Annotated in this window: 107 protein-coding genes and 1 tRNA gene (2 of these 108 cut by a window edge); 78 read left to right on the forward strand and 30 right to left on the reverse strand. The window is 64.7% G+C overall.

Features of this window, described 5'->3' with window-relative positions; all coding sequences use genetic code 11:
• Both QMK31_RS14265 and lysA (QMK31_RS14270) read right to left on the reverse strand, forming a co-directional pair.
• On the reverse strand, window positions 1–75 hold the start of the coding sequence (locus tag QMK31_RS14265) for an ABC transporter substrate-binding protein (RefSeq protein WP_283501617.1). It extends 858 nt beyond the left edge of the window; the window shows 75 of its 933 coding nt (coding positions 1–75); its start codon is at window positions 73–75; the stop codon falls past the left edge of the window.
• Between the two features lie 18 nt (window positions 76–93).
• On the reverse strand, window positions 94–1,404 hold the full coding sequence (gene lysA, locus QMK31_RS14270; RefSeq protein WP_283501618.1) for a diaminopimelate decarboxylase: 1,311 nt from the start codon (window positions 1,402–1,404) through the stop codon (window positions 94–96).
• A gap of 94 nt (window positions 1,405–1,498) precedes the next feature.
• Here lysA (QMK31_RS14270) and QMK31_RS14275 point away from each other — a divergent pair, with 94 nt between their 5' ends.
• On the forward strand, window positions 1,499–3,139 hold the full coding sequence (locus tag QMK31_RS14275; RefSeq protein WP_283501619.1) for a PucR family transcriptional regulator: 1,641 nt from the start codon (window positions 1,499–1,501) through the stop codon (window positions 3,137–3,139).
• A 384-nt stretch (window positions 3,140–3,523) separates the two neighbouring features.
• Here QMK31_RS14275 and QMK31_RS14280 read toward each other — a convergent pair.
• Together QMK31_RS14280 and QMK31_RS14285 are read right to left on the reverse strand one after the other, a co-directional pair.
• A tRNA-Arg gene (locus QMK31_RS14280) sits at window positions 3,524–3,595 on the reverse strand.
• Window positions 3,596–3,653: 58 nt separating this feature from the next.
• Entirely contained in the window at window positions 3,654–4,331 is a 678-nt protein-coding gene (locus QMK31_RS14285) for an iron ABC transporter ATP-binding protein (protein WP_283501620.1), read from the reverse strand.
• Window positions 4,332–4,373: 42 nt separating this feature from the next.
• Between QMK31_RS14285 and argS the strand changes: the two genes are divergently transcribed.
• The 8 genes from argS (at window position 4,374) to prfA (ending at window position 15,652) form a co-directional block, all read left to right on the forward strand.
• Window positions 4,374–6,050, forward strand: a complete 1,677-nt coding sequence (argS, locus tag QMK31_RS14290; protein ID WP_283501621.1) for an arginine--tRNA ligase — start codon at window positions 4,374–4,376, stop codon at window positions 6,048–6,050.
• Between the two features lie 5 nt (window positions 6,051–6,055).
• The gene (locus tag QMK31_RS14295) at window positions 6,056–6,829 is read left to right on the forward strand and encodes an LmeA family phospholipid-binding protein (RefSeq protein ID WP_283501622.1); all 774 of its coding nucleotides are present in this window, start codon (window positions 6,056–6,058) and stop codon (window positions 6,827–6,829) included.
• A 133-nt stretch (window positions 6,830–6,962) separates the two neighbouring features.
• Window positions 6,963–8,372, forward strand: coding sequence for a diaminopimelate decarboxylase (gene lysA / locus QMK31_RS14300; protein WP_283501623.1), 1,410 nt, complete (start codon window positions 6,963–6,965; stop codon window positions 8,370–8,372).
• On the forward strand, window positions 8,369–9,706 hold the full coding sequence (locus tag QMK31_RS14305; protein WP_283501624.1) for a homoserine dehydrogenase: 1,338 nt from the start codon (window positions 8,369–8,371) through the stop codon (window positions 9,704–9,706). Before lysA (QMK31_RS14300) ends, QMK31_RS14305 begins: the two co-directional genes overlap by 4 nt.
• Window positions 9,706–10,833, forward strand: coding sequence for a threonine synthase (thrC, locus tag QMK31_RS14310; RefSeq protein ID WP_283501625.1), 1,128 nt, complete (start codon window positions 9,706–9,708; stop codon window positions 10,831–10,833). Before QMK31_RS14305 ends, thrC begins: the two co-directional genes overlap by 1 nt.
• On the forward strand, window positions 10,830–11,813 hold the full coding sequence (thrB, locus tag QMK31_RS14315; RefSeq protein WP_283501626.1) for a homoserine kinase: 984 nt from the start codon (window positions 10,830–10,832) through the stop codon (window positions 11,811–11,813). Before thrC ends, thrB begins: the two co-directional genes overlap by 4 nt.
• 285 nt (window positions 11,814–12,098) lie before the next feature.
• Complete coding sequence (gene rho, locus QMK31_RS14320; protein WP_283501627.1) at window positions 12,099–14,573, forward strand: transcription termination factor Rho; 2,475 nt, start codon at window positions 12,099–12,101, stop codon at window positions 14,571–14,573.
• Complete coding sequence (gene prfA, locus QMK31_RS14325) at window positions 14,573–15,652, forward strand: peptide chain release factor 1 (RefSeq protein WP_283501628.1); 1,080 nt, start codon at window positions 14,573–14,575, stop codon at window positions 15,650–15,652. Before rho ends, prfA begins: the two co-directional genes overlap by 1 nt.
• A 112-nt stretch (window positions 15,653–15,764) precedes the next feature.
• On the opposite strand, the gene epsC is transcribed toward prfA, so the two are convergent.
• Window positions 15,765–16,352, reverse strand: coding sequence for a serine O-acetyltransferase EpsC (gene epsC / locus QMK31_RS14330; RefSeq protein ID WP_283501629.1), 588 nt, complete (start codon window positions 16,350–16,352; stop codon window positions 15,765–15,767).
• An 18-nt stretch (window positions 16,353–16,370) separates the two neighbouring features.
• The gene (gene cysK / locus QMK31_RS14335) at window positions 16,371–17,306 is read right to left on the reverse strand and encodes a cysteine synthase A (protein WP_283501630.1); all 936 of its coding nucleotides are present in this window, start codon (window positions 17,304–17,306) and stop codon (window positions 16,371–16,373) included.
• A gap of 114 nt (window positions 17,307–17,420) precedes the next feature.
• Here cysK and prmC point away from each other — a divergent pair, with 114 nt between their 5' ends.
• From prmC to QMK31_RS14405, 14 genes are all read left to right on the forward strand, one after another.
• Window positions 17,421–18,305 (forward strand): peptide chain release factor N(5)-glutamine methyltransferase, encoded by an 885-nt coding sequence (prmC, locus tag QMK31_RS14340; RefSeq protein WP_502853261.1) that lies wholly within the window; start codon window positions 17,421–17,423, stop codon window positions 18,303–18,305.
• A gap of 68 nt (window positions 18,306–18,373) precedes the next feature.
• Entirely contained in the window at window positions 18,374–19,213 is an 840-nt protein-coding gene (locus QMK31_RS14345; protein WP_283501631.1) for an L-threonylcarbamoyladenylate synthase, read from the forward strand.
• A gap of 3 nt (window positions 19,214–19,216) precedes the next feature.
• Window positions 19,217–20,485 (forward strand): MraY family glycosyltransferase, encoded by a 1,269-nt coding sequence (locus tag QMK31_RS14350; protein WP_283501632.1) that lies wholly within the window; start codon window positions 19,217–19,219, stop codon window positions 20,483–20,485.
• Window positions 20,482–20,964 carry a Cg1360 family ATP-synthase-associated protein gene (locus QMK31_RS14355; protein WP_283501633.1) on the forward strand — a complete coding sequence of 161 codons (483 nt, stop codon included), beginning with the start codon at window positions 20,482–20,484 and terminating at the stop codon, window positions 20,962–20,964. Before QMK31_RS14350 ends, QMK31_RS14355 begins: the two co-directional genes overlap by 4 nt.
• A 195-nt stretch (window positions 20,965–21,159) precedes the next feature.
• Window positions 21,160–21,948, forward strand: coding sequence for a F0F1 ATP synthase subunit A (atpB, locus tag QMK31_RS14360; protein ID WP_283501810.1), 789 nt, complete (start codon window positions 21,160–21,162; stop codon window positions 21,946–21,948).
• Between the two features lie 53 nt (window positions 21,949–22,001).
• Window positions 22,002–22,241, forward strand: a complete 240-nt coding sequence (gene atpE / locus QMK31_RS14365; RefSeq protein WP_134345972.1) for an ATP synthase F0 subunit C — start codon at window positions 22,002–22,004, stop codon at window positions 22,239–22,241.
• A gap of 29 nt (window positions 22,242–22,270) precedes the next feature.
• Window positions 22,271–22,831 carry a F0F1 ATP synthase subunit B gene (locus tag QMK31_RS14370; protein WP_283501634.1) on the forward strand — a complete coding sequence of 187 codons (561 nt, stop codon included), beginning with the start codon at window positions 22,271–22,273 and terminating at the stop codon, window positions 22,829–22,831.
• Window positions 22,832–22,834: 3 nt separating this feature from the next.
• Window positions 22,835–23,650 (forward strand): F0F1 ATP synthase subunit delta, encoded by an 816-nt coding sequence (locus QMK31_RS14375; protein WP_283501635.1) that lies wholly within the window; start codon window positions 22,835–22,837, stop codon window positions 23,648–23,650.
• A gap of 117 nt (window positions 23,651–23,767) precedes the next feature.
• Entirely contained in the window at window positions 23,768–25,405 is a 1,638-nt protein-coding gene (gene atpA, locus QMK31_RS14380) for a F0F1 ATP synthase subunit alpha (RefSeq protein WP_283501811.1), read from the forward strand.
• 66 nt (window positions 25,406–25,471) lie between these two features.
• A complete protein-coding gene (locus QMK31_RS14385; RefSeq protein WP_092109399.1) occupies window positions 25,472–26,374 on the forward strand; it encodes a F0F1 ATP synthase subunit gamma in 903 nt (300 codons plus the stop codon).
• A gap of 19 nt (window positions 26,375–26,393) precedes the next feature.
• A complete protein-coding gene (gene atpD / locus QMK31_RS14390) occupies window positions 26,394–27,857 on the forward strand; it encodes a F0F1 ATP synthase subunit beta (RefSeq protein WP_283501636.1) in 1,464 nt (487 codons plus the stop codon).
• A gap of 2 nt (window positions 27,858–27,859) precedes the next feature.
• Window positions 27,860–28,129: a F0F1 ATP synthase subunit epsilon gene (locus QMK31_RS14395; RefSeq protein ID WP_134503284.1), complete on the forward strand. Its 270-nt coding sequence runs from the start codon at window positions 27,860–27,862 to the stop codon at window positions 28,127–28,129.
• Between the two features lie 20 nt (window positions 28,130–28,149).
• On the forward strand, window positions 28,150–28,995 hold the full coding sequence (locus QMK31_RS14400) for a YaaA family protein (protein WP_283501637.1): 846 nt from the start codon (window positions 28,150–28,152) through the stop codon (window positions 28,993–28,995).
• Window positions 28,996–29,077: 82 nt separating this feature from the next.
• Window positions 29,078–30,076, forward strand: coding sequence for a malate dehydrogenase (locus tag QMK31_RS14405; protein ID WP_283501812.1), 999 nt, complete (start codon window positions 29,078–29,080; stop codon window positions 30,074–30,076).
• Between the two features lie 37 nt (window positions 30,077–30,113).
• Here the strand turns inward: QMK31_RS14405 and QMK31_RS14410 are convergent, their stop codons facing one another.
• Complete coding sequence (locus QMK31_RS14410) at window positions 30,114–30,638, reverse strand: methylated-DNA--[protein]-cysteine S-methyltransferase (RefSeq protein WP_283501638.1); 525 nt, start codon at window positions 30,636–30,638, stop codon at window positions 30,114–30,116.
• A 113-nt stretch (window positions 30,639–30,751) separates the two neighbouring features.
• Between QMK31_RS14410 and QMK31_RS14415 the strand changes: the two genes are divergently transcribed.
• The 4 genes from QMK31_RS14415 (at window position 30,752) to QMK31_RS14430 (ending at window position 36,931) form a co-directional block, all read left to right on the forward strand.
• On the forward strand, window positions 30,752–31,714 hold the full coding sequence (locus QMK31_RS14415; protein ID WP_283501639.1) for an aldo/keto reductase: 963 nt from the start codon (window positions 30,752–30,754) through the stop codon (window positions 31,712–31,714).
• A gap of 155 nt (window positions 31,715–31,869) precedes the next feature.
• Window positions 31,870–33,603, forward strand: coding sequence for an ABC transporter ATP-binding protein (locus QMK31_RS14420; RefSeq protein WP_283501640.1), 1,734 nt, complete (start codon window positions 31,870–31,872; stop codon window positions 33,601–33,603).
• Entirely contained in the window at window positions 33,600–35,564 is a 1,965-nt protein-coding gene (locus tag QMK31_RS14425) for an ABC transporter ATP-binding protein (RefSeq protein WP_283501641.1), read from the forward strand. Before QMK31_RS14420 ends, QMK31_RS14425 begins: the two co-directional genes overlap by 4 nt.
• Window positions 35,565–35,662: 98 nt before the next feature.
• Entirely contained in the window at window positions 35,663–36,931 is a 1,269-nt protein-coding gene (locus QMK31_RS14430) for a DUF4192 domain-containing protein (protein WP_283501642.1), read from the forward strand.
• Between the two features lie 4 nt (window positions 36,932–36,935).
• Here the strand turns inward: QMK31_RS14430 and QMK31_RS14435 are convergent, their stop codons facing one another.
• Together QMK31_RS14435 and QMK31_RS14440 are read right to left on the reverse strand one after the other, a co-directional pair.
• Window positions 36,936–38,366 (reverse strand): aspartate aminotransferase family protein, encoded by a 1,431-nt coding sequence (locus QMK31_RS14435; RefSeq protein WP_283501643.1) that lies wholly within the window; start codon window positions 38,364–38,366, stop codon window positions 36,936–36,938.
• A gap of 3 nt (window positions 38,367–38,369) precedes the next feature.
• Window positions 38,370–38,852, reverse strand: coding sequence for an Lrp/AsnC family transcriptional regulator (locus QMK31_RS14440; protein WP_283501644.1), 483 nt, complete (start codon window positions 38,850–38,852; stop codon window positions 38,370–38,372).
• 123 nt (window positions 38,853–38,975) lie between these two features.
• Between QMK31_RS14440 and QMK31_RS14445 the strand changes: the two genes are divergently transcribed.
• The 5 genes from QMK31_RS14445 to QMK31_RS14465 all read left to right on the forward strand — a co-directional run bounded on the left by QMK31_RS14445 (window position 38,976) and on the right by QMK31_RS14465 (window position 45,383).
• A complete protein-coding gene (locus tag QMK31_RS14445) occupies window positions 38,976–40,412 on the forward strand; it encodes a gamma-aminobutyraldehyde dehydrogenase (protein WP_283501645.1) in 1,437 nt (478 codons plus the stop codon).
• Window positions 40,413–40,517: 105 nt separating this feature from the next.
• On the forward strand, window positions 40,518–41,321 hold the full coding sequence (locus tag QMK31_RS14450; protein WP_502853269.1) for a PP2C family protein-serine/threonine phosphatase: 804 nt from the start codon (window positions 40,518–40,520) through the stop codon (window positions 41,319–41,321).
• Between the two features lie 34 nt (window positions 41,322–41,355).
• Complete coding sequence (locus tag QMK31_RS14455) at window positions 41,356–41,700, forward strand: zinc ribbon domain-containing protein YjdM (RefSeq protein WP_283501646.1); 345 nt, start codon at window positions 41,356–41,358, stop codon at window positions 41,698–41,700.
• Window positions 41,701–41,712: 12 nt separating this feature from the next.
• The gene (locus QMK31_RS14460; protein WP_283501647.1) at window positions 41,713–42,309 is read left to right on the forward strand and encodes an FHA domain-containing protein; all 597 of its coding nucleotides are present in this window, start codon (window positions 41,713–41,715) and stop codon (window positions 42,307–42,309) included.
• Window positions 42,310–42,410: 101 nt separating this feature from the next.
• Complete coding sequence (locus QMK31_RS14465) at window positions 42,411–45,383, forward strand: FtsK/SpoIIIE domain-containing protein (RefSeq protein WP_283501648.1); 2,973 nt, start codon at window positions 42,411–42,413, stop codon at window positions 45,381–45,383.
• A gap of 16 nt (window positions 45,384–45,399) precedes the next feature.
• Here the strand turns inward: QMK31_RS14465 and ald are convergent, their stop codons facing one another.
• Entirely contained in the window at window positions 45,400–46,515 is a 1,116-nt protein-coding gene (gene ald / locus QMK31_RS14470; RefSeq protein ID WP_283501649.1) for an alanine dehydrogenase, read from the reverse strand.
• Window positions 46,516–46,765: 250 nt separating this feature from the next.
• On the opposite strand from ald, the gene QMK31_RS14475 reads away from it, so the two are divergent.
• Genes QMK31_RS14475 through QMK31_RS14490 form a run of 4 tightly spaced genes read left to right on the forward strand, consistent with a single transcriptional unit; the run spans window position 46,766 to window position 50,902 of the window.
• A complete protein-coding gene (locus QMK31_RS14475) occupies window positions 46,766–47,980 on the forward strand; it encodes an ABC transporter substrate-binding protein (RefSeq protein ID WP_283501650.1) in 1,215 nt (404 codons plus the stop codon).
• Entirely contained in the window at window positions 47,980–49,179 is a 1,200-nt protein-coding gene (locus tag QMK31_RS14480) for an ABC transporter ATP-binding protein (protein WP_283501651.1), read from the forward strand. Before QMK31_RS14475 ends, QMK31_RS14480 begins: the two co-directional genes overlap by 1 nt.
• A 2-nt stretch (window positions 49,180–49,181) precedes the next feature.
• A complete protein-coding gene (locus QMK31_RS14485) occupies window positions 49,182–50,099 on the forward strand; it encodes an ABC transporter permease (protein WP_283501652.1) in 918 nt (305 codons plus the stop codon).
• Entirely contained in the window at window positions 50,096–50,902 is an 807-nt protein-coding gene (locus QMK31_RS14490) for an ABC transporter permease (protein WP_283501653.1), read from the forward strand. Before QMK31_RS14485 ends, QMK31_RS14490 begins: the two co-directional genes overlap by 4 nt.
• A gap of 24 nt (window positions 50,903–50,926) precedes the next feature.
• On the opposite strand, the gene QMK31_RS14495 is transcribed toward QMK31_RS14490, so the two are convergent.
• On the reverse strand, window positions 50,927–51,919 hold the full coding sequence (locus QMK31_RS14495; RefSeq protein WP_283501654.1) for an asparaginase: 993 nt from the start codon (window positions 51,917–51,919) through the stop codon (window positions 50,927–50,929).
• Between the two features lie 5 nt (window positions 51,920–51,924).
• The gene (gene gabT, locus QMK31_RS14500) at window positions 51,925–53,328 is read right to left on the reverse strand and encodes a 4-aminobutyrate--2-oxoglutarate transaminase (protein ID WP_283501655.1); all 1,404 of its coding nucleotides are present in this window, start codon (window positions 53,326–53,328) and stop codon (window positions 51,925–51,927) included.
• 103 nt (window positions 53,329–53,431) lie between these two features.
• On the opposite strand from gabT, the gene QMK31_RS14505 reads away from it, so the two are divergent.
• The 3 genes from QMK31_RS14505 (at window position 53,432) to QMK31_RS14515 (ending at window position 55,537) form a co-directional block, all read left to right on the forward strand.
• Entirely contained in the window at window positions 53,432–53,917 is a 486-nt protein-coding gene (locus tag QMK31_RS14505) for an OsmC family protein (RefSeq protein ID WP_502853337.1), read from the forward strand.
• A 148-nt stretch (window positions 53,918–54,065) separates the two neighbouring features.
• Window positions 54,066–54,425 carry a PadR family transcriptional regulator gene (locus tag QMK31_RS14510; RefSeq protein ID WP_283501657.1) on the forward strand — a complete coding sequence of 120 codons (360 nt, stop codon included), beginning with the start codon at window positions 54,066–54,068 and terminating at the stop codon, window positions 54,423–54,425.
• Window positions 54,422–55,537, forward strand: a complete 1,116-nt coding sequence (locus QMK31_RS14515) for a hypothetical protein (protein ID WP_283501658.1) — start codon at window positions 54,422–54,424, stop codon at window positions 55,535–55,537. The genes QMK31_RS14510 and QMK31_RS14515 overlap by 4 nt, the downstream gene beginning before the upstream one ends.
• 123 nt (window positions 55,538–55,660) lie before the next feature.
• On the opposite strand, the gene QMK31_RS14520 is transcribed toward QMK31_RS14515, so the two are convergent.
• The gene (locus QMK31_RS14520; RefSeq protein WP_283501659.1) at window positions 55,661–57,007 is read right to left on the reverse strand and encodes an aminotransferase class III-fold pyridoxal phosphate-dependent enzyme; all 1,347 of its coding nucleotides are present in this window, start codon (window positions 57,005–57,007) and stop codon (window positions 55,661–55,663) included.
• Between the two features lie 53 nt (window positions 57,008–57,060).
• Window positions 57,061–57,900 carry a lysophospholipid acyltransferase family protein gene (locus QMK31_RS14525; protein ID WP_502853278.1) on the reverse strand — a complete coding sequence of 280 codons (840 nt, stop codon included), beginning with the start codon at window positions 57,898–57,900 and terminating at the stop codon, window positions 57,061–57,063.
• Between the two features lie 67 nt (window positions 57,901–57,967).
• Here QMK31_RS14525 and dxr point away from each other — a divergent pair, with 67 nt between their 5' ends.
• Window positions 57,968–59,050: a 1-deoxy-D-xylulose-5-phosphate reductoisomerase gene (dxr, locus tag QMK31_RS14530; protein WP_283501660.1), complete on the forward strand. Its 1,083-nt coding sequence runs from the start codon at window positions 57,968–57,970 to the stop codon at window positions 59,048–59,050.
• 34 nt (window positions 59,051–59,084) lie between these two features.
• Here the strand turns inward: dxr and QMK31_RS14535 are convergent, their stop codons facing one another.
• Together QMK31_RS14535 and QMK31_RS14540 are read right to left on the reverse strand one after the other, a co-directional pair.
• On the reverse strand, window positions 59,085–59,606 hold the full coding sequence (locus QMK31_RS14535; protein ID WP_283501661.1) for a mucin-associated surface protein: 522 nt from the start codon (window positions 59,604–59,606) through the stop codon (window positions 59,085–59,087).
• A complete protein-coding gene (locus tag QMK31_RS14540) occupies window positions 59,603–60,820 on the reverse strand; it encodes a serine/threonine-protein kinase (protein ID WP_283501662.1) in 1,218 nt (405 codons plus the stop codon). Before QMK31_RS14540 ends, QMK31_RS14535 begins: the two co-directional genes overlap by 4 nt.
• Before the next feature lie 146 nt (window positions 60,821–60,966).
• Here QMK31_RS14540 and QMK31_RS14545 point away from each other — a divergent pair, with 146 nt between their 5' ends.
• The gene (locus QMK31_RS14545) at window positions 60,967–62,346 is read left to right on the forward strand and encodes a M50 family metallopeptidase (RefSeq protein ID WP_283501663.1); all 1,380 of its coding nucleotides are present in this window, start codon (window positions 60,967–60,969) and stop codon (window positions 62,344–62,346) included.
• 226 nt (window positions 62,347–62,572) lie between these two features.
• On the opposite strand, the gene QMK31_RS14550 is transcribed toward QMK31_RS14545, so the two are convergent.
• Window positions 62,573–63,751: an acetyl-CoA C-acetyltransferase gene (locus QMK31_RS14550; protein ID WP_283501664.1), complete on the reverse strand. Its 1,179-nt coding sequence runs from the start codon at window positions 63,749–63,751 to the stop codon at window positions 62,573–62,575.
• 220 nt (window positions 63,752–63,971) lie between these two features.
• Between QMK31_RS14550 and QMK31_RS14555 the strand changes: the two genes are divergently transcribed.
• The 15 genes from QMK31_RS14555 (at window position 63,972) to rbfA (ending at window position 81,172) form a co-directional block, all read left to right on the forward strand.
• Entirely contained in the window at window positions 63,972–65,186 is a 1,215-nt protein-coding gene (locus QMK31_RS14555) for a substrate-binding domain-containing protein (RefSeq protein ID WP_283501665.1), read from the forward strand.
• A gap of 4 nt (window positions 65,187–65,190) precedes the next feature.
• Window positions 65,191–65,961: an ABC transporter ATP-binding protein gene (locus tag QMK31_RS14560; protein ID WP_283501666.1), complete on the forward strand. Its 771-nt coding sequence runs from the start codon at window positions 65,191–65,193 to the stop codon at window positions 65,959–65,961.
• Complete coding sequence (locus QMK31_RS14565; protein WP_283501667.1) at window positions 65,958–66,686, forward strand: ABC transporter ATP-binding protein; 729 nt, start codon at window positions 65,958–65,960, stop codon at window positions 66,684–66,686. Before QMK31_RS14560 ends, QMK31_RS14565 begins: the two co-directional genes overlap by 4 nt.
• Window positions 66,683–67,558, forward strand: coding sequence for a branched-chain amino acid ABC transporter permease (locus tag QMK31_RS14570; RefSeq protein ID WP_283501668.1), 876 nt, complete (start codon window positions 66,683–66,685; stop codon window positions 67,556–67,558). The genes QMK31_RS14565 and QMK31_RS14570 overlap by 4 nt, the downstream gene beginning before the upstream one ends.
• Window positions 67,555–68,679, forward strand: coding sequence for a branched-chain amino acid ABC transporter permease (locus QMK31_RS14575; protein WP_502853282.1), 1,125 nt, complete (start codon window positions 67,555–67,557; stop codon window positions 68,677–68,679). The genes QMK31_RS14570 and QMK31_RS14575 overlap by 4 nt, the downstream gene beginning before the upstream one ends.
• Complete coding sequence (locus QMK31_RS14580) at window positions 68,676–70,235, forward strand: class I adenylate-forming enzyme family protein (protein WP_283501669.1); 1,560 nt, start codon at window positions 68,676–68,678, stop codon at window positions 70,233–70,235. The genes QMK31_RS14575 and QMK31_RS14580 overlap by 4 nt, the downstream gene beginning before the upstream one ends.
• Complete coding sequence (locus QMK31_RS14585; protein ID WP_283501670.1) at window positions 70,232–70,894, forward strand: TetR/AcrR family transcriptional regulator; 663 nt, start codon at window positions 70,232–70,234, stop codon at window positions 70,892–70,894. The genes QMK31_RS14580 and QMK31_RS14585 overlap by 4 nt, the downstream gene beginning before the upstream one ends.
• Entirely contained in the window at window positions 70,891–71,778 is an 888-nt protein-coding gene (locus QMK31_RS14590) for an alpha/beta fold hydrolase (protein WP_283501671.1), read from the forward strand. The genes QMK31_RS14585 and QMK31_RS14590 overlap by 4 nt, the downstream gene beginning before the upstream one ends.
• Before the next feature lie 35 nt (window positions 71,779–71,813).
• Window positions 71,814–72,887: an alpha/beta fold hydrolase gene (locus QMK31_RS14595; RefSeq protein WP_283501672.1), complete on the forward strand. Its 1,074-nt coding sequence runs from the start codon at window positions 71,814–71,816 to the stop codon at window positions 72,885–72,887.
• Between the two features lie 50 nt (window positions 72,888–72,937).
• Window positions 72,938–74,092, forward strand: a complete 1,155-nt coding sequence (gene ispG / locus QMK31_RS14600) for a flavodoxin-dependent (E)-4-hydroxy-3-methylbut-2-enyl-diphosphate synthase (protein ID WP_283501673.1) — start codon at window positions 72,938–72,940, stop codon at window positions 74,090–74,092.
• 215 nt (window positions 74,093–74,307) lie between these two features.
• Window positions 74,308–76,071 carry a proline--tRNA ligase gene (locus QMK31_RS14605; protein WP_283501674.1) on the forward strand — a complete coding sequence of 588 codons (1,764 nt, stop codon included), beginning with the start codon at window positions 74,308–74,310 and terminating at the stop codon, window positions 76,069–76,071.
• A gap of 194 nt (window positions 76,072–76,265) precedes the next feature.
• A complete protein-coding gene (nusA, locus tag QMK31_RS14610; protein WP_283501675.1) occupies window positions 76,266–77,303 on the forward strand; it encodes a transcription termination factor NusA in 1,038 nt (345 codons plus the stop codon).
• Between the two features lie 8 nt (window positions 77,304–77,311).
• Window positions 77,312–77,569 (forward strand): YlxR family protein, encoded by a 258-nt coding sequence (locus QMK31_RS14615; protein WP_283501676.1) that lies wholly within the window; start codon window positions 77,312–77,314, stop codon window positions 77,567–77,569.
• Between the two features lie 76 nt (window positions 77,570–77,645).
• Complete coding sequence (gene infB, locus QMK31_RS14620) at window positions 77,646–80,510, forward strand: translation initiation factor IF-2 (RefSeq protein ID WP_283501677.1); 2,865 nt, start codon at window positions 77,646–77,648, stop codon at window positions 80,508–80,510.
• 191 nt (window positions 80,511–80,701) lie between these two features.
• Window positions 80,702–81,172, forward strand: a complete 471-nt coding sequence (gene rbfA, locus QMK31_RS14625; RefSeq protein WP_283501678.1) for a 30S ribosome-binding factor RbfA — start codon at window positions 80,702–80,704, stop codon at window positions 81,170–81,172.
• A gap of 103 nt (window positions 81,173–81,275) precedes the next feature.
• Here the strand turns inward: rbfA and QMK31_RS14630 are convergent, their stop codons facing one another.
• The 3 genes from QMK31_RS14630 to QMK31_RS14640 all read right to left on the reverse strand — a co-directional run bounded on the left by QMK31_RS14630 (window position 81,276) and on the right by QMK31_RS14640 (window position 83,602).
• Window positions 81,276–81,821, reverse strand: coding sequence for a dihydrofolate reductase (locus QMK31_RS14630; RefSeq protein ID WP_283501679.1), 546 nt, complete (start codon window positions 81,819–81,821; stop codon window positions 81,276–81,278).
• Window positions 81,818–82,648, reverse strand: a complete 831-nt coding sequence (locus QMK31_RS14635) for a thymidylate synthase (protein WP_283501816.1) — start codon at window positions 82,646–82,648, stop codon at window positions 81,818–81,820. Before QMK31_RS14635 ends, QMK31_RS14630 begins: the two co-directional genes overlap by 4 nt.
• A 66-nt stretch (window positions 82,649–82,714) precedes the next feature.
• Window positions 82,715–83,602, reverse strand: coding sequence for an iron-sulfur binding domain-containing protein (locus QMK31_RS14640; RefSeq protein ID WP_283501680.1), 888 nt, complete (start codon window positions 83,600–83,602; stop codon window positions 82,715–82,717).
• A gap of 23 nt (window positions 83,603–83,625) precedes the next feature.
• Here QMK31_RS14640 and QMK31_RS14645 point away from each other — a divergent pair, with 23 nt between their 5' ends.
• Window positions 83,626–84,228 carry a nucleoside/nucleotide kinase family protein gene (locus tag QMK31_RS14645; RefSeq protein ID WP_283501681.1) on the forward strand — a complete coding sequence of 201 codons (603 nt, stop codon included), beginning with the start codon at window positions 83,626–83,628 and terminating at the stop codon, window positions 84,226–84,228.
• A 10-nt stretch (window positions 84,229–84,238) separates the two neighbouring features.
• Here the strand turns inward: QMK31_RS14645 and QMK31_RS14650 are convergent, their stop codons facing one another.
• On the reverse strand, window positions 84,239–85,249 hold the full coding sequence (locus QMK31_RS14650) for a ketopantoate reductase family protein (RefSeq protein WP_283501682.1): 1,011 nt from the start codon (window positions 85,247–85,249) through the stop codon (window positions 84,239–84,241).
• Window positions 85,250–85,300: 51 nt separating this feature from the next.
• Here QMK31_RS14650 and truB point away from each other — a divergent pair, with 51 nt between their 5' ends.
• The 4 genes from truB (at window position 85,301) to QMK31_RS14670 (ending at window position 88,038) form a co-directional block, all read left to right on the forward strand.
• Window positions 85,301–86,230: a tRNA pseudouridine(55) synthase TruB gene (gene truB, locus QMK31_RS14655; RefSeq protein ID WP_283501683.1), complete on the forward strand. Its 930-nt coding sequence runs from the start codon at window positions 85,301–85,303 to the stop codon at window positions 86,228–86,230.
• The gene (locus QMK31_RS14660) at window positions 86,227–86,595 is read left to right on the forward strand and encodes a hypothetical protein (RefSeq protein WP_283501684.1); all 369 of its coding nucleotides are present in this window, start codon (window positions 86,227–86,229) and stop codon (window positions 86,593–86,595) included. The genes truB and QMK31_RS14660 overlap by 4 nt, the downstream gene beginning before the upstream one ends.
• A 61-nt stretch (window positions 86,596–86,656) precedes the next feature.
• Window positions 86,657–87,094: a hypothetical protein gene (locus QMK31_RS14665; protein WP_283501685.1), complete on the forward strand. Its 438-nt coding sequence runs from the start codon at window positions 86,657–86,659 to the stop codon at window positions 87,092–87,094.
• Window positions 87,091–88,038, forward strand: coding sequence for a bifunctional riboflavin kinase/FAD synthetase (locus QMK31_RS14670; RefSeq protein WP_283501686.1), 948 nt, complete (start codon window positions 87,091–87,093; stop codon window positions 88,036–88,038). Before QMK31_RS14665 ends, QMK31_RS14670 begins: the two co-directional genes overlap by 4 nt.
• On the opposite strand, the gene QMK31_RS14675 is transcribed toward QMK31_RS14670, so the two are convergent.
• Window positions 88,035–88,253 carry a PLDc N-terminal domain-containing protein gene (locus QMK31_RS14675; protein WP_283501687.1) on the reverse strand — a complete coding sequence of 73 codons (219 nt, stop codon included), beginning with the start codon at window positions 88,251–88,253 and terminating at the stop codon, window positions 88,035–88,037. The genes QMK31_RS14670 and QMK31_RS14675 overlap by 4 nt on opposite strands.
• A gap of 127 nt (window positions 88,254–88,380) precedes the next feature.
• Between QMK31_RS14675 and QMK31_RS14680 the strand changes: the two genes are divergently transcribed.
• Window positions 88,381–89,040, forward strand: coding sequence for a ScbR family autoregulator-binding transcription factor (locus QMK31_RS14680; protein ID WP_283501688.1), 660 nt, complete (start codon window positions 88,381–88,383; stop codon window positions 89,038–89,040).
• Window positions 89,041–89,044: 4 nt separating this feature from the next.
• Window positions 89,045–90,268 carry an MFS transporter gene (locus QMK31_RS14685; RefSeq protein ID WP_283501689.1) on the forward strand — a complete coding sequence of 408 codons (1,224 nt, stop codon included), beginning with the start codon at window positions 89,045–89,047 and terminating at the stop codon, window positions 90,266–90,268.
• A gap of 32 nt (window positions 90,269–90,300) precedes the next feature.
• Here the strand turns inward: QMK31_RS14685 and QMK31_RS14690 are convergent, their stop codons facing one another.
• A complete protein-coding gene (locus tag QMK31_RS14690) occupies window positions 90,301–91,245 on the reverse strand; it encodes an ROK family protein (protein ID WP_283501690.1) in 945 nt (314 codons plus the stop codon).
• Between the two features lie 137 nt (window positions 91,246–91,382).
• Here QMK31_RS14690 and QMK31_RS14695 point away from each other — a divergent pair, with 137 nt between their 5' ends.
• From QMK31_RS14695 to QMK31_RS14740, 10 genes are all read left to right on the forward strand, one after another.
• Window positions 91,383–92,339, forward strand: a complete 957-nt coding sequence (locus QMK31_RS14695) for a sugar-binding transcriptional regulator (RefSeq protein ID WP_283501691.1) — start codon at window positions 91,383–91,385, stop codon at window positions 92,337–92,339.
• Window positions 92,336–93,349 (forward strand): deoxyribose-phosphate aldolase, encoded by a 1,014-nt coding sequence (gene deoC, locus QMK31_RS14700; RefSeq protein ID WP_283501692.1) that lies wholly within the window; start codon window positions 92,336–92,338, stop codon window positions 93,347–93,349. The genes QMK31_RS14695 and deoC overlap by 4 nt, the downstream gene beginning before the upstream one ends.
• Window positions 93,350–93,358: 9 nt before the next feature.
• Complete coding sequence (locus tag QMK31_RS14705; protein ID WP_283501693.1) at window positions 93,359–94,900, forward strand: aldehyde dehydrogenase family protein; 1,542 nt, start codon at window positions 93,359–93,361, stop codon at window positions 94,898–94,900.
• Entirely contained in the window at window positions 94,897–95,760 is an 864-nt protein-coding gene (locus tag QMK31_RS14710; protein ID WP_283501694.1) for an aldehyde dehydrogenase family protein, read from the forward strand. Before QMK31_RS14705 ends, QMK31_RS14710 begins: the two co-directional genes overlap by 4 nt.
• Window positions 95,761–95,818: 58 nt before the next feature.
• Entirely contained in the window at window positions 95,819–97,339 is a 1,521-nt protein-coding gene (locus QMK31_RS14715; protein WP_283501695.1) for an SDR family oxidoreductase, read from the forward strand.
• A gap of 86 nt (window positions 97,340–97,425) precedes the next feature.
• On the forward strand, window positions 97,426–97,986 hold the full coding sequence (locus QMK31_RS14720) for a GDSL-type esterase/lipase family protein (protein WP_283501696.1): 561 nt from the start codon (window positions 97,426–97,428) through the stop codon (window positions 97,984–97,986).
• Window positions 97,987–98,065: 79 nt separating this feature from the next.
• Entirely contained in the window at window positions 98,066–99,973 is a 1,908-nt protein-coding gene (locus QMK31_RS14725) for a DUF2207 domain-containing protein (protein ID WP_283501697.1), read from the forward strand.
• Window positions 99,974–99,984: 11 nt separating this feature from the next.
• Window positions 99,985–100,320 (forward strand): DUF6804 family protein, encoded by a 336-nt coding sequence (locus tag QMK31_RS14730; RefSeq protein ID WP_283501698.1) that lies wholly within the window; start codon window positions 99,985–99,987, stop codon window positions 100,318–100,320.
• A 300-nt stretch (window positions 100,321–100,620) separates the two neighbouring features.
• Entirely contained in the window at window positions 100,621–102,807 is a 2,187-nt protein-coding gene (locus QMK31_RS14735; RefSeq protein ID WP_283501699.1) for a DEAD/DEAH box helicase, read from the forward strand.
• A gap of 160 nt (window positions 102,808–102,967) precedes the next feature.
• On the forward strand, window positions 102,968–103,996 hold the full coding sequence (locus QMK31_RS14740; protein WP_283501700.1) for a 6-phosphofructokinase: 1,029 nt from the start codon (window positions 102,968–102,970) through the stop codon (window positions 103,994–103,996).
• Window positions 103,997–104,039: 43 nt separating this feature from the next.
• Here QMK31_RS14740 and QMK31_RS14745 read toward each other — a convergent pair whose 3' ends face one another.
• Window positions 104,040–104,294, reverse strand: a complete 255-nt coding sequence (locus QMK31_RS14745; RefSeq protein ID WP_283501701.1) for a mycoredoxin — start codon at window positions 104,292–104,294, stop codon at window positions 104,040–104,042.
• Between the two features lie 121 nt (window positions 104,295–104,415).
• On the opposite strand from QMK31_RS14745, the gene QMK31_RS14750 reads away from it, so the two are divergent.
• The 3 genes from QMK31_RS14750 to QMK31_RS14760 are packed head-to-tail and all read left to right on the forward strand — an operon-like array spanning window position 104,416 to window position 106,407.
• Window positions 104,416–104,889 (forward strand): 8-oxo-dGTP diphosphatase, encoded by a 474-nt coding sequence (locus QMK31_RS14750; RefSeq protein WP_283501702.1) that lies wholly within the window; start codon window positions 104,416–104,418, stop codon window positions 104,887–104,889.
• Window positions 104,882–106,078, forward strand: a complete 1,197-nt coding sequence (locus QMK31_RS14755; RefSeq protein WP_283501703.1) for an inorganic phosphate transporter — start codon at window positions 104,882–104,884, stop codon at window positions 106,076–106,078. The genes QMK31_RS14750 and QMK31_RS14755 overlap by 8 nt, the downstream gene beginning before the upstream one ends.
• On the forward strand, window positions 106,075–106,407 hold the full coding sequence (locus QMK31_RS14760) for a peptidase (RefSeq protein ID WP_283501704.1): 333 nt from the start codon (window positions 106,075–106,077) through the stop codon (window positions 106,405–106,407). Before QMK31_RS14755 ends, QMK31_RS14760 begins: the two co-directional genes overlap by 4 nt.
• 38 nt (window positions 106,408–106,445) lie before the next feature.
• Here QMK31_RS14760 and QMK31_RS14765 read toward each other — a convergent pair whose 3' ends face one another.
• The 3 genes from QMK31_RS14765 to QMK31_RS14775 form a co-directional block, all read right to left on the reverse strand.
• Window positions 106,446–107,285 carry a PKD domain-containing protein gene (locus QMK31_RS14765; protein ID WP_283501705.1) on the reverse strand — a complete coding sequence of 280 codons (840 nt, stop codon included), beginning with the start codon at window positions 107,283–107,285 and terminating at the stop codon, window positions 106,446–106,448.
• Between the two features lie 8 nt (window positions 107,286–107,293).
• A complete protein-coding gene (locus tag QMK31_RS14770) occupies window positions 107,294–107,956 on the reverse strand; it encodes a hypothetical protein (protein ID WP_283501706.1) in 663 nt (220 codons plus the stop codon).
• 176 nt (window positions 107,957–108,132) lie between these two features.
• On the reverse strand, window positions 108,133–109,410 hold the full coding sequence (locus tag QMK31_RS14775; protein WP_283501707.1) for a uracil-xanthine permease family protein: 1,278 nt from the start codon (window positions 109,408–109,410) through the stop codon (window positions 108,133–108,135).
• Between the two features lie 119 nt (window positions 109,411–109,529).
• Between QMK31_RS14775 and QMK31_RS14780 the strand changes: the two genes are divergently transcribed.
• Window positions 109,530–111,095 (forward strand): carboxylesterase/lipase family protein, encoded by a 1,566-nt coding sequence (locus tag QMK31_RS14780; RefSeq protein ID WP_283501708.1) that lies wholly within the window; start codon window positions 109,530–109,532, stop codon window positions 111,093–111,095.
• 28 nt (window positions 111,096–111,123) lie between these two features.
• On the forward strand, window positions 111,124–112,641 hold the full coding sequence (locus tag QMK31_RS14785) for an NCS2 family permease (RefSeq protein WP_502853296.1): 1,518 nt from the start codon (window positions 111,124–111,126) through the stop codon (window positions 112,639–112,641).
• 53 nt (window positions 112,642–112,694) lie between these two features.
• On the opposite strand, the gene QMK31_RS14790 is transcribed toward QMK31_RS14785, so the two are convergent.
• The 3 genes in view from QMK31_RS14790 to QMK31_RS14800 are tightly spaced (at most 21 nt apart) and all read right to left on the reverse strand, a layout consistent with a single transcriptional unit that may run on beyond the window.
• The gene (locus QMK31_RS14790) at window positions 112,695–113,456 is read right to left on the reverse strand and encodes a FadR/GntR family transcriptional regulator (protein WP_283501709.1); all 762 of its coding nucleotides are present in this window, start codon (window positions 113,454–113,456) and stop codon (window positions 112,695–112,697) included.
• Window positions 113,440–114,228: a 3-oxoacyl-ACP reductase gene (locus QMK31_RS14795; RefSeq protein WP_283501710.1), complete on the reverse strand. Its 789-nt coding sequence runs from the start codon at window positions 114,226–114,228 to the stop codon at window positions 113,440–113,442. Before QMK31_RS14795 ends, QMK31_RS14790 begins: the two co-directional genes overlap by 17 nt.
• Window positions 114,229–114,249: 21 nt before the next feature.
• Window positions 114,250–115,343 carry the 3' portion of an aldehyde dehydrogenase family protein gene (locus tag QMK31_RS14800; protein WP_283501711.1) on the reverse strand. The gene runs 268 nt beyond the window's last position, so only the last 1,094 of its 1,362 coding nucleotides appear in the window; the start codon falls outside the window, past its right edge; the stop codon is at window positions 114,250–114,252.

Raw genomic sequence — 115,343 nt, forward strand, 5'->3', positions numbered from 1 at the left:
CGAGCATCCGGAGAGTAAGAGCGCCGCAAGTACGGTGCCGGAACCGAGCAGGGTGAGCTTGCGTGAAAACGTCATCGTCTTCCTGACTTTCTTTTAGAGTTTCGCCGCCGCGATCGCGGGGGCGTGAGTGGCGAGTAGGTCGTCGTAGGTTTCGCGGCGCGCGGCAAGGCGAGCTTCACCGTCCCGCACGAACACGATGGCGGGTTTCAGTGCGCCGTTGTAGTTGTTGGACATCGTGTAGGCATAGGCACCGGTTGCCGACATGACGACAAGATCCCCGACGCTAACTGGCGGCACCTGGGCACCATCTACGAGCAGGTCACCCGACTCACACTGTCTTCCCACGAGCTGAACGTTCTCGCTCCAGGGTTCATGCAGTCGGTCAGCGATGATGGCCTCATAGCGCTGCTGCGTGAGGGCGATATCCAACTGGTCGGCCATGCCACCGTCAACCGCCACAAAGGTGTGGCCGGTGCGTTTCACCGAGACCACCCGGTAGAGAGTGACTCCCGACCGGGCCACGATTGAGCGGCCAGGTTCAATCATGATTCTGGCGTCTGGCGGCAGGTGTGATTTTGCGGCAGCGACAATCCGATCGAGGTACTCCTCAACGGACGGTGCCTCCTCTTCATAGGTGTAATTGATGCCGAGGCCGCCGCCCACGTCGTAGGTATCAAAGGTGCCAACGGACGATATCTTCTCAACCGCCTCGGCGAATTGGTCTGTATCGAGGATCTGGGAGCCGATGTGCAGGTGCACTCCGAAAAACTCCATCAGGGGGTGTGCATTCATCCTCTCTATTGCGTGAGCAGCCTGATCCATGGGGAGGCCGAACTTCGACTCGAGCCCGCCGGTTGCCTGTGAGGCATGGGTCTTGGCTTCAACGCCTGGAATGACGCGCAACAGCAATCGCTGCGATCGGGTGAGCAGTCTCTCAAGCCGGTCGAGTTCGTCCTCGTTGTCAACGATGATCGTTCCCACGCGCGCGTCGAGGGCCATCGTGAGCTCGGCATCGGTCTTTGCGTTGCCGTGGAAGTAGAGCCGCTCAGGATCCACCCCTCCAGCCAGGGCAAGCTGCAGTTCGCCACCTCCAGCGATGTCGACCGAAAGGCCCTCCGCTTGCGCAATGCGGTACATACCGACGGCCGGCAGAGACTTCGAGGCGTAGAGCACCTCGGAGTTCGGCCAGCGGGAGCTCAGCCCATCAATGAATCGACGGATCTGACGGCGTAGTCCCGTCTCGTCGTAGATGTGCAGCGGAGTACCAAAGCGTTCGGCGAGCTCGGTTACCGTGACGCCGCCTATCTCCAGCACGCCATCGGCGGTCGTGCCGCTCTCCTCGGGCAGGATTCGCCACAGCTCGCCGAGCCGGGAGCCGGGAGGGGCAGGTTGGTGGACGGTCATGGAATTTCCTCTTTCAGGCGACTTCGGTGTCGCTCGGCCAAGAATACTTTTCAAATTCCATGGAAACATTGTTGATTTCGCATATATTTACCGTATGACTTCAGGTATTCCGACAACGCCGCTGCGGTCGTTTCAGCCCCGGCGAATGCCCGCGTCACCGGTTGCGCGCGTCGAACTCGATGCCTTACTGGCCCTACTCGGCCCGCGTACTGCGCAGTCCGTAGGCGGAGCAACGGGTGCTGCGGCCGTCACCGGCACTGAGTTTCTAGACGTATCCGATGAATTACTCGACGCCGGTGGCATGCTCTTTCTGCTCCCCTCAGCGTCTTCGCTGAGTTCCGCCCGGCTCGGTGCGCTTGCCGCAGCCGCGGCCGCGGCTGGGGCTGCGGGAATCGCCCTTAAGAGCAGCCCTGAACGGATTCCGGCGCTCGCCGCCGTTTCAGAGACGAGTGGTCTGCCGATCATTCGTGTCGCAGATCGGATCAGCTGGCGGTTGCTCGACGGCCAACTCACTCGCTACCTCGGTGAAGCCGCGCATAAGGAGTCTGCGCCGGAGGGGCGGGGTCAGGGGGAACCCTTGTTCGCTATCGCGAACGAGCTTGCCGAGGTGTTCGGCGGATCCGTCGCGATCGAAGATTTGGATCGTCGTATTCTCGCCTATTCATCGGTGCCGGGGCAGGTCATTGACACGCTGCGCACCCACGGAATTCTCTCTCGGCAGGTACCAGAGTCCCTTTTCAACGATGACCAATACCGCACGGTTCTGCGAACCGAAGGCCCCGTCGTGTACCCACGCCTTGATGAGGAGGAGCCACGGGTCGCCATCGCAATTCGAGCCGGAAATGTGCCGCTCGGCAGCGTGTGGGCGATCGATGCCCATCCGAGTCCAAAGCTCAGTCCTGAACGCGAGAGCGCGATCCGACGAGCGGCCACGCTCGCTAGTGCCCTCTTGCTCGACGATCTCAGGCTGCGCGAAGCGAATCAACGCCCCCGAGAGGACCGACTACGCTCTCTCCTCACCGGCATCGATACCACAGGCAGCGAGTTCGCTGAGCTGGGGATCCCGGAGGAGTCGGGCGCCACGCTGCTCGTCTTTGCGCTGCCAAGCGAAGATCCGGTAGCGCTTTCCCAACTGCGTACTGCCGCGCTGCGCTATCTTTGGCTGGATCGGCCCGACGCCGTCGCCGTCGCCCATCGAGGCCGGGTTTACGCGCTTCTGCCCGCTACCGCCATTGCTACGGTGCATCAGGCCGCTACCGCTCTACTTCCGCTCCTGGACCGTCTCGTACTTCCGGGTACGCGCGTCGCACTTGCAGGGCCAGCCCTTCGTTCCGGGGAGGTTGCGTCTACCCGGGCGCTCGCGGATCGACTAATTGATTCAGCGACGAAATCGAACGACCCGGGGATTGCGCGCATTCTCACAGTCGAGGCGTTGCGGCCATTGCTAGTGATCGAAGGCTGCGCCGAGTTGTTTGGCTCCTCATCTGAGCTGCGTGACCCGGCAATTTCGGCTCTATGGGATTCTGCTTCAACCCGACCGATCGCCGAGACGATATTGGTCTGGCTGCAGTGTTTTGGTAATGTGGCGCTCGCCGCCACCGAGCTTGGCGTGCACGAGAACACAGTACGGCACCGTTTGCGGCGAGCTACGCAGGCGCACGGCATCAAGCTCGAGCGCGCCGACGATCGACTCGCCGCGTGGTTGCAACTCCGAGCGGGGGCCATGCGCTTGTGAGGCGGTCATTCTCCTGCCACCTTTTATGACATCACGCGAGAGCTGTGCTGCTTGCGGACTCATTCCAAGCCGTTGTCCGATACGCTCCCAACTCAGCCCCGTCAGGCGAGCGGATGCGACGGCAGACTGCAGCAATTGCCCGGCCTGTTCCGCGCTTTGTTGCGTCAGACCGATTAAATCGAGGTCGGTCTCTAGCCGCCCAGCGAGGGTCGGAGCGACGAGGCCCGGTCATATCTGAGAGGGCGACGCGCAGGCGGCCGTCGGGGCCGTCGTTCAACGATGAAAACGATTGTGAGCAAACTGTGGGCAAACCACGATTTGCCGACATCAGGGGAAGCGGCGGAAGATGCTTAGTTCCGCGTAATTACGCGAAACTTAAGTGTGTGCCCCCAGGCAGATTCGAACTGCCGCCCCTGCCTCCGGAGGGCAGTGCTCTATCCCCTGAGCTATGGGGGCCAGGGTGGTTCAAGGTTAGCATCATGACCCGGCCGCCAAGACCCACCGCGAGAACGTGCTACCCGAGGTGGCCGAGTACAGCCGACATGAGGCCTTCGGCCGCGCCGGGCTCGTTGTAGAACGCGGGCGAGCTCATGGTCACCCAATACGTTCCGGTGAAGACTTGGGCCTGGCCACTGCCGCCGGCGTAGGTAAAGAATCCGTCGACGGCCGGTGGGGTGCCGTAGGTCGGCACGGCCTGGCTGTCGGCATCCGCTTTCTGCTTAAGTGTGGTCATCAACACGGCGTTGGGGGCCACGACCGATACCTCGATCAGTTCGCCGCTGGACTGGTTTGACCAGCCGCAGGTCAGTCCGTTGTAGGTCGCGGCGGTCTCGACCAGGCTGTCAGTACTGGGCGAATAGTCGGGCGCGGTGCCGTAATTCGGGTTGAAATCGTAGACATTCTGCAGGGTGAGCAGGTCGCCGCAGGTTTGCGCGATCGGAGAGCCGGTCGCCTCCGGAGTCGGAGTCGGAGACGACGAGGGCGCTGCGCTCTCAGACGGGTCAGCGGATGCCCCGCTCGTCGCGGTCGCGGAACCTGAAGCAGTCGGCTCATCGGCGCCACTGCACCCGGTCAGAACGAGGGCGAACAGGGCCCCGCCCGCGAGCACCAAGCCAGTTCGTCGGCGCGCAGGGTGAGCGGCAGAACGTGCAGCGGTACGAGCAGAATGGGGGTAGACGCGTGTATCAGTCACGCGTTGACCTTACCAACAGGAGGGGGCCGGTACGATTGAGCAGTGACTCCTGCCGAACTCTCCCAGTCCCTTTTCGACCTCATTCAGGACGTCAGCGAACGCCGACGTGAGGCTGACACCGTTGGAGTAGACCTCGCACTCACCCTCGCCGACGTCGCCGTCGAACGCCCGCGCAACCGCGACCACGGCGACTGGGCTTCGAGCATCGCGCTGAAGATCGCCAAACCACTCGGCGCCAACCCGCGTGAAATCGCGGCAGAACTGGCCGCCGGTCTCGAACAGTTGGCGGATGTCGCCTCCGTTGAAATCGCCGGCCCCGGCTTCATCAATATTCGCCTCGAAGCGGCAGCGGCCGGCGCCCTCGCCAAAACCATCGTCGACCAGGGCAGTGTCTACGGCACCGGCCACCTGTATGACGGCCTCAAGATCAACCTCGAATTCGTCTCGGCCAACCCCACCGGCCCGATCCACATGGGCGGCGTGCGCTGGGCCGCCGTCGGTGACAGCCTGGCCCGCGTGCTGCAGGCCGAGGGCGCCGACGTGACCCGCGAGTACTACTTCAACGACCACGGGTCGCAGATTGACCGCTTCGCCCGCAGCGTGCTCGCGAGCTACCTCGGCGAGCCCACCCCCGAAGACGGCTACGGCGGAGCGTACATCGGCGACATCGCCGCCAACGTGCTCGCGAAGTATGACGGTGACGTCGCAGCCCTGCCCCGCGACGAGCAGCAAGAGGTGTTCCGCTCCATCGGCGTCGATCTCATGTTCACCGAGATCAAAGAGAAGCTGCACGGTTTCGGCGTGGACTTCGACGTCTACTTCCATGAAGATTCGCTGCACGAATCCGGCGCCGTTGACCGTGCCATCGAGCGCCTGCGTGACCAGGGCCACATCTTCGAAGCCGATGGCGCCATCTGGCTGCGCACCACCACCTTCGGCGACGATCGCGACCGGGTGATCATCCGCTCCAATGGCGAACCCGCCTACATCTCGGGTGACCTCGGCTACTACCTCGACAAGCGCGAGCGCGGATTCGACCAGTGCCTGATCATGCTCGGTGCCGACCACCACGGTTATGTCGGCCGCATGATGGCGATGGTCTCGGCCTTCGGTGATGAGCCCGGAGTGAACCTGCAGATTCTGATCGGCCAGATGGTCAACCTGCTCAAGGACGGCGAACCGGTGCGCATGAGCAAGCGGGCCGGAACCATCGTCACCCTTGACGACCTGGTCGACGCGGTCGGTGTCGACGCCGGTCGTTACGCCCTGGTGCGCTCGAACAGCGACTCGCAGCTCGACATTGACCTCGACCTGCTCGGCAAACGCACCAACGACAATCCCGTCTTCTACGTGCAATACGCCCACGCCCGCACCTGCTCGGTAGCCCGCAACGCCGCCGCCAGCGGCGTCGAACGCACCGTATTCGCACCGGAGCTACTCGTGCACGACAGCGAGTCCGCGCTGCTCGGCGTGCTGCAGGAATTCCCCCGCGTCGTCGCCCAGGCCGCCGAACTGCGCGAGCCCCACCGCGTGGCCCGCTACATCGAAGAGGTCGCCGGCTATTACCACCGCTGGTACGACAACTGCCGGGTCATTCCGCTCGGCGAAGAACCGGTCACCGACCTGCACCGCACCCGCCTGTGGCTCAACGACGCCACCGGCCAGGTGATTCGCAACGGCCTCGGCCTGCTCGGCGTCACCGCCCCGGAGCGGATGTAGCCGCCATGAGTGAATCAGTGGCCAGAACCAAACGGCGCGGCCTTGTTCCGCTCATCATCGTGGGCGTGCTCGCCCTTCTGCTTGTCGTCGCTTATTTTCTCGTCGACAGCGGGCTGCGCGCGTTCGCCCAGGATCGGGCCGAATCCGAAATCAGCAACCGCATGCCCGCTTCCGTGACCGGCGACATAGACGTCACGATCGGCGGCACGTCCGTCATTGCGCAGTTCATCGCCGGAAGTTTCGACCAGATTGAGCTGACCGCGCCGAAGCTGACGGTCGACGGTGTGCCGGCATCCGTTCACGTCATTGCCCGTGATGTGTCGACCAACACCGCCAAGGCCATCGGCTCGCTCACCGCCACCCTCGACCTCGACCAGGCCGCGCTGAACCAGCTCGTGCTGGCTTCCGGCACCGCGCCCGCCGACGCCGTGATGGCCCTCGGCGACGGCGTCGTCAGCTATGCCGGCACGGTGAAACTGTTTGAGTTCAACGTCGGCTACAGCGCGACGGCCACCGCCAGCGCCGCCGGGGACACGCTGAACTTCGCCCCCACCGAAGCCACCGTAACGAGCGGCGTCGGCGACATCGACGCCACACCCCTGGTCAACCTCATCTTGCAACAGGCGCCGATCGGGGTCTGCGTCGCCGGCTACCTGCCAGAGGGCGTCGAACTGAGCGGCGTCGACATTTCGCCAGAGCGGGCACGCGTTACGCTGGAGTCGAGCAGTCTTCGGCTCACCGCGCAGTCACTGACCACCCTCGGCAGCTGCACCAACTGATTCGAACCTCGCCACCCGCGACGATAGAATACGGTTAGGCATGCCCACCACTCGGGCTGGCCCATTTTCCGGCTTCAGGGACCAATCCGGGTTCGCTCGCTGAGATTCCCCTTCGACTCTCGTGAGGTACTCCGTGGCAACGAAACCCAATCCGCTCGCGCCCGACTGGCTGCGCGTACCCGCCGACGCCAATGCACTCGCGCCCGGTCTCTGGCCCACCTCGGCCGCCCGTGGCAGCAACGGCGAACTCGTAATCGGCGGCGTCACCGCTGACGACCTTGCCGCCGAATTCGGCACGCCCCTCTACGTCATCGACGAAGCGGATGCCCGCACCAGCGCCGCCGAGCTGCTCGCCGTGTTCCAGGCCGAGTTTGCCCGCATCGGCACGAGCGCCAAGGTTTACTACGCCGGCAAAGCCTTTCTCTCTACCGAGATCGTGCGCTGGATGATCGCCGCCGGCCTCAACATCGACGTGTGCAGCGGCGGCGAACTGGCCGTCGCTCTGGCCGGCGGCGCCGACCCGGCCCGGTTGGGCTTTCACGGAAACAACAAATCCCTGGCCGAAATCGACGAGGCCACCCGGGTCGGTGTCGGCACGATCGTGATCGACAGCGAGGTCGAGATCGGGCGCGTCGCCGAAGCCGCCGCCCGCCATAATCGGGTGCAGAATGTGCGTCTGCGCGTCAACAGCGGCGTACACGCCCACACCCACGATTTTCTGGCCACCTCGCACGAGGACCAGAAATTTGGCATCGTTCTCACCGATGCGCCAAGGCTGGTCGGGCTCATTCGCGCTGAAGCGGCGCTCAATTTCGTCGGCCTGCACTGCCACATCGGTTCGCAGATCTTCGGCGCCGACGGATTTGCTGAGTCGGCCGCCCGGCTGCTCGACCTGCACGCCACCCTGCTGGCCGACGGAGAGGTACCCGAACTCAACCTCGGCGGCGGCTTCGGCATCGCCTACACGAGCGCCGACAAACCCACCCCGATTCGGGACCTCGCCGTGGCCCTGGCCGACATCGTCGCCACCGAGTGCGCGCGACTTAACATTGCGCTGCCGGTCGTCGCGTTTGAACCCGGTCGCGTCATCATCGGTCGCGCCGGAGTGAGCCTGTATCGTGTCGGCACGACCAAGGCGGTCGACGTCTCCGGCACCCCGCGACTGTACGTCAGCGTCGATGGCGGAATGAGCGACAACGTGCGCCCGGCTCTCTACGGCGCCGACTATGCCGTGCGTCTCGCTGATCGCGTGTCGACGGCAGCGCCGGTGCTCGTGCGCATCGCCGGCAAACACTGCGAAAGCGGCGACATCGTTGTGGACTCCGACTACCTGCCCGGCGACGTGATACCGGGCGACCTGCTCGCCGTGCCCGCTACCGGCGCCTACTGCTGGGCGCTCTCCAACAACTACAACTACCAGGGCCGCGCCCCCGTGGTGGCCGTCTTGAACGGCAGGGCACGCCCGCTCGTGCGCGGCGAAACGATTGCCGACCTGCTCGCGCGGGACACCGGGGCGTTTTCGCCCACTGAAGGAGAATCTTGAAGCTCGAATACCGCAACCTGCGCGTCGCCCTCCTCGGCGGTGGATCCGTCGGTGCCCAGGTGGCCCGGCTCTTACTCGAACAGGGTCCGGAGCTCGCCAACCGGGTCGGGGCCACCCTCGAACTCGTCGGCATCGCGGTGCGCGATGTTGACGCCGAGCGCACCGTCGATCTGCCTCGTGAACTGTTCACAACCAACGCCGAGGAACTTATTCTCGGCGCCGACATTGTCATCGAACTGATGGGCGGCATCGAGCCGGCTCGTAGCCACATTCTGCTGGCCATCAGCAGTGGAGCGGATGTCGTCACCGCCAACAAGGCGCTCCTCGCCCAAGCCGGACCAGAGTTGTTCGCGGCGGCCAACCAGGTCGGCGCCCAGATTAACTATGAGGCCGCGGTCGCCGGGGCCATTCCCATCGTGCGGCCGCTCCGGGAAAGCCTCGCCGGCGACCAGATCAAGCGCATCCTCGGCATCGTCAACGGCACCACGAACTTCATCCTCGACCGGATGGATACCGAAGGGTCCGGTCTCGAAGACGCACTGGCCGAGGCGACCGCGCTCGGCTACGCCGAGGCCGATCCGACCGCAGACATCGGCGGCTTCGACGCCGCGCAGAAGGCGGCCATTCTGGCGAGTCTGGCGTTTCACACGACGGTGCCGCTGGCATCCGTTTATCGCGAGGGCATCGAGTCGGTCACACCGGCGCAGATCGAATCGGCCCGCAAGGCCGGCTATGTCGTGAAGCTGCTGGCCATTTGTGAACGCGTCACCGACGAGAACGGCGTCGACGGGGTGTCGGCGCGGGTCTACCCGGCCATGGTGCCGCGCAGCCACCCGCTGGCCGCGGTGCACGGCGCCAACAACGCCGTGTTCGTCGAGGCAGAATCTGCCGGCAGCCTCATGTTCTACGGCGCCGGAGCCGGGGGAGTGGAGACAGCATCCGCCGTGCTCGGCGACGTGGTCTCCATCGCGAGGCGTCACGTAGCCGGCGGGCCGGGAGTAGCCGCATCAACGTACGCCGAGCTGCCCGTCTTCGACATCGGCCGGGTCACCACCCGCTACGCGGTGACCCTCCAGGTCACCGACGAGCCCGGCGTGCTCGCGACCATCGCGAGCGTCTTCGGCCAGCGCAAGGTGTCCTTGGCGCTCGTGGAACAGTCCATGACTCCGGCCGTGATGGCCACGAAGAGTCGTGCTGCCCGCTCGGCCACGGCTACCCTAGTGATCGGGACCCATGACGCAACGGAGGCCGCACTCGCCGCCACCGTGCATGACCTGGCCACCAACAGTGTCGTCAGAGAAGTCGCATCCGTTTTGAGAGTTGAAGGAGTCTGATGTTTAGCCCAAGCGAGACCGGTACCAACCTGACCACACCCGGCGCAATTGTCAGTCGCCAGTGGCGCGGGGTGCTGAACGAATACTCCGACCGCCTGAACATCTCGGCCGCGACCCCGATCATCACCCTCGGTGAGGGTGGAACACCGCTGATTCCGGCCGCCGCGCTTTCCGCGCGCACCGGCGCGAAGGTCTGGATCAAGTTCGAGGGCATGAACCCGACCGGCTCGTTCAAGGACCGCGGCATGACAATGGCCATCTCCAAGGCAATGGAAGACGGCGCGAAAGCCGTCATCTGCGCCTCGACCGGCAACACGAGTGCGTCAGCTGCCGCCTACGCCACCCACGCCGGCATCACCGCCGCCGTGCTGGTCCCCGAGGGTAAGATCGCCATGGGCAAGCTGAGCCAGGCCGTCGCGCACAACGCGCAGCTACTGCAGGTGCAGGGCAACTTCGATGACTGTCTCGACATTGCTCGTGACCTCGCCGCCAACTACCCGGTGCACCTGGTCAACTCGGTCAACCCCGACCGCATCGAGGGTCAAAAGACCGCCGCGTTCGAGGTTGTCGAGGTGCTCGGCGACGCCCCCGACTTTCAGTTCGTTCCGGTCGGCAACGCGGGCAACTACACCGCGTACTTTCGCGGCTACAGCGAAGAGGTCGCCCGCGGCGCGACGACCAAGCTGCCGCGCATGTTCGGGTTTCAGGCCTCCGGCAGTGCCCCGATCGTTCTCGGCCACCGCGTCGACCACCCCGACACCATCGCGAGCGCCATCCGCATCGGTAACCCGGCCTCGTGGGACTTCGCACTGACCGCCCGTGAGGAGAGCGACGGCTACTTCGGCGCCATCACCGATGCGAAGATTCTCGAAGCCCACCGCATCCTCTCGGCCGAGGTCGGAATTTTCGTGGAACCGGCATCCGCTATCGGTGTCGCCGGCCTGCTCGAGCGTGCCGAAGCTGGGTTCATCCCGAAGGGCTCGACCGTGGTCATCACGGTCACCGGGCACGGTCTGAAGGACCCCCAGTGGGCGTTGCGCACCGCTGATGGCTCCGATGTTAAGCCCACCATCGTTCCGATCGACACCGCCGAAATCGCGAGCGTGCTCGGCCTGGCCAAGGCATGATCAGTTCCGTATCTCTAATTGGCCGCGCTGTCTCGGTGCAGGTGCCGGCCACGACGGCCAACCTGGGTCCCGGCTTTGACACCCTCGGATTGGCGCTGGCCAAATATGACCAGCTCGAGGTGACCGTGCGGAGCGCTCCCGGCGTGTTCGTCGAGGTGCACGGCGTCGGTGCCGGTCTGGTGCCCACCGACGAGAACAACCTCGTCGTGCGTGCCATCATCCACACCTTCGAGGCCGTCGGCCTGCCTATGCCCGGGCTCGACATCATCGCGCACAACGTCATTCCGCACGGGCGCGGCCTCGGCTCCTCCGGTGCCGCAATCGTGTCGGGCATTATGGCGGCGAAGGGCCTGCTCGAGGGCGTCGTAGATATCGACGCGGAGATGCTGCTCGTGCTCGCGACCGAGATGGAAGGCCACCCCGACAACGTGGCCCCGGCGCTGTTCGGCGGCCTGACCATCGCTTGGACCACACCTGAAGGTCCGCGTCACAAGAAGCTCATGGTGCACCGCGGCGTCAAGCCGCTGGTCTTCGTGCCCGAGCAGGAGATGTCCACGGCGCTCGCGCGCAGCCTGCAGCCGACCTCGGTGCCGCACGAAGACGCCGTCTTCAACGTGTCGCGGTCTGCGCTGCTGATCGCTGCGCTCATCCAGAGTCCGGAGTTGCTGCTCGCCGCGACCGAAGACAAGCTGCACCAGAGCTACCGCGCCGCGGCCATGCCGGAGACGAACAAGCTCATCACCCTGCTGCGCGCCGCCGGCTTCGCCGCCGTCGTGTCCGGTGCTGGACCATCCATTCTGGTGCTGGCGAGCGACCCTGGCCAACGCCTGGTCGCTGCCGAACTCGTTGCGAGCCAGTCCGACACCCCGTGGCGTGCCCTTATGCTCGCCGTTGACGTGCAGGGTGCCACCGTGCATCCGCTCACTGCGCACAGCGCGGCGCCCAGCCCGGCGCCCAGCACTTCGGAGACCGCCGCGTAACCAGCGTGCTGATCGGGCCGACCTGCCGCGTGCGCGTCGGCCCGGCTGGCGGTCCGACTGTTTGCGGGGTGCTATGGTTGATGTGCACCCGATAGAGACCGCCCACGGCGACATCTTCTCCGGCGCATTCCCTGTACCTCACTGCTATTGCGAATTCGTGCGTGGCTGTGTGTGTTTACACCAATCCCCTCCATTTGTCGGATTGGATCACCCGCAGCGCATTCGTCGCTGCATACATCTCTCCTGGCCTGAATTTTTGTTCGGCAGGGGAAAGGAACCCCCTTCGTGACTGATGTCAACCTCCGCGCCGCTGGCTCGGAACTTCCCCGCCTGAGTACCCTTCGCGTGTCCGAGCTTCAGGCTCTGGCCCTCGAACTGAAAATCCCCGGCGCTTCCAAACTTCGAAAAGGAGAACTCGTGGACGCAATTACCACGGCTCAGGCCGACACCAGCGTCGCTGCTCCCGTCGTCGCTGCTCCCGTCGAGGCCGCTCCGGTCGAGGCCGCTCCGGCAGCTGAAGCGGCGCCCGTTGCTGAGACCGCACCGATAGAGACCCTCGCCGAGGCAATCGAAACGGCCCCCCGTAAGCGGGCACCGCGTCGTGCCAGCACGAGCACCGCAGCGCCCGCCAAGTCCCACGTCAATGCCGACGCCAGCACCGGATTCGGAATCATCCTGCCTGACGCCCCGGCTGCCGGATCCCGCATTGCACGCAACGCTCGCGGCGCGACATCCGTGGTGGAGAGCAGCGCACCAAGCACCGCACCCGGCGCTGCAACGACGGATGCTGACAAGCCGGTTCGCCAGGCACGCAAGCGCGTGCAGGTCGCACCGGTGCAGCTCGAGGACGCGGCCGCCGTGGTCGCCGAGACCGCTGACGCGGCCGCTGTCGATGCGGCCGCTGCGCTGTCCATCGAGCCGACGGTCGAAGCCGCACCGGCCACCCGACGGCCGTCCCGCCGTGCTTCGTCGCAGCGCGCTGCTGTCGTGCCCGCCGAATCCGCTGCGTCTGACGATGTGGCCGTCGAGGTCGAGGTCGCCCTTGCCGATTCTACCGAGCCATCGGTCGCCGCGACCGACGCCGCAACCGACGCCGCAACCGACGCCGCAACCGACTCCGGTGCACCCCGTCAGGGCCGTAGCCGTAGCCGTAGCCGTGGTGGTGACCGTGCGCAGGGCGCCGACCGCAACCAAGGCGAGACCGCTCCAGCCGCTGATCGTCAGAACGAGCGGGGCCAGAACGAGCGCGGCCAGAACGAGCGGGGCCAGAATGGCACCAACGATGAGGGTATGACGCGGGCGCAGAGCCAGCGTCAGGCGCGAAACGAACGTAACCAGGAACGCAACCAGGAGCGTGCCCAAGCGCAGGCCGACCGCAACCAGGGTCAGAACGATCGTGGCCAGGACCGCAGCCAGGGTCAGAACGATCGTGGCCAGGACCGCAGCCAGGGCCAGAACGACCGCAGCCAGACACAGGATCGCAATCAGGGTCCCGACCGGCTCGATGATGATCTGAACGGCCGCGGCAACCGCAACCGGTACCGTGACCGCAAGCGTCGCGGCCCGAACCAGGGCGATGACTTCGAACCCGAGGTGGGCGACGACGACGTTCTCATTCCCGTTGCCGGCATCCTCGACGTGCTCGACAACTACGCCTTCGTGCGCACCTCCGGCTATCTGCCGGGTGCCAGCGACGTCTACGTCTCGCTCGGTCAGGTCAAGAAGTACAACCTGCGCAAGGGTGACGCCGTCGTCGGCTCCATCCGCCAGCCGCACGAGGGCGACCAGTCCGGGCGTCAGAAGTACAACGCCATCGTCAAGGTCGACTCGATCAACGGCCAGACCGTCGAGGAGGCCGCCGCCCGAGTCGACTTTCACAAGCTGACCCCGCTGTACCCGACGGAACGCCTGCGCCTCGAAACCGAACCTGGCAAGCTCACGCAGCGCATCATCGACCTCGTCGCTCCGATCGGCAAGGGCCAGCGCGGCCTGATCGTGGCACCACCCAAGGCCGGCAAGACCATCGTTATGCAGCAGATCGCCAACGCCATCGCTACCAACAACCCCGAGGTCCACCTCATGGTCGTTCTGGTCGACGAGCGCCCCGAAGAGGTCACCGACATGCAGCGCACGGTGAAGGGTGAGGTCATCGCTTCCACCTTCGACCGGCCGGCCGAGGACCACACCACCGTCGCCGAGCTGGCCATCGAGCGCGCCAAGCGCCTGGTCGAACTGGGCCACGACGTCGTCGTACTGCTCGATTCGATCACCCGCCTCGGCCGGGCCTACAACCTGGTGGCCCCGGCCTCGGGTCGCATCCTGTCCGGCGGCGTCGACGCATCCGCTCTGTATCCGCCGAAGCGTTTCTTCGGTGCGGCGCGCAACATCGAGAATGGTGGCTCGCTCACCATTCTCGCCTCCGCGCTCGTGGAGACCGGTTCCAAAATGGACGAGGTCATCTTCGAAGAGTTCAAGGGCACCGGCAACATGGAACTGCGTCTGTCGCGCCAGCTGGCCGACAAGCGCATCTTCCCCGCCGTCGACGTGAACGCATCGGGCACGCGCCGCGAAGAAATGCTGATGAGCGCCGATGAAGTGAAGGTCACCTGGAAGCTGCGCCGCGCCCTCGCCGGGCTTGAGCAGCAGCAGGCCCTCGAACTCATCCTCGGCCGTCTCAAGGAGACGTCGTCGAACGTTGAATTCCTCATGCAGGTTCAGAAGTCGATGCCGACCCTGAACGGGTCAGACAAGGACAAGTAATGTTCGAATCCGTCCTCACGCTGCTGGCCGAGCACGACGACCTGCAGTCGCAGTTGGCGGATCCGGAGCTGCACGCGAATCCGGCCCGTTCGAAGAAGGTCAACCGGCGCTATGCCGAGTTGAGCCGCATCATCGCGGCGTACTACGAGTGGAAAGAGGTCGACGATAACCTCGAGGCTGCTCGTGAACTCGCCGACGAAGATGCTGCCTTCGCTGAGGAGATCCCGGATCTCGTGGAACAGCTTGATGTTACGGCCGAAAAGCTGCGACGCCTGCTGATCCCGCGCGACGAACTCGACGCCCGCGACGTGATCATGGAGATCAAAATGGGGGAGGGCGGTGCCGAGTCGGCGCTGTTCGCCGCCGATCTGCTGCGCATGTACCTGCACTATGCCGAGTCGAACCGCTGGAAGACCGAGATCATCGAGCAGACCTCGAGCGATCTCGGTGGAATCAAGGACATCCAGCTAGCGATCAAGGGCAACTCGAGCGACCCTGCCGAGGGCGTGTGGGCGCACCTGAAGTATGAGGGCGGCGTGCATCGCGTTCAACGAGTTCCGGCGACCGAGTCCCAGGGACGCATTCACACGTCGGCGGCGGGAGTGCTCGTCTTTCCGGAGGTCGACGAGCCCGAAGAGGTCGAGCTGCACCCGAACGACCTGAAGATCGACGTGTACCGGTCGAGTGGCCCCGGCGGCCAGTCGGTGAACACGACCGACTCTGCCGTGCGCATCACCCACCTTCCAACCGGAATCGTGGTAGCGATGCAGAATGAGAAATCACAGCTGCAAAACAAGGAAGCCGGAATGCGGGTGCTGCGTGCCCGGGTTCTGGCCCGCCAGCAGGAAGAGATCGACGCCGCGGCCTCGCTCGTGCGCAAGGGGCAGATTCGCACGATGGATCGCTCCGAGCGCATCCGCACGTACAACTTCCCGGAGAACCGCATCGCCGATCACCGCACCGGCTACAAGGCGTACAACCTGGACGCCGTCATGAACGGTGCCCTCGGCCCCGTCATCGATTCCTGCATCCACGCCGACGAGGAAACCCGGCTGGCCGAGCTCGGCGACCCGGAGTAGTCCCAACGCGAGGAGCCCCCAACCGGGACGGGGCCCAGGCCCCGTCCGGGGGCCCAGTCTATAAACTGGGCCCCCGGCTCGGGCATGGGCCCCGTCCGACGGTTTGGACAGATTAGAGGTAGTACTCGGGTTCCAGGGTGCCTCCGCGCGCGGACTCCACCGTCTCGGGAGATTGCGGGCGAATCGTGGCCGGCACCCCCACCAGCAGCGATCGCGCCGGGGCGTTCTTGGTCACGACGGCATTCGAACCGATCGTGCTCCAGGCCCCGATGGTGATCGGGCCGAGCACCTTGGCGCCGGCCCCGACCGTCACACCATCATCGAGAAACGGATGCCGCCGCACCCCCCGCGCGTGCCCGTGACGGCTCTTGCCGCCCAGCGTCACGGCGTGGTAGAGCATCACATCATCGCCGAGCACGGCCGTCTCACCGATCACCACGCCCATGCCGTGGTCGATGAACAGCCGGCGCCCGATGGTTGCGCCTGGGTGAATCTCGATTCCGGTCAGAAACCGGGTGACCTGGGACAAAAGACGGGCGGGCAGGCGCAGCCCGGCACGCCACAGACGGTTCGCGAGTCGGTACGACCAGACCGCGTGCAGGCCACTGTAGGCAAGAAAAACCTCCGCGTTACTGCGCGCGGCGGGATCGTGGGTGCGCGCTGTCGCGATGTCTTCGCGCAGGCGCAGAAAAAAAGTCATTGACAGCAGAAAGCGTTCTTAGTCGAGCAGGTCTTCGTAGAGAACCGTCGAAATGTAACGCTCACCGAAGCCGGGAACGATGACGACGATGGTCTTGCCGGCGTTCTCGGCAAGTTTTGCCTGCTCGAGTGCGGCCCAGACGGCGGCGCCTCCGGAGATGCCGCCGAGGATTCCCTCGTCGGTGCCGAGCGCGCGGGCCGTGGCGAGCGAGTCGGCCAGGGTCACGTCGGTGATGGAGTCGTAGACTTCGCGGTCGAGGGTTTCCGGCACGAAGTTCGCGCCAAGGCCCTGGATCTTGTGCGGGCCGGGCTTGCCGCCGGTGAGGATGGGGGAGTCGATCGGCTCGACGCCAACAACCTTGAGGCCCGGCTTCTGCTCCTTGAGGTATCCGCCGGTGCCGGAGATGGTGCCACCGGTGCCGATACCAGCGACGAGGATGTCAACGGCGCCGTCGGTGTCGTTCCAGATCTCCACGCCGGTCGTGGCGCGGTGGATGGCCGGGTTGGCCGGGTTGGTGAACTGGCTGGCCAGCACCGCTCCGGGCGTGTTCGCGACGATCTCGGCGGCCTTCTCAACGGCGCCGCGCATGCCATCGGCACCAGCGGTCAGCACGATTTCGGCACCGTAGGCGCGCATCATGACGCGACGTTCCTTGCTCATGGTCTCCGGCATGGCCAGAATGACCGTGTAACCGCGGGCGGCACCGACCATGGCGAGGGCGATGCCCGTGTTGCCGCTGGTGGCTTCGACGATGGTTCCGCCGGGCTTCAAGGAACCGTCCTTCTCGGCGGCATTGATGATCGCAACGCCGATGCGGTCCTTGACACTGCTGGACGGGTTGTAGAACTCGAGCTTCGCCAGCACGGTCGCGCCGAGGCCGGCGGTCAAACGGTTCAGTTTGACGAGGGGGGTCCCACCAACGGCTTCGGTGATGTCGGAATAGATCTTAGGCACGAGGGCAACTTTCATTCGGTGAAATTCGGCTGAATTCGACTAACTTGGGTGGGGCGGCCAGTTCCAGCCTAGGTCGCCCGGCCGAAAACGGGTTGGTGCGTTACATTTCACTACGTGCCTTCTTCAGATTCTGCCCTGCCCTCCACCGTGACTGCCCTGCGAAACCGAGCCATCAGCCTGCTCACCGCGGCCGGTGTGACCGACCCCGAGGTGGATTCCGACCTCTTGATCGGCCATGTGCTCGGCCAGAGCCGTGGCGAAGTGCAGGCCGGCAGCATCCTGAACCGACCGATCAGCGCAGCGGATGCCGCCACCATCGACACCCTGCTGGCCCGCCGCAGCAGACGCGAACCACTCCAGCACATCACCGGACATGCTCCATTCCGCTCCCTGTCCCTGAACGTGGGGCCCGGCGTCTTCGTGCCGCGGCCCGAAACTGAGCAGGTCGCGCAGTTCGCCATCGACGCGTTGCGGTCCATGCCCGATCCCGAACCGATCGGCGTCGACCTCGGCACCGGAAGCGGCGCAATCGCCTTAGCGCTGGCCACTGAGGTACCGCATGCGCGCATCTTCGCGATTGAAAATTCCCCCGACGCTTTTCCCTGGACGACCCGCAACTTCGAGGAGGTCGCTGCTGGCAACGCCATCCTCGCCTTCGGCGACCTCGCCGGCGCCTTCGCAGAACTCGACGGAACGGTCGCCGTCGTCATCTCAAACCCCCCGTATATTCCAGTGGATGCGATCCCGCGCGACCCAGAGGTGCGCCTGTTCGACCCTGCCCACGCACTCTTTGGAGGCCCGGACGGCCTCGACGTGGTGCGCAGCGTGTCGGCCACCGGCCTGCGCCTGCTGCGCCCCGGCGGTGTGCTCGTGATCGAACACGGCGAGCTGCAGGGCGCAGACATTCGCGCGCTGCTGACGACTGACGGCTGGCGCGCAGCGGCCACGCATCGCGATTACACCAGCCGAGATCGGGCCACCACAGCCCTGCATCCCTGACCTTTCGTTTGCGAGTGCGTGCGCGCACATCCGTTCTTCACAACCGCGCTGGGTTAGAATTACGGCAAATGACACGTATCTACGATTGCACGAGCGAGTCGGACACGAGCCACTCGGACACGAGCCACTCGAACTACCAAGCGCACATTTCCCTGGCGCGCATGGCTATCGGCCGCGGGGCGCTCGTTGTCATCCCCACCGACACGGTCTACGGTGTCGCGGCTGACGCCTTCAACGCCGAGGCGGTGCAGCTGCTCCTCGACGCAAAAGGCCGCAGCCGCCAGTCACCGCCGCCCGTTCTCATTCCCGGGATCCCCACCCTCGACGCCCTCGCGGTCGACGTCCCCCAGCCCGTGCGCGACCTCGTCGCGGCGTTCTGGCCGGGCGGACTGACGGTCATCGTCAATGCCCAGCCGTCACTGGTCTGGGATCTCGGTGAAACCCGCGGCACCGTGGCGCTGCGCATGCCGAGCAATCAGATCGCGCTCGATCTGCTTGCCGCAACCGGCCCCCTGGCCGTATCGAGCGCCAACCTCAGCGGGATGCCCGCCACCCGGGACGCCCAGGCTGCCGAAGCGGCGCTTGGCGAGAGTATCGAGGTCTACCTCGACGGTGGAACCGCCGGAAGCACCTATGAGAGTGTGTTCGGCGAGTCCGGAGAGGGCTCATCGACGATAGTCGATGCCACCGGCTTCGAAACCAACGGCGGTTTTCTGCACATCGTGCGCAGCGGCGTCATCTCCGAAGACGCGATCGCGGCGGTCGTCGGCGACGTTCTCGCGGCTGCACCGGCCAGCCCCGGAGTGCCCACAGAACCGAGCGAAGCGGATGCGACCCCCACCATCGCCGCCCCGTCCCAGGATGCCGCCGACGAAGACACTCGGAACGAAACGGATGCCGGTCGGTAGCCCATGACCCTTTTCTTCCTGCTCGCGCTCGTCTCGGCGATCGTCACGTTCGTGCTGTCGATCGTGGTCTATAAACTCAGCCACAAGTATCGCCTCTACCCGAAAATTCGCGAACGCGACGTGCACACCCGCCCGACCCCGCGCCTCGGTGGCATCGCCATGTTCCTCGGCATTCTGGTCGCCTTCGGCATCGCCTATCTCATCGCTGGGGCCTTCGCTCCCTTGCGGCTGGTATTCGCCGATCCGCAGCAGATTCTCGCGATTCTCGGCGCAGCCCTGCTCATCGTGCTCGTTGGTGTCGCCGACGACATCTGGGACCTCGACTGGATGACCAAGCTCGCCGGCCAGTTCATCGCCGCCGGGCTGGTCGCCTGGCAGGGCGTGCAGATCTATTCCCTGCCCATCGGCGGGCTCACGGTCGGCAGCGGCTGGATGTCGATCGTGTTCACGGTCGTCGCCATCGTGGTGGTCATGAACATGATCAACTTCATCGACGGTCTTGACGGTCTGGTCACCGGGGTGGCCCTCATCGCCAACGGTGTGTTCTTTCTCTACAGCTACTTACTCGTGCGGGACACCTCGCCGACCAACTACTTCAACCTTGCCTCGCTCATCGCCGCCATCCTCGTCGGCGCCTGTGTGGGGTTCCTGCCGTTGAACTGGCACCCGGCCAAGATGTTCATGGGCGATGCCGGTGCACTACTCGTCGGCCTGCTCATGGCAACGAGCGCGATCGCCATCACCGGCCAGATCGACCCAACCGCTATCAATCGTTCGCAGTTGTTCCCGGCGTTCATTCCCATTATGCTGCCGGTGGCGATCATGATCATTCCATTGCTCGACTTCGGGCTCGCCGTGTTCCGGCGGGTGCGGGCCGGCAAGTCGCCCTTCAGCGCCGACCGAAAACACCTGCACCACCGACTGCTCGATATGGGACACTCGCACCTGCATGCCGTACTGATTTTCTATGGGTGGACAGCCGCAGCATCCGTCGGGTGCCTGCTCTATTACATCCTGCCGGTCTACTTCGCCCTGCCAACGTGGTACGCCACCATTTTTCTGGTGACCTCGCTGCTGACCTGCACGTTCGTCACTCTCGCCCCGCTCGGCCGCCGTAAAACCGGCGAATGGGCCAGTCAGTCGGCACCGGCCCAGATCGCCGTCCTCGACCAGTTCGATCCGCTCGACGAAGCGGCCGCGCCAGCCCCACCCGCCCCAACACCGACACGAGCGACCGCCCACGCGGCGGCACCTGCCGAGGAGAACGTATGACCAGCGCCAGCCCACCAGCTTCAACACCTACCCAGGCAACGTCCATCCCGGTGCTGCGTCGCATCCTGATCTACGGGGGCTGGGTCGCACTCGGAATCGCCGTGATCGGTTGCGTCATCGGCTATTTCGTCGATGGTGGCAGCGGAGTGCTCAGCGCCCTGATCGGAACGATCATGTCGGTCGCTTTCATGGGCATCACGGCAGGCAGTATTCTTTTGGCCAATCGGGTTGCCGGCAACGAGTCGGCGATCGGTGGCTTCTTCGGCATCATCATGGGCGGCTGGTTGCTCAAGTTCGTCGTGTTTCTGGTACTACTCGTCGTGCTGCAGGACCGTGAGTGGATCCAACCGATGGTGCTGTTCTTCTGCATCATCGCCGGCGTCGTGGGGTCCCTCGTGGTCGATGCCGTCGTCGTGATGAAAAGCCGAATGCCCTACGTCAGCGACGTCACATTGCCCCCCGCTCCGGTCGACGACTAACCCTGCGACCCATCCACCCACGGATACCGCCCTCGATTCGGCTCAGCGCCTGATCTTTGCTAGAGTAAACACCGATCCAACCCCGGTTTGCACATGCTTTACAGCGTCGTGAACCTGCCCATATTCGTCGTTGCGCGAGCAGAGCTCACCGCCCCGAAACAGGAGAAAGCGCTGCTAGAAATCGCCGTAAACCTGATGGTCCCGTCTGCCACCGGCGACGGTGAATTTCACGGTCCCTCCATCAATGAGTTCTTCCCCGACGTAATCTTCTTCGCGGGTACCAACTTCGAAATCAACCGCATCATTCTTATCCGCTTCCTCGCGGTCGCGGTGCTGATGCTCGTCTTCTGGCTCGGCACTCGCCGCATGAAGATCATTCCGACCCGCGGTCAGAGCCTGGCCGAAATGGGACTCGACTTCGTTCGCGTCAATATCGCCGAAGACCTGCTCGGCAAGAAAGACGGTAAGCGGTTCCTGCCGCTTCTGACGACCATCTTCTTCATGGTCTTGTTCATGAACATCACGGGTATCATTCCGTTCCTCAACATCGCCGGCACCTCGGTGATCGGGGTTCCGCTGCTGCTCGGTGTCATCTCCTACGGAACGTTCATCTACGCCGGCGTCAAGAAGAGCCCGGCGAAATTCTTCCGCAACTCACTCTTTCCGCCCGGAGTCCCTCCGTTCCTGTACATCATCGTGACGCCGATCGAATTCATCTCGACGTTCCTGGTGCGGCCGGTCACTCTCACGCTCCGACTGATGATGAACATGATCGTCGGACACCTCCTGCTCGTGCTGTTCTTCAGCGCTACCCAGTTCTTCTTCTTCACTGCGGATGGCGGGTTCAAGCTCTTCGGCGCTGGCACCCTCGTCTTCGGCTTCGCCTTCACTCTCTTCGAAGTGCTGATCGCCGTCCTCCAGGCTTACATTTTTGCCCTACTCACCGCCGTCTACATCCAGCTCGCGCTGGCTGAGGAACACTAGACACTTTAGGAATCCGGCACTCGCCGAATTCACCATCACGGAAGGAAACATACGTGGACGCAACAACCGTTCTCGCGGAAATCAACGGAAACATCGCGACCGTCGGTTATGGCCTCGCAGCCATCGGCCCGGCAATCGGTGTAGGTATCGTCGTTGGCAAGACCATCGAAGGTGTCGCTCGCCAGCCTGAGCTGGCCGGTCGCCTGCAGGTGCTGATGTACATCGGTATCGCCTTCACCGAGGCGCTCGCCTTCATCGGCATCGCTACCTACTTCATTTTCACCGGCGTCTAAACCTCTTCACTACTTAATTAGGAGGCATGATGCTTCACGCAGTAATTGCAGCCGCGACGGAAGAAGCGGCGCGAAACCCGCTCATCCCCGAGATCTACGACATCATCTGGTCGGCGGTCTGCTTTGTCGTGATTTTGTTCTTCTTCTGGAAGCTCGTGCTCCCGAAGATGCAGAAGCTTCTTGACGACCGTGCAGAAGCCATTGAGGGCAACATCGCCAAGGCCGACGACGCCCAGCGCAAGGCCGAAGCTGCACTCGTGCAGTACACAGCCCAGCTCGCTGATGCTCGTGCCGAAGCCGGTGCCATTCGAGAACAGGCCCGCACCGATGGCCAGCGCATCGTCACTGAGCATAAGGAACAGGCTGCGGCCGAAGCCGGTCGCATCGCGGCTAGCGCCAAGACGCAGATCGAAGCCGAACGTCAGGCCGCCGTCGTATCGCTTCGCAGCGAGGTCGGCACCCTTGCCATTGACCTGGCCTCGGGTGTCATTGGTGAGAGCCTGTCCGACGACGCGAAGGCCAGCGCTATTGTCGATCGTTTCCTGGCCGAACTAGAAGCCAGCGAAGCACCAGCAGCAGGAAAGATCTAGCAAATGGGAAGCGCCACCAGAGAAGCACTCGCCACATCGAGGGCGGCACTGTCCGTCCCCGGCGGCACGACTGATCTGGCGACGGGCGAAAGCCTTTTCGGCGCCGGTCGAGTGATCGGGTCGTCGTCCCAGCTGTTGTCGGCACTCGGCGACGCGTCAGCGGATGCTGCGGCCAAGGTCACTCTCGTGCGTGCCGTTTTCGGCACCAACGTGACACCTCGGGCTCTTGACCTGCTCGCAGCCGCCGTGTCAGAACGCTGGTCCAGCCACGACGACCTGCTCGCCGGGATCGAAGAACTGGGCTTGCGGGCATCCGCTCTCTCTGTTTCGGCAGATTTGGCGGCGCCAGCCACGACGTCCATCGAGGGCGAGCTCTTCGCCTTCGGAAAGACGGTCTCGTCAGACGCTGAGCTGGAGCTGGCTCTGGCCAGCAAGCTTGGCAAGGTCGAGGCCAAAGTAGCACTCGTCGAGAAGCTTCTGGCCGGCAAGGTATCCGGACAGACGCTTGCTATTGTTCGGCACCTGGTGCAGCAGCCTCGCGGCCGCCGCATCGGCGAACTGCTGCGACACGCAGCAGCCGTCGTCGCTGACCAGTCCGGCACGTCGATCGCGACCATCACGTCGGCGAGCGTTCTCACGCCCGCCCAGCTCGACCGCTTGCAGAAGAATCTCCAGGAACGCCACGGACGGGCACTCACCATCAACCAGGTCGTTGACCCGGCTCTGGTCGGCGGAGTGCGCGTACAAATCGGCGACCTGGTCATCGACGGCAGCATCGCAACCCGCCTGGCTGATTTGAGACTCCAGCTCGCTCGCTGATTCTGGCGCAGTGCGACAGAAGAAGCAGCACCACAAACCCAGCAGTACCAGATGACTCAGGGCGGCAGCGTCCTCGAACAGACAGAACCTGTACAGCCGTACAGAAAAGGGAAGATGATGGCAGAACTAACGATCAGCCCCGATGAGATCCGTGGCGCTCTCCAGGACTTCGTGAAGTCCTATGAGCCGAACAAGACGTCAACGACCGAGGTTGGCTACGTCACCACAGCCGGCGACGGTATCGCCCACGTTGAGGGCCTGCCCGGCGTAATGGCCAACGAACTCATCAAGTTCGCCGACGGCACCCTCGGCCTGGCCCAGAACCTCGACGAGGACGAGATCGGTGTTGTCGTCCTCGGCGAGTTCGGCGGCATCGTTGAGGGCATGGAGGTGCACCGCACCGGCGAGGTTCTCTCCGTTCCCGTCGGCGACGGCTACCTCGGCCGTGTCGTCGACCCGCTCGGCGCCCCCATCGACGGACTCGGCGACATCGCCACCGAAGGCCGCCGTGCCCTCGAGTTGCAGGCCCCCGGCGTCATGAGCCGCAAGTCGGTTCACGAACCGATGCAGACCGGTATTAAAGCCATCGACGCCATGATCCCGATCGGCCGCGGCCAGCGCCAGCTGATCATCGGTGACCGCCAGACCGGCAAGACCGCGATCGCGATCGACACCATCATCAACCAGAAGGCCAACTGGGAGTCGGGCGACAGCACGAAGCAGGTTCGCTGCATCTACGTCGCTATCGGCCAGAAGGGCTCCACCATCGCTTCGGTGAAGGGTGCGCTCGAGGATGCCGGAGCGATGGAGTACACCACCATCGTCGCCGCTCCTGCCTCTGACCCGGCCGGCTTCAAATACCTGGCCCCATATACCGGTTCGGCCATCGGCCAGCACTGGATGTACGCCGGCAAGCACGTTCTCATCGTCTTCGATGATCTCTCCAAGCAGGCCGAGGCCTACCGCGCGGTGTCTCTGCTGCTGCGTCGCCCGCCGGGACGCGAAGCGTACCCGGGAGACGTGTTCTACCTGCACTCCCGTCTGCTGGAGCGTTGTGCCAAGCTCTCCGACGAGCTCGGCGCCGGATCAATGACCGGACTTCCGATCATCGAGACAAAAGCCAACGACGTTGCCGCATACATCCCGACCAACGTGATCTCCATCACCGACGGACAGATCTTTTTGCAGTCCGACCTGTTCAACGCCAACCAGCGCCCAGCGGTCGACGTCGGCATCTCGGTCTCCCGTGTTGGTGGCGACGCGCAGGTCAAGTCGATCAAAAAGGTCTCCGGCACGCTCAAGCTCGAGCTCGCCCAGTACCGTTCGCTCGAAGCCTTCGCCATGTTCGCTTCTGACCTTGACGCGGCCAGCCGTCGTCAGCTTGCCCGTGGCGCACGCTTGACCGAACTGCTGCGTCAGCCGCAGTACTCGCCGTACCCCGTTGAAGATCAGGTCGTCTCGATCTGGGCCGGCATCAACGGCAAGCTCGATGAGGTTCCGGTTCCCGACGTGCTGCGTTTCGAGCGCGAACTGCTCGACTTCCTCGGTCGCAACACCGAGATCTTGAAGACCCTGCGCGAGACCAACGTTCTCTCCGACGAGACCGTTTCCGCCCTCACCGCCGGCGTCGACAAGTTCAAGCTCGAATTCCAGACCGGTGAGGGCAAGCCGCTCGCCTCGGTCGGCAAGGAAAAGTTTGAGGCGATTGCCGTCGAAGACGTCAACCAGGAAAAGATCGTCAAGCACCGCCGCTAGTCCTCGCCGATTCGCGCGATGCAGAACCACTGACGAAACCACACTGAAAGACAAGGAAGCAGACACATGGGAGCGCAACTTCGGGTCTACCGGCAGAAGATTAAGTCTGCCCAGACGACCAAGAAGATCACTCGGGCCATGGAGCTGATCTCGGCCTCCCGCATCCAGAAAGCGCAGGCCCGAGTCGCTGCGTCAACCCCGTACTCGCGTGCGGTGACGCGCGCCGTTTCAGCGGTGGCCACGTACTCGAACGTCGAGCACGTGCTCACCACGGAGCCCGAAAAGATCGAGCGCGCAGCGGTCGTCATCTTCGCCTCAGACCGAGGCCTGGCCGGCGCTTTCAGCTCGCAGGTTCTGCGCGAAGCCGAGTCGCTCAGTGAACTGCTCCGTGGCCAGGGTAAAGACATCGTCTACTTCTTGGTAGGCCGCAAGGCCATCGCCTACTTCAGCTTTCGCAACCGCACGTCGGAGCGAGTCTGGACCGGCGGAACCGATCAGCCGCAGTTTGAGACGGCCAAGGAAATCGGCGAAGCACTGTTGGAGTCCTTCCTCACGGACTACTCCGACGGCGGCGTCGACGAGATCCACATCGTCTACAACCGCTTCGTCAGTATGGTCACCCAGGTGCCCGAAGTCGTTCGACTGCTTCCCCTCGAGGTCGTCGAAGGTGTGGAAGAACCCGGCGACAACAAGGTTCTTCCGCTGTACGAGTTCGAACCCGACGTTGAAACGGTTCTGGACAGCCTCCTCCCGGTGTATATCGAGAGTCGTCTGTTCAACGCCATGCTGCAGTCGGCTGCATCGGAGCACGCGAGCCGGCAGAAGGCAATGAAGTCGGCCAGCGACAACGCCGACAAGCTGATCACGGACTACACGCGCCTGTCCAACAACGCGCGTCAGTCCGAGATTACCCAGCAGATTTCCGAGATCGTGGGTGGAGCCGACGCGCTCTCATCCGCTAAGAAGTAAGACCAGAGAAGAGAGAGCTATGACTGACACCGCAACCGCGCCAGTCCGGGCGGAGGACACGGCCGGCTCTGTTGGCCGCATCGCGCGCGTCACGGGCCCCGTCGTCGACATCGAGTTTCCGCATGACTCGATCCCCGGCATCTACAACGCCCTGAAAACCACGATCACCATCGGTGACGACTCGAACGAGATCACGCTCGAGGTTGCATTGCACCTCGGAGACGACCTCGTTCGCGCCATCGCGCTGAACCCGACCGACGGACTCGTCCGCGGCCAGGAAGTTCGCGACACCGGCAGCCCCATCACGGTTCCGGTCGGAAACGTCACCAAGGGTAAGGTCTTCAACGTCATCGGCGATGTGCTCAATGCCAAGCCCGGCGAGAAGATCGAGATCACCGAGCGCTGGCCCATCCACCGCAAGCCGCCGGCCTTCGACCAGCTTGAGTCCAAGACTCAGCTGTTCGAAACCGGTATCAAGGTCATCGACCTTCTCACGCCGTACGTTCTCGGTGGAAAGATCGGCCTGTTCGGTGGTGCCGGAGTCGGCAAGACCGTCCTCATCCAGGAAATGATCCAGCGCGTAGCGCAGGACCACGGTGGAGTATCGGTGTTCGCCGGAGTCGGTGAGCGTACCCGAGAGGGCAACGACCTCATCGCCGAGATGGAAGAAGCGGGCGTCTTCGACAAGACCGCGCTGGTATTCGGCCAGATGGACGAGCCGCCGGGAACGCGTCTGCGCGTCGCGCTCAGCGCCCTGACCATGGCTGAGTACTTCCGCGACGTAGAAAAGCAAGACGTCTTGCTTTTCATCGACAATATCTTCCGCTTTACCCAGGCCGGTTCCGAGGTGTCGACCCTGCTGGGCCGCATGCCGTCTGCCGTGGGCTACCAGCCCAACCTGGCCGACGAGATGGGCATCCTGCAGGAGCGCATCACCTCGACCCGTGGCCACTCGATCACCTCCCTCCAGGCGATCTACGTCCCCGCCGACGACTACACCGACCCGGCACCGGCGACAACCTTCGCCCACCTCGACGCCACGACCGAGCTGTCGCGTGAAATCGCGTCGAAGGGCCTCTACCCGGCCGTCGACCCGCTCACCTCGACCAGCCGTATCCTCGACCCCCGCTACCTGGGTGCCGATCACTACAACACGGCTGTGCGCGTCAAGGCGATCCTGCAGAAGAACAAGGAACTCCAGGAGATCATCGCGATCCTCGGTGTTGATGAGCTCTCTGAAGAAGACAAGGTCACGGTTTCCCGTGCCCGCCGCATTCAGCAGTTCCTCTCCCAGAACACCTACATGGCGAAGAAGTTCACCGGCGTCGAGGGCTCCACGGTTGCGCTCAAGGACACCATCGAGTCGTTCACGGCAATCGCCAACGGTGAGTTCGACCACGTCGCCGAGCAGGCCTTCTTCAACGTCGGTGGCATCAACGACGTCGAAGAGAAGTGGGCTCAGATCCAGAAGGAGAACGACTAAGCATGGCGAAGTCGCTGTCCGTCAGCGTTGTGTCGGCCGACCACCAGGTCTGGACCGGCGAAGCGACGATGGTTGTAGCCAAGACCGTCGAGGGCGAGATCGGCATCCTGGCCGGTCACGAACCGATGTTGGCGATTCTGGCGCTGGGCGACGTTCGTCTTACCCTTGCCGATGGCTCCAAGGTCGTCGCCAAGGCTGAAGACGGTTTTCTGTCGGTCGACAACGACATGGTCACCATCGTGGCCCGCAAGGCCGAACTCGTCGGTTCGTAACCCGCGGGTCTGCAACACCAGTGCTGATACTGCTTCCGCCGTCGGAGACGAAACGCTCCGGCGGCGAAGCTGTACCCCTGGACTTCACGCGCCTCGCTTATCCAAGCCTGAACGCTAAGCGCCGCACGCTTGCACGTGCGCTCGTCGCCCTGTCACAGCAACCGGACGAAGCCCGTACCGCCCTCAAACTGGGCCGTACGCAGCTGTTCGAGATCGACCGCAACCGCGAAGTACTGTCGTCTCCGACCCTGCCGGTCATCGACCGGTATACCGGGGTGCTCTTCGACGGGTTGGATTCCGCTACCCTGTCGGTCGCCCAGCGGGAGTTCGCTCACGCGCACCTTGCCGTGCACTCCGCACTGCTCGGACCGCTCGCGGCACTCGACCCGATACCGGCCTACCGGCTGTCGCACGATTCGCGCGTGCCGACACTGACCATGGCACAGCAATCAGTAAAGGCGTACACACTAAGGCAACACTGGAACATCGATGTTGCGAAGGTGCTCGGCCAGAGTGAGGGGCTGCTGCTCGACTTCCGGTCAGAGGCCTACGTTGCCCTCGGCGCCCGACCCCTGCGCCCGGACTCGCTGTATCTACGAGTCGTCGCCGACGCGGGGAACGGTCAGAAGCGGGCCCTGAATCACTTCAACAAGAAGTCCAAGGGTGAATTCACCCGAGCGTTGCTCGACCAGCAGCACGATTTTCTCACCCCCTCAGAACTGATCGACTGGGCGCGATCGGTCGGAATCCGCCTCGCAGCGGGCGCACCCGGAGAACTTGAGCTCGTTGTTGAGCAGAACCTGGCCTCGGCGGGCCGACCAGCGTCGTCGACTATCTATACCGGGGCTGAGCTATGCCGGGGATGATCTAGGCGGGCGTTAGGCTGGGCGCGTGAGTACACACATCGGCACATCCCCCGCAGCGGTAGCGGCATCCGTCAACGTTCCCATTCATCGGCAACCGGTCAACGTGACCGTCACAGGAGCGGGCGGACAGATCGGCTACGCACTCTTATTCCGCATTGCGGCCGGCGCGCTGCTTGGTCCGACGACGCCCGTCCGGCTGACCCTGCTGGAGATACCCCAGGGGTTGAAAGCCGCCGAGGGTACCGCTCTTGAACTTGAAGACTGTGCCTTCGATCTGCTGCGCGGGGTGACAGTCACCGATGACCCCGCTGTCGCCTTTGCCGGCGTCAATATTGCGCTGCTGGTCGGATCTCGTCCGCGAGGGCCTGGCATGGAGCGTGCCGATCTGCTCGAGGCCAACGGCCGTATATTCGGCCCACAGGGCGCCGCCATAAACGCCGGAGCCGCCGAGGATGTGCGCGTGCTCGTGGTGGGCAACCCGGCCAACACGAACGCTCTCATCGCTGCCGCCCACGCACCAGACGTCCCGTCTGAGCGATTCACCGCGATGACCCGGCTCGACCACAACCGTGCTGTCGGGCAGCTCGCCAACCATCTCGACGTCAACGTCGGAGCAATCCACGGCTTGACCGTGTGGGGAAACCACTCGGCCAGCCAGTATCCGGACGTCTTTCACGCCACCGCGGAGGGCCGAGCGGTTCGAGACCTCGTCGATGAGCAGTGGCTGGCGCAGACCTTTATCCCGCGAGTGGCCCAACGCGGATCGGAGATCATCGCTGTGCGCGGAGGATCGTCGGTCGCCTCTGCTGCCAACGCAGCCATTGACCATGTTGCTGACTGGGTCACCGGGCGCGGTTCGGAGTGGACCAGTGCCGGGGTGGTTTCCGACGGTTCCTACGATGTTCCGCCCGGATTGGTGTGCTCGTTCCCGGTGCGTTCGGTCGATGGTCAGTGGCGCATCGTGACGGGGCTGGAACGCAACGAGTTCTCGCGAAGCCGTATCGCGGCATCCGTTGCCGAGTTGGTCGAGGAACGAGATGCGGTGCGGGCGTTGGGCCTGCTGCCGCTCGGTCGCCGCTAAAGGCCACGGGAGGGCGTTCATCGGCGCGGCGGCACCGCTACCGGTGCACGATTCCTTCGTGATCAAGCAGCCACGCTTTGGTCGGGATTCCCTGGCCGGCGCTGTAGCCGGTGATCTGGCCGCTCGAGGCGAGCACCCGGTGGCAGCCGATGATGATCGGTACCGGGTTGGCGCCGACCGCCCCGCCGATGGCACGGCCAGAACCGGAGCGGCCGATTGTGCTGCCGAGTGCTCCGTAGGAGATGACATCGCCGAACTTGAGAGTCGCCAGCCGCGCCCAGACGCTGCGTTGAAACTCGGTGCCGCGGGTCAGATGCACGGGGACGTCGAAGGACTGCCGCGTTCCGGCGAAGTACTCGGCGAGCTGTTCGGCGGCCCGCCGCAGCACAAGGGAGGACGTCTCTGGAATCGTCTCGAGCGGCAGCTGGCCGTCGGTTTCGATGGAGAGGGAGAGGATGCCCGCGTCGTCGGCGGTCAGTTCCAGGCGACCGATGGGACTGGGAAGGCGAAGGAGCGCGTTCGCTGTCTGTGTACGCGCGGGTTGCGTCGGGATGCTGTGCATGATTCGACTGTAGCCGCCGCCTCCACCTCGACCTCGCGGGTTTCGGACATCGGTGCCCGACCCGTGAAAACCTGAGCCTGTGCAGGAGAAGGCTCCCGTTCTATTCTGTAAGGATGGCGCAGATTGAATATCGCAGACTTGGCTCGTCGGGCCTGACCGTGTCGACGATCGGACTCGGGTGTAATAACTTCGGTCGCACCGGCACGGCGTCGGAGAGTCAGGACGGTACGACCGCTGTCATTGACGCGGCCTTGGAAGCGGGCGTGACACTGTTCGACACCGCCGATATCTACGGTGCCGAGCGCGGATTGAGCGAAACGCTCATGGGTCACTCCCTCCGCGGTAAGCGTGATCAGATTGTGCTCGCCTCCAAGTTCGGCATGGACATGGGCGGGTTGAACGGTCCGGACTGGGATGCTCGCGGCTCGCGCCGATACATCCGCCTGGCCGTTGAGGCGTCTCTTCGACGGCTGCAGACCGACTGGATCGACCTGTACCAGTTGCACGTTCCTGACCCGTCGACGCCGATCGAGGAGACCCTGGCGACGCTCGACGATCTCATCACGGAGGGCAAGATTCGTTACATCGGTCATTCGAACCTGGCCGGCTGGCAGATCGCCGAGGCCGAGTTCACGGCCCGCATGAACGGACACCCCGCGTTCATCTCCAGTCAGAACGAGTACAGCCTGCTCGTGCGTGACGCCGAAGACGAGGTGCTGCCGGCCGTCAACGCTTACGGCCTGGGCTTTCTACCCTTCTTTCCGCTCTACAACGGCCTGTTCACCGGCAAGTTCTCCCGCGCTGGTGGGCCGGCCGACAGCCGGATCATGATGATTCGGCGGCATCTCGCCGACGACGCCCCCTGGGACAAGATCGAGCAGTACGAGCGCTGGTGTGACGTGCGCGGGACGACCATGTTGGCGGCGACGTTCGCGTGGTTGCTGGCCCAGCCGGGGCTGACCAGCGTCATCGCGGGGGCCACCAAGCCGGAGCAGATCGTTCAGAACGCGACAGCGGCAACGTCCTGGCAGCCCTCCGCCGAGGAGGTCGCCTTCATATCGAACCTCTTCGCCTGACCGCCTGACCGGGCGTCGGCACCTGAGTTCGTAATTTATGCGCAGAGCGCAATATTTCGGTCGACGACGAACTAAAAAGAGTGCACTATTGCATCAGTGGATGCTGCGCCGAACCTTTGGTCGGGCGGGCCACCGATTTCTACTAGGAGAATTTCGTGCTGTGGTCTCTGCTCGTGCGTTACCTGCGCCCATACTGGCAGCTGCTGCTGGGAGTAATCGTTTTTCAACTGGCACAATCAATCGCTTCCCTGTTTCTCCCCACCCTCAACGCCGATATCATCGACGAGGGCGTAGCCACTGGTAACACCGACTACATCCTGCGCGTCGGCGGCCTCATGTTGCTCATCACCCTCGCCCAGATCGCCTGCGCGATCGTTGCCGTGTACTTCGGTGCGAAGGTCGCCATGAAGGTGGGGCGTGACCTGCGCGGCGCCGTCTTTAGCCGCGTCGGGGAATTCTCCGAGCAGGAGGTCACTCGGTTCGGAGCTCCGTCCCTCATCACCCGCTCCACCAATGATGTGCAGCAGGTGCAGATGCTCGTACTGACCACCTGCACCCTGCTGGTCTCGGCACCGATCCTTAGCATCGGCGGCGTGATCATGGCGATTCGCCAGGACGTTCAGCTGTCCTGGCTCATCGCGGTGAGCGTGCCCATTCTCCTTATTGCCGTCGGATTCATCGTCGTCAAGATGGTTCCGCTGTTTCGAACGATGCAGACCCGCATCGACACCGTCAACCGGGTGCTGCGGGAACAACTCACCGGTATTCGGGTGGTGCGGGCGTTCGTGCGCGAGACGCAAGAGGTCGCCCGATTTGCGAAGGCCAACCAGGATGTCACCGACGTTGCCCTGAGCTCTGGTCGCCTGATGGCGCTCATGTTCCCCATCGTCATGCTCGTACTCAACGTTTCCAGCGTGGCCGTAATCTGGTTCGGCGCATTCCGCATTGAAGACGGTTCGATGCAGGTGGGCACGCTCATCGCCTTCCTCAGCTATCTCATGCAGATTCTCATGGCCGTCATGATGGCCACGTTCATGGCCGTCATGATTCCGCGGGCGGCCGTCTCGGCCGACCGCATCGGCGAGGTGCTCGCCACAGAATCGAGCGTTGTACCACCGGCCAACCCGGTCAATGCCACGGTCGGCCAGGGCGAGCTCGAACTGCTTGATGTCGGCTTCGCCTATCCAGGAGCCGAACAGCCGGTGCTGCGTAACGTGAGCTTCATCGCCCGCCACGGTGAGACCACCGCGATCATCGGAAGTACCGGCAGCGGCAAAACCACCCTGGTCAACCTGTTGCCGCGCCTGTTCGACGCCACGAGCGGTTCCGTGCTCGTCGACGGCGTCAACGTGCGCGAGCTCAATCCCGACCTGCTCTGGGGGCATATCGGCCTCGTACCGCAAAAGCCCTACCTGTTCTCCGGAACGGTGCGTAGCAACCTGCTCTACGGCAAACCCGACGCGACCCAGGAGGAACTCTGGCGGGCCCTCACGATCGCCCAGGCCAGGGATTTCGTTACGGAAATGGCCGGCGGGCTCGACGCACCGATTTCACAGGGCGGAACCAATGTGTCTGGTGGCCAGCGTCAGCGCCTCGCGATCGCCCGCGCCCTGGTGAAGCGGCCGGAGCTGTACATTTTCGACGACTCATTCTCCGCCCTCGACCTCGCCACGGATGCCCGACTTCGGCTCGCCCTCAAACAGAGCACCAACGGGGCCACCATGATTATCGTCGCCCAGCGGGTGTCGAGCATCATCGATGCCGACCAGATCCTGGTGCTCGAAGACGGCCGCATCGTCGGTCGGGGAACGCACGAGCAACTTCTCGAGTCGAACACCACCTATCAGGAAATTGTGTCATCCCAGCTCACCGCGGAGGAGGCATCATGAGTGAGACCAGCGGCGACGATAAGCCGGCCCCGCGTCCACAGCGTGGCGGAGGCCCCTTCGGCGGTATGAGTCTGCCGGCCGAGAAATCGATGAACTTCACCGCGTCGGGCAGGCGCCTGCTCGGCAAGCTGCGCCCCGAGCGGCTCTGGCTGGCTCTCGTTTTCGCCCTCGCCGTGATCAGCGTCACGTTCTCGGTGCTTGGCCCGCGTTTGCTCGGCGAAGGCACCAACCTGATCTTCTCCGGCGTCGTGTCGAAGTCGCTGCCGAGCGGCAGCAGCCAGGCCGAGGTGGTCGCAGGTCTGAGGGCGGCCGGCAACACCACCCAGGCCGACATGCTCAGCGGCATGACGCTCACACCCGGACTCGGCATCGACTTCGCCATGCTCTCCACCGTGCTGTTCTGGGCGCTCGCGCTGTATGTGCTGTCGAGCGTGTTCAGCTGGATGCAGGCTTACGTACTCAACGGCGTCGTGCAGCGCACGGTGTACCGGCTGCGTGAAGAGATCGAGGCCAAGATCAACCGCCTGCCGCTGAGCTACTTCGACAAGAAGCCGCGCGGTGAGTTGCTGAGCCGGGTGACCAACGATGTCGACAACATTTCGCAGAGCCTGCAACAGTCGCTGAGTCAGGTGGTGACCAGCCTGCTCACGGTGGTCGGCGTGATCGTGATGATGCTCATCCTCTCGCCACTGCTCGCTTTGATCGCGCTGGTCACCGTGCCGCTCACCCTGGTGATCACCGCGTTCATCGCCAAACGGTCCCAGCAGCTATTCGTGGCCCAATGGGCGAACACCGGCGAGCTCAACGGTCAGATCGAGGAGACGTTCACCGGCCATGCCCTGGTCAAGGTTTTCGGCCGGCAGAAAGAGGTCGACGCGCGGTTCAAGCAGAAGAACGACGACCTGTACGCGGCAAGTTTTGGCGCCCAGTTCATCAGCGGCATGATCATGCCGGCGATGACCTTCATCGGTAACCTCGTCTACGTCGCCATCGCGGTCGTTGGCGGTCTGCAGGTTGCCTCCGGTGCCATGCAGCTGGGTGACGTGCAGGCGTTCATCCAATACTCCCGCCAGTTCACCCAGCCGCTCGCCCAGCTCGGGTCGATGGCCAACCTGCTGCAGTCGGGCGTCGCATCCGCTGAACGCGTCTTCGACCTGCTCGACGCCGACGAACAGAGTGAAGACCCCGACCCGGCCAAGACTCCGACCGAGGTGCACGGACGCCTGGTCTTCGAGAACGTGTCGTTCCGGTACACCGAAGACAAGCCGCTGATTGAGGACCTCAGCCTCGTTGCGGAGCCAGGGCAGACCATCGCCATCGTTGGGCCCACCGGGGCGGGTAAGACCACACTGGTCAACCTCATGATGCGGTTCTACGAGATCGACTCCGGTCGTATCCTGCTCGATGGCGTCGATGTCGCCACCATGACCAGGCACGACCTGCGCAGCCGCATGGGAATGGTGTTGCAAGACACCTGGCTGTTCGGCGGCACGATCCGCGACAATATCGCCTACGGCCGACCGGATGCGACGGAGAAAGATATTCTCGCGGCCGCCACAGCGACCTACGTTGACCGGTTCGTGCACTCACTGCCCGACGGCTACGACACCGTTCTCGATGACCAGGGCAGCAACGTGAGCGCCGGCGAGATGCAGCTGCTAACGATTGCCCGTGCTTTTCTGGCGCAGCCGAGCGTTCTCATTCTCGATGAGGCCACCAGCTCGGTGGACACGCGCACGGAGGTGCTCGTGCAGAAGGCGATGAGTGCCCTGCGGGCGGAACGCACGAGCTTCGTCATCGCCCACCGGCTGTCCACGATTCGCGACGCCGATCTTATTCTCGTCATGGAGTCAGGACGCATTGTGGAACAGGGTAACCATATTCAGCTGCTCGCCGCGAACGGTGCCTACCAGGCGCTCTACGCGGCACAGTTCGCGGCGCCCGTCGCCGACGAGGTCTAGGGGAAGGCGCGTCCTCCCCAGCACGTCGCCCGCCCGAATGCGCCACAGATTCGGGCGGGAGAATATCGGGGGTGCTGACCGAGGAGCACAGTGGCGGCATGCATCCCACCATTGTCAAAGCCCAGAAGCCTCAGGACTTTCTGGCACTCGTCCCCCAGCTGCTCGGGTTTATTGCCGAGTCCAGTGCCGTTCTCGTCGCTTTTCGCGGTAACCGCACCTGCGGTGCGCTGCGTTTCAACCTGCCGGACGACGGCGCACCCCACAAGGTGTATAAGCGTATTGCAACGACCCTCGCCGGGATGCTGTGCAAGATTCCCGGAGTCGACGCGGTCGTTCCGGTTATCTACACCGCGGATTCGTTCGTTGGCACGCCCGGTATCCCGCGCGAAGGGTTTGCCGAGATCCTCAACCGGCGGCTTGAACTGAGCGGTTTCCTGCTGCGCGATTCCCTGTGCGTGGCAGCGGATGCCTGGGGCAGCTACCTCGACCCGGAGTGCCCCGCTGGCGGGCATCCGCTGAGCGATATTACCCAATCGCCGATTTTTGAGGCGGTGGACCAGGAGGCAGCGGTCGAAACGCAGCGCCCGCTGGGAACGCTCCAGAATGGGGCCGACCCGATCGGGGTGAACCTGGCGACCAAGGACCGCCTGGCCCGGATCTACCGGCGGTACCGCCACCTCATCGCGCGGGCCGAAAACGCTCCGGAACTGTTTCCCACCCTCGGCTTTGTGCTCGACCCCGTCATGATCGCTGAGGCGGCGCTGACCTGGCCGAATCCACCCACCGAGGAGGACGCTGCGGCACTGCTCGTGCTCGTGCAGTCTCCACCCCATCGCGACCAGATCATGGTGCAATTCGCGTTCGGGCGTGACGAAGGCCTGCGCGCTCGCGAACTCAACCGGCACTATGCGCGGCTCCAGGATGAAACCGGGCGGAGCCTCGACGACCTGGTCGCCGAAGAAGTCACGGTCGGCGACCCAACCGCCAAACACACCAGCGACATCATGCTGGGCCTACAGCCCGAACGGCCAGACATCGACCGGATCCGCGTCGCGATCGGGTTGCTGCGCACCGTCGTGGCGATGGCGCCGCGGTCAGCCAAACCAGCACCGCTGTGCATGCTGGCCTGGCTGTCCTGGGCTCTCGGCAGCGGGTCCGTGGCCGGATTCTTCGTCGACCAGGCTCTCGCCATTGACTCGCAGTACAGCATGGCCACCCTGCTGGACCTGCTGCTCAAGTCTGGGCATCTGCCGGACTGGGCGTTCGCGGTACCGCGCGAAGACGGTGAGGAGGGCGACGAAGACGACGGCTACGAACGCGACGAAGACTGGAGTGATGACTTCGACGAGTTCGCAGCCGACGACTAACGCGCTACATATACTTCGGTGCCTCAGCCAGTACCCCGTGCAGAATCTCGCCGATCTCCGCGAATTCCTTCGGGCCGATGGTGAGCGGGGGAGCGAGCTGGATGACCGGGTCGCCACGGTCGTCGGCGCGGCAGTACAGGCCAGCCTCGTAGAGAGCCTTCGACAGGTAACCGCGCAGCAGCCGCTCCGACTCCTCATCGTTGAACGTTTCCTTGGTGCCCTTGTCCTTGACCAGCTCGATGCCGAAGAAGTACCCGGCACCGCGCACGTCGCCGACGATCGGCAGATCGAGAAGTTTCTCCAGCTCTTTGCGGAACAGTGGCGAATTTTCGCGCACATTCTCGTTGAGTTTTTCCTCCTCGAAGATGTCCAGATTGGCCAGCGCTACGGCGGAGGAGACCGGGTGTCCGCCGAAGGTATAGCCGTGGTAGAACGTCGTGTCGCCGTGCTTGAAGGGTTCGTAGATGCGGTCACTGACGATGGTTGCGCCGATCGGCGAGTATCCGCTCGTCATGCCCTTGGCACAGGTGATCATGTCGGGCTGGATGCCGTAGGTCGTGGAGGCGAACATGTTTCCGATGCGACCGAACGCCGTGATGACCTCGTCCGCGACCAGGAGCACGTCGTACTTGTCGCAGATTTCGCGGACGCGCTTGAAATAGCCGGGGGGCGGGGGAAAGCAGCCTCCCGAGTTCTGCACCGGTTCGAGGAACACGGCGGCGACGGTCTCGGGGCCCTCGAACTGGATCATCTCTTCGATGCGGTTCGCGGCCCACTGACCGAATACCTCAAGGTTGTCGCCGAGACCGAGCCCGGGGCTCATCTCCTCGGCACGATAGAAGTTCGTGTTGGGAACGCGAAAGCCACCGGGGGTGACCGGCTCGAACATCTCTTTCATCGCGGGGATTCCGGTGATGGCCAGCGCTCCCTGAGGGGTGCCGTGGTAGGCGACGTTGCGGGAGATGACCTTGTGCTTGGTGGGGCGACCCATCAGCTTCCAGTAGTACTTCGCAAGCTTGAAGGCGGTCTCGACTGCTTCGCCGCCGCCGGTGGAGTAGAACACCCGGTTGAGGTCGCCGGGAGCGTAGGAGGCGAGCCGGTCGGCCAGTTCGATCGCGTTCGGATGGGCGTACGACCAGATCGGGAAGAAGGCGAGCTCTTCGGCCTGCTTCGCGGCGACCTCGGCGAGACGCTTGCGTCCGTGGCCGGCGTTGACCGTGAACAGGCCGCTCAGGCCGTCGATGTACTGCTTACCCTTGGAGTCCCAGATGTGGTGTCCCTGGCCCTTGACGATGATGGGCACTCCGGCTCCGGACTCCATCACCGACTGACGGGAGAAGTGCATCCATAGGTGGTCCTTGGCCTTTTGCTGCAGCTCGGCGTTATGGGCGTCGCTGTACGCGGTCGATGAATCGATGGGCGTGGTGAGAGTCATTTTTTACCGTGTTCCCCAGTTATAGAACTGTTTGTGGAGTTTGAGATAAACGAACGTCTCGGTGGAGAGGACTCCATCGAGATTGCGGATCTTGGAGTTGAGCAGTTCGAGCAGTTCGTCGTCGTCTTCGCAGACGACCTCGGCGAGAATGTCAAAGGTGCCGGCCGTGAGCACGACGTAGTCAACGGCATCGATTGCCGCCAGCTGCTCGGCGAGCACACGGGTATCGGCCGAGGCGCGAATGCCGATCATGGCCTGACGAAAGAAACCCAACTGCATCGGGTCGGTCACGGCGACAACCTGCATAACGCCGGCGTCGGTGAGCTTTTGCACCCGCTGTCGCACGGCCGCTTCACTGAGACCGACGGCTTTGCCGATCTCCGCGTACGACCGACGTCCGTCGGCTTGAAGCTGTTCGATGATCTTTTTTGACACATCGTCGAGCGGGGCCGGCTTGGGCGGGTGACCGCGCCTTTGTCCATTCATGCATCGATTCTGTCAGTCCAAATGCACTTCGGCAAGCGAATCCGTCGCACATAATGCAAATCACTGCGCATTTCATTTGTAGATCTGGGTGCATATCAAATTGAAATAGGTACACTGGGCCGCATGAGCGCCCCCGAGTTACGCAACTTCATCAACGGCCAATACGTCGATTCCACATCGTTGGAACGTTTCGATCTCGTCGACCCCGCGACCGAAACGGTCTATGGCAGCAGCCCGGTGTCGAATGCGACCGACGTGGACGGAGCCTACCGGGCTGCGGCATCCGCTTTTGAAATTTGGGGTGAGACAACTCCGGCGGCGCGCCAACTCGCGCTGTTTCGAATTGCCGACGCGATCGAGGCTCGGGCCGAAGAATTCGCCGACGCCGAGTCGCTGGACACCGGCAAGCCGCGTTCCACCCTCGTCGACGACGAAATTCTGCTTTCGGTCGACCAGATTCGTTTCTTCGCCGGTGCCGCCCGCAACCTCGAAGGTCGAGCGGCCGGCGAGTATATGACCGACCATACCTCGTTCATTCGGCGTGAACCGATCGGTGTCGTCGGTCAGGTCACACCCTGGAACTATCCGCTGAATATGGCCGTCTGGAAGTTCGCTCCCGCGCTCGCCGCCGGCAACACCACGGTGCTCAAACCGTCTGACACCACCCCGAGTGCGACCCTGCTGCTCGCCGAGGTCGCGGCGGAGTTTCTACCGAACGGCGTGCTCAACGTGATCACCGGCGACCGCACGACCGGAGCCGCCATGATTGACCACAGAACCCCGCAGCTCGTATCGATCACCGGTTCGGTGCGGGCCGGAATGGCCGTCGCCGAGGCCGCGTCGCACGACCTGAAACGGGTACACCTCGAACTCGGCGGCAAAGCCCCCGTGATCGTGTTCGACGATGCTGACATCGAGCTCGCCGTCGCCGGGATCGTCGCCGCCGGCTTCTTCAACGCCGGCCAGGACTGCACAGCGGCCACTCGGCTACTCGTTCAGGCCGGAATTCACGACGAATTCGTCGCCGCGCTGACCGCCTATGCCAGGGATAACGCGCGCACCGGAGCGCCCGCCGAGCAGGGAATCCTGTTCGGGCCGGTCAACAACGTCAACCAACTCGCCCAGGTATCGGGCTTCGTCGACCGGCTGCCCGACCATGCCGTGCTCGAACTCGGGGGCCATCGAGTCGGCAACACCGGATACTTTCACGAAGCGACCATTGTCAGCGGCCTAAAGCAGACCGACGAGGCGGTGCAGCACGAGATCTTTGGCCCCATGATGACCGTGCAGCGCTTCACCGATGAGGCCGAGGCCCTGCGCTGGGCGAACGACGTGCAGTACGGCCTGGCGTCGTCGGTGTGGACCCGCGATCACGGTCGTGCGATGCGCTTGGCCAAGCACCTCGATTTCGGTTGTGTGTGGATCAACACTCACATTCCCATCGTTGCCGAGATGCCCCACGGCGGTTTCAAACACTCCGGCTATGGCAAGGACCTCTCGATGTATGGGTTCGAGGATTACACCCGCATCAAGCACGTGATGAGTTACATCGGACACTAGGCGGTGCGGTGGCTGCGAATGGTGACGTTATTATGGTCCAAGTCCTTCGGTGAACGTTGGAACGGCGGGGACGAATTCGTGCCCCACTCTCGGAAGGCACCACCCGTGACCCAGATTGGTCAAGGTTCGACCGGATTTCGTGTCGAACTGCCCAGCGCAGCAACGACGTTGACGTTGGCGTGGGCAGCCCTGACCGATGTCGGCCATCGCCGTGAGGTGAACGAGGACAGCTTTCTCGCCGCGCCGCCGCTGTTCGCTGTCGCCGACGGTATGGGCGGGCACTCGGCCGGAGATGTCGCCAGTGCCGCCGTCGTGACCAGGCTGGCTGAGCTCACCGGAACACTCGTGGCGGAGGCCGGTTCGATCGATCGGGCGCTCGCTCTCGCGGTGGAAGACATGGCGCAGGGGGTCGGGGTCACCGATCAGGGGACCGGAACGACCGTAACCGGCGTGGCGCTGGCGCTCGTCTCGGATGCCGTCAGTTGGATTGTGTACAACATCGGTGATTCCCGGGTCTACCAGCTCACCGGCGGGGTTCTCGAGCAGGTCACCAACGACCACTCGGTCGTGCAGGAGCTGGTCGACGCCGGGCGCATCACCCGCGAAGAAGCAGACGTGCACCCACACGGCAACATCATCACCCGCGCCGTCGGCTTTCACGAACCACCCATTCCCGATTACCGCATCCTGCCGATCCAGGCGGGCATGCGAATTCTGGTCTGCTCTGACGGACTGACCAAGGAACTCACCTCCTACGGAATCCGTCATTTTCTGCTCGAAAAGAAGCTGGCAGCGGATGCCGTTGCGGCCATGGTCGAGGCGGCCCTGGAGAACGGCGGTCGGGACAATATCACGGCGATCGTGGTCGATGTGCTGGCGGTCGAACCCTACGAGGCGCCCGAATCCTGATCGTGTCGCTCGCCGGTCGCGTATTATAGAACGAGTGAATGACACCCTGCCTCCGTGCCCTGAATGCTCCAGCGACCTGACCTACGAGATGGGCTCACTGCTGGTTTGCCCGCTCTGCGCGCACGAATGGTCGAACGAACCGGTCGAGGAAGAGCAGGAAGCCCTAGTCAAAGACGCCTTCGGAACCGTCTTGACCGATGGCGACACCGTCTCGATCATCAAGGACCTCAAGGTCAAGGGCCAGTCGTTGTCGATTAAGGTCGGCACCAAGGTGCGCAACATCCGTCTCGTCGATCCGGTCGACGGTCACGACATCGACTGCAAGGTCGACGGTTTCGGGTTCATGCAACTCAAGTCCAGTCTGGTCAAAAAGGTCTAGGTTCAGCCGCTCGTGACCTGTCAAATTTGCGGGGCCTGGTTGCCGGTCGGCGCCATGTTCTGCGGCGAATGCGGCAGCTCTCGCACCGCCACCGTTGCGTCGCGTAAGCGTCCGGACCCCCGCCCGAACGACACGACGATCATTGCACGCCTGCCGCGCTCGCCCGTCGTGATTTCCGTACCGATCCCAGTGGCCGTGCCGGTACCGGTGCGGGCTGCTGCCGTCGTGACCGCTGCACCCACAACTGCACCCGCCGCGGTGCCGATGGCGGCACTACCAACCCGGGCGACCTTCGTGTTGAAGTTCAGCACGGGCCAGCGGGTGTCGGTGCACGGTTCCGGCCTGATCGGACGCAAGCCCCTTCCCCAACCCGACGAAATCTTCGACGAACTCATTCGGGTAGCGGATGCCGACCGCTCTGTCTCGAAAACCCACCTTGAGTTTGGCCAGCACGACGGTGAATTCTGGGTCAGCGACCGGGTCTCAGGTAACGGTACGGTCATCCGCCGTCCCGGCGAAACGGCCGAGCAGCTTGAGCCGGGGCGACGCTACGTTCTGCCTCGCGGCACCCGGGTCGAAATCGCCGACCATTCCTTCAGCGTCGCCTGACCGGCCGTCGACGCCTCCTCCACTGGCGCCGCGAACGCCGATCGTGCACCGATGGGCCGATTGAGGCCGCTTTTCGATCCGCGATCTGGTCTGCTGGACGGGTGTCCACCGTCGATGAGTCCCTCTCCCTGCCTCCTGCGCCAGCCATGCTGCCGCCGGCCGGGTTTCCCATCCTCGCCACGGTGGCACCGCTGGCGGCGGCCGGGCTGATCTGGACGATCACCGGCTCGGCTTTTGCGCTGATCTTCGCCGTCCTCAGCCCGATCATTGCGGTGGCCAGCATGTTCGATTCAAAACGCCTGGGCCGCAAACGTCGCCGGGCCGAGACGGCATCGCAGACCGAGGCGGTGGCGTTGCTGCGCACCGTCATCACCGAACGTCAAACCCGCTGGCGCGACGAAGCATGGCAACACACTCCATCAGCCCGAACCATCGTGCGCGGCAGCGCTGCCGCCGCGCGCTGGCGGCAGACGGATGCGGCCCTCGTCGCGCTTGGAAAGGGTCCGGCTCCGAGCGGAATTCGACTCGGCGGGGCGAGCGTGCCGAACGAGCACCGCGAGCTGCGGGACTGGGCCGCGACCGTGACCGGTGCACCGATCGTCGTCGACCTGACGCACGGGCTCGGGATCGTCGGTCCAATTCCGCTCGCGGATGCCCTCGCCCGAGCCGTACTCGTGCAACTCTGCTTCGCGATGCCGCCGACCGACCTTGGCATCTCCAGCGAGACCGGCCAGCACACGAGCGACTGGAACTGGGTGGCCCAGCTGCCTCATGCCGCACCAACGCCGGGCCGGCTCACGATCAGGCTTCGAACCGAGTCCACATCACAGCCCGGCACCGCCTCACCGCCCGCCGCCGCGCACCCGCGCACCGAGCCCGATCGTGGGCGGCTTCTCTTGGTCGTCGCGTCGCGGCTGGAAGATCTTCCTCCCGGTTGCGGAACGGTCGTACGGGTGAATGGGCCGGCCCGAGCACAGATCATCCGATCGCCGAATCGGGCGCCGCCCGTCGATTTCTGCCCGGAATTGCTGGCCAGGGCCGAAGCGTCCGACTTCGCCGTGACAATAACCGAGCAGGCTCGCGCCGCCGGACTCCTCACCATGGCCGAGGCGCTCCCGACCTCAGTCACCCTGACGGAATTGCTCGAACACGGAGCCGGTGCCTCGGCGGCCGACTGCGCCGCGGCCCCGCCGAGCCTGGACTGCCTGATTGGTATCGGCCGAGACGGGCCGGTGCGAATCGATCTCGTACAATCCGGACCGCACGCCGTTGTCGGGGGAACCACCGGCAGCGGCAAGAGCGAACTCCTCACCACGTGGGTCGCAGCGTTAGCCGGCACTTATTCGCCCAGCCAGGTGAATTTTCTGCTCGTCGATTTCAAGGGCGGCGCTGCCTTTCAACCCCTCGGGCGACTCCCGCACTGCGTAGGCCTCATCACCGATCTCGACTCGAACACCGCAGCCCGAGCCTTGGCCAGTCTGGGGGCCGAACTGCGCTACCGTGAACGGATGCTCAGCGCTGCCGGGGCGCGAGACCTGACCGACGTGAGGCTGGAGCATCCGCTGCCGCGGTTGGTCATCGTCGTCGATGAATTCGCAACGATGCTCGGGGTGTTTCCCGAACTGCACGCCCTGTTCGTCGACATAGCCGCCAGGGGGCGATCGCTCGGTGTCCACCTGATTTTGTGCACCCAACGACCCTCGGGAGTCGTGCGCGACGCGCTGCTGGCGAACTGCAGCCTGCGCCTGTCCCTGCGGGTGAATAATCGCGCCGACAGCCAGGCTGTGATCGGAACGGATGCCGCGGCCGCACTGGCAGTGAATGAGCCCGGCCGTTGCCTCGTCGCCACCGAAGCGGGCGAAACGGTTCTCTGCCAGGTCGCGACGACCGGGGATCTCGACATTGGGAGCATCGCGGCGGCAACTTTGTGCCAGCCGTTCCTGGGGACGCAGCGACGTCCGTGGCTCGATCCGCTCCCGCCGGTGGTCGACCTGGGCGATTTGGAGGTCGTCGACGTCCCAACACCCGGCTATCCACTTGGATTGCTCGACGAACCCGAGCGTCAGCGATACCGCGTGTTCGCCTACTCTCCGGAAGTCGACGGGCATCTGCTCGTCGTCGGTGGGTCAGGTTCGGGCAAATCCACACTGCTGCACACGCTGGCCCGCGCGGCCGACGGGCAGCGCCTGACCCAATTGGTCGCCGCGGACGTCGAATCAGCCTGGGACGCCCTCGCGAACATCAACGCCCTGGTCGAAACCGGTCAGCAGACACCCGCATCACCCCGGTTGGTGCTCTTCGATGACTTCGACTCCGTTTGCGCTCGCTGGCAGCCCGACCATCGGCTGGCTGCGGTTGACCTGCTCACCGGGCTGCTGCGGGACGGACCGGCCGCCGGTGTGCACGTTGTCGTGGCCGTGCAACGGCACACGAGCGTGGTTCCCGGGCTGGCCGCCCTCTGCCCAAGCACGCTGCTGCTGAGACTGCCCACCGTGCAGGACCACCTCGCTGCCGGAGGACAGTCGGCCAGCTACAACGGCTCGCTGCCGGCGGGCGGGGGAGTCTGGAATTCCCTGCGAGTGCAACTTTTGGCGCCCGAGGGGTCTCAGGTGTCGGCGCCAACCGGAACGCCTATCCCGGGCCTTCCCGGCTCCGGCCCACTGCTGATCGTGTCCTCGTCTCCCCGGAGCACAGCGACCCGGTTGCGCGGTGCCCTGGGCGCGTCGGTGACGGAGCTGGCGGGAACGAGCGGGCCGGCGGCATCCGCCCTGCAGGTTGCAGGGGAAGGCGGCCAACAGGATGCCGCTGGCCGGGTGATCGTCGTGGGTGACGCCGAAACCTGGCAGGCGCACTGGACGCTGCTGGCGAAGCTGCGCGGCCAGACTGCGAACGGCCCGTCCTCGAGCGACCAGCCGGTGAGCCTGGTCTTTGATCGGTGCAGCCTGTCAGATTTTCGCCTGCTGAGCCATCGCCGGGAGCTGCCGCCGCCATTGGCTCCCGGGCGCGGACGGGTTTGGGTGCTGCACCCGGACGGCGAGGTGACTCGGGCCGTGCTGCCGGAAGGTGACCCCTGACCCTTGAAGCTGGACGCTAGAGCAGCACTTCGGCGACGGGCTGGTGGGGCAACCCATGGGCGAGCGCCACGGGGGCGCTGGTCAGTCGCCCGCTGAAGGCGTTGAGGCCCTGGGCGAGCGCGGCGTCCGCGCGCAGCGCGTTGACCCATCCCAGTGTGGCGAGAGCCCGCACATAGGGCAGCGTTGCGTTTGTCAGGGCATAGGTCGAGGTGTGCGGCACGGCACCGGGCATGTTCGCGACGCAGTAGAACAGCGACCGGTGAACGGTGAACGTGGGGTCGGCGTGTGTGGTCGCATGGCTGTCGGCGAAGCACCCTCCCTGGTCGACGGCGATATCCACCAGTACGCTGCCCGATTTCATGCGCGACACGAGTTCATTGCTGACCAGTTTGGGTGCCTTCGCGCCGGGAATAAGTACCGAGCCGATGACCATGTCGGCCTCCGAAACTGCTTTGTCGATCTCGAAACTGTTCGAGGCGATGGTCTTGACCCGGCCGAAGAGCAGGGCGTCGATCTCGCGCAGCCGAAATAAGTTGGTGTCGAGTACGGTCACCTCGGCACCGAGACCGAGGGACACCTGCATCGCGGCAGTGCCAGCGACACCGCCGCCGAGAACAACGATCTTCGCTGGATGGGTGCCTGGAACTCCCGGTACCAAAAGGCCGGGGCCGCCGTTCGGCTTGAGCATGACATTGGCTCCGACGATTGGTGCGAGCCGGCCGGCGACCTCGCTCATCGGCGCCAGAAGGGGCAGGGACCGCGAAGGCAACTGCACTGTTTCGTAGGCGATCGCGGTGACGCCGCTCTCGAGCAGGGCCCGGGTCAGCTCGGGTTCGGCCGCCAGATGCAGGTAGGTGAACAGCACCAGATCGGCGCGAAAATAGCCGTACTCGCTCGCCACGGGTTCCTTGACCTTGAGTAACAGATCGGCGGCCGCCCAGATGCTCGCGGCATCGGGCAGAATCGTCGCTCCGGCAGAGGCATACTGCTGATCGCGAATTGACGAACCGACGCCGGCGCCGGCCTGCACGAGAACATCGTGACCGTGCAACACGAGGTCATGAACCCCCGCCGGGGTAATCGCGACCCGAAACTCATTGTTCTTAATCTCGGTGGGAATGGCGATTCTCATGGTGATCCTCTCGAAGCGTGCTCGTCAACGAAGCGCTCAGCGCCGCTCTCGCCACCACCCTAGTCGCGAGCAACCGACGTTTTCGAAGGCGAATGTTGCGAGTTTGTGCTGATTTCGTGACAAATCGATTGCAAGATCAATGTTTTGACCTCTTTTAGGTGTTTCTACCACTGATATGTGCAATTATCGACCAACTCGCAACGCAGCGAGTCTTGACCCTGTGCGTGCCCAGAATGCTAGGAGAACCCTGATGAAGTCCAAGCCGCTGCCCGCCGATCCCATGATCCGCCAACTCATCCGCCAGGCGCAGAACTCCCAGATGGGGCGTCGCACTCTTCTGGCTGGCGCCGGTGCCGGCGCTACCGCGCTCGCTCTCGCCGCGTGCTCCTCCGGTGCCGCGGCCAAACCCACCGCTGCCGCCGACACCTCAGCCACCGATAAGACCATCCGCTGGGACAACTGGGCGCTCTACGTCGACGTCGACGACGCCGGCAACTACCCAACCCTCGACGCGTTCAAGGCCCAAACCGGTCTTTCGGTCAAGTACACCGAAGCCGTCGACGACAACAACTCCTACTACGGCAAGGTAAAAGACCAACTCGCCCTCGGTCAGGACATCGGCGCCGACGCCGTGTGCCTGACCGACTGGATGGTGAGCCGTATGATTCGATTCGGCTATACCCAGGAACTTGATCACGCCAATATTCCCAATCTCGCCAACCTGCTTCCGTCGCTTCAGGACGTTGACTTTGACCCGGGGCGCGCCATGAGCATTCCGTGGCAGGGTGGGTTCGCCGGTCTGGCCTGGAACAAGGAGAAGTTTCCGCAGGGCCTGACCTCTGTCGAAGACCTCTGGGCGCCGGAGCTGAAGGGCCGCGTTGGTGTGCTCTCCGAAATGCGCGACACGATGGGCCTGATCATGTTGGACCAGGGTGTCGACATCTCTGGCAAATGGGGTGAGGAGGAATTCACCGCGGCCATCGACGAGTTCAAGAAGCAGGTTTCCGACGGCCAGATTCGCAACATTAAGGGCAACTCGTACAAGGAGGACCTCGCCAACGAAGACACCCTCGCGGCAATCGTCTGGTCCGGGGATATCGTGCAGCTCAACGCCGAGAATGGCGACAAGTGGGGGTTCATCGTTCCGGAAAAGGGCGGCACGCTCTGGAACGACAACTTCGTGGTGCCGATCGGCTCGCCCGGCAAGAAGAATGTTGAAGAACTCATCAACTATTACTACGATCCCGCGGTTGCCGCCGAGGTCGCCGCGTACGTGAACTACATCACCCCGGTGGTTGGAGCTAAGGAAGCCATGATGGCTATCGATCCGGCTCTGGCCGAAGATCCGCTGATCTTTCCCGACGATGCGACCCTGGCCAACGCCTACGTTTTCCGTGGCCTCGACGGCACCGAAGAACAGACCTTCAACGCCCAGTTCCAGGCGATTCTGCTGGGTGCAGCCTGATGGCCGTCGGTGCGTTCGCCGATCGTGGCGCTGACCTGGAACTGGTCGGCATCGAGAAACGTTTCCCCGGGTTCACCGCAATTGAAAATCTCAACCTCACCATTCCGGCCGGATCGTTCTTCGCGCTGCTCGGCCCCTCAGGCTGCGGCAAGACGACTACGCTGCGGCTCGTTGCTGGGTTGGAAGAACCCACTAGCGGTCGCATCCTCATTGGGGGAACGGATGTGACAAATCAGAAATCCTTTCAGCGCCCGGTCAATACCGTGTTTCAGAGCTACGCTCTCTTTCCGCACATGACCGTGCTGGAGAACGTGGCATTCGGGCTGCGCCGACGCAAGATCGGCGACCCGGTGGCCAAGGCGCACGAGGCGCTGCTCCTGGTCGAACTTGATCACCTCGCCCAGCGCAAACCACAGCAGCTCTCCGGCGGTCAGCAGCAACGGGTGGCGCTGGCCCGCGCCATCGTCAACCGGCCGGCGCTGCTCCTGCTCGACGAGCCGCTCGGAGCGCTCGACCTTAAGCTCCGACGTCAAATGCAGCTCGAGTTGAAGACCATCCAGGAAGAGGTCGGCCTCACCTTTCTGCACGTGACCCATGATCAGGAGGAGGCCATGACCATGGCCGACACCATCGCTGTCATGAACAAGGGTCGTATCGAGCAGATGGGCGAACCTCAGCAACTCTACGAACTGCCAAGGACCGCGTTCGTCGCCAACTTTCTCGGCCAGTCCAACCTCTTCACCGGTCCGGTCGTCTCCACCACGAGCACCGCTATCGCGGTCGATGTCTCCGGACAGAAGATTGTGGTTCCGCTGGAGCGTGCCCACCGCGTGGCCGGCGAGGTCACTATCGGCGTTCGTCCCGAGAAGCTCACCCTGCACGCCGAAGAGCCCAGCCACGATGCCGGCCGCAACGTGATGGGCCCTGGCAAGGTCATCGATGTGTCCTTCAGCGGGGTCAGCACGCAATATCTGGTGGCCGTTCCCGGGGTCGGCACCATGGTCGTCTTCGCTCAGAACATGGCTTTCGGCCCGGCCGCGCACGTCGGTGCCGAGGTCTGGCTCAGCTGGAACATCGACCACGGCTTCGGCCTAGACGACGATCCGACCGCTGAACCGCGATTCGAGGCCGACCTCGACACGAAGACCATCGCGCAGCAGCGCCGGTCTTCCCTCGTCACGGAGCTTGAGGAGGCTTAGCGATGGCTTTCGCCGCGTTCTCGACCACCACCGCGCCGTCGACCGACCCGGTCGCCCGGCGTCGCAGTCCGGTGGCGCTGTTTCTGCTGCTCCCCGGCATCCTCTATCTGGTGCTGTTTTTCCTTACCCCGCTGGTGTCGCTGCTGCTGACGTCGTTCCAGGCACCGCGGGAGTTCGGCGATATCGGCCAGTACGACTACGCCTTTCGCTGGCAGAACTACGTCGAGGTTGTCACGACCTACTGGCCGCACATCGTGCGATCGTTCAGCTACGCGCTGGCCGCGACGTTTTTCGCACTGCTGATCAGTTACCCGCTGGCCTATTTCATCGGGGTGAAGGCTCGCAAATGGCCGCTGCTGCAGAGTCTCATGCTCGTGCTCGTGATCGCGCCGTTCTTCATCAGCTTTCTGCTGCGCACCCTGGCCTGGAAGCAACTGTTCTCCGACGAGTCCTTCGTCGTGCAGTCGCTGAAAGCGCTGTCGCTGCTGGGGCCGGAAGCCCACGTGACCGGAACGGCATTCTCGGTGATTTTCGGTCTGACCTACAACTTCATTCCGTTCATGACGCTGCCCCTGTACACGACCCTGGAACGGCTCGACGTACGCTACCTCGAGGCCGGCAATGACCTCTACGCGAGCCCGTTCCAGGTGTTCCGCAAGGTCACCATTCCGCTGTCCATGCCCGGTATCGTGGCAGGAACCCTGCTCACCTTCATCCCTGCCGCCGGTGACTACATCAACGCCAGCCGGGACTTTCTCGGTGGTACCGGCACGCAGATGATGGGAAATGTCATCGAGGCGAACTTTCTGGTGCTGCAGAATTACCCCTCAGCGGCGGCCCTGTCAATCATTTTGATGACCGTGATCCTGGTGATCGTCAGTATCTACGTCAAACGATCTGGAACGGAGGAACTGCTGTGAAACTCTCCCTCGGCAAGTGGCTACTTCCCGTGTACAGCGGCCTGGCGTTGCTGTTTCTGATGATTCCCATCGGATATACCTTCGTCTATTCCTTCAACGATTCCCTCAAATCGAACATCACCTGGCGCGGTTTCACCTTCGACAAATGGCTGAACGTCTGCAACGTGCAGAACGGGGCCGTCTGTCAGGCCTTCGGCAACAGCCTGTTCATCGGAGCCGTCGCCACGGTCGTCGCGACCACCCTCGGCACCATGATCGCGATCGCCATCGTGCGCTACCGGTTCAAGTTTCGGTCGCAGACCAGCCTGCTCTTATTCCTGCCGATGGCCACCCCCGAGGTCGTGCTCGGCGCGGGCCTGGCGGCGCAGTTCCTATCGCTGGGAGTGCCCAAGGACATGCTGACGATCATTCTCGCGCACACGATGTTCTGCATCAGCTTCGTCGTCGTCACCGTGAAGGCGCGCGTAGCGAGCCTCGACCCGGCTTTGGAAGAAGCTGGTCGAGACCTGTACGGTTCGGCCATGCAGGTCTTCGCACGCATCACTTTTCCGCTGCTGCTGCCTGGTATATTGGCGGCCGCCCTGTTGTCGTTCGCGCTGTCCTTCGACGACTTCATCATCACGAACTTCAACTCCGGCGCGGTCACGACCTTTCCCAAGTACATCTACATCTCGGCAGCGCGCGGCATTCCGGCCGAAGCCAACGTGCTCGCTTCGGCCGTGTTCATCATCGCGCTCGTGGTTGTGGTGACGGTGCAGGTCTCGGGGGCAGCGAAGGCGCGGCGGCTGGCCAGGCTCAGCTGACACGTTTCGGCCCGTTCGCGCCAGCTAGACGTAGCTGGCGCGAATCTCTCCGACCGGCTGGCCGCCGCCGGTGACGGTGAGGCCGAGCTCTGGCAGCAGCTCGGTGACATCCGTTCGCGCGATGGCGCCCGCGTCGGCCAGCAGGCCGAGTGCGACTGCCGCGGCGGCGCGCAGGTTTCCGTCGAGAATCTTCAGTGCCACGGTCGTGCCGTTCTCGGCGGCGGCGACCATGATCCCCTCCGCTCCGCCCTTCACGAACAGTCCGAGACGGTCGATCACGATGCTGTCCGAGTGGCCGGGACCGGCCACCACCCAGCCGTTGGCGCGCACCGCTTCGGCCAGGTATCCCGCCTCACGGTAGATCGCAAACGGTGAGTTGGACTTGCTGGTGGCGATGCGCGCGATGCCGCGGGCGAGCCCGGTGAGGGAGATCGCGTGCACCGGAGCGCCGCACCCATCGGTGCCGGAAGCCACCGGCCGTTCGCCGGTGAAACGTTCGAGCACGTCAAGAATGCGTTTCTGCAGTGGATGCGCCGACTCCAGATAACCCTCCAGCGCCCATCCGTTTTGCTGGCACGCCGCGAGCATCGCCGCATGCTTGCCAGAGCACTCCATGTAAACCGATGCTTTGCCGGCGCCGAGCCGCACGAGGGTGTCGCGGGCTGCGGAATCGATCGGCCAGGCCGCCGGGCAGGCGAGCGCAGTCTCTGGCACTTTGGCCCGGGCGAGGAGCCCGCGAACGAGGTCGATGTGGGCTGCGGTGCCGGTGTGGCTCGCGGTGGCGATGGCGGCATCCGCTCCCCGCAGGGCGACGCCGCTCGCCATGACCGCAACGGCCTGGAACGGTTTCATGGCCGAGCGCGGAAATACCGGGCTGGTCACGTCGCCCAGCGTGCGCAACACCTCACCGTTGGTGCCGAGCACGATCGCCGAACCGGCATGGCGGGACTCGACGAAGCCGCTGCGCTCGACGACGGCGAGTTCGACCGAATCGTCGACGGTGAAGGTTTCCGTCACGAAGATCAGAGGGCGGCGGCGTGGGCGGCCATGGCGTCGTCGATCACCGAGAGGGCGTCGACGATGAGCGCGTCGGACAGGGCCAGGCTCGGCAGAAAGCGCAACACATTGCCGAACGTGCCGGCAGTGAGCAGCAGAACACCGTGCTGGCCGGCGTAGGTCGAGATGGCGGCGACAGCGGCGGCGTTGGGGGCCTTGGTGGTGTCGCCGGTCCCCGGCTGCACGAGCTCGATCGCGATCATGGCACCACGGCCGCGAATCTCACCGATGATGTCGTACTTGTTCTTCAGCACGGTCAGGCCCGCGGTGAGGGACTTCTCGATGCGCTGCGCTTCGCCGAGCAGGTTGTTGGCCTCGATCGCATCGAAAACGGCGATCGCTGCGGCGCAGGAGACGGGGTTGCCGCCGAAGGTGCCGCCGAGGCCGCCTGGCTGGGAGGCATCCATAATTTCGGCGCGGCCCGTGACAGCGGCGAGGGGGAAGCCGCCGGCGATTCCCTTGGCGCTGAGTACGAGGTCGGGGATCCAACCGAAGTGCTCGCTCGCGTAATACTTGCCAGAGCGGGCCATTCCGCTCTGAATCTCATCGGCGATCATGACGACACCGTTGATGCTGCACCATTCCTGCAGGGCCGGGAGGTAGCCATCCGCTGGCACCATGAAACCGCCCTCGCCCTGGATCGGTTCGACCACCAGGCAGGCCAGGTCGCTCGCCCCGATCACCTTGTCGAGGTAAGCAATGGTGCGGGCAGCCGCCTCGGTACCGGTCAGGCCGTCGTGATAGGGGTAGGAGCTCGGCGCGTGGTAGACGTCGCTCGCGAGCGGGCCGTAGCCGGTGGCGTACGGCATGGCCTTATAGTTCATGGCCATGGTCAGCACGGTACGGCCGTGGTAAGCGTGGTCGAGCACGGCGACGGCGCGCCGGCCGGTGTACTTGCGGGCGATTTTCACACCGTTCTCGACGGCTTCGGCACCGGAGTTGATGAGCACGCTCTTCTTCGGGAAATCTCCCGGGGTGTGCTCGGCGAGCAGCTCGGCGACCCGAACGTATTCTTCGTACGGGGTGACGGTGAAGAGGGTGTGGATGAAGTCCTGGGACTGTTCGACGGCCGCGGCAACGACGCTGGTCTCGGTATGACCGATCGTCGTCACGCCGATCCCGGCGCCGAGGTCGATGAACTGGTTGCCGTCGACGTCGATAAGGATCGCGCCGTTGGCTTTGGCGATGTAAACGGGAAGCATGGAGCTGACCCCGTCGGAGACGACCGCGCGGCGCCGCTCATGCAACGCCGCCGAGATCGGACCGGGAATAGCGGTCACGATCTTTCGTTCTTGTGCAACGGTGTAGCTGATTGCGGCAGTCGTGGTTGCGTCGGACGTGGTGGCGGAGTCTGTGCGGGTGTCAGTCATGATGCATCCACTTTACCGATCCCATTCCCCACGACGCTGGTTGTGCTGTCAGAATTGTTGGACACCCGGCATTTTGTCGAGGTCGAGCGATTTTCGAGGGGGAATCATGATCGGTGAGCACAATTACGCGGTGCGGGTGGATTGGACGGGCAACCAGGGCACCGGTACGACCAACTACCGGGCCTACGGGCGCCAGCACACGATCACGCCGCTCGGAAAGGGGGCCGAGGGCAAGGAGGTCATCAAAGGGTCAAGTGATCCCACCTTTCATGGCAACGCCGAGCGCTGGAATCCGGAAGAACTGCTGCTGGCCGCGCTCAGCCAGTGCCACATGCTGTCCTACCTGCATGTCGCCGTGCGCAACGGTGTGACCGTTGTGGCCTACACCGATTCCGCCAGCGGCACGTTGCGGCAGCTCCCGGCTGGCGGAGGCAGTTTCGTATCCGCTACCCTGCACCCCCGCGTGACGATCACCGACCCGAACCAGGTTGAATTCGCGCAGTCGCTGCACGCGGAGGCGGCCCGTGAATGCTTCATCGCAGCGTCGATGAATTTTCCGGTCGAGCACGAGCCTCTCACCACGGTCTAGAAACGCAGGGCGCGCGCGAGCCGTGAGTTCCGGGCACGGCTCGTCGAGGCGTTTAGAGAGCGCGCATGGCGCAGTAGTGCGGTTTGCGTAGTAGTGTGGGATGCGTTGAAGGCGTATGTGAGCGCTTCGACCATTCGAAGGGGATGTGATGGATACCACCCAGTTACTCAAGGGGGTGCTTGACCTGGCCGTTCTGGCCGTGATCGTAGACGAGGACGGCTACGGCTACGACATTGTGCGCCGGTTGCGCGCCGCCGGGCTCGATGAGGTCGGGGACGCCTCGGTCTATGGCACCCTGCGGCGACTGTACAGCGCGGGTGCACTGTCGAGCTACGTCGTTCCCTCGGATGGCGGACCGCACCGTAAGTACTACGGGATGAACCCGCACGGACGGGCCATGCTCGCCGAACAGCGCGCGAACTGGACCCACTTCGCCGACACCCTCAGCCAGCTGCTCGAGAAACCGCAGCCTTCCGTCTCCCTAGCCACGATTGGCGATAACTTATGAGCGACACCGCCACGACCACCCAGTCCATTCGAGACTTCGCCCTCGCTGTGCGAACTGCCCTGAGCGATCTGCCAACCGACGACGTCGATGAGCTCACTGACGGACTCGAGGCCGACCTGACGGAGCAGGCGGCCGATGTCGAGGCCGCTGACTCGGCGGCGCCGGACTTCGAGCTCGACGATCCGGTCGCCTACGCCGACGAGCTGCGCCGCGCTGCTGGGCTTCCGGTGCGAGGAACGGATGCTCCCGCCCGGGTGCCGTGGCTGCGCCGGCAGCGCACCCGGGTCGGTGCGCTGCGGGCGGGCGCGACCCGGCGCATCCGCTCAAGTGCCGCCGGCAGCCAACTGCTGGACTTTATGCTCGTGCTGCGCCCGCTGTGGTGGGTGCTGCGCGGCTGGGTCGTCTACGCGGTGGCAGCGGCTCTTCTGGGCGGCGCCATCAGCACCGTGCCGACCGATCCGTTGCGGTGGCTCGTTCTGACGGCCTTCGTGGTCTTGAGCGTGCAGTGGGGCCGTGGCCGGTGGCTGCCTTGGCGCTGGCTTCCCGGTTTTCGCACCGTGGTGAGCGTGTGCACGGTTCTTGTCCTGCCGATGGTGCTGTTGATCACGGCCAACCAGACCGGTGCCCAGAACAGTGCATACGTGGACTACAACCCGTATCCTGCGCCCGGACTCATGCAGAACGGCGAGCAAGTAACCAACCTGTTCGCCTACGATGCCGACGGCCAGCCGCTCACGGATGTGCAGTTGTTCGACCAGGACGGCCGTGCGCTCAACGTGGTCAACGACCCGGCCAATACCGACTACCTGCCCCAGCTCGATGCGGTCGGCGAGCAGGACATGGTGGTGCCGAGCCTCTTGGTGCCGGGCGGGAGCGGGTGGAACGTGTTTCCGCTCCGGCTCGTGACCTCTGCGGACATCGACTACACGTACGATCTTCTCGGACAGGCCCACCAAGCGGATGCCGCACCGTCACCGTTCCCATTCGCCCAGGTACGGCCCCTCGTGCCGGTGTCCGAGGCAGGGGAGCCCACGCCGTCGCCCACGCCCGATCCTGCTCCGGTGCCCACGCCGGAGCCGTCGGCATCCGCCGCACCGGTAGCCGAACAATGACGCGCCCGGAGGCCGGCGTGTTGGCGGTCATCAGCCCATCGGCGATCGACCTGCCGCCGACCCACTCCGTCGACATTACTCACTGGGTCGGTGCCGGCGCCGCCGCTGGTTAGGTGCCAGCGCCTACGCCGGGTAGGCCGCGACGAGAGCGGTGAGGGCCTCCTCGAGCACGGTCGCGGCGTCGTCGATGAGCTCGTCGGAGATCACAACACTGGGCATGATGCGCAGCACGGAATCCCAGCTGCCAGCGTCCAAGGCAATGACACCGTTCGTGGTGGCGTGCTTGATCACGGCGGTAAGGGCCTCGGGGTAGGGCTTCCTGGTTCCGGGGTGCACGAGCTCGACGCCGAACATCGCGCCCTTGCCGCGCACCTCGCCGACGATGGGGAACCTTTCGGCCCAGTCGCCGATACGTGCCCAGAGGGCGGCCTCCACCCGCTTCGCCTCGCCGAGCAGATCATCCCGCTCGATCAGGTTGAACACCGCGAGGGCGGCAGCGGTCGAGACCGGGTTACCGCCGAAGGTGCCGCCGATGCCGCCCGGCTGCACGGAATCCATGATGTCGGCGCGGCCGGTCACTGCGGCCAGCGGAAACCCGCCGGCGATGCCCTTGGCCGTGGTGACGAGGTCGGGCACGACGTCGTGGTGCTCGATCGAGTACCACACGCCGGTGCGCGCAATGCCGGCCTGAATCTCGTCGGCCACGAAGACGATGCCGTTCTCCGTGCAGAATTCGCGGATGCGCTTGAAGTAGCCGGGCGCGGGAATCACGATTCCGCCGTCGCCCTGGATCGGCTCGACGAAGAACGCAGCGACCTCGGTCGCGCCGATGTGGGTGTTGATGTAGTCGATGGTTTTCTCGGCCGCTTCCAGCCCGCTCAGGCCGTCACGGAACGGATAACTCGTCGGCACACTATAGATCTCGCCGGGGAAGGGGCCCATTCCGGCGCGTTCCGGCCAGGGCCGGTAGGTCATCGTCATGGTCAGATTGGTGCGACCGTGGAAGGCGTGGTCGAGGGCCACGATGGCTCGGCGTCCGGTAAATTTACGGGCAATCTTCACCGCGTTCTCCACCGCTTCAGCGCCGGTGTTGACGAGAACGGAATGCTTCTCAAAATCTCCGGGGGTGATCGCGGCCAGTTTCTCGGCGACGGCCACATAGTTCTCATAGGGCGTGACCGTGAACAGGGTGTGGGTCAGTTTCGCTGCCTGAGCGGATGCCGCAGCTGCGACCTCCGGATGCGCGTGACCGATCGTGGTCACCCCGATTCCGCAGCCGAGGTCGATGATCTGGTTGCCGTCGACGTCGACCAGGATGGCTCCCGCGCCGTGGTCCATATAGATGTTGGCAAGAGTGCCGGCGCCGCGGGCGACCGTCTTCTCGCGCCTGGCCTGAAGTTCAACCGATTTGGGGCCGGGAAGGGCCGTCACGAGCTTGCGTTGCTGGGGCACCGAATACGTTGCAGTCATTGTTCCAGCCTATGACGGTCGGCGGTGCCTGCTGACCGGATCGCCACTGGCCGCTACAGGCGCTCGCGCGGAAAGACCCGGCGGGCGAGACGATTGAGCGTGCCCACCGGCGGCGATTCGTTGTAGGCATGAGCCAATTCCTGGCCGGACAGGCCGTGAATGGCCGCCATGATCTCATCCGTCGCCTGACGGCGGGCCTTGCCCGACGTCGCGTGGCCATGATGGCTGAGGTCGAGCGGTTGACCGAAGCTGACCGTGACCTTACGAATGCGGGGTACCTTGGTGCCGACCGGCTGAATCTCCTGCGTACCGATCAGTCCCACCGGAACCACGACGGCCCCCGTGGTGAGGGCCAGCCACGCGACGCCGGTGCGGCCCTTGTAGAGACGGCCGTCGAGTGAGCGGGTACCCTCCGGATAGATCGCGAACGCACCCTCGGCGTCGAGCACCGCCCGACCCTCATCGAGGGCAAGCTGCGCGGCCTGTCCGGCACCGCGTTCCACCCCGATGGCGCCGATCGCGGTGAAGAACGTGCGGGAGACCCAACCCCTGAAACCGGTTCCGGTGAAGTAGGTCGATTTGGCGAGGAACTGCACCCGTCGGGTTGCGACGAGTGGAATGACGATGCTGTCGATGAAGGAGAGGTGGTTGCTGGCCAGGATGACGCGGCCCGTAGCGGGGATGTTCTCCCGCCCCAGAATGCGCGGGCGGAACACGACACGGGCGACGGGCGCCATGATGCCGTACCCCAGAAAGTAGACGAAACCCGGACGCTTCACGCGTTCCGGTTCGTCGGGCAGGTCTGCAGGCTCGTCGAGAGGGACCGCTGCGGATTCGCTATCGCTGGTGTCGGTTGCGTCGTCGTCTATGGGTTCTGCTTTGGCACCAGTCACCCGTTGACCCTACGCCACAGTTACCGCGCACCGAACATGACCCGCGGCATGCACGTAGCATGGAGGGGTGCAGAGAGTAATCATTCTTGGGTCTACGGGCTCGATCGGAACCCAGGCCCTCGACGTCATTCGCGCCAACCCCGAACGGTTCGAGGTCGTCGGTCTCGCGGCCGGAAGCAACCGTGAGCTTCTCGATGCGCAGGCCCTTGACTTTCGCGTTGAGCACACAGCCTTGGGGGCGGATGCTGCCGAGCAGCTCGTGCGCGACGTCGACGCCGACGTTGTGCTGAACGGCATCACTGGTTCGGTCGGTCTCGGACCGACGCTCGCCGCATTGAAGGCCGGTCGTACCCTGGCCCTGGCCAATAAGGAGTCGCTCATCGTCGGCGGCGACCTGGTGAAATCGCTCGCCGCGCCCGGGCAGATTGTGCCCGTCGATTCCGAACACTCGGCCATCGCGCAGGCATTGCTGGCCGGAACCCCGCACGAGGTACGTCGACTCGTGCTGACGGCATCCGGTGGGCCGTTTCGTGGATTTACGCGGGAGCAGCTGGCCCGGGTCACCCCAGCACAGGCCCTCGCGCACCCCACCTGGAGCATGGGACTCGTGGTGACCACCAACTCGGCCACCCTCGTGAATAAGGGCTTGGAGATCATCGAAGCGCACCTGCTGTTCGACGTGGAATACGACCGCATCGACGCCGTCGTGCACCCGCAATCCGTGGTGCACTCCATGGTCGAATTCGTCGACGGATCAACGATCGCGCAGGCAAGCCCCCCGGACATGCGCCTGCCGATCTCGCTCGGGCTGGACTGGCCGAATCGGGTCGCCGCTGTCGGTACCCCGATCGACTGGACACTGCCGCACAGCTGGACTTTTGAACCACTCGACGACGCGGCCTTCCCGGCGGTCGAACTGGCTAAGAAGGTCGGCCGCAAGGGCGGCACCTATCCCGCGGTGTTCAACGCGGCCAACGAGCAGGCCGTTGCGGCTTTTCACGCCGGGCGCATCGGTTTTCTGGACATCGTCGACACGGTGCTGCGCGTGGTCGAATCACACGAACAAAGCTCGGAGCTCACCCGGGAGTCGCTCGCCGATGCCGAGCGGTGGGCGCGTGCCGCGGCTGACAAACTCATCGCGGCACACTAAAGCACCAGTTGCGAGCGCTGGTTGGCCTAGCGCACTAGTTGCACTCGCCGGCCTTGTCCTTGTCCTTCGGGCAGTCTTCCCTGGCTTCCTTGGCGTCTTCGGCAGCGTCTTTCGCGGCTTCTCTGGCCTTCTCCGCGTCCTCCTTGGCCTGCTCAGCATTCTTTTGGGCGTCTTCGTCGTTCTGCTTCGCAGCAAGGGCTGCCGCCTCCTCCGCTGCCAGGGCTGCGGCTGCGGCGGCTACGACGGCGGCATCGATTTCAACGGTCAAATCGTCGCGAACCGAGTTGATTGCGGACTGAATCGAGGCGGATCGTTCGGCGTTGACCTGGCCCGAAGCCGTTGCCGTTTGCAGGTTTTCCTGCATGGCCGTGAGCAGAGTCTGGGCACTCGCGAAGTCCCCGGCGGCTGCCGCCTCACTGATCTGCAAGATCTCACCCTGCAGACTCTCGGCGGTGCTGGCCTGCAGGTCCACGGGATCTGCCGCGCAACCGGCCAGGGGCAGCAGGAGCCCGACAGCGACGGCCGCGACCAGGGTCAGACGATGGCGTCGAATCACGGGTTCACGCTTTCTTGCAGCTCGTGAAGGTGGGTGCCGAGCGTGCCGTCGACGGCTGGATAGCTCGGTGGAACCACGGTGTTGGCGGCGGGGTTGAGAATGACCAGGGCTGCGATTGCGAGGGCGATCAGGGCGACCCCGGTTGCGAGCAAGACGGGCACGCGCCGGCTCGCGGGGCGGCGCGGCTTGATCGGGAGCACGGTGCTGGTGCTGGTGCTGGTGCTGGTGGCAGCATCCGCTTTGAGGATCTCGGTGGGAGCGGCATCGGCAGCCGCAAGCAGCAGGGTGGGCGCCGGGGTCAGGGCAGGCATCAGCAGTGTCGGCCCAGTGGCATTGGCGTTCTGGCTGGCGTTCTGGCTGGCGTTCTGGTGGGCGGTGTCGGTCGCGAGTGCGCGCAGAAGTAGGGAAGCCTCGGCCGCCGTGGGGCGGTCGGCGGCATCGCGCGCGGTCATCGCCGCGAGTACCTCTGACCAGTCCCGGCCGAGATCACTCGGAATCTCCGGCTGCCGTTGAAGCCGGGCCATCGCCGACTCCACGGCGGTTCCGGGATACGCCCGCAGCCCGGTCAGGCACTCGAGCAGGACCAGGCCGAGGGAGTAGACATCCGTCGGGGCGCCAATAGCCGCGCCGAGAGCCTGCTCGGGGCTGAGATAGCTCGCTGTGCCCAGTAGCGACCCGGTCGCGGTGAGTCGGGTCTCATCGAGCAGCCGTGCTATGCCGAAGTCGGCGAGCTTGGCGTGCATACTGCGGGCGGGAAAATCGGATGGCGCCAGCAGCACGTTGGCCGGTTTGACGTCCCGATGAATGATGCCCCGTTCGTGCACGTAGTGCAGCGCTTCGGCGAGGTCGGCGCCCATCGCGGCGGCATCGACACTCGACACGGGGCCATCGTTGATGCGAGTCCGCAGGTCGGGACCGTCGACGAGCTCCATCACGATGAAGGTGCGCGGAACGCCCTCGACGGTTGTGGTTCCGGCGTCGAACAGGGTGACAAGGGCGAAATGGTTCAGGCTCGCTAGTAGGGCGATCTCGCCGCTTTGGCGTTCGGGTTCTGAGGCGCCGCCATCGGCCCGAAAGAGTTTGATGGCAACGGTGCGGCCGAGCGCCGTATCGGTCGCCCGATACACGGAGGCCATCCCGCCGGTGCCGATCAGGCCACCGATCAGAAAGCGGTCGGCTAACAGGCTGCCGACCGGGCCGGATATTGCTGGCACCGGTAGCTGCTGCGTGGGAATAGGTTCGAAAGACAGGGGGGACCTCCTGGTGCGTCCGCCCTCTAGCAAACCACATGAACCCCCTAATCGGCAGGTCGGCTCGCACAGCCAGCCGCTTTGCAGCTTGGTGCGGATACTCTACGACAGTGGAAACCGTACTGCTGTTCATTCTGGGCGTCGCCATTGTTGTCGTGGGACTTGCCGTGTCTATCGGCCTGCATGAAATTGGCCACCTGCTGCCCGCAAAGCTGTTCGGTGTCAAAGTAACCCAGTACATGATCGGCTTCGGCCCGACTCTGTGGTCGCGTACGAAGGGCGAGACGGAGTACGGAGTCAAGGCCATCCCTCTGGGCGGCTATATCGCCATGATCGGCATGTTCCCTCCCTCGAAGAAGGGCGGAGCTCCGCGCAGCACCACCACCGGATTCTTCGACCAGATGGTGCAGGAGGGCGCGCCGGAGAAGAAGTCGAGCGCCCTGTCCACCCTGGTCGATGACGCCCGTCAGGCGAGCGCCGAGACCATCGGCGATGGCGAAGACCACCGTGCGTTCTACCGGTTACCCGTCTACAAACGCGTGATCATCATGCTCGGCGGGCCGACCATGAACCTGCTCATCGCCATCGTGATGTTCGCGATTCTGCTCATGGGGTTCGGCACCCCGCAGATCAGCACGACCATCGGCAGCGTAAGTGAGTGTGTGTTGCCCGCATCGAGCGACCGGCAGACCTGTGAGGCCGCCGACGAAGCCTCGCCCGGTGCCGCCGCCGGCTTGCAGCCGGGCGACCGTCTGATCAGCATCGGCGGAACCGCCATCACCAGCTGGGAGCAGTCGACCGGCATCATCCGTTCAGCCCCCGGCCGTACCCTCGCCGTCGTCGTTGAACGCGAAGGCATCGACGTAGATCTCTCCCTCACCCCCAAACTCACCGAGCGCTACATTTACACCGCCGCGCAGAAGATCAAAACGGATGGCTCCGGCGCGTTGCTGACCGAGGATGTCGGTTTTGTCGGCATCGGCGCGGCGAGCGAACTCGTGCCCCAGCCCGCCACCGCCGTGCTGCCCGCAGTCGGCGACAACATCGGCGGGGTCGCGCACATGATCCTCAACCTGCCCGACCGGCTGGTTGCCGTCGCGAATGCTGCCTTCGGTCCGGGGGAGCGCGACCTGAACGGTCCAATCAGTGTGGTCGGTGTAGGCCGGGTTGCGGGTGAGATCGCGAGCATCGAAACGATCCCGGTCGCCACCAAGGTGGCGAGCATGTTCCAATTGCTCGGATCGCTCAATATCGCCCTGTTCGTGTTCAATCTGGTTCCCCTGCTGCCTCTCGACGGCGGCCACGTTGCCGGGGCCCTGTGGGAAGGCATCCGTCGATTCTTCGCGAAGCTGTTCAAACGGCCCGACCCTGGACCGGTCGACATGGCCAAGCTCATGCCGCTCACGCTCGCGGTTGTCATTCTGCTCGGAGGGATGAGCCTGTTGCTCATCTACGCCGACATCGTCAAGCCGATCAACCTCTTCGGCTGATCGCTGTCTTCGGCCGCCGGTGGGGTCGAACCGTTCGGGCGAGCGGGCGCCAAGCCTGGCAAGGCCAAGCGGATACCCGCAGCGCCGAGAATACCCTCGCCGAATGCTTCGCCCAGGGCGACATCGACGAGGTCGAGTATCGCGCCCGGCTCGAAGTACTACGGGCCAACCATCCAGACAGCCAGGCGCCGCCCGCCTGACAGCCGGGCCAGCTACTGGCCAGCTACTACCGGGACAGCAGTAGCGCCTCGCCCTGGCCGCCGCCGCCGCACAGGGCGACCGCGGCTTTGCCGGTGCCGCGCCGAGCTAGTTCGAGCGCGGCATGCAGGGCGACACGCCCGCCGCTCGACCCGATCGGGTGACCGATCGCGATGCCGCCGCCGTGAATATTCACGACGTCGGCGGATACCCCGAGCACCTTCGACGACTGGGCCACGACCGATGCGAACGCCTCGTTGATTTCGACCAGGTCGAGGTCGGCCGCAGTCCACCCCTGCCGGGTGAGGGCGTGCAGGATGGCATTGGCCGGCTGGGAGTGCAGGGAGTTGTCCGGGCCGGCGACCTGGCCGCTCGCCTCGATCACGGCGAGCCAGGGCAGGCCGTGCTTCTCGGCCCAGTCGCGGCTGGTCACGACGAGGGCGCTCGCGCCATCGCTCAATGGGGCGGCGTTGCCGGCGGTTATGCTTCCCGCCGGGTCGAAGGCCGGGCGCAACCGGCCGAGAGTGTCGGTGGTGCTCTCGGCGCGTACACCCTCATCGGTGCTGACGAGGAGCGGCTCGCCCTTGCGCTGCGGCACACTGATCGGGGTGATCTCGTCGCTGAACACGTCGCTCGCGGCGGCAGCGGCGGCCCGCTGATGCGAGGCAGCGGCGATCTCGTCCTGCTCGAGCCGGGTCTGACCGAGCTCCGCGTTGGCGCGCTCGGTGGAGAGACCCATCGAGAGGCCATCGAACGCGTCAGTGAGGCCGTCGTGGGCGGCGTGGTCGATGGCGGAGACGGTTCCGTACGCCCAACCCTGGCGGGAGCCCGGCAGCAGGTGGGGAGCGCGCGACATGGATTCCTGGCCACCGGCCACCACCACGTCCGCCTCGCCGAGCCGCACCAGGCGGGCGGCATCGATGACCGCCGCAAGGCCGGAGAGACACACCTTGTTGAGCGTCATCGCCGGCACATTCCACGGGATGCCGGCAGCCACGCTGGACTGCCTGGCCGGGTTCTGCCCGCAACCGGCTTGCAGGACCTGCCCCATGAGTACGAAATCGACCTGCTCCGGAGCCACTCCGGCGCGAGCGAGGGCGCCAGCAATGGCGGCGGCGCCGAGGTCAACGGCAGTGAGGGACGAGAGTTGCCCGTTCACGCGACCCTGCGGGGTGCGTGATCCGGCCAGGATAACGACGTCGTTCATCGGGACTCCTTTGTCAGTGAGGTGAGGTATCCAGCATATTGGCCACGTCTGGGTACCGGTTTACGCCTGCCTCTTGACACTAGCGTCGATCGCCCATAGATTCCTGATACCTGAACCACCTGTCATGTTTGGGTTATTTTCTTGGCAGTCCCTCGCACAGCACCTCCTGGCGTCACACCAACTCAACAGCAAGCAACTAAAAAGAACAGAGGCTAATTCCATGCGGGTAACAAAGATGTTCCTGGCCCCGGCGTTCATCGCCGTCGCCGCCCTCACCCTGGTCGGATGCGCACCCACTGCAACGACCGGCGGCACAGCAGCCGCCGGTTCCACCGACAATGCCGCCGTACAGGTGGGCATGATCACCTCCGCGACCGGCCCGCTCGCCGCCTACGGCGCCGCCTACACCGCTGGCTTCGAGGCCGGACTCGATTACGCGACCGACGGCACCGGCACGGTCGACGGCCGTGAGCTCGACATCACCTGGAAAGACGACCAGGGCAACCCGGACACCGCTGTCTCTGTCGCCAAGGACCTGATCGGGAAGGGTTACCAGATTCTGGCCGGCACGGTTGTCTCCGGTATCGCCGTCACCCTGGCCGAGCAGGCCGCGCAAAATAAGATCCTGTACATCTCTGGCCCCGCCGCAGCCGACGCGATCACGGGCATCAACGACTACACCTTCCGTTCCGGACGTCAGACCTACGAGGATGTCGCGACCGCCGGAACGTTCATCGGCGACCCGAGCGGTAAGAAGATCGTGGTTTTTGCTCAGGATAACGCCTTCGGTCAGGGCAACCTCGCCGGCGTCAAGGCTGTTCTCGGCGCCAAGGGCGCGACGGTTGATGGCGTACTCGTCGCCGAGGACGCGACCGAGTTCACCCCGTTCGCGCAGCAGCTGCTGGACGCCGCACCCGACCTCATCTTCGTCGCCTGGGCCGGCGCCAGCACCGGCGCCATGTGGACCGCGCTGCAGCAGCAGGGCGTCTTCGACGCTGTTCCCGTGGTCACCGGCCTCGGTGACGTCTCAACCTACGGTGCCTACGGCGAGGCGAGCGGCAAGATCAGCTTTCTCTCGCACTACTTCGCGTCAGCCACCGACAACGAACAGAGCAAGGCCATGATCGGCTACCTCGAGGGCAACGATGCGCAGGCGGATCTGTTCTCGCCCGACGGCTTCGTTGCCGCCCAGTTGCTCGTGCAGGCCGTGCGTGAGGGCGGCGGCGACAACGTCGACGACATGATCGCCTCGCTTGAGGGTTACACCTTCGATTCGGTCAAGGGTTCGATCACCATCCGCGCCGAAGACCACGCCGTGCTGCAGCCGATGTTCCAGGCCACGCTTAACGAAGGCTCCGATGGAACGTGGTCGCCGGAACTGATCGAGACCGTCGACGCGAAGACCGTCGCCCCGCCCGTCTCCGCCGCAAAGTAACCCGATGCCGGATGCGCCCGTGCTCAGCATGGATGTGCTCACCTTAAAGCGTGTCGGACTGCAGATCGGCGGTGCCCGCATCCTCAACGATGTGTCGCTGTCGATCCGGCAGGGCGAGATGCTCGGTGTGATCGGCCCCAACGGGGCCGGTAAGACAACCCTGTTCAACCTGATTTCCGGCGTGCTGTTTGCCACACAAGGTGTGGTGCGGCTGAATGGCCGCGACATGACCCGGGAACCGATCCATGTCAGGGCCCGGGCCGGTCTCGGCCGCACCTTTCAAACATCCAGCCTGTTCAACGGGCTCAGTGCGACCGAAAACGTGCGTCTGGCCGCGCAGGCCAAGGCCGGCGGCGGCAGCCTCGTCACCCGCTTTCCCCGGGTAACGGATGCCGCCACCCGGCTGGCCGCCGCACAACTCGATGAGGTCGGCCTCGCCGATCACGCCCAGAGCCTGGCCGGTGGTCTCTCTCACGGTGACAAGCGCAAGCTGGAGATCGCGATGCTGCTGGCCATGGATCCGAGCGTCATCCTGCTCGACGAGCCGATGGCCGGCGTGGGCTCCGGCGACGTGCCCGGCCTGATGGAAGTCATTCGCACCCTGCACCGCGGTGGCCGCACCGTGCTCATGGTCGAACACCACATGGAGGTTGTGCTCGGCCTGGTCGACCGCGTTGCGGTGATGCACCACGGCGAGCTGCTCGCCTGCGATACCCCCAATGCCGTGATGAACAATCCCACGGTGCAGTCCGCCTATCTCGGAGACCCGGTATGAGCACCAGCACCAGCAACATCCTCACCGTGCGCAACCTGTACGGTCGCATCGAGGGGCAGCAGGTTGTCGAAGACGTCTCGTTCGACGTGCCAGATACCGGAGTCACCGCACTCCTCGGCCGCAACGGCGTCGGCAAGACCAGCACGATCAAGTCGATCCTCGGCCTGATCGACCGCAGCGGCGAGGTCACCCTGGGCGGACGCCGGGTGGACCGGCTGCCGACCCACAAGGTCGTGCAGCTCGGCATCGGTTATGTGCCAGAAGACCGCGAAGTCTTCGGCAAACTCACCGTCGCTGAGAACCTGAAACTCGCTGAACGCTCCGCCCTCCTCAATAGGGCCCTGGTCGAGGAACTCTTTCCCGACCTGGTGCAACGCCAGGCCCAGCTGGCCGGCACGCTCTCCGGCGGACAGCAGCAAATGGTGTCGCTCGCCCGCGCCTTACTGAACCAGAACCGGCTGCTACTGGTCGACGAACCGACCAAGGGACTCTCGCCGAAGATCGTGGGCGAGGTCGCCCAGGCGCTGCTCGCCGCCGCGAAAACGGTGCCGATCTTGCTGGTGGAACAAAACCTGCAGGTAATCAGGCAGCTCGCCGACCGGGTGGTCGTCCTATCGGGCGGGCGCGTCGTCTTCACCGGCGAAGCCACGGAACTACTCGACGACCCCGAACGCATCCAGCGTTACCTGGGTGTGCACAGCGGAAGCGCAGAGGTGAACGCATGAGCACCATCGTTCTGCTGCTCATCACCGGCCTCGGCCTGGGGGCTCTCTACTTTCTGGTCGCCTCCGGCCTCTCGCTCATCTATGGCCTGATGGGTGTGCTCAACTTCGCGCACGGTTCTTTCCTGACCATCGGCGCTTTCATCGGCTGGGAGGTCGCCCTCCGGTTGAGCGACGGATCCTGGTGGGCCCTTGCCGCCGCCATGCTGACCGGAGCCGTGGTCGGTGCGCTCGTCGCCGCCGCGACCGAATTCTTTCTCATTCGTCGGCTCTATAACCGGCACATTGAACAGGTGCTCGTGACCGTCGGCCTCGCACTCGCCTCCGTGGCCCTGTTCGAAGGAATCTGGGGCACCGACCCGACCTATGTCACGAGCCCGTCATGGCTCGGGCAGACCACCGAGATTCTCGGTGCTCGCATTCCGAACAATCGGTTCATGCTCATCGTCGTGGCGGTGCTCGTGCTCGTGTCGATCGTGCTGTTCCTCAAATTCACCCGGTATGGCCTGATCATCCGGGCCGGCGTCGAGAATCGGCTCATGGTCACCGCCCTCGGCATCGACGTGCGCCGCGCCTTCACCCTGGTCTTCGCGATCGGCGGTGCTGCTGCCGGCCTCGGCGGGGTGCTCGCCTCGATCTACTACGGCTACGTCTCGGCGCACATTGGCGGGTCCCTGCTGATCTTCGCCTTCATCGTGACCGTCATCGGAGGCCTGGGGTCGCTGGCCGGGGCGGCGATCGCATCCGTTCTGGTGGCGGTGTTGCAGCAGTTCGCGAACTTCTATCTCGGCGGCACCGGCGACCTCGCCGTGGTGCTTGCCCTCGCCGCGGTGCTGCTGCTGCGCCCGCGCGGACTATTGGGAGCAAAAGCATGAGTCCCCGTCAGATTAACCAAGCTATCTGGGCCCGTCCGGTCACAAAAATAGCTGCGAGTGCCGCGCTGGTGCTGCTCATGCTGCTGCTGCCGCTGTTGAATATCAGCATTCCCGGGGTGTTCCCCGGCCCGACCTACACGCCGGGCACCCTGCAGCTGCTCGCCTACGCCATGCTCATCGGGGCGCTCGCGCTCAGCTACCACCTGCTTTTCGGCCTGGCCGGGATGCTCTCTTTCGGGCATGCGCTGTTCTTCGCGGCCGGCGCCTACGGCCTCGGAATCGTGCTGCGCAACTTCTCGCCGAGCTGGCTGCCGACCGGCGCGACCTTCGTCGTGGCCGTCCTCATCACCGTGCTGATCGGGTTCGTGCTGGCTGCGCTCGTCGGTTCGGTCAGCCTGCGGGTCACCGGCATCTCCTTCGCCATGGTCACCCTCGCTTTCGCCCAGGCTGGCTCGGTTGTGGTGCGCCGTAACCCGGGCGGGCAGACCGGCGGCGAGGAGGGACTCACCCTTGATGTCTCGCACGTGCCCGATGCACTCGTCGGGGTGCTCAATACCCGAAACCTGTACTGGCTCTCGCTCGCGGTTCTCGTCACGGTCTACCTCGTCGTGTTGTGGGTGGAGAAATCCCGAGCCGGGCACGTCGTGGCTGCGACGCGCGAGAACGAACTCCGAGTACGCGTCATCGGTATCCGTCCTTATTTTGTGCGGCTGCTCATCTTCAGCATTGCCGGTGCCCTCGCCGCCCTGGCCGGGGCTGCGTTCCTGCTGCTGCAGAGCGGGGTGTCTCCCCGAGTCGCGACACCGGACTTCACGCTTACCCTGCTGGTGATCGTCGTGCTCGGCGGGGTCGGGCTGCGCTGGGGTGCCGTGCTCGGCGCGATCGTCTACACGCTGCTCGACCAGCGGCTGACCGCCCTCGCCGGGTCGGAGTTCATCGCCGGCCTACCCGACCCGCTGCGAATTCCGCTGTCGCAGCCGTTGTTCATTCTCGGCACCCTGTTTATCCTCGTGGTGTTGTTCCTTCCGGGCGGGCTGGCCGGTCTGACCAAGCGCAGCGGGCGGCCGCATCGACCGTCAAGTCGCACCAGGGAGCGCATGCTTGAGGTGGAGGAGCTATGACCGACGACCTGCACACCCTGGGCCGGTGGACCCGCGACCGCGCCCGCGCCACACCTGAACGAGTCGCCGTCGACGACCGCGGCGTCACGCTGCGCTACCGCGATCTCGACGACCGGGCCGGCGACCTCGCCGCCGCGTTTCGCGCCGCCGGATTCGGCGTCGGAGACCGGGTCGCGACCATCACCGGCAACAGCTCAGATCAGGTGGTGTTGTTCTTCGCCTGCGCCCAGGCTGGCCTCGTGCTCGTGCCGCTGTCGTGGCGGCTCGCACCCCGGGAACTTGCCGCGCAGTTGCAGCTCGCCGATCCGGCACTGTTGCTGGTCGAGGACGAGTTCCAGACCCTGGCAACGGATGCCCAAAGTCGCCTTCCCGAGCCCCTCGCGTCAACGCTGCTCGGCCTTCGCGGTGTCGAAACCGTCGTGCCTGCCCCGCGTCGCCGCCCAAACGATTCATTGGTGACCCGCGCTGTGTGCGATGACGACCCCTTGTTGATTGTGTTCACCTCCGGCACCCTCGGACCGGCCAAGGGCGTCGTGCTGACCCACACGAACTGCTTCTGGACCAACCTGTCGCTGTCCCGGATCACCGAGATCACCAGCAGGGATGTCGTGCTCTCTGTGATGCCGCAGTATCACGTTGGCGGTTGGAACATCCAGCCCTTGTTGGCCTGGTGGATGGGGGCCACCGTCGTGCTCGAGCGCACTTTCGACCCCGGTCGGGTGCTGCACCTGATTGCGGACCGCCGGATCACGACGATGATGGGTGTGCCAGCGAACTACCTGTTCCTCGCGCAGCACCCTGACTTTGCTGCGACCGACCTGTCGAGCCTGAACCATGCCGTCGTCGGCGGTGCGCCAATGCCGGCGCCGCTGTTGCGCACCTGGCACGCCCGCGGGGTGGCTCTCACCCAGGGGTATGGCCTGACCGAGGCTTCCCCGAACGTGTTGTGCCTGCCTGACGACGAGGCGCGCAGCATGGTCGGGTATGCCGGCAAGCCGTACCCGCACGTGGAGGTCGCCGTAGCCGATCCGGTCACCGGCGAGCTGCTCGGCGGTGCTGCGACGGGCGAACTGCTCGTGCGTGGTCCCGGTGTGTTTTCCGGCTATTTTCGCGCACCGGAGGAGACCGCTCGAACCCTTCGCGGCGGCTGGTTGCACACCGGCGACCTCGTGCGTCGTGACGATCACGGCTACTTCGCTGTGATCGACCGGCTCACCGACATCTTCATTTCGGGCGGCGAAAGCGTCGCTCCGGCCGAGGTGGAAACCGTGTTGGTCGAGCACGCCGCGGTCGCCGAGGTCGCCGTTATCGGGGTTCCGCACGAGCGCTGGGGTGAGGTCGGTGTCGCTTTCATTGTGCTGGCGCCCGGATTCTCACCCGATGAGACCGGCGTCGTGGCCTATGCCCGCACCCAACTAGCCGCATTCAAGGTGCCGGCGTTCGTGCGCTTCGTGCCGGAGATTCCACGATCACTCGGCAGCAAGGTTCTCCGGCGCCAGCTCCTGGAGAGCTGGCAGAACGGTCTTGATTTTCAGAAGATAGGAAGCGAACAATGAGCGCCGGAATGCCGCGCACCGCCAGAGGCGAAGAAACGAAACGCAAACTCATCGAGGCCGCCGAGCAGGTGTTCTCGCGGGTCGGCTACGCCGACGCGTCGATCTCACGAATAACGGATGCCGCTGGCATCGGCCAGGGCACGTTCTACCTGTATTTCGACTCGAAACTGCAGATCTTCAATGAACTGGTCGAGGACCTTAATCACCGTGTGCGGTTGGCGATGAGCGCGGCATCCGCTGTCACGGAAAATCGCCTCGATTCGGAGCGCGCCGGGTTTCGGGCTTTCTTTCAATTCACCGCCGACCACCCCGCCCTGTATCGAGTGATTCGCGAGGCGGAGTTCGTTTCGCCTGGTGCCCTCCGACTGCACTACACCCGCATCGTTGAGGGTTATATTGCCGGACTGCGCGCCGCCGGGGCGGCCGGGGAGATCAGCGATATCGATCCGACCGTCGCGGCCTGGGCGCTTATGGGCATCGGCGAGATGATCGGTATGCGCTGGGTGTTGTGGGGGGACGACGACGGCGTGGAAGGGCCAGGATCTGATCCGTTCGCGAGCGGAACCCGTGCCGTGCCCGAGCATGTTTTTGAGCAGATGATGCGTTTCATCGAGGGTGCACTCGGCACCAAACGAACAGTGGAACTGAGAAGGCCATGAGAAACGACTACCAGCCGTTCCACGCCCCGGTCGACGGCGGCGAGCTTTTCGGTGGCCAGTGGCGCGCGCAGCAGTCGGCGACGGTACTCGCCGTCCACGGCATCACCGCCTCCCATCTCACCTGGCCGTGGCTAGCCGACCGCCTCCCCGGCCAGAGGGTGGTCGCCCCCGACCTGCGCGGTCGCGCTCGCAGCAATGCTCTGCCCGGACCGTACGGGCTGCGTCGCCAAGCCGAGGATCTGGCACGGTTGTTGGACTTTTTGGAGGTGGAGCGGGTGGTCGTGGTCGGGCATTCGATGGGTGCGTTCGTCGCCGTCTGGCTCGCGCACCGCTACCCCGACCGGGTCGACTCGCTCGTTCTGGTCGACGGTGGGCTGCCGATACCGCGTGACGCGGGAATCGATCCGCTGCTCATGCTCGGTCCGGCAGCCGAACGACTGTCGCAGACCTTCGAAACGGAGGAGGCGTACCTCAACTTCTGGCGCGGTCACCCCGCGTTCCGCTCGGACTGGTCGCGCGGGGTCGCCGATTTTGCCCGGTACGACCTCGATGGTGCAGCGCCGACGCTGCACCCATCGGCGCGGCTGGGGGCCGTGGCCGAAAACGTGATGGAACTTGACGGTTCCAACGGGTTCGCCGAGGCGCTGACCGGCCTGACCGTGCCAATGAGTTTTCTGCGGGCACCGCGCGGGTTGCAGAACGAACCGACCGCACTCTACGACAATGCGACCGTCGCCGACTGGGCGGCTCGTTTGCCGTCGTTGACGGCAAACGAGGTCGACGACGTCAATCACTACACGGTCGTGATGAGTGATCGTGGGGCCGATCGGGTTGCGGCGACGGTGCGCGAGCACACCTGCCATACTGCACGCGAGCACATCTGAATGTTCCGCTTGAGGAGTCAGAGAGGACCCCGATCATGAGCGACACCCGTACCGCCGGCACAGGCAATATCTTCGACGGCATCACCGCACGCAGCGTTCTCACTCCGCGGTTACGTGCTGGAGTGCTCGAACGGTCGGCAACAGCAACCAGTACCGCGACCATCGTTTTCGTGCACGGCAATGTGTCATCCTCACTGTTCTGGCAGCCGCTCATGCTGGCCCTGCCTGCGTCGGTGCGTGCGCTCGCCATCGACCTGCGCGGCTTCGGCACCAGTGCGACCCTGCCCGTCGATGCCACGCGGGGTCTGGCCGACTACTCCGACGATGTCGCCGCGGTGCTCGCCGAGCTTGGCGTAGACCGGGCGCACCTCGTGGGCTGGAGCATGGGCGGGGGCGTGACGATGCAGCTGCTGCTCGACCACCCAGCCCTGGTCCAGACCCTCACCCTCGTTGCCCCGGTCTCTCCGTACGGCTTCGGAGGCACCGGGGGAGCGGATGGCCATCGCCTCAGCATCGACGACGCCGGTACGGGTGGTGGCGGGGCAAACCCCGATTTTGTCGCCCGGCTGCTGAGCGGTGATCGTGGTTTCGACCCGACCAGCCCCCGCACCGTCTACCAGACCACCTACGTCAAGCCGCCGTTCAGTTCGGAGCACGACGACGTCTGGGTCGAGTCGATGCTCACCACGGCGACCGGCATCGGCAATTATCCGGGGGATTCGGCGTTTTCCGAGAATTGGCCCGGCTTCGCCCCCGGCGGCAGCGGTGTGCTCAACACCATGTCTCCCGGTCACTTCAACACCACCGGCATTGTGGACCTGGCTGAGAAACCGGCCATCCTGTGGATCCACGGCACCGACGACGTCATCGTGTCGGACACCTCGTTCTTCGACCTCAACTATCTCGGCCAACTCGGCGTCATCCCGGGCTGGCCAGGAGTCGACGTGGCGCCGCCGCAGCCGATGATCCAGCAGACCCGTGCGGTGGGCGCGTACCACGAGGCCGGTGGAGAGGTGACCGAACTGGAACTGGCCGAGTGCGGGCACTCGCCACACCTCGAACACCCGGCGGCGTTCCTGGAGGCGCTGCTGGCCCAGCTCGAACACTGAACCGGGGAAGCATTCAGCTTGGCTCACACCACGACAACTAAGCTAGGCAAGTGGCTGCAATCAACTTGGGGATGCCCAAAGTACCTGAGGTACTCGCTCCCAGACGTAAATCCCGTCAGATCAAGGTCGGAAAGGTCCTGGTCGGTGGCAATGCTCAAGTGAGCGTGCAATCGATGACGACCACTCCGACGACGAACATCAACGCGACGCTTCAGCAGATCGCCGAACTCACGGCGAGCGGATGCGACATCGTGCGCATCGCGGTGCCCACGCGCGACGACGCCGAAGTGCTGTCGATCATCGCGAAGAAGAGCCAGATTCCGGTCATAGCGGACATCCACTTTCAGCCGAATTACGTCTTCGCGGCGATCGATGCCGGCTGCGCTGCCGTGCGGGTGAACCCCGGCAATATTCGCAAGTTCGACGACCAGGTCGGCAAGATCGCTGCTGCGGCCAAGGCGGCCGGCGTGAGCCTGCGCATCGGCGTCAACGCCGGGTCGCTCGAGCCAAGCCTCATGCAGAAGTACGGCAAGGCCACACCTGAGGCGCTCGTGGAGAGCGCCGTCTGGGAGGCGAGCCTGTTCGAGGAGCACGACTTTCACGACTTCAAGATCTCGGTCAAGCACAACGACCCGGTGATCATGGTCAAGGCCTACCGGCTGCTCGCCGAGCGCGGTGACTGGCCGCTGCACCTCGGCGTCACCGAGGCCGGCCCGAGCTTTCAGGGAACGATCAAGAGCGCCACGGCGTTCGGCCTTCTGCTGGGCGAGGGGATCGGCGACACCATCCGCGTGTCGCTGAGCGCCCCGCCGGTCGAGGAGATCAAGGTGGGCCTGCAGATTCTGCAGTCGCTCAACCTGCGCGAACGCAAGCTCGAGATTGTTTCCTGCCCCAGCTGCGGCCGGGCCCAGGTGGATGTCTACAAGCTCGCCAACGATGTCACCGACGGGCTTGAGGGCATGACGGTGCCGCTGCGCGTCGCGGTCATGGGCTGTGTCGTCAACGGACCGGGCGAGGCCCGCGAAGCGGACCTCGGCGTCGCGAGCGGCAACGGAAAGGGCCAGATCTTCGTGCGCGGCGAGGTCATCAAGACCGTGCCCGAGTCCGAGATCGTCGCGACGCTCATCGAAGAGGCCAACCGTCTCGCCGCCGAGATGCCCGCCGCCGAACTCGGCAGCCCCACGGTCTCCGTCGGCGCCAACTAGGTCGGCGCCAACTAGGTCGGCGGTGGGGAAGGCGCTCGCCTTCACTGCATGCGCGGCCTGTCGCTGCTCGCGCTGCTGGTCTGCCACGTGCGCGGGCAGAAGACGGTCGTGCGACACCCTGTACTTCGCTCTGCATTGGCTCTGGAGTGAACTCCAGCCGGCCTCACCAGCCGACGATGGGGGAGCGGATGGCGGCGCGCGCGTAAGGTAGACAGGTGCCTACACGTCTGTCCAACTTCTTCCTCCGTACTCTCCGCGAAGACCCCTCCGACGCCGAGGTGGCCAGCCACCGCCTGCTCGTTCGGGCCGGTTACATCCGTCGCCAGGCCCCGGGCATTTTTGCCTGGCTGCCGCTTGGCCTGCGGGTGAAGTCAAAAGTGGAGCGCATCATCCGCGAAGAGATGACCGCTGCTGGCGCGCACGAGGTGCACTTTCCAGCCCTGCTGCCGCGCGAACCCTACGAGTTGACCGGCCGCTGGGACGAATACGGCGAGGGCCTGTTTCGCCTGAAGGATCGCAAGGGCTCCGACATGCTGCTCGCGCCGACCCACGAAGAGGTCTTCGCGCTGCTCGTGAAAGATCTGTACAGCAGCTACAAGGACCTACCGCTGTCGATCTACCAGATTCAGGACAAGTACCGCGACGAGGCGCGTTCGCGCGGCGGTCTGTTGCGCGGTCGCGAGTTCACCATGAAGGATGCCTACTCCTTCGACTACACCGACGCCGGCCTCGACGCGAGCTACCAGCTGCAGCGTGACGCCTACGAGCGCATCTTCACCCGCTTCGGCCTCGACTACGAGATCGTGCAAGCGGATGCCGGCGCCATGGGCGGCTCCAAGAGCGAAGAGTTCTTGCACCCCACGCCGGTCGGCGAAGACACCTTCGTGCGCAGCGCCGGCGGCTACGCCGCCAACATCGAGGCGTTCCGCACCCTCGTTCCGGCTGACCGGGATTCCAGTGCGCTGCCCGCCGCGCAGGTTTTCGACACGCCGAACACCCCGACCATCCAGACGCTGGTCGACAAGGCCAACGCCGAACACCCCCGCCTGGATGGACGCGAGTGGACGGCAGCCGACACGCTCAAAAACGTGGTGCTCGCGCTGACCAGCCTTGACGGCACCAGGGAACTCATCGCGATCGGCGTTCCCGGCGACCGCGAGGTTGACCTCAAGCGGGTCGAGGTCGCGTTCGCTCCCGCCGAGGTCGAGGCCGCCACCGAGGGCGACTTTGCCAAGAATCCCGGCCTGGTCAAGGGCTACATCGGCCCATGGGGGCAGAACGGCGCGGTACTCGGCGCGAAATCTGCCACGGGCATCCGCTACCTGGTTGACCCGCGCGTGGTGGCCGGCACGGAGTGGATTACCGGCGCTAACGAAGACAATCGCCATGTGTTCAGCCTCGTCGCCGGCCGCGACTTCGTCATCGATGACGTTGTAGAGGCCTCTGACGTGCGCGCCGGCGACCTCGCCCCCGACGGCTCCGGCCCGGTCGAACTCATTCGCGGTATGGAAATTGGCCACGTGTTTCAGCTCGGCCGCAAGTACGCCGAAGTGCTCGGACTCAAGGTTCTCAACGAGAATGGCAAGCTGGTCACCGTCACGATGGGCTCATACGGCATCGGCGTCACCCGCATCCTCGCGGTCATCGCCGAACTCAACAACGATGCAAAGGGCCTGATCTGGCCCGAATCGGTCGCCCCGTTCGACGTTCACGTCATCGCCACCGGGCGGGATGAGATCGTCTTCGACACCTCGGAGGCCGTCGTCGCGGCGATCGAGGCCACCGGACGCGAGGTGCTCTACGACGACCGCCGCAAGGTCTCGCCTGGCGTCAAATTCGGCGACGCCGAGCTCATCGGTGTGCCGTGGATCGTCATTGTGGGCCGCGGCGCCGTCGACGGCATCGTCGAACTGTGGAACCGTCGCACCGGCGACCGTGAGCAGGTCGACGTCGCCGACGTGGCCAAGCACTTCGCCTAACCGCTGTCGAAAGCGGATGCTGCCGGCTGGCCCAGCCGGCAGCATCCGCTCTGCCGCGAACCCGCCGAACCCGCCCCGACGGGAGCGAGTGGGTGACGGGGCGTCGCAGATTCGGGTACCGTAGTATTCAGCCCGCTGCGCGGTTTCGCGGCGGCAAGATCATGCGACTAGATCGTACGTAGAGGAGGCCGGCCATGGACATCGACCTCAGTGTTTTGCGGCTATTGGAGCGCGAAAAAGAGATTCCCTTCGAGGAACTCGTGCAAATCATCGAACAGGCGATTTTGACCGCCTATGTCAAGCACATTCAGCAAGACGTCACGAAGCTTGAAGCATCGAAGATTGCTGAAGCCAAGCATGACATTCAGGAAGTGCCAGAGGCGCGCGTCGTTCTCGACCGCAAGACCGGGCACGTTGACATTTACATTCCCGAGCACGACGATGAGGGCAACGTTATCGGCGAAGCCGTCGACAACCCCACCGACTTCGGTCGCATCGCCGCCTTCGCCGCCAAACAGGTTATCAACCAGCGCCTGCGCGACCTGGCCGACGACGCGGTGCTCGGCCAGTTCAAGGGCCGTGAGGGTGACATCGTCGCGGGAATCATTCAGCAGGGTCCAAACCCCCGCATGATCCACGTCGACCTCGGCACCATCGAAGCGATCATGCCTCCCGAGGAGCAGGTTCCAACGGAGAGCTATGTGCACGGCGCTCGAATTCGCGTGTTCGTGACGGCCGTCGGTCGTGGGCTCAAGGGCCCGCAGATTACCGTGTCGCGCACCCACCCGTCGCTCGTACGCAAGCTCTTCGCACTCGAGGTGCCCGAGATCGCCAGCGGAGTCGTCGAGATTGTCTCGCTCGCCCGCGAAGCCGGCCATCGCACCAAGATCGCCGTGCGCGCGACCGAGCCCGGCGTTAACGCCAAGGGTGCCTGCATCGGCGAACTCGGCCAGCGCGTGCGCGCCGTGACCGTTGAGCTGAACAACGAGAAGATCGACATTGTCGACTTCTCGCCCGACCTCGCGACCTTCGTCGCGAGCGCCCTGTCGCCGGCCAAGGTGACCAGCGCCTACGTGATCGACGAGTCGATCAAAGCAGTTCGAGCCCTCGTGCCCGACTACCAGCTCTCGCTCGCGATCGGCAAAGAAGGCCAGAATGCCCGCCTCGCGGCCAAGCTCACGGGCGCGAAAATCGACATTCAGCCCGACAGCATTCTGGAGGATGCCGAATAGGGGGTACGATGGACTCCGTAAGAACGTGTATTGGCTGCCGTTCGCGCGCCCCTCGATCCTCACTTTTGCGGATCGTTGCTGGGAAATCAGAAGTTGTGGTGGATGAAACCGCCACAATCCCCGGTAGAGGTGCGTGGTTGCATGCCCGCGACTCGTGCTTTCAGGATGCCGTAAGGCGACACGCTTTCGGGCGTGCCTTTCGCGTGACCAGGTCACTGGACGCGAAACAACTAGAGAACAGGCTGAATTGGCTTATGGATAACTAATGAGCGGCTCGAAATGAGACCCGTCCGTTACTAACGGTCTGCCCCTTTCCGGGTGCAGACCCGGAACAGGAGAATTGTGGCTGCGAAACCACGCGTACACGAGATCGCTACCGAGCTCGGAGTCGACAGCAAGGTAGCCCTTGCTAAATTGAAAGAAATGGGCGAGTTCGTTAAGGGACCGTCCTCCAGTGTTGAACCGCCAGTAGCGCGCCGCCTTCGCGCCGCTCTCGAGGCGGAAAGTGCCGCGGCCAAGGCTGCGACACCCGCGCCCGCCGCTGGCGTTGACGCTGCTGCCACCACGAAGGCAACGCCGGCTCGTGCGAGCCACGGTGCCAAGCCGGGGGCTCGTCCCGGCCCCAAGCCTGTTGCCGAGCCGATCGCACCGGTTGTCGCCGAGGCCGCTCCTTCAGCGGATGCTGCGCCCCTTCCGGTCGCGCCGCTCACCGTCGCCGAGCGCCAGGCCCAGGCCGCCGAGAAGGCCGCCGCTGCCGAGAAGGCCGCTGCCGCCGACAAGGCTGCCGCTGCTGAGGCCGCCGACAAGCCGAGCACCGACACCCCGGCTACGAAGAGCACGGAAGGATCGGCTACGCCGGTCAAGCCGGGCATGCCTCGCCCCGGAGCGGCGCGACCGGGTAACAACCCGTTCGCCAGCAACCAGGGAATGGGCCAGCGTCCCGCTCAGCCACCGCGTCCGGGTAATAACCCGTTCGCGAGCGCACAGGGTATGGGCCAGCGTCCGGCAACCCCCTCCCCGAGCAACATTCCGCGTCCTCCGGCACCTCGCCCTGGCGCACCTCGCCCCGGCGGACCCGGCCAGGCTGCACGCCCGACCGGTTTCGGTCAGCGTCCAGGAGCCTTCCAGCGCCCCGGTGGCGCCCCGGGTGGAGCCGGTGGCGCACGCCCCGGATTCACTCGTCCCGGTGCTCCGGCTGGAGCCCCTGGCTTTGGCCCGCCCCGCCCGGCCGGCGGTGGCGGTGGAGCTGGTCGCGGCCGCGGTCCTGGCGGCGGTACCGCTGGTGCCTTCGGTCGCGGTGGCGGCAAGAACAAGGCGCGTAAGTCGAAGCGTACAAAAAGAGCAGAATTCGAGCTGCGCGAGGCCCCGTCGCTGGGTGGAGTATCCGTACCCCGCGGCGACGGTGGAACCGTTGTTCGCCTGCGTCGCGGAGCATCCATTACGGACTTTGCCGACAAGATTGACGCGAGCCCCGGAAACCTCGTCACCGTGCTGTTCCACCTCGGTGAAATGGCCACGGCAACGGAGTCCCTCGACGAGGCCACGTTCGACGTGCTCGGCAGCGAGCTCGGCTACAAGATTCAAATGGTCTCGCCCGATGACGAAGACCGTGAGCTGCTGCTCGCGTTCGACATCGACATCGACCAGGAACTTGAAGACGAAACCGATGAAGACCTCGAGATTCGTCCTCCCGTCGTCACCGTCATGGGCCACGTCGACCACGGTAAGACCGCGCTTCTTGACGCGATCCGTAACGCCAAGGTCGCCGAGGGTGAAGCTGGTGGCATCACGCAGCACATTGGTGCCTACCAGATCATCACGGAGCATGAGGGTATCGACCGCGCTCTGACCTTCATTGACACACCGGGCCACGAGGCGTTCACCGCCATGCGTGCTCGTGGTGCGCAGGTCACCGACATCGCCATCCTCGTGGTCGCTGCCGATGACGGCATCATGCCGCAGACCATTGAGGCGCTCAACCACGCCCAGGCCGCCAACGTGCCGATCGTGGTAGCGGTGAACAAGATCGATAAGCCTGGCGCCAACCCGCAGAAAGTGCGTCAGCAGCTCACCGAATTCGGCCTCGTCGCCGAAGAGTACGGCGGAGACGTCATGTTCGTCGACGTGTCGGCCAAGAACAAGACCGGTATCAAGGAAATCCTTGACGCCGTGCTCCTGGTCGCCGACGCCGGACTCGACATGCGCTCCAACCCGAACAAGGATGCCCGTGGTGTCGCCATCGAGGCCCGCCTCGACAAGGGCCGCGGCGCGGTGGCAACCGTGCTCATCCAGTCCGGAACGCTGCACGTCGGAGACTCCATCGTCGCCGGAACGGCCTACGGCCGGGTTCGCGCGATGGCCGACGAAAACGGTGTAGCCGTTCTCGCCGCCACGCCGTCCCGCGCGGTCCAGGTGCAGGGTCTGTCGAGCGTTCCCCGCGCCGGCGACACCTTCCTCGTTATTCAGGAAGACCGCACCGCCCGTCAGATCGCCGAGAAGCGTGAAGCCGCCGAGCGCAACGCCCTGCTGGCCAAGGCCCGTAAGCGCATCAGCCTCGAAGACTTCACCCGTGCTCTTGAAGAGGGCAAGGTCGAGTCGCTCAACCTCATCATCAAGGGTGACGTCTCCGGTGCCGTTGAGGCCCTGGAAGAGTCACTGCTCAAGATCGAGGTCGACGATTCGGTTCAGCTGCGCATCATCCACCGTGGTGTCGGTGCGGTCACGGAGAGCGACGTCAACCTCGCTACCGTCGACAACGCCATCATCATCGGGTTCAACGTTCGTCCCGACACGAAGGCCCGCGAGCGTGCTGCTCGCGAAGGCGTCGACGTGCGCTTCTACTCCGTCATCTACTCCGCCCTCGAGGACATCGAGAATTCCCTCAAGGGAATGCTCAAGCCCGAGTACGAAGAGATCCAGAGCGGAATCGCCGAAATTCGCGAGGTCTTCAGCTCGTCGAAGTTCGGAAACGTCGCCGGCGTCATCGTGCGGAGCGGTACCATCACCCGAAATGCCAAGGCTCGCGTTATTCGCGAGGGCATCGTGGTGGGCGACAACCTGGGCATCGAGTCGCTGCGTCGTTTCAAGGACGATGTCACCGAGGTTCGTACGGACTTCGAGTGTGGTATCGGACTGGGCAAGTTCAACGACATCCGAATTGGCGATGAGATCGAGACCATCGAAATGAAGGAGAAGCCGCGCGTCTAGCTCGCGGTTTGGTTGGGGTCGGGTCTTCGCGAGTTCCCCCTAAAAAGGGAAGAGCGAAGCCCGACCCCGATTCCCTTTTAGGGGGAATCTGCTCCCAGCTTCAGCTCCCGGGAAACCGCGAGTGCGGCGGTGGGGGAGAAAAGTAGAGAGAACGTACGGGCGCGTGAGCGCCCGCTAACAAGGAGTAAGTCATGGCAGATCCGGAACGCGCCAGAAAGATGGCGGACCGCATAAAGGTCATCATCGCCAAGCGGCTGGAACGCGGCCTCCGCGATCCGAGGCTCGGGTTTGTGACCATCACCGATGTGAAAGTCACGGGCGATCTGCAACATGCCTCGGTGTTCTACACCGTGTACGGCTCGATCGAGGAGCGCACGGACAGCGCCGCGGCATTGAAGGCCGCAACCGGCCTCATGCGCAGTGAGGTCGGCAAGAACATCACGGCGCGGCTCACCCCGTCGATCGAGTTCATCGCCGACGGCATCCCCGAAAACGCGGCTCTGATCGACGATCTGCTGCGCGAGGCTCACGATCGGGATACCGCGACCGAAGACAGCAAGGGCACGGCCACGTACGCCGGCGACGCCGACCCGTACAAAAAGCCGCGCGATTACGACCTCGAAGATGACGACTCCGACGACGCGAGTGCCCCCAAACACTAGCAAGCCGCAACACTCCGAACGGGGCCCGGGCCCCGTCCACGGGCCCAGTTTATAGACTGGGCCCGCGTTCCGGGCCCGGGCCCCGTCCGGTTTAAGCGCCGGGTTAGGGGGTGGGAGCTTGGAGCTGGGGAGCGGGGAGGCGGGGCTGGCCGAGCCCGGGGGTTCGCTCGTAGCGCGTGAAACGGTAGCTTAGTGCGGTGGTCGAGCGCAGCCATCCGCTTGCCGGGTCGGTGCTGACCACAGCCCAGGTGGCATCGAGTATGGGCGCAAAGGTGTCGCCCTCAATGGAGGCGTCAATTTCGGTCACCTCGAGCGTGTCGGCGCAGACAAGCGCGAGCTGGTAGATTTCGGCGCCGCCGATCACCCAGACCGGCCCTTGCGCCAGCGCGAGGGCGTCATCGAGGCTGTGTGCGACGGATGCCCCCTCCGCGGCCCAGTCGCGTTGCCGGGTGATCACGATGTTCTGCCGGCCGGGAAGAGGGCGAAAACGCTCCGGGAGCGAATCCCAGGTGCGTCGGCCCATGATGACCGCCCCGCCCCGGGTGACGGAACGAAAATGGGCGAGATCCTCCGGCAGATGCCAGGGCATGACCCCGTCGGATCCGATCACACCGTTCACCGTCTGGGCCCAGATCAGGCCGAGTTTCATACCGCGACCGCGCCCTTGATGGCGGGATGATGCTGGTAGTTCTCCAACACGAAATCGTCGTACTCGTAGTCGAACAAACTTGCTCGACCCGGCTTGATGCGCAGGGTGGGGGAGGGGAACGGGGTGCGCGAGAGCTGCTCGGTGACCTGTGCGACATGGTTGTCGTAGATGTGGCAGTCGCCGCCCGTCCAGACGAACTCGCCGAGCCCGAGCCCGGCCTGCTCGGCGACGAGCTGGGTGAGCAGGGCGTAGCTGGCAATGTTGAAGGGCACGCCAAGAAAGAGGTCGGCGCTGCGTTGGTACAGCTGGCAGGAAAGCTTGCCGTCGGCGACGTAGAACTGGAACAGGGCGTGGCACGGGGCGAGCGCCATCTTCGGCAGGTCGGCCACGTTCCAGGCCGAGACGATCATGCGACGGGAGTCCGGGTCGGTGCTGAGCGTGTCGAGCACCTGGCTGATCTGGTCGATGGTCTCGCCGCCCGGGGTGGGCCAGGAGCGCCACTGTACGCCGTAGACCGGGCCGAGTTCGCCGTTCTCATCGGCCCACTCGTTCCAGATGCGCACGCCCTTCTCCTGCAGCCAGGTGGCGTTGGAATCGCCGCGCAGAAACCAAAGCAGTTCGTAGGCGATCGACGCGAAGTGCACCCGCTTGGTCGTCATGAGCGGAAAACCCTCGGCGAGGTCGAAGCGCAGTTGACGGCCGAACACGCTGCGAGTGCCGGTTCCGGTGCGGTCGGCCTTGCGGGCACCGTTCTCGAGGGTGTCGCGGAGTAGCGCGGAATATTGGGCATCGGCGGCTGAAGGCCCGGCCGATGAATTGCCGGGCAAATTGGCAGGAGGAGCCGTGGGAGAAGTTGATGATGTCACCCCGCAATCGTACGCGGCTGCGGCTGCCTACTCCGGCAGGATATACCCGTCGGGCGCGGGCACTGCCAAGCCGTCGGTCACGAGGCTGGCCAGCGAGCGCCGCAACTGGGCAGCATCGGGCCAGAGGGTGGCGATTTCGGCATCCGTTACCGAGCGGTGGGTGGAACGCAGCTCGGCCATGATCAGGCCGCGCACCTGCCGGTCACTGCCCTCGAACTTCTTCTGCACCGTTTTGCGGGTGCCGGTGTATTCGGGATAGTCGGCGGCCCGCCAGGCGCAATCATCTCGGATCGGGCATACCTCGCAGTGTGGGCTGCGGCTGGTGCAGACGACGGCGCCAAGCTCCATGATCGCGGCGTTGAACAGCGCAGCCTCCTGTGCGCTGTGAGGAAGCAACGCCCCCATGGCATCGAGGTCCCGGGCGCGGCTGGGAGGGGAGGGTTCCCCGACGCCGGCAACTGCACGGGCGATCACCCGCCGCGTATTCGTGTCGACGACTGGATGCCGATGGCCATACGCGAACGCGGCCACCGCCCGGGCGGTGTAGTCCCCGATGCCGGTCAGGGCCAGCAGATCGTCCACGCCGGACGGCACGACACCACCGTGCAGCTGAGTGATCTGCACGGCCGCGGCGTGCAGCCACAGCGCACGCCTCGGGTACCCGAGGCTGGACCAGGCCCGCACCGCCTCGCTCGGTGGCACGGCGGCGAGGGAAGCCGGTGTCGGCCATCGTGCCAGCCACTCCTCCAATCGGGGAATGACTCGGCTCACCGGGGTCTGCTGCAGCATGAACTCGCTCACCAAAATGCCCCAGGCCCCGAAGCCGTCGCGGCGCCACGGCAGGTCGCGCGCATTGGCCACGAACCAGGAGTTGAGCACGGAACTAATCATCTTCGGAGAGGGTGTGACGTTCATCCGTTCTAACCTAGGCTCGATTCATGAAGCTGGTTTCCACCCCCCGCATCGATTTTCTGCGCGTCCTCGCCGCGGAGATTCTGCACAATTATGGCCGCGGCCGCACGACCATCGCCGTCGACGGAACGGATGCCGGTGTTCGCACCGCCTTCGCCGACGACCTCGCCGCGGTGTTCCGCGAAGATGAGCGGCATGTTTTTCGCGCGAGCCTGCGCTACTTCCAGCACTCCCGCGCCGAGCAGCAACGACTCGCATCCGACACCCCCGAGCGGATGTACCGGGTCGGCTACGACTACTCGGCGCTGCGCCGGGTGCTCGTGGAACCCTTCCGAATGGGCGGCAGCACCGGGTTCGTCACCGAGGAATTCGACCCAGATCGGGACGCCTGGATTCAACCGACCTGGCAGACCGCGCCCGCCGACGCCATCCTCATTATCGACGGCGACTACATCAACCGCCCTGAACTGCACGCACTCTGGCTGTACAGCGTGCTGCTTGAGGGCGCCCCAGCAAGCGAGTCCCAGGCGCTTTACCTCGCCGAGGTGCACCCGCGCGACGTCGTGTCGGCCGTCGTCGATACAACGAACCCACAGGCCCCGCGCCGCATGCTGACCGACCGGTGCTGAGCATCAGTTCTCAGCGGTCGTCGATGAGTTTGTCGAACCGGGCAAGAACATCGGCCGGTTTCAGAAAGGCCCGGGTAACCTCGACCTCGTGTACGAGCGTGGTGAGCAGCGCGTTGACCGGCGCCGCCAGCCCGGCCAGCTGCGCTTCCCGCACGACCGCGCCGTTGAGGTGGTCCACTTCGGTCAGCTGGGCACGTTTGAGGCTCTGCAAGGTTGAGCCGAGATTGGCCACCGGCCCCATCTTCACCCCGATGCGCAGAGGCAGGGATTGCGCGAGAGTCACCGGCAGCCGCCCGAAAACGCGCAGGGTGCGATCCGTGAGCGCGTGCAACGATCCGAACGTCACGTTCCTGGCCACGCCCACTCGCACCGTCTCCTGCATGCTCGCGGTCAAGATCCGGCGGAGCGGGGCCGTGCCGATGACCGTCTGAACGCTCAGCCCGGTGATGGCCGGCAGGGCATTGAGCATGTTGACGACCAGCTTGGTCCACTGCGCACCGACGAAATTGTCGGTCGCGAAGGTCGGGAACGCGGTAGCCAGGATCATTTGCCAGTGCCGAGTGGCGGCATCCGCCTGGCCGCTGCCCCGACCAAGGTAGCTCGATGCTGCGGTCGTCACCCGCACCCGGCCCGGACCGATGTAGTGCGCGGCGATCAGGGTGAGCAGCCCGAAACAGTCCGAGTGCGGCAGTAGCCCTTCGGCGATCGACACACCATCGAGGCCGTTCTGCACCACGATCACCGGTGACCCGTCGAGCATTTCGGCGTTCTCGGCGATGGCGGCTGCGGCATCCTGGGCTTTGGTGCAGATCAGCGTCAGGTCGGGGGTTTCGGTGAGAATCTCCCGCACCTGCACGCGGCAGTGGGCGTCCCCGAAACCTCCGGTGATGCCAATTCCGTCGTCCTGAATGACCGCGCGGGCTGCCTGGTGTGCCGTGACGGTGATCTCGTGCCCGGCACGAGCGAGCAGGGCGGCGAACAGACCACCGAGGGCGCCGGCGCCGACTACAGCAATTTGCATTCCCCCAGCCTAGATTGCGTGCTGCAAGTCGCACGCTGATACCCTCAGCAAGTGACCAGCGGCCTTTTACTCATCGACAAGGCGCAGGGCTGGACTAGCCATGACGCTGTCGCCCGAACCCGGCGCCTGGCCGGAACGCGCAAGGTCGGCCATGCCGGCACCCTCGACCCCATGGCGACCGGCCTGCTCGTCCTCGGCATCAACAGTTCCACCCGACTGCTCACCTACGTCGTCGGCCTTGACAAGGAATACCTCGCGACCATCCGCCTCGGCCAGGCCACCACAACGGATGACGCGGAGGGCGAGGAACTGACCCGCGCCAGCGCCGAACGGGTCGTCGCCATCACGCCCGCAGCCGTCGCGGCCGGCATTAGCGATCTCACCGGTGACATCAGCCAGCAGCCCAGCGCGGTCAGCGCCATCAAGGTGGACGGCAAACGGGCCTACGCCAGGGTGCGGGCCGGCGAAGACGTGCAGTTGCCCGCCCGCCCGGTGACTGTGAGCGAGTTCGCACTGCTCTCGAGCACCCCGCGCAATGGTTTTCTCGACCTCGAGGTGCGCGTTGAATGCGCCTCCGGCACCTATATTCGCGCCCTGGCCCGCGACCTCGGCGCCGCGCTCGGCGTCGGCGGCCACCTCACGGCCCTGCGCCGCACCCGTATCGGCCCGTTCCGCATCGACGCCGCCGCGACGCTGCAAGATATCGACGTCGTCGCCGCCCTTATTTCACCAGCGGATGCCGCCACCCGGCTGTTGCCGCGCCTCGACCTGTCGGCCGAGCAGGCGATCGACCTCGGCCATGGCAAACGCATCCGGGTCGAACCCGATACCACCCGCACCGGCCCGGTCGCCGCCATCGCCCCCGACGGCCGACTCGTCGGACTGGTCGAGTATCGCGGCGACCAGGCCAAGTCGTTGCTGAATTTTCCGCCAGATCTGCCCGATGAACCGCACCAGAGCGAATCGACACCCATGTCATGATCGAATGGTTCACCTGGTTTCAACTGGCCATCGCCGTGCCGGGCGGCCTGCTCTGTATCGTGCTCGGCCTGGTCGGACGCAAACCCACCGATCTCACCATGGGTGCGACCGCGCTGGTCGAACTTTTGCTGATCGTGCAGCTCGCGGCCGCGATCGCGGCACCGCTGGCCGGCAACACGGCCACAGGCAGTCTGCTCGAGTTCTACACCTATCTGGTCAGCGCCATACTGCTGCCGGTCGTGGCCGGATTCTGGGCGCTCGTCGAACGCAGCCGCTGGAGCACGGTTATTCTCGGTGTGACCTGCCTGTCGGTCGCGGTCATGCTCTACCGCATGAATCAGATCTGGAACGTGCAGGGGAGCTGACGCGGTTCACGGGTTCGCTGCGGATGCTGCAATAATTAGTGAACCATATGAATGCCGAGCGATGACAAAATCCCAGACCGAAATGACCGGCCCCGCCAATCGGGTGAGCGGCATTGGCCGACTCCTCATCGCCGTGTACGGCGTGCTGGCCCTCGCTGCCACCGGGCGATCGTTCGTTCAGATCGTGCGCGCTTTCGATGAGGCCCCGCTCGCGTACTCGCTGTCAGCCCTCGCCGCCGTGGTGTACATCGTCGCGACGATCGCCCTGGTCAGGCGCACCCTTCTCTGGTACCGCATCGCCTGGTTCACCATCGGCTTTGAACTGCTTGGCGTGCTCGTAGTGGGAACCCTCAGCCTCGTGGACCCTGCCCTGTTTCAGCACGCCACTGTGTGGTCGGTCTACGGCAGTGGCTACCTGTTCATTCCCCTCGTGCTGCCGCTGCTCGGCATGTGGTGGCTCGCGAGCCATCCCCCGACGCCATCCCGGAGCCGGGCATGAAATCCTTCCCCGGCGTCAACTCGGTACCGAGCGACTGGCCGGCCTCGGCCGTGAGCATCGGCAAGTTCGACGGCGTGCACGCCGGGCACCGGGCCGTTCTCAGCGAACTTAAGGCCATTGCCGCGCGAGAGCAGCTCGCCGCCGTTGTGGTCACGTTCGACCGGCATCCGCTTGCCTTGCTGGCTCCTGAGTCATGCCCGAGCGCACTCGTCAGCGCCGAGCAGAAGCTCAAGCTGATCGCCGAGACCGGCGTTGATGCCACCCTGCTGCTTGAATTCAACCACGACCTGTCGAGCCTGCCGCCTCGGGAATTCATCGAACGCATCCTGATTACCGCCCTGCACGCCCGCTTCGTGCTGGTTGGTCGGGACTTTCGGTTCGGCGCAAAGGGTGCGGGTGATGTGGAACTGCTGCGTGAGCTCGGCGCCGAGTTCGGCTATGAGGTGCGCATGATCGACGACGTGATGCCCGATGGCGAACGCCGGGTGTCGTCGACCTGGATTCGCGAGTTGCTCGACACCGGAGCGGTGGCCGCAGCCGGCCAGTTACTCGGGCATGTGCCGACCGTGCGCGGCGTGGTCGTGCACGGCGCCGCTCGCGGTCGTGAACTGGGCTTTCCAACGGCCAACCTGTCAGCCGATTCCGAGGGCTTGATTCCCGCCGACGGCGTCTACGCTGGTTGGCTGACGGATGCCGGTGCTCGCTTCCCCGCGGCCATTTCGGTGGGCAACAACCCCACCTTCGACGGTGTCGCACAGAAGCAGGTCGAAGCCTACGTGCTCGACGAGGTCAATCTCGACCTGTACGACCACGTCGTTGACGTGTCGTTCGTGGAACGGATTCGCGGGATGGTCGCCTACTCGGGCATTGATCCGCTGATCGTGCAGATGCGCGATGATGTCTCTCGCGCGCGCGCAATTTTGGGCCGCAAGAGCACGATCTAGTCCAGTCGCAGCCGGTTACCGACCGCGAACCAGGCCGTCGCCCCGAACACGGGAGCGAGGAGAACGGCCAGCACCCAATTCGTGCGCACGGTCGGGCGCAGATGGGCGGCGCGCCCGATCTGAACCATGGCTACGAGCGAGAGCCCGACTACAATCAATCCGGCCAGCAGCGCTACGCCGATGCCCACCCACCCGTAATCGCTCACATTCCCCATGCCAAGAACCATACCAAAGAGTATGTTTATTGTATAGCCACAAAGGTGCAGATCGAGCCGTCGGGAAACTCCCGGGGGTCAGTTCGCCCCGGTACGCTGGGTGCACGAGCATTTTCCTGGGGGTTCCATGCAACAACAAGCACGAGCCATTGAAACGCGCGCCGCGATAATTCGCGGCGCGGCAGCAGCATTCGAACAGCGCGGCTACGGCAGCACGTCTCTCGCCCAGGTGAGCGCGGCCGCTGGAGTCACCAAGGGCGCACTGTACTTCCACTTTGATTCCAAAGAAGCGCTCGCGGTCGCGATCATCGATGCCCAGCACGAGCAATCGGCCGGTGCGGGTCAACTGCTGCTCGAGAAGGACGTTCCCGGCCTGCGCGCCCTCATCTCGATGTCTTACGAGCTGGCTCGCCAGCTGCGCGATGACCTCATCGTGAGCGCCGGGGTGCGCCTGACGATTGAAGCGGCCAACTTCTCAACGCCGGTGTCCGCGCCGTATCTCGACTGGATGGTCACCTGTGAGGAATTCCTGCGCCGGGCAATCACCGCGGGCGATGTCGCTCCCACGTTGGATGTGCCCGCGGCTGCGGCATTTTTCACTGCCGCCTTCACTGGAGTGCAGCTTGTCTCCGACGTGCTGAACGGTCGCAGCGACATCGACCAACGCCTGACCGAGATGTGGGCGCTGCTCCTGCCTGGCCTTGTCGTGTCCGAGCGCTGGGACGAGCTCAAAAACCTCGCGGCCGATGTGCAACGGGAACGCGCCGCGGCCGCAGCCCTAGACTGACCGAGTGAATACCGCCCTCTCCCGCCGACTGCTGCCGGGACGTGGCCTCGCCCTGCTGGGCATCATTCTGGTCGCGGCGAACCTGCGCACCGCGGTCGCCGCCCTCTCGCCGATCGTGACGGAGGTGGACGCCGATATTCCCCTCGGCGCGATTTCTCTGGGTGTGCTCGGCATGCTTCCGCCGGTGTGTTTCGCCCTCTTTGGCATCTTCACCCCCATGATCACACGTCGGCACGGCTTGGAGTTGCCGCTCGTGCTCGCGCTCGTGGCAATTCTTCTCGGTCACCTCACTCGCGGTCTGTCCGGCTCGCTCACCATGCTCATCCTCGGCAGTGTCATTGCGTTCGCCGGGCTCGGCGTCGGCAACGTACTCCTGCCGCCACTGGTTAAGAAATATTTCCCCGACCGCGTCGGGCTCGTTACGAGCCTCTACGTCACCGTCCTCTCTCTGAGCACACTGACCCCTGCCTTGATCGCCGTACCGGTAGCGGATGCCGCTGGCTGGCGCGTGTCACTCGGCGTGTGGATGCTGCTCGCTCTCTTCGCGCTTGTTCCCTGGGTTACCCTGCTTCTGCGGCACCGCTCTGCGAGAGTGTCCGGCCCCGTCGTTGACGAGGCCGATGCCGCGATTCTGGGTCGGCTGTGGACGTCGTCGATCGCCTGGGCGATCGCCGGCGTGTTCGCAGCCTCGTCTCTTAACGCCTACGCCATGTTCGCCTGGCTGCCCCGACTGCTCGTGGACACCGCCGGAGTCAGTCCGGCTCAGGCCGGAACGCTGCTCGCCCTCTATGCCAGCATGGGAATTCCATGCGCGCTGATCATTCCGGTCCTCACGGCGCGTCTGACCAACGTGGGACCGCTCGTCTACGTCGGAGTGTTCGCCTTCGTGGCTGGCGACCTCGGGCTGCTATTGGTGCCAGATACCCTGACCTGGCTCTGGGTCAGCCTGGCCGGCCTCGGACCCCTGTTCTTTCCCCTCGCGCTCGTGCTCATCAACCTGCGCACCCGCACCCATGCCGGTGCCGTCGCGCTGAGCGGCTTCGTGCAAAGCGTCGGCTATACCCTGGGCGCCCTGGGACCGTTGATCTTCGGCCTGCTGCACGAGCTCAGCGGCGGGTGGAGCTGGCCACTGGGCTTTCTGATGGCCAGCGCGCTTGCTATCATCATCGCCGGCGCCGTGATCGGTCGTCCGCACATGCTCGAGGACGACCTCGAGCGCTCGCGCTGACACCCGGTCTTCGGGAGGAGGCCAGCGCGAGGTCAGGGCACCATCTCGGCGCGGTGGATCAGCGCCGCGGCACCGATCAGCGGGCCGTCGCCCGACAGCGCCGACGGCACCACACGCACTCGGGTCGCGTAGGCGAACTGCACGCGCTGGGCGATGGCCTCCCGCGCGAACACGAGCAGGTCGCCAGTGACGTTGGAGAAGCCGCCGCCGATGGTGACGAGGTCGAGGTCGAGCAGCGTCGCGGCGGAGGCGATCGCTTGGCCGAGGGCCTGTCCGCTGCGCGCGACGGCCGCTACCGCGACCGGGTCGGCGGCCGCGTAAGCATGGGCCAAGTCTTCGCCCGACTCGCCAGAGAAGCCCTGTCTGCGCGCCCAGGCGACGGTTTTCGGTCCGGAGGCGATCGCCTCGATGCAGCCGACCCCGCCGCAGGCGCACGCATCGGAAAAGCCGCCGACCTCGATGTGACCGATATGGCCGGCGTTGCCGGTCGGCCCCGATACGGTCACTCCGCCAAGAATAAGGCCGCCGCCGATGCCGGTCGATACGATCATGCCCATCAGATTGTCGACGCCCTGACCGGCGCCCACCCAGTGCTCGGCGAGCGTGATGCACAGCCCGTCCATGCGCAGGCGTACGGGCAGGTCGGGCACGAGCGCGGCGACCAACTGTTTGAGGGGATACTCACGCCACACCGGTAAGTTCAGCGGCGACACCGCGCCGTCTCGCAGGTGAATCGGCCCTGCGCAACCGATTCCCACCCCGATCAGGGCTGCGCCGACGGGCAGGGCCGCGCGAGCCTCGGTCACCACGCTCTCGACAGCGACGGCGAGCCGCTCGCTCGACGCGGTCGCGCCGGTCGCCGCCCGGTGCCGGCTGGCGCCGAACACTACGCCGCGATCATCGACGAGGGCGGCATCGACCTTGGTGCCGCCGACATCAACGGCGAGAACGAAACGCGACGGGGCGGAGCTGCTCATGCATCGATCGTACTGGTGCCCGCACCGGTCTCTGTCCGGGCCCGGTTCTGCTCAGATGAGCAATGATATCTACGACTGTTGATTCGCGTGGCCAGGCGACGTAGGCTGGCTTCAAACGATTGGACCGCGACACCACCATGAGCGACACCGACGAACTCCTGTCCATCCGCGCCGCCGAGCTGTACTACGAAGAAAACCAGACCCAGGATGAGATCGGTGTTATTTTGCGCCTCACCCGCTGGAAGGTCGGTCGGTTGCTCGCCAGTGCCAGGGCCAACGGTTTCATCCGCATCGAGATCGTGCACCCGCGCGCCCGCCGGCTGCCGATCGAACGGCGCCTCCGCGAATCAACCGGCCTTACCGACGCGATCGTCGTCTCCTCCGCCGGAGTGTCCAGCGACGCTGAGCTGCAGTCGCGCACCGCACAGGCCGCCGCCGACTATCTCACGAACCTGCGACCGATTCCGCACACCCTCGGCATCAGCTGGGGTCGAACCCTGCACGACGTCTCCCTGCACCTCAAACAGGGCTGGGCGCCGGGGGTGAACGTGGTGCAGATCAACGGCGGCGTCAGCCTCAACCAACGCACCGGCACCGCGGCATCCACTGCCGTGACGATCGCGCACAAGGCCGACGGGTCGGCCACCCTGCTGCCCAGCCCCGCCATCTTCGAACGCCTCGAAACTAAGCAGGCGATGGAAGCCGACCGCACCATTGCCGGGGTGCTCGCCCTGGCTCGCAACGCCCAGGCCTACGTCTACAGCGCCGGTCAGGCGGATGCGAATTCCGCCCTCGTCGACAGCGGCTACCTGACCGTGGAACAGATCAACGACCTTGTGGCGAAGGGCGCCGTCGGCGACGTCGTCGGCCGTTACATCGACAGGCACGGTCGCATCGTCGACCCGGAACTTAACGAGCGCACTGTCGGGATTCAAATCGACCAGTTGCGCCGTGCCCCACTCACCATCGCGGTTATCTCCGGAAACACCAAGCACGCCATCGCCCGCGCCGTCGTGCGCAACGGGTTGTGCACCGTGCTGGTGACCGACGAAGACACCGCGAACGCCCTGCTTCAGGAAAAGGACACCCCATGACTAGCAGCCCATTGGCCACCTACCAGCCCGATCAGCGCGCCCTCGCGCTGATCGGCGGGGAGGCCACCGACGCCAACCTGCGCCGGTACCTGCACGGAATCCCCGGAATCGACGCCGTCGGCCTCGAAGCCCGCGCCGCCGACCTCGGCACCCGATCGATCAAGACCAGCTCCAAACGCTGGGCGATCGATACCATCATCGGGCTGATCGACCTCACGACCCTCGAGGGCGCTGACACCCCCGGCAAGGTGCGTTCGCTCGTCGCCAAGGCGCTCATTCCCGACCCCAAAGACCCCGGCTGCCCCCGTGTCGCCGCGGTCTGCGTCTATGGCGACATGGTCGGTGATGCCGTCACAGCGCTTGGGTCGGCTCACGCCGCCGGCGGTACCGATGGTGTCAATGTTGCTGCGGTTGCGACCGCATTTCCGAGCGGCCGGGCCTCTCTTTCGGTCAAGCTCGCCGACGTGCGCGACGCGGTCACGGCGGGTGCCGACGAGATCGACATGGTCATCGACCGTGGAGCATTTCTGGCGGGTCGGTTCGGCCAGGTCTACGACGAGATCGTCGCCGTGAAAGAGGCCTGCCGCCGCGCCGACGGAACGCTTGCCCACCTTAAGGTGATTCTTGAGACCGGCGAACTGAACACCTACGACAACGTACGCCGCGCCTCCTGGCTGGCTATCCTGGCCGGCGGGGACTTCATTAAGACCTCCACCGGTAAGGTCGCCCCCGCCGCGACGCTGCCGGTAACGCTGTCTATGCTCGAGGTCGTACGGGACTGGCACCGCCTCACGGGCGTGCGCATCGGTGTGAAACCAGCCGGCGGCATCCGCACCTCCAAAGACGCGATCAAGTACCTCGTGACGGTCGCGGAAACCGTGGGGGAGGAGTGGCTGACCCCGCACCTGTTCCGCTTCGGTGCCTCCAGCCTGCTCAATGACGTGCTGTTGCAGCGTCAGAAGATGACCACCGGGCACTACTCCGGCCCCGACTACGTGACGATTGACTAGGGAACGACAATGAAATTTCTCGACTACGCCCCCGCCCCAGAGTCGCAGGCCCTGCTGAACCTCAAAAGCGACTACGGCCTCTTCATTAGGGGTGAGTTCACCGCCGGCCGCGGCACTCCTTTCGCGAGCATCAACCCGGCCACGGAAGAACAGATCGCGATGATCGCCACCGCCAATCAAACGGATGTCGACGAGGCGGTCGCTGCCGCCCGTCACGCCTACGACGGGGTCTGGTCGCGCCTGTCCGGCAGTGACCGCGGCAAGTACCTGTTTCGCATTGCCCGCCTGGTGCAGGAACGTGCCCGCGAACTGGCCGTCGCCGAAACCCTCGACAACGGCAAGCCGATTAAGGAAACCCGCGACGTTGACATTCCCCTCGTCGCGGCCTGGTTCTTCTACTACGCCGGCTGGGCCGACAAGCTCGACCACGCCGGAGCAGGTCCGAACCCGGCCTCGCTCGGCGTGGCCGCCCAGGTCATCCCATGGAATTTTCCGCTCATGATGCTGGCCTGGAAGATCGCCCCGGCGCTCGCCGCCGGCAACACCGTCGTACTCAAACCGGCCGAAACGACCTCGCTCACCGCCCTGTTGTTCGCCGAGATTCTGCAGCAGGCCGACCTGCCCGCCGGTGTCGTGAACATCATCACCGGCGACGGGAGCACCGGGCAGGCGCTGGTCAACCACCCGGGCGTCAACAAGGTCGCCTTCACCGGCTCGACCTCGGTCGGTCGCGCCATCGCCCGTTCGGTCGCCGGAACCGATAAGAAGCTCAGTTTGGAGCTTGGTGGCAAGGGTGCCAACATCGTCTTCGACGATGCCCCCATCGACCAGGCCGTCGAGGGAATCGTGCGGGGTATCTTCTTCAATCAGGGGCACGTCTGCTGCGCCGGAAGCCGCCTGCTGGTGCAGGAAAGCATCCACGACGACGTCATCGATCGGCTCAAGCGTCGCATGCAGACGCTGCGTCTGGGGGACCCGCTCGACAAGAACACCGACATCGGCGCCATCAACAGCGCCGAACAGCTCGCCCGCATTCGCGAACTGTCCGACCTCGGCCAGCAGGAAGGCGCCGAGCGCTGGAGCGCCGACTGCGTCATCCCGGAGAACGGCTTCTGGTTCGCGCCGACCATCTTCACCAACGTGACGACCAGCCACCGCATCGCGCGGGACGAGATCTTCGGCCCGGTGCTGTCGGTACTGACATTCCGCACTCCGGCCGAAGCCATCGCCAAGGCCAACAACACCCCATACGGGCTCTCCGCCGGAATCTGGAGCGACAAGGGCAGCAGAATCCTCGCCGTCGCCGACAAACTGCGCGCCGGCGTCATCTGGGCAAACACCTTCAACCAGTTCGACCCGTCCAGCCCGTTCGGCGGTTATAAGGAGAGCGGGTACGGCCGAGAGGGTGGCCGCCACGGCCTCGCCGCCTACCTCAAGCCCGCCGTACGCTCCGGCTCGCGGTCGATCGCAGCAGCCGAGCACGCTCCGGTCAGCAAGAAGTCCGCATCCGCCAGCAAAAAGTCCGCATCCGCAGAGAAGGCCGCCAAGTGAACCGCCTCGCCATCCCCAAGACCTACAAGCTCTACATCGGCGGCAAGTTTCCGCGCAGCGAGTCAGGTCGCGTCTACGAGGTGCTCTCGCACCAGGGCGACTTTCTGGCCAACGCCGCGAAGGGCAGCCGCAAGGATGCCCGCGACGCCGTCGTCGCTGCCCGCAGCGCCCTCTCCGGCTGGGCCAGCGCCACGGCCTACAACCGCGGACAGGTGCTCTACCGCATTGCCGAACTGCTCGAGGGCCGCCGGGCCCAGTTCGTCGACGAAATTGAGAACAGCGAGGGCGTGACCACCGCGGTCGCCAACGCCCAGGTCGACGAGGCCATCGACCGCTGGGTTTGGTACGCCGGCTGGGCGGACAAGTACGTGCAGGTCGCCGGTAACGCCAACCCGGTCGCCGGCCCGTTCTTCAACCTGTCGGTACCCGAACCGACAGGCGTCGTCGCGATCATCGCGCCGCAGGGAAACGAATCCTTGCTCGGACTGGTCAGTGCGATCGCGCCGGCCCTCGTCGCCGGCAACACGGTCGTCGTCGTCGCCAACGAGAACGCCCCGCTATCGGCGATCAGCCTGGGCGAGGTGCTCGCCACGAGCGACGTACCCGGTGGCGTCGTCAACATCGTTACCGGATCACCGGCCGAGATCGCACCCTGGCTGGCCAGCCATGCCGACGTCAACGCCCTCGATCTGGTCGGTGCCGGTGACCTCGACTGGGTGGAGCTGCAGATCAGCGCCGCCGAGACGCTCAAGCGGGTGCTCCCGCCCGAGTCGGGCGCGGATGCCGCGGCCCCGGCTCTGTCCCGCATCCTCGCCTTCACCGAGCTGAAGACGGTCTGGCACACCAAGGCGATTCTCTGAGCGCGCACGGTGGACGACACTCAGCCGAGGGTCAAGAGAACGAGATAGGCTCCGCCGCATGACCTTACGCAAAGCACTTGTCACGGGATCTACGGGCTACATCGGGGGGCGTCTGGTTCCCAAACTCCTCGAGGCCGGTTTCACGGTGCGGGTGCTCGTGCGCACCCCCGCGAAGCTGCGTGACGTGCCGTGGGCCGACCAGGTCGAGGTCGTGCAGGGGGACCTCGGCGACCTGGCGTCCGTGCAGCGCGCCTGCGTCGACATCGACGTGCTGTACTACCTGGTGCACTCGATGGGTGCAGCCGGGGACTTCGAGAAGACCGAGCATCTTGCCGCCGAGAACGTCGCCCAGGCCGCTGCGGCAGCTCACGTCTCCCGCATCGTCTACCTTGGCGGGCTGCACCCCGACACCGACACTCTTTCGGCCCACCTGCGTTCACGCATGGAGGTCGGCCGGATCCTGCTGAACAGCGGCGTGCCCACCATCGCGTTCCAGGCCGGCGTGGTCATCGGTTCCGGCTCAACCTCGTTCGAGATGATTCGCCATCTGACCGACGTGTTGCCGTACATGCCGGCACCCAAGTGGGTGCGCAACAAGATCCAGCCGATCGCCGTACGCGACGTGCTGTATTACCTCCAGGCCGCCGCCGACCTCGCACCCGAGGTGAACCGCACCTTCGACATCGGCGGCCCCGACGTGCTCCGTTACGGCCAGATGATGAACGGCTACGCCCTCGAAGCAGGTCTCAAACAGCGAGCGATCGCTGCACTGCCGGTGCTCACCCCCTGGCTCGCCTCCCAGTGGGTGAACCTGGTCACTCCGATTCCGCGCAACCTCGCCATCCCGATCATCGCCTCGCTGCAGTACGACTGTGTCGTTCACGAGACCGATATCGACGAGTTCATTCCACGGCCGGAGGGCGGCCTCACCGCTTACCGCCGTGCGGTGCGCCTCGCGCTGGGTCGCATGCGCGACGGCGACGTCGAGACCAGCTGGCGCAACTCTTCGATCGAGGGCGCGTCGAGCAACCCGCTGCCGAGCGACCCGGACTGGGCCGGCCACGCCGTCTACACCGATCTTCGCGAGAAGACGACTCACGCCGACCCGGCCGCGCTCTGGCGGGTCATCGAAAGTATCGGCGGTGAAAACGGCTGGTACTCCTTTCCCTTGGCCTGGGCGGTGCGTGGCCTCATGGACAAGGCCGTCGGAGGCGTGGGCCTGCGCCGCGGTCGCCGCAACCCCGACCACCTGCATAACGGTGAGGTACTCGACTTCTGGCGGGTCGAACGGATCGACCACGGCAGCTTTCTGCGCCTCCGCGCCGAAATGCGAGTTCCCGGCCGGGCGTGGCTCGAGATGAGCGTCACCCCGACCGATTCTGGCGGCTCGGTGTACCGACAGCGCGCCGTGTTTTTCCCCCGGGGTCTCGGCGGCAGGCTGTACTGGGCAGCGATCCTGCCGTTCCACGGCATCATCTTCGAGGGTATGGCCACACGCATCACGGCGACGGCGGCGGCTGAGCGCAAGGCCGAAGCGGGGCATCCGCACGCGGCTGTTTCTCGCTCAGACGCTGACTGACGCCACGGGTAGAACGTGCGTATAGTCTGAGAATTCTGGATACTCGGCCAGGTTCGGGGCATGATGGTTACGAGTAGGAGGCCACTATGTCAGTATCTCTCGCCTTTCTGGGGGACGGCCTCGTTGCGGGCGGTCAGTGGGACGAATGGTTTCCCGAGCACGACGTGCATAACCTGGCCGTGAGTGGAAACACCACCGACGAGGTTATTGCCCAGCTTGATCAGGTCATCGCCTTGCGCCCGGACGCCGTTGTGATCGGGGTCGGAACGAACGACCTCGGCTGGCGCAAGTCTGACGAATACGTCGTGCGCAACCTCGAGACCATTTTGCACACCCTTCGCCGCGCGCTACCGGAAACCCGCATCCTGGTTCAATCGGTTCTGCCACGCGACCGCGACTTTGCCGGCACCATCCGTTCCATCAATCGGCATGTCTGGCAGTATGCCCCCACCCTGCATGTGCAATACCTTGACCTGTGGCCGGCGCTCGCCCTGCCTGATGGTGAGCTCGACCCGACACTCGGCATCGACCGGCTGCACCTGAACCCGGCCGGATATGCGGCCTGGCTGGCCGAATTGAAGGTGGGTCTCGAGATTTTGTTCGAACGCCCGCCGTCTACGACCTCGATTCCCATTCAGCACGCCTGATCGTGTCGGGGCGTGATTAGGGCACCGCACGCCGGTGGCCGAAGCTCGCCATGACCAGCACGCTCGGTAGAGTGGACTCATGCTCCGATCGGTTCGCCCCGCCCTTGTCCTGTTACTCGGTGCGCTGGCCATCGATGGCGCCGTGCTGACGCTCGCTCCGCCAACGCAGGCCGCAGCGGCCAGCCCCAGCGCCGTCAGCATCGTGGGCTCCGACGCCAGCGACTTCAGCTTCGACTCCTTCGACTCGCAGTACGAGCTCCAGCTTGACGCCGACGGCCGCTCGACGCTCAAAACCGTCGAGACGATCGTGGCCCGGTTTCCCGAGATCGATCAGAACCACGGCATTCGCCGCGCCATCCCCACCCGATACCAGGGCCACCCCACCGACATCGCGATCGACAGCGTCACCGATGAGAACGGCGCGCCGCGATCCTTCGACACTGAGACCACCAGCGAGGACCGGGACCAGGAGTTTCTCGACGTGACCATCGCCGCCGACGAATTCGTGCACGGCGCGCAGACCTATGTGATCACCTATGAGCAGTCCAATGTAACCCTGTACCCCTCCGACGCGAACACCGAAGAGTTCTACTGGGACGTCAACGGCACCGGGTGGGACCAAACCTTCGGCCTGGTCACGGCCACCGTGCGGTTCGATCCGGAGCTGGTCGACCGTCGGCGGGGCCAGGCGCTCTGTTTTCAAGGACCGGAAGGCTCCAGTACACCCTGTGAGGACATCCGTCTGGGCGGTTCGTCGACACAACCGGCCGTGAGCGTGCTCGCCACCAATCTGGGCGCGCGGGAGAACCTCACCGTCGTGGTGCCGTTCGAGCCGGGTACCTTTGTGCCACGGGATGATTCCTTCACCGCAAATGCGCTCCCGATCGTTGGCCTGGTCGGTGCCCTTGTGAGCCTGTTGACGGCGCTCGTCGCCGGTCTGCTGCGGGCCACGCGCTGGCGGAGCGCCGCCGGCCGCTTCACGATTATCGCCGAATATCTGCCGCCGCGGGGGGTGAACCTGCTCACCTCTGGCGATGTCACCGGCACCGCCAGCAAGGCGATGGCAGCCCAGTTCATCAGCTTCGCGGTGCGGGGCAACGTGCGCATTCTCGAGGCGGGCGATAAGAAGAGCCACTTTCTGCTCGAATTCGTGCACGCACACGGTGTCGATGAGACCGAGAGCCGCATCCTCGGCAAGCTGTTCCCCGGACTGCAGGCTGGCGACCAGCGAGACCTGAAGAAGAAGAGCATCTCCCTGAGTAAGGCGTTGCAGAAGGAACGCCTGGCTGCCAGAGCCGAATCGTTGCGGTTGGGGTTGCGGGAGAAGAAAAACGACGGCTTGCGGGTTTGGCTGTTCGTGCTCGCGGTTGTCGGCGCCGGCGTCGCCCTGGCGGGGAGCCTCGGCGCCGTTATAACCGTTGTGGGCGGTTTGTGGCCGTTATTGTTCATCGCTGTGGCGATCATCAGCGCGCTGGGCACGTTCGTGTTCGCCGGCAATCTGCGACCGCTGACCGACAGCGGAGCCGAGCTCCGTGATTATCTGAAGGGCGTCAAGTTGTATATAGGTCTCGCCGAAGCCGATCGGCTGCGAGTATTGCAGAGTCCGGAAGGAGCCGTGCGCTCCGTGTATCGGCCGGAGAATTCACGCCCCGAACTGACGCAGCGTCCCGAAACAGCGGATGCAGCCTCCGTTCAGATCGTAAAACTCTACGAACGAGTGCTGCCGCTGGCCGTTTTGTTTGGGCAGGAGAAGGACTGGTCCGGCGTTCTTAGCCAGTACTACGCCCAAAGCCACACCCAGCCCGACTGGTATTCCGGTTCTGGAATATTCCAGGCAGCCTATTTCGCAGGTGCAATCAGCACATTCTCTACCGCCACCAGCGCGTCCTGGTCGGGCAGCGCCACGAGTTCCTCGACTTCAGGTGGCGGCGGCGGCGGTGGCTTCTCGGGTGGTGGCGGTGGCGGCGGCGGCGGAGGGGGCGTCTGATGGGACGTGTAATGGGCACGCCAGCCGCACCGACCTTCACCCGCTCGGCCCTCGCGCCGGGGCTGCTCGGCGCCATCGTTCTGCTCGCCGGACTCGCACTGCTCGACAGTGAGAGTTTCATCATCATCCGTTACGCGGTCAGCATCCTCGCGCTCATCATCAGCGTCTTCGTGATCCAGGCACGGTCGTGGTATTGGCTCATCGGCCTCGTTCCGATGGCCGTGCTGTGGAACCCGGTCGTGATCCTCGACCTCAGCGGGCAGGGCTGGGTTTCGGCGCAGTTCATCGCCGCCATCGTCTTCGTCGTCGTCGGTCTGCGCACCAAGGTGCCGGTTCGCAAGGAATGAACGAAGGCGTAGACTTATGTCGCGTTGAGATACCGGGTCAGGTCTCTATTGTGCGCTCGCATTCGGTGGCATCATCCGTTGGATCGGTTGATTCAGCGGCACTACCGCTGCGACGGCATCCGCTTGACTTTGGGTTTGGCGTCATGATCAGGGCCCTTCCGTGTGTTGCAAATCGATCGTTTCTGCTCACCGCCGGAACGACCGGTGGCATGCGGCGTTCGGTTACACCAGAATGCCGTTACCTAGCGCGTGGACAGGTACAGCCGGTACCCGTACCGTGCTGCTTCGAAGTGGAGAACAATGGCTTATACCCGTACCGATGCCTCGGGCAGCCGGAACAACCTCGGTCGCAGTGGAGCCCCCCGAAACCGCGCGCATCCGCGTTCCCGCGACGACGATGCGCCGATCATTCCGATTCTTGCCCGTAAGGTGCGCGAGGTCGAGGCCAAGGCGCAGTCCGGTACCAAGCTCGGACCCACAAACCGCACCAAGTATCAGGTCATCGCCCTGCTGATGCGCGAAGAACGCGCCAGGGTCAAGGGTGACAAAGAGCTCTCCGACGCGAACCGAGCAGAGCTGCTCAAACGCCTCGACGGCATCGCCCAGATTCTGGCCAAGACCGCGGCCAGGGACACCAGCCTGATCACACTTCTCGAGCCGGACGCCGGCGTGTCGACCGTGGCCCAGCGTTTTCGCCGGGACTGGCTGATCGAATCGGGAGCCGAGCTGAGTCCCGACGAACTCATCATCACCCGGGAGCCCGAAGCGGCACCGGTCGTGCTGCAGAACCAGGTCATCCCGCAGTCGGTCAAGGCCAGGCAACTGGCCAACCCGTTCCTCGCCCCCGACTTCAGCGCCGCCGCCCAGCCGATCGTGCACCCGCGCAGGCTCGCCAACTGGGAACTGCTCGGCCCGCTCTTCAAATCGTTCGAGTACGGTTCAGGCGGCCAAGCGGCCAGCATGGACATGCCGGAGGCGCCCAAACTCGACCGGCTGTCGCCGAACGGCATGGAACTCATGCGCCACCAAGCTCGCTTCATTGAGAGCGCCAGGCTTGGGCACCGCAGCTACCTGCTCGCCGACGAGCCAGGCCTCGGCAAGACCGCGCAAAGCCTGCTTGCGGCTTCCGTCGCCAACGCCTATCCGCTGCTAGCCATCGTGCCCAACGTGGTGAAGATGAACTGGGCTCGCGAGGTGGAACTGTGGACGCCCAACCGGCGGGCCACTGTTATTCACGGTGACGGCAACACACTCGACGCCTTCGCCGACGTCGTCGTGGTGAACTACGACGTACTCGACCGTCACTTGGCCTGGCTCGGCACGCTCGGGTTCAAGGGCATGGTAGTCGACGAGGCACACTTCATTAAGAACCTCTCCTCTCAGCGGTCCAAGCATGTGCTCTCGCTGGCCGAGCAGATTCGGCGCCGCACCCCGGGCGGTATCCCGCTGTTGATGGCCCTCACCGGAACCCCGCTGATCAACGACGTCGACGATTTTCGTGCAATCTGGCAGTTCCTCGGCTGGATCGACGGCGACAAGCCGGCTCCAGCCCTGCTCAAACGACTGGAAGAAACCGGGCTGACCCCGGCCGACATGGGCTTCTACAAGGAAGCCCGCGCCGCCGTGATCGACATGGGCATCGTGCGTCGCCGCAAGGTCGACGTCGCCGCCGACCTGCCAGCCAAGCGCATCGCCGACCTGCCGGTCGAACTCGACGACGACCTCGGTCGATACATCCGTCAGGCCGAACGCGAACTCGGCGCCCGCCTGGTCACCCGCTATCAGGCCCTCGTCGCCGCCAGGCACGCCGGCTCCGGCGGTCCCGCCGTCCCCGACGAAGACCAGCGGGATGCCTACATTCGCGCCGTCGCCCATGCCGAGCTCGAAGATTCCAAAGGGCAGACCACCGGCGAAAACGTCTTCACGATGGTGCGCAAGATCGGCCAGGCCAAGGCTGGTCTCGCGGCGGACTACGCCGCGCAGCTGGCCCGCTCGGTCGGCAAGGTCGTGTTCTTCGCCAAACACATTGACGTCATGGACACCGCAGAAGAGATCTTCGCCAAACGCGACCTGCGCACGGTCTCGCTTCGCGGCGACCAGAGCGCCCTGGCCCGCCAGGCCGCGATCGACTCGTTCAACAACGATCCCGACGTGGCGATCGCGGTGTGCTCGCTCACCGCGGCCGGTGTTGGCGTCAATCTGCAGGCAGCGTCCAACGTCGTACTCGCCGAACTGAGCTGGACCGCAGCCGAACAGACGCAGGCCATCGACCGGGTGCACCGCATCGGCCAGGACGAGCCGGTCACCGCCTGGCGAATTATTGCCGCGCACACGATCGACGCGCGCATCGCCGACCTGATCGGCAGCAAGCAGGGCCTCGCAGCGCGCGCCCTCGACGGTTCGCAGGAAGAGTACTCGGCGGCCGATTCGGTGCAGGCGAGTGCCCTCATCTACGTGCTCACCCAGGCCCTGGACGGAAAGCTGTAAAAAGACCGGACACCGTGGCGGGATTCGGCCGATTTGAGTCGACCCCACTTCAGGCACCATGATTGTCCGAGCGCCCTTGAAAGATCGTAACTGTGACCGAGCGCGGGTTACGACATGATCCGTACGACACGACTCGTCCTGCTATCAAGATCGGCTAGCCATGAAGATCGGTATACTCACCAGCGGCGGCGACTGCCCCGGACTTAACGCGGTCATTCGTGGCGCTGTCCTCAAGGGCGTGCGCACGCACGACTTCGAGTTCATCGGCATTCGCAATGGCTGGCGCGGGCTCGTGCAGAATGAATTTATGCCGCTTGATCGCCACAGCGTGCGCGGGCTGTCGCGCCAGGGCGGTACCATCCTCGGCAGCTCCCGCACCAATCCCTTTGAGGGCGAGAACGGCGGCCCGGAGAATATCCAGCGCACCCTCGACGACAACGGAATCGACGCCGTGATCGCGATCGGCGGCGAGGGCACCCTCACCGCCGCGCACCGCCTCACCGAGGCCGGCCTGAACATTGTCGGTGTACCCAAAACCATTGACAACGACCTCGAGGCCACCGACTATTCGTTCGGTTTCAATACCGCCGTGGAGATCGCCACCGAGGCTATCGACCGTCTGCGTACCACCGCCGAGTCCCACGGTCGCTGCATGGTTGTCGAGGTCATGGGGCGCCACGTCGGCTGGATCGCCCTGCACTCCGGCATGGCCGGGGGCGCCCACGCCATCCTCATTCCAGAGCAGCCCAAGTCCATCGAGCAGATCTGTGACTGGGTGGAGCACGTTCGGAATCGTGGCCGGGCCCCGGTCATCGTCGTGTCAGAGGGCTTTCTGCTCTCCGGCATGGAGGAGGCGCACTCGACTAAGGGCCTCGACGCTTTTCACCGGCCCCGGCTCGGTGGAATCAGCGAGATCATCGCCCCGCTCATTGAGGAACGCACCGGAATCGAAAGTCGCGCCACCGTTCTGGGCCACACCCAACGCGGTGGCGCACCCTCGGCCTATGACCGAGTGCTCGCGACGCGACTCGGTATGGCGGCGGTCGACGCCATTCACAATTCGCAGTGGGGATCTATGGTGTCGCTGCGTGGCACCGAGATCGACGTCGTGAGCATCGCTTCGGCCACCATCGGCCTCAAGCGGGTCTCGCCGGCACGTTACGACGAGGCCGCCGTACTGTTCGGCTAAAGCTTATGGATTAGACCCCGGGCGGTTGGCACCGGTTGGCCGTTCAGGCGAGTTTGGCCTGCACCTGAGCCAGCGAGGGGTTGGTCGCTGCTGAGCCGTCCGGGAACAGGATCGTCGGCACGGTCTGGTTGCCGTTGTTCAGGCTCATGACCAGTTCAGGCGTTCCATCAACCTGCTCGATATTCACCTCGGTATAGCCGATCCCGGCGGTGTCGAGCTGCTTCTTCAATCGTTTGCAATAGCCGCACCAGTCGGTTGTGAACATGGTGATGGTTCCGGAAGCGGGTACAAAGTCCATGTCTTGATCTTATCGGAGCTGCCCTCGAATCCACTCCGCGCGCCTTCTGCTGAACCAGCCTTCTGCTGAACCAGCCTTGCGTGGAACCAGCATTCTGTGGAACGAGTATTAAGATGAAGTAATGACTTTGCCCCAGGTATGCGTGTGCTACCTCACTCGACTATCTCCCGAAGGTAACCGGCAGGTACTTCTTGGGCGCAAGAAGAAAGGCCTCGGTGTCGGCAACATCGTCGGCCTCGGCGGCAAGCTGGAAATTGGGGAGAGTGCGGTGGATGCTGCGGTGCGTGAAATCGCGGAAGAGTCCGGTCTTGTGGTGGCGGCATCCGCTCTGACCGAATTGGGGTATCTCACCTACCTGTTTCCGCATCGCGAGGAGTGGAGCCAGGAGTCGACCGTGTTCGTCTGCGACGAGTGGTCCGGTACCCCGCGGGAATCGAACGAGCTGAATCCGGTCTGGTGGGACGTCGAGAGTCTGCCGGTCGACGAGATGTGGGACGATGCCCGGCACTGGTTGCCGGGAGTGCTGGGCGGTGTTCCGGTGCGAGCAACCTTCACCTTCGGCGCCGACCTGGAAAGTGTGGTGTCTCGTGCCTGAATTCAGCCTCATCATCGTGCTGGTCATCGCGCTGGCGCTCATCTTCGACTTCACCAACGGCTTTCACGACACGGCGAACGCCATGGCCACCCCAATCGCGACCGGGGCCATGAAACCCAAAGTCGCTGTTGGTGTCGCCGCCATCCTCAACCTGGTCGGAGCATTCCTCTCGACCGAGGTTGCCCGCACCGTGTCGGGCGGCATCATCAAGGAGGGTGACGGTGGAATTCTGATCACCCCCGAGCTCATCTTCGCCGGCCTGATCGGTGCTATCGTCTGGAATCTCCTCACGTGGCTGATGGGTCTGCCGTCAAGCTCAAGCCACGCGCTGTTCGGCGGGCTGATCGGTGCGACCGTCATCGGCGTCGGCTCTCAGGCCGTCGACTACAACGTCGTCGCCGCGAAGGTGATTCTGCCGGCGCTGATCGCACCACTGATCGCCGGGATCGTCGCCCTGGTCGCGACGCGCCTGGCCTATATGATCACTCGGCGGGACATCGGCAAACCAGATGGCCGCGGCGGGTTCCGGTACGCGCAGATCTTCTCCTCGTCACTCGTCGCGTTGGCCCACGGCACTAACGACGCCCAGAAGACCATGGGAGTGATCACCCTGACGCTCATCGCCGGTGGTTTCCAGGCCGTCGGCAGCGGCCCCACCTTCTGGGTCATCGCCGCGTGCGCGCTCGCGATCGCGATCGGCACCTACACCGGCGGCTGGCGCATTATTCGCACCATGGGCACCGGCCTGACCGAGATCAAGCCGGCGCAGGGGTTCGCCGCCGAAACCAGCACCGCGGCCACGATCCTCGCCTCGAGCCATCTTGGATTCGCCCTCTCCACCACACAGGTCGCTTCCGGTTCGGTGATCGGTTCTGGTCTCGGTCGCCGTGGCTCGACCATCCGCTGGAGTATGGCCGGCCGAATCGCTCTCGGCTGGGTCATGACCCTGCCGGCTTCGGCCATCATGGGCGCGTTCGCGGCCGGACTGGCCCTGCTGGGCCCGATCGGCATCGTGCTCGACATGGTGATTGGAACCATCGTGATCATGGCCCTGTTCCGCTGGTCGCGGCGCAACCGGGTCACGCACAACACGCTGCTCAACGACATCGATGATGCCGGACGTGTGGTCAACATTAAGAAGACGCCGCGCCGCCCCTCACGCCGCGACCGCAGGAAGGTGTCGTTGTGATCGACTGGAGCGCATTCCTCATCGTCTCTGTGGCGTCACTGTTTTCAGCGGCACTACTCGTGAGCTTCTACTCCCTCGGCCTGCGCCTGCTCACCACGGCCGGACGCATCCCCCTGGTTGACCCGCTCGAGTTCACCGGGGCCATCACCGTTCTGACGCCGAAGAAGGCCGCGAAGCAGCTCAAACGAGCGCGGAAGGCGGCCGCAGCAAACCCGCTGACGCCCGGGATGAAACGCCTGGCGCTGTACGCCGGCTATGCCTGCTTCGTGCTCTGCGGCCTCGCCGTGCTCTACGGCGTCTACCTGATCGTGCCGGCCCTGCACACCTAGCCGGATAGCCTGGCGGTCGGGCGCCTGTTGTGACCGTTTTAGCAGCCGGGGCCGCGGGGGTTGGTGTTGCAGTCTTCGGCGACGAGTACGGTGGATTCTCGTGCGGCGAGGACGGTGAACGGGGCGGAGGGTACCGTCACGATTCCTACGACGGGTCGCCAGCCTTGGTCGCCGAAGCTGTAGTCGGCTCGGTAGTCGACGGTGAGCGTGACCGTGTAGGTGCCCTTATCGGTGTAGACGTGGCTGGTGGGGGTGGTGGCGAATTCGGCGAGGCTGAGGGACTCCCAGCTGGCGCCGCCGGTCGTGCTTGAGGTGGTGGTGCCGTCGCCGTAACTCCAGTGGTAGCCGATCGGGGTGAACATGACCTGCGCGGGTTGGCCGAGGAGCAGCCCTTCGCCGAGTTGTGCGGATGCGTCGGCCCAGAAATTCGCGGCCAGTCCGACGATGGTCCAGCCGCTGGGTTCCATGGCGGTGAGGGTGGGGTAGGCGGGGAAGTTTTGCAGGTCGGAGACGCGCACTATGGTGTCGGGGGAGCACACGGTGCATGGGGTGGCCAGGATGTTGGGGCTGACCCAGGGGAGGAATGTGCAGTTGCCCAGGGGGAGCGATTCGAGGCCGAGCTCATGGGGGTCGCCGCCGGGGCACACAGGCAGTTCGGCGGGGTTGTCCGACCCGCTGCTTCCCTGTCGGGGGACCGTGCCGGACCCGGCGGAACCCGAGGTGGCGTCCGCTGTCAGGTCGACGCTTCCCCCGTTTGCGATACCGTCCGTCTCGGGTCCATCCGGGCAGGCACCCGTCCTTAGCTGGGAGTAGGTGCAGCCCGAGGTGTTGGCGTGTGACGGCAATACCGGCGCAACCCAGAGCGCCGAAACTGCCATCAGGCCGATTATGAGCAGAAATCTGAACCGGACCATATTGGGGACTCCGAAATCAAGAGTTGATTTGAATTTGCGTTGGCGGTTACAAAGACGACAACCATTGGAGAACGTAGGGAGCCGTTCTCTTTGACTACAGAGTCACCAGCCTCGTTGACCGTGTCGGTATCTCTGAGATCGAGGCAGAGGTAGGTGCGAATTTCCCATGTGGAATCGGCTAGAGGCCTGGAGGACTGGACTGTCATCGAGTCAAACCGTGTCACCCCAATGAAAGACCAGCCCCTTTCCTTCATCAGCTCTTTCGATTGAACTGTGGCGTCGTGTTCCGTGCCAGTCGACAGGGCTAAAAATCCGATCCACGAATCGGATCCGATCTCACCGGCTGTGTCGCCAGCCGCGAGGTAATTCGAGTAGGCGGCCTTTGCCGCGGCCAGGGCCTCCTCGTTCGAGGCGAAGATCGGGGGAGTCTCGGTGGGCGCGGAGGTTGCCGCAGGGACCGGTGCCGCAGAGTCCGTGGGTGCCGGGGCGGGAACGGCCGAGCATCCGCTCAGCGCCCCGACGGCGAGGAACAGCGCGGCAGCAGAGCGAACAGCGCTGTGCGTGGGGCGGCGACGCGGCGAGGTTTGCATGCGGTCACCATAGACCGGATTGCTACGGTTCTTCGCTGTTTCCACAGGCTGGCTTTTCGAGCAGAATCGCGCTAGGAAGGCAACTCGCTGCATTCTTTTGGGCGCGCAGGTTCCTGCTTGAGCGCCCCCGATGTGGGCGCGCGCCACGGTAACCGGCGCAGCCTGCGGCCAAATGGGGCGCGGTCATCCGCTAAGTGAGCGGGGCCGTCGGAGGCGGCGGGTCAGGCGGTTTTGCGGATGCGACCGAGCCAGGTCATCAGGTGGTAGATCACGATGGCCGCTACCGTTCCGAGTGCGATGCCGTTGAAGCTCAGCGTTCCGGCATTGAGCGTGAAGTCGGCGATGCCGATGATCAGCGCGGTCGCCGCCGTGAACTGGTTCACCGGCTTGGAGAAGTCGACCTTGTTGTCGAGCCAGATCTTCACGCCGATGACACCGATCAACCCGTAGAGCGCCGTGGTGACTCCGCCGAGTACACCGTCGGGAATCGTGAAGATGATCGCACCGACCTTGGGCGAAAGACCGAGCAGGATCGCCACGATGCCCGCTACCCAGTAGGCGGCCGTGGAATAGATGCGGGTGGCCGCCATGACACCGATGTTCTCACCGTACGTCGTTGTACCGCTGCCGCCGCCGAAGCCGGCGAGCATGGTGGCCAGGCCGTCGGCGAGCAGAGCCCGCCCGGTGAGTCGGTTCACCTTCGCATCCGTCATTTGCGCTACACCCTTGATGTGGCCAACGTTCTCGGCAATGAGCACGAGCACGACCGGGAGAAAAGCCGGCAGTACGCCGAAGACGGCGGCCGGGTTCTCAAACGGGTTGGCCGGAGCGGTGAAGGGCGGTAATCCGATCCAGGCGGCCTCGGCAACCCGGCTGAAGTCGACTTCGCCGAAGAAGACCGCCGCGATATAGCCCACCACCACACCGAGAAAAATTGACAGGCGGCCGAGGATGCCGCGAAACAGCACGGTACACAAGATCACGGCGACGAGTGTGATGAGCGCGGTCAGCGGTGCCTTGTCGAAGTTGGCTTTGGCTACCGGGGCGAGGTTAAAACCGATTAGCGCAACGATGGCACCCGACACGATCGGCGGCATCAGCCGGTCGATCCAGCCGGTACCAGTGAGTTGCACGACGACGCCGACCAAGGCGAGCAGCACCCCGACGGCGAGGATGCCAAACAGGGCGCTGCTCATGCCGGCCGAGGCTGTTGCCGCGGTGATCGGTGCGATGAAGGCAAACGAGGAGCCAAGATAGCTGGGCAGTTTATTGCCGGTGATCAGCAGAAAGAGCAGCGTTCCAATGCCGGAGAACAACAGCGTCGTACTCGGAGGAAAGTCGGTGAGCAGCGGCACCAGAAAAGTTGCACCGAACATGGCGACGACGTGTTGCGACCCGATTCCGATGGTCAGCGGCCAGCTCAGCCGTTCGCCAGGACCGACGACTTCCTGCGCCCCGACCGTTTTTCCATCACCGTGCAGGGTCCAGGGCAGTGCCATTATGGTTCTCGTTTCTTCAGTTGCATGATCTGATTCGAGCGTAGTCGCCGCAGATAGCGTGCCGAGCAGCGCCGCTCGTCCGCACATCCCGGCTACCGCCGCGGAATAGACTCGGGTGCATGAATCAACTCGCTGATCCCATCACCGAGGCGGGTCTCGAGGTGCGAGTGTCCACCGGTCTGCTGCGCGGGGTGCGTGAGCGCGGAGTGCTCGCCTGGCGGGGAATCCCCTACGCGTCCGCCCCGGTCGGCGACCGGCGTTTTCGCGCCCCGCAGCCGGCCTCGGCCTGGCATGGCGTGCGCGATGCGAGCCAGTGGGGCCTCGTCGCCCCCCAGAGTCACAAGGGTCAGTTTCGTGGCGCTCACCCGCGCATCCCGCAGGGGGAGGACTGCCTCAATCTCAACGTGATCGCTCCCGACGAGCGGATGCGTCAGGGCGCGGGGCTGCAGGACGCCCTGCGCCCCGTGATGGTGTTCATTCACGGCGGCGCCTACAGCGTCGGTTCCAGCCGTGAGGTTCCGCGCCAGGGCGAGGGGCTGGTACGGCGGGGTGGCATCGTCTACGTCAGCCTCAACTACCGACTGGGCGCCCTCGGTTACCTGGATTTTTCTCGGTATGCCACGCCGGAGCACCCGTTCGAGAGCAATCTGGGGCTGCGAGACCAGGTCGCCGCCCTGCAATGGGTGCGGGAGAATATTCGCGCCTTCGGCGGAGACCCGGATGCCGTCACCCTGTTCGGTGAGTCAGCCGGCGGTAACGCGGTCACCACCCTGATGACCGTACCGAGCGCCGCCGGCCTGTTCCACCGGGCAATTGCGCAGAGCGCACCGCCCAACGCGGTGTATCCCAGTGACCTCACCGCGCGCTGGGCTGGCGAGTTCGTCGACACCCTGGTGGACCGCCCCGGCCCGCACAGCGACGCCGATGCTGCCCGCCTGCTGCTCATAACCGACCCGGCCAGGCTCGCCGCAGCGACGACAGCGCTGACCATGCGCACCCCCGACCAGGACCCGGGAACGATTCCGCTTTGCCCGGTCATCGACGGCGATTTTCTGCCGGAACGCCCACTCGACGCCTTTCGGGACGGCCGGGCCGCCCGCATCCCGCTGATCATCGGCACCAACGCGCGGGAAGGCTCCCTGTTCAGCGGTCGAATCGACATCCTCGCCACGACAGCCCCGCGCATCCGCGCCATTTTCAAGAACACCAAGAAGAAGGCGAAGAAAGCCCTCAAGGCGCAGTATCCGGGAATTCCGGCGCTGCGGGCCGCGCTCGATTTCGGCGGTGACTACTCCTTCTGGTACCCGAGCGTGAAGGTCGGCGAACGCCATTCCCGGTACGCGCCGGTGTACTTCTACCGCTTCGATGCCGCGCCGCGCCTGCTGCGGCTGATGGGACTCGACGCTACCCACGGCCTCGAACTGTTTCCGCTGTTCGACCGGCTAGACGGCTGGTTCGGCCGTGGCATGACAGCACTCGGCGGACGTCGCGCCTTTCAGGACATCGGCGCCCGGATGCAGGGCTGGTGGCTCGGCTTCGTAGCCGTCGGCGTGCCATCGGCCGCGTGGCCGCGCTACGACGAAACCACCCGCGAGACGCTCATTATCGACCAAACGGACCACGTCGAAGCCGACCCGAATCGGGAACGACGCCTGGCCTGGGGACGGTTCGTGCCGCACGTGTGAGGGGGCTGTGCGGTCGTAGACTGGAGCCTTGCGTCAAACGCCACGGCACCGGGAGCACACCATTAGCAGCACCGACACACCCACTCAAGCGGTCTCGCCGCAGCCGGCAGCACGTGGCCTGAAAGCCCGGGTCGACTCGTATTTCGAGATCACCAGCCGCGGCTCCACCTGGTCCCGAGAATTTCGTGGAGGAGTCGTCACCTTCGTGACGATGGCCTACATCGTCATTCTGAACCCGCTGATTCTCGGCGGGTTCAGCGCCGACCAGGCCGCCGTCGACGTGGCGGGCGGCTGGTTGCCCAATGAGCAGGTCGCCGCCGTCACCGCGCTGACCGCAGGCGTCATGACGATTCTGTTCGGCGTCATCGCCCGCCTGCCGTACGGCTTTGCCGCCGGGCTTGGCATCAACTCGTTCCTCGCCGTGAGCGTCGTCGGCCAGGTGACCTGGGCTGAAGCGATGGGCCTCGTCGTCATCAACGGCCTCATCATCGTGCTGCTCGCCTCGACCGGCCTGCGCGAACTCATCTTCAACGCCATCCCACGCCAGCTGAAAATCGCCATCACCGTCGGTATCGGCCTGTTCATCGCGTTCATCGGCCTCGTCGACTCCGGCTTTGTGCGAGCCAGCGGCGCGAACTCGCCGCCGGTGCAGCTCGGCGATGCCGGCTCGATTGCCACCCTGCCGACCACGGTCTTCGTCATCGGGCTCATCATCATCGGCGTGCTACTGGCGCGCCAGGTCAAGGCCGCGCTGCTGATCGGTATCGTCGCGACCACCGCAATCGCCGTGATTCTTGAGGCCATATTCAAGGTTGGCCCCTCGCTCGGCACCAACCCGGCCGGTTGGAACCTGAACGCCCCCGTACTGCCCACGAGTGTGGTGGCCCTGCCCGACCTCGGCCTGATCGGCCAGGTCTCCTTCGGTGCGTTCGAGCGCATCGGCATGCTCGCCGCCGTCATGCTCGTCTTCACCCTCGTCTTCACGAACTTCTTCGACGCCATGGGCACGATGACCGGCCTGGCCAGTGAGGCCGGCCTGGCCGATGCGGACGGCAAATTTCCGCGGCTGAAATCGGCACTGATCGTGGAGGGCATCGGCGCCGTCGCCGGCGGGGCCACCAGTGCCTCCTCGAACACCGTGTTCATCGAATCGGGAGCCGGAATCGGTGAGGGCGCCCGCACCGGTGCGGCCAACGTGATCACCGGCATCCTCTTTTTGGCCGCCATGTTCTTTACCCCGCTGACCCAGATCGTGCCGCTCGAAGTTGCCGCAGCCGCGCTCGTGATCGTCGGAGCCCTCATGGTGTCGCAGATTCGCCACCTCGACTTCACCGAATTCTCCAGCACCCTGCCGATCTTTCTGACCATCATCGTGATGCCGCTGACCTACTCCATCGCCAACGGCATCGGTGCCGGGTTCATCAGCTGGGTACTCGTACGCAGCCTGTCTGGCAAGGGTCGCGAGATTAGCCCGCTGCTCTGGGTCGTCGCGGTCGGTTTCGTGCTCTTCTTCGCGCGTGGCCCGGTCGAGGCGCTGATCGGCTGATTCGAAAGCGGATGTCGCGGCTCCCGCCCTCGAGATTCGCCCGCTCAGCCCGCCTATTCGAGAAAGCCGCGCAGGAGCAGAGCGGTGCCGCTTAGGTGCTCCCGCATGGCGTCGGCTGCGGCATCCGGTCGACCGGTGAGAATCGCGCTGACGATCTGTTCATGCTGCTTATTTGAGTGGGCGATGTTGGGTGCCAGCAGGGGAATGGCATCGAGCAATTCGTTGAGCCGCATGCGCACGTCGGCAAGGAGCGGCACGAGCGACGGGGAACCGGCCAACTCGCCGATGTAGAGGTGCAGGCGGGAATCGACGCGGCGGTACTCGTCGGCACCGGCGTCTGCGGCCGCCCCGAGGCTCACCCAGAGCAACTGGCGCTCCGGCGGGGACAGCACCCGCCCGGCGGCCGCGCGCGCCGCTCCGACCTCGAGAATGTCTCGCAGAGTGAGCACATCGTCGATCTCCGCGGCGGTGATCGACGGGTGTGGGGCTCCGGCCGGGTTTTCCGCTGCCATCACCGGCGGCGAGGGCAGCACGTCGGTGACGAAGGTGCCGCCATACCTCCCACGCCTGGAGATCAGGTAGCCGGCATCGGCGAGCGACCCGATCGCCTCTCGCAGAGTGTCACGACTGACGCCCAATTGCGCAGCGAGGTCTCGTTCGGCCGGCAGGCGCTCGCCCGGCGCGATCAGACCCAGCCGCACCGTCTGCAGCAGTCGTTGCACCGTCTCTTCGAACGTGTTGGTGCCAGAGACCGGCCCCAGGAGCAGATCACTGCTCAGACCAACCGTCGGCAAAACACTACTCTGGCGTGACATAGGCCGAGCTGATGCCACCGTCCACCAAAAAGGTGGAGCCGGTCATGAACGAGGAGTCGTCACTGGCCAGAAAAGCAACGGCCGCAGCGAGTTCCTCGGGCTCGGCGAAGCGACCGACGGGAATATGAACCAGTCGCCGAGCGGCACGTTCAGGGTCTTTCGCGAACAGTTCCTGCAACAGGGGAGTCTGGACCGGCCCCGGGCAGAGCGCGTTCACCCGGATGCCCTGGCGAGCGAACTGCACCCCCAGTTCCCGGCTCATTGCGAGTACTCCGCCCTTCGAGGCGGTGTACGAGATCTGGCTGGTCGCTGACCCCAGCACGGCAACGAAGCTGGCCGTGTTGATGATCGATCCGCTGCCCTGCCGAACCATATGGCGCAGAGCCGCGCGGCAGCAGAGGTACACCGATTTGAGGTTGACGTCTTGTACCTTCTGCCAGGCGGGAAGTTCGGTCGTCTCGATCGAATCGTCGTCGGGCGGAGAAATTCCCGCGTTGTTAAACGCCACGTCCACCGATCCATAGGTCTCGAATGCGGTGTCGAAGAGATGATCCACCTGGTCCTGATCGGTGACATCGACCTGCACGAAGAGACCGCCGACCAGCGTTGCGGCCGCCTGACCGGCCTTGTCGTCGAGGTCTCCGATGACGACAGTGGCGCCCTCGGCTCTGAACCGTTTCGCGGTGGCCAGGCCGATACCGCTGGCCCCGCCGGTGATGACGGCAACCTTGCCGGCCAGGCGCTGGGTCAGATCGATGGGAGTGATGCTCACAGGTTCTCCTTCAATGTGGGACTAGTCAACGGCGATGAAAACGTTTTTGGTCTCGGTGAAGTGCAGGGGGGCATCCGGTCCCAATTCTCGTCCAAGTCCGGACTGCTTGAACCCGCCGAACGGGGTCGAGTAGCGTACTGAGGAGTGCGAATTAACCGACAAATTACCCGACTCGACGCCGCGGGCCACACGAATGGCCCGGCCGACGTCCCTGGTCCAGATTGAGCCGGACAACCCATAGTCGGTGTCGTTGGCGTGCTTCACGGCATCGGTCTCATCGTCGAAGGGCAGCACGGTCACGATTGGGCCGAAGATCTCCTCGGTCACGCAGCGGTCGAGACGGCTGGAGGGCATGAGCACGGTCGGGGCGATCCAAAACCCCGCACCGGTCGGAGCACTCCCGCGAAAGGCGACCGGCGCATCTGGAGAAAGATACGCTGACACGGCAGCGTGATGCTGCCGTGAGACGAGGGGCCCCATTTCGGTGGCCGGATCGGTCGGATCGCCGACCCGCACCGCGGCGACAGCCGGTTCGAGCAGCTCCATGAACCGATCGAAGACGCTGGCCTGCACCAGGATGCGACTTCGAGCGCAGCAATCCTGGCCCGCGTTCTCGAACACGCCCGACGGCGCTGCAGCCGCAGCGCGTTCCAGGTCGGCGTCGGCAAAGATAATATTGGCACTCTTGCCGCCCAGTTCCAGCGTCACCCGCTTAACCTGGTCTGCACATCCGGCCATGATCTGCTTGCCGACAGCGGTCGAGCCGGTGAATACGACCTTGCGTACGTCGGGGTGAGTCACAAACCGGGTTCCCACCACCGATCCACGCCCCGGCAACACCTGAAACAGTCCCTCCGGCAGCCCAGCGTCGAGAGCTAGTTCCCCCAAACGGATGCTCGACAGCGGCGTCCATTCCGCTGGCTTCAAAACCACGGCGTTGCCGGCAGCGAGTGCCGGCGCGAACCCCCAGGCTCCGATCGTCATCGGAAAGTTCCACGGAGTGATCACGCCGACAACGCCGAGCGGCTCGTGAAAGGTGAGGTCGATACCGCCGGCGACGGGAATCTGCTGCCCGAACATGCGCTCGGGGGCTGCCGAGTAATAGTCGAGCACGT

This window comes from Cryobacterium sp. PH31-O1 (assembly GCF_030063455.1).
In the GTDB taxonomy this organism is placed as follows: domain Bacteria; phylum Actinomycetota; class Actinomycetes; order Actinomycetales; family Microbacteriaceae; genus Cryobacterium.

Excerpts from the sequence above, each read along its gene's own strand:
- QMK31_RS14440 (WP_283501644.1), bottom strand. The coding sequence starts at position 38,852 with ATGAATGGACAAAGGCGCGGTCACCCGCCCAAGCCGGCCCCGCTCGAC.
- QMK31_RS14735 (WP_283501699.1), top strand. The coding sequence starts at position 100,621 with ATGGCTTATACCCGTACCGATGCCTCGGGCAGCCGGAACAACCTCGGT.
- QMK31_RS14370 (WP_283501634.1), top strand. The coding sequence starts at position 22,271 with ATGCTTCACGCAGTAATTGCAGCCGCGACGGAAGAAGCGGCGCGAAAC.
- thrB (WP_283501626.1), top strand. The coding sequence starts at position 10,830 with ATGATCAGTTCCGTATCTCTAATTGGCCGCGCTGTCTCGGTGCAGGTG.
- QMK31_RS14630 (WP_283501679.1), bottom strand. The coding sequence starts at position 81,821 with ATGAAACTCGGCCTGATCTGGGCCCAGACGGTGAACGGTGTGATCGGA.
- QMK31_RS14275 (WP_283501619.1), top strand. The coding sequence starts at position 1,499 with ATGACTTCAGGTATTCCGACAACGCCGCTGCGGTCGTTTCAGCCCCGG.
- QMK31_RS14435 (WP_283501643.1), bottom strand. The coding sequence starts at position 38,366 with ATGACTCTCACCACGCCCATCGATTCATCGACCGCGTACAGCGACGCC.
- QMK31_RS14780 (WP_283501708.1), top strand. The coding sequence starts at position 109,530 with ATGAATCAACTCGCTGATCCCATCACCGAGGCGGGTCTCGAGGTGCGA.
- QMK31_RS14555 (WP_283501665.1), top strand. The coding sequence starts at position 63,972 with ATGCGGGTAACAAAGATGTTCCTGGCCCCGGCGTTCATCGCCGTCGCC.
- QMK31_RS14640 (WP_283501680.1), bottom strand. The coding sequence starts at position 83,602 with ATGAACGTCACACCCTCTCCGAAGATGATTAGTTCCGTGCTCAACTCC.
- QMK31_RS14595 (WP_283501672.1), top strand. The coding sequence starts at position 71,814 with ATGAGCGACACCCGTACCGCCGGCACAGGCAATATCTTCGACGGCATC.
- QMK31_RS14690 (WP_283501690.1), bottom strand. The coding sequence starts at position 91,245 with ATGAGCAGCTCCGCCCCGTCGCGTTTCGTTCTCGCCGTTGATGTCGGC.
- QMK31_RS14580 (WP_283501669.1), top strand. The coding sequence starts at position 68,676 with ATGACCGACGACCTGCACACCCTGGGCCGGTGGACCCGCGACCGCGCC.
- QMK31_RS14775 (WP_283501707.1), bottom strand. The coding sequence starts at position 109,410 with ATGGCACTGCCCTGGACCCTGCACGGTGATGGAAAAACGGTCGGGGCG.
- QMK31_RS14350 (WP_283501632.1), top strand. The coding sequence starts at position 19,217 with ATGACCCTTTTCTTCCTGCTCGCGCTCGTCTCGGCGATCGTCACGTTC.
- deoC (WP_283501692.1), top strand. The coding sequence starts at position 92,336 with ATGACTAGCAGCCCATTGGCCACCTACCAGCCCGATCAGCGCGCCCTC.
- QMK31_RS14585 (WP_283501670.1), top strand. The coding sequence starts at position 70,232 with ATGAGCGCCGGAATGCCGCGCACCGCCAGAGGCGAAGAAACGAAACGC.
- QMK31_RS14425 (WP_283501641.1), top strand. The coding sequence starts at position 33,600 with ATGAGTGAGACCAGCGGCGACGATAAGCCGGCCCCGCGTCCACAGCGT.
- QMK31_RS14475 (WP_283501650.1), top strand. The coding sequence starts at position 46,766 with ATGAAGTCCAAGCCGCTGCCCGCCGATCCCATGATCCGCCAACTCATC.
- QMK31_RS14665 (WP_283501685.1), top strand. The coding sequence starts at position 86,657 with ATGACAAAATCCCAGACCGAAATGACCGGCCCCGCCAATCGGGTGAGC.
- prfA (WP_283501628.1), top strand. The coding sequence starts at position 14,573 with ATGTTCGAATCCGTCCTCACGCTGCTGGCCGAGCACGACGACCTGCAG.
- QMK31_RS14550 (WP_283501664.1), bottom strand. The coding sequence starts at position 63,751 with ATGAACGACGTCGTTATCCTGGCCGGATCACGCACCCCGCAGGGTCGC.
- atpB (WP_283501810.1), top strand. The coding sequence starts at position 21,160 with ATGGTCCCGTCTGCCACCGGCGACGGTGAATTTCACGGTCCCTCCATC.
- gabT (WP_283501655.1), bottom strand. The coding sequence starts at position 53,328 with ATGACTGACACCCGCACAGACTCCGCCACCACGTCCGACGCAACCACG.
- QMK31_RS14415 (WP_283501639.1), top strand. The coding sequence starts at position 30,752 with ATGGCGCAGATTGAATATCGCAGACTTGGCTCGTCGGGCCTGACCGTG.
- QMK31_RS14410 (WP_283501638.1), bottom strand. The coding sequence starts at position 30,638 with ATGCACAGCATCCCGACGCAACCCGCGCGTACACAGACAGCGAACGCG.
- QMK31_RS14295 (WP_283501622.1), top strand. The coding sequence starts at position 6,056 with ATGAGTGAATCAGTGGCCAGAACCAAACGGCGCGGCCTTGTTCCGCTC.
- QMK31_RS14345 (WP_283501631.1), top strand. The coding sequence starts at position 18,374 with ATGACACGTATCTACGATTGCACGAGCGAGTCGGACACGAGCCACTCG.
- QMK31_RS14790 (WP_283501709.1), bottom strand. The coding sequence starts at position 113,456 with ATGTCACGCCAGAGTAGTGTTTTGCCGACGGTTGGTCTGAGCAGTGAT.
- thrC (WP_283501625.1), top strand. The coding sequence starts at position 9,706 with ATGTTTAGCCCAAGCGAGACCGGTACCAACCTGACCACACCCGGCGCA.
- QMK31_RS14355 (WP_283501633.1), top strand. The coding sequence starts at position 20,482 with ATGACCAGCGCCAGCCCACCAGCTTCAACACCTACCCAGGCAACGTCC.
- QMK31_RS14725 (WP_283501697.1), top strand. The coding sequence starts at position 98,066 with ATGCTCCGATCGGTTCGCCCCGCCCTTGTCCTGTTACTCGGTGCGCTG.
- QMK31_RS14515 (WP_283501658.1), top strand. The coding sequence starts at position 54,422 with ATGAGCGACACCGCCACGACCACCCAGTCCATTCGAGACTTCGCCCTC.
- QMK31_RS14520 (WP_283501659.1), bottom strand. The coding sequence starts at position 57,007 with ATGACTGCAACGTATTCGGTGCCCCAGCAACGCAAGCTCGTGACGGCC.
- lysA (WP_283501618.1), bottom strand. The coding sequence starts at position 1,404 with ATGACCGTCCACCAACCTGCCCCTCCCGGCTCCCGGCTCGGCGAGCTG.
- QMK31_RS14730 (WP_283501698.1), top strand. The coding sequence starts at position 99,985 with ATGGGCACGCCAGCCGCACCGACCTTCACCCGCTCGGCCCTCGCGCCG.
- QMK31_RS14430 (WP_283501642.1), top strand. The coding sequence starts at position 35,663 with ATGCATCCCACCATTGTCAAAGCCCAGAAGCCTCAGGACTTTCTGGCA.
- QMK31_RS14680 (WP_283501688.1), top strand. The coding sequence starts at position 88,381 with ATGCAACAACAAGCACGAGCCATTGAAACGCGCGCCGCGATAATTCGC.
- QMK31_RS14660 (WP_283501684.1), top strand. The coding sequence starts at position 86,227 with ATGATCGAATGGTTCACCTGGTTTCAACTGGCCATCGCCGTGCCGGGC.
- QMK31_RS14645 (WP_283501681.1), top strand. The coding sequence starts at position 83,626 with ATGAAGCTGGTTTCCACCCCCCGCATCGATTTTCTGCGCGTCCTCGCC.
- QMK31_RS14765 (WP_283501705.1), bottom strand. The coding sequence starts at position 107,285 with ATGGCAGTTTCGGCGCTCTGGGTTGCGCCGGTATTGCCGTCACACGCC.
- QMK31_RS14385 (WP_092109399.1), top strand. The coding sequence starts at position 25,472 with ATGGGAGCGCAACTTCGGGTCTACCGGCAGAAGATTAAGTCTGCCCAG.
- QMK31_RS14590 (WP_283501671.1), top strand. The coding sequence starts at position 70,891 with ATGAGAAACGACTACCAGCCGTTCCACGCCCCGGTCGACGGCGGCGAG.
- QMK31_RS14675 (WP_283501687.1), bottom strand. The coding sequence starts at position 88,253 with ATGGGGAATGTGAGCGATTACGGGTGGGTGGGCATCGGCGTAGCGCTG.
- QMK31_RS14705 (WP_283501693.1), top strand. The coding sequence starts at position 93,359 with ATGAAATTTCTCGACTACGCCCCCGCCCCAGAGTCGCAGGCCCTGCTG.
- QMK31_RS14560 (WP_283501666.1), top strand. The coding sequence starts at position 65,191 with ATGCCGGATGCGCCCGTGCTCAGCATGGATGTGCTCACCTTAAAGCGT.
- QMK31_RS14445 (WP_283501645.1), top strand. The coding sequence starts at position 38,976 with ATGAGCGCCCCCGAGTTACGCAACTTCATCAACGGCCAATACGTCGAT.
- QMK31_RS14720 (WP_283501696.1), top strand. The coding sequence starts at position 97,426 with ATGTCAGTATCTCTCGCCTTTCTGGGGGACGGCCTCGTTGCGGGCGGT.
- QMK31_RS14740 (WP_283501700.1), top strand. The coding sequence starts at position 102,968 with ATGAAGATCGGTATACTCACCAGCGGCGGCGACTGCCCCGGACTTAAC.
- QMK31_RS14485 (WP_283501652.1), top strand. The coding sequence starts at position 49,182 with ATGGCTTTCGCCGCGTTCTCGACCACCACCGCGCCGTCGACCGACCCG.
- QMK31_RS14695 (WP_283501691.1), top strand. The coding sequence starts at position 91,383 with ATGAGCGACACCGACGAACTCCTGTCCATCCGCGCCGCCGAGCTGTAC.
- nusA (WP_283501675.1), top strand. The coding sequence starts at position 76,266 with ATGGACATCGACCTCAGTGTTTTGCGGCTATTGGAGCGCGAAAAAGAG.
- ald (WP_283501649.1), bottom strand. The coding sequence starts at position 46,515 with ATGAGAATCGCCATTCCCACCGAGATTAAGAACAATGAGTTTCGGGTC.
- QMK31_RS14565 (WP_283501667.1), top strand. The coding sequence starts at position 65,958 with ATGAGCACCAGCACCAGCAACATCCTCACCGTGCGCAACCTGTACGGT.
- QMK31_RS14375 (WP_283501635.1), top strand. The coding sequence starts at position 22,835 with ATGGGAAGCGCCACCAGAGAAGCACTCGCCACATCGAGGGCGGCACTG.
- QMK31_RS14395 (WP_134503284.1), top strand. The coding sequence starts at position 27,860 with ATGGCGAAGTCGCTGTCCGTCAGCGTTGTGTCGGCCGACCACCAGGTC.
- QMK31_RS14670 (WP_283501686.1), top strand. The coding sequence starts at position 87,091 with ATGAAATCCTTCCCCGGCGTCAACTCGGTACCGAGCGACTGGCCGGCC.
- QMK31_RS14480 (WP_283501651.1), top strand. The coding sequence starts at position 47,980 with ATGGCCGTCGGTGCGTTCGCCGATCGTGGCGCTGACCTGGAACTGGTC.
- QMK31_RS14615 (WP_283501676.1), top strand. The coding sequence starts at position 77,312 with ATGGACTCCGTAAGAACGTGTATTGGCTGCCGTTCGCGCGCCCCTCGA.
- atpD (WP_283501636.1), top strand. The coding sequence starts at position 26,394 with ATGACTGACACCGCAACCGCGCCAGTCCGGGCGGAGGACACGGCCGGC.
- QMK31_RS14650 (WP_283501682.1), bottom strand. The coding sequence starts at position 85,249 with ATGCAAATTGCTGTAGTCGGCGCCGGCGCCCTCGGTGGTCTGTTCGCC.
- rbfA (WP_283501678.1), top strand. The coding sequence starts at position 80,702 with ATGGCAGATCCGGAACGCGCCAGAAAGATGGCGGACCGCATAAAGGTC.
- QMK31_RS14570 (WP_283501668.1), top strand. The coding sequence starts at position 66,683 with ATGAGCACCATCGTTCTGCTGCTCATCACCGGCCTCGGCCTGGGGGCT.
- atpA (WP_283501811.1), top strand. The coding sequence starts at position 23,768 with ATGGCAGAACTAACGATCAGCCCCGATGAGATCCGTGGCGCTCTCCAG.
- QMK31_RS14745 (WP_283501701.1), bottom strand. The coding sequence starts at position 104,294 with ATGGACTTTGTACCCGCTTCCGGAACCATCACCATGTTCACAACCGAC.
- epsC (WP_283501629.1), bottom strand. The coding sequence starts at position 16,352 with ATGACTTTTTTTCTGCGCCTGCGCGAAGACATCGCGACAGCGCGCACC.
- QMK31_RS14575 (WP_502853282.1), top strand. The coding sequence starts at position 67,555 with ATGAGTCCCCGTCAGATTAACCAAGCTATCTGGGCCCGTCCGGTCACA.
- QMK31_RS14510 (WP_283501657.1), top strand. The coding sequence starts at position 54,066 with ATGGATACCACCCAGTTACTCAAGGGGGTGCTTGACCTGGCCGTTCTG.
- QMK31_RS14715 (WP_283501695.1), top strand. The coding sequence starts at position 95,819 with ATGACCTTACGCAAAGCACTTGTCACGGGATCTACGGGCTACATCGGG.
- QMK31_RS14750 (WP_283501702.1), top strand. The coding sequence starts at position 104,416 with ATGACTTTGCCCCAGGTATGCGTGTGCTACCTCACTCGACTATCTCCC.